General features: G+C 60.6%; 87 protein-coding genes and 2 pseudogenes (2 of these 89 only partly in view). 48 read left to right on the top strand and 41 right to left on the bottom strand.

Annotation, left to right across the window (positions count from 1 at the left end; translation table 11 throughout):
• The 3 genes from PSH69_RS19530 to PSH69_RS19520 all read left to right on the top strand — a co-directional run.
• Window positions 1–6,516: the end of a non-ribosomal peptide synthase/polyketide synthase gene (locus PSH69_RS19530; protein ID WP_305409503.1), read on the top strand. 7,002 nt of this gene lie to the left of the window's left edge; 6,516 of the gene's 13,518 nt are visible here — the last part of the coding sequence; the start codon falls outside the window, past its left edge; the stop codon is at window positions 6,514–6,516.
• Window positions 6,513–9,746, top strand: coding sequence for an amino acid adenylation domain-containing protein (locus PSH69_RS19525; protein ID WP_305409502.1), 3,234 nt, complete (start codon window positions 6,513–6,515; stop codon window positions 9,744–9,746). The genes PSH69_RS19530 and PSH69_RS19525 overlap by 4 nt, the downstream gene beginning before the upstream one ends.
• Window positions 9,747–10,089: 343 nt before the next feature.
• On the top strand, window positions 10,090–12,570 hold the full coding sequence (locus PSH69_RS19520; protein WP_305409501.1) for a TonB-dependent siderophore receptor: 2,481 nt from the start codon (window positions 10,090–10,092) through the stop codon (window positions 12,568–12,570).
• A gap of 277 nt (window positions 12,571–12,847) precedes the next feature.
• On the opposite strand, the gene PSH69_RS19515 is transcribed toward PSH69_RS19520, so the two are convergent.
• From PSH69_RS19515 to pvdM, 5 genes are all read right to left on the bottom strand, one after another.
• The gene (locus tag PSH69_RS19515; RefSeq protein WP_305409500.1) at window positions 12,848–17,023 is read right to left on the bottom strand and encodes a non-ribosomal peptide synthetase; all 4,176 of its coding nucleotides are present in this window, start codon (window positions 17,021–17,023) and stop codon (window positions 12,848–12,850) included.
• Between the two features lie 29 nt (window positions 17,024–17,052).
• On the bottom strand, window positions 17,053–18,711 hold the full coding sequence (locus PSH69_RS19510) for a cyclic peptide export ABC transporter (RefSeq protein ID WP_305409499.1): 1,659 nt from the start codon (window positions 18,709–18,711) through the stop codon (window positions 17,053–17,055).
• A 131-nt stretch (window positions 18,712–18,842) separates the two neighbouring features.
• Window positions 18,843–19,730: a formylglycine-generating enzyme family protein gene (locus PSH69_RS19505; protein WP_305409498.1), complete on the bottom strand. Its 888-nt coding sequence runs from the start codon at window positions 19,728–19,730 to the stop codon at window positions 18,843–18,845.
• 149 nt (window positions 19,731–19,879) lie between these two features.
• Window positions 19,880–21,160 (bottom strand): aminotransferase class V-fold PLP-dependent enzyme, encoded by a 1,281-nt coding sequence (locus PSH69_RS19500; RefSeq protein WP_305409497.1) that lies wholly within the window; start codon window positions 21,158–21,160, stop codon window positions 19,880–19,882.
• Complete coding sequence (gene pvdM / locus PSH69_RS19495; protein ID WP_305409496.1) at window positions 21,157–22,527, bottom strand: pyoverdine-tailoring dipeptidase-like protein PvdM; 1,371 nt, start codon at window positions 22,525–22,527, stop codon at window positions 21,157–21,159. The genes PSH69_RS19500 and pvdM overlap by 4 nt, the downstream gene beginning before the upstream one ends.
• A 327-nt stretch (window positions 22,528–22,854) precedes the next feature.
• Here pvdM and PSH69_RS19490 point away from each other — a divergent pair, with 327 nt between their 5' ends.
• Window positions 22,855–24,483 (top strand): PvdJ/PvdD/PvdP-like protein, encoded by a 1,629-nt coding sequence (locus PSH69_RS19490; protein ID WP_305409495.1) that lies wholly within the window; start codon window positions 22,855–22,857, stop codon window positions 24,481–24,483.
• Between the two features lie 66 nt (window positions 24,484–24,549).
• Here PSH69_RS19490 and PSH69_RS19485 read toward each other — a convergent pair whose 3' ends face one another.
• The 3 genes from PSH69_RS19485 to PSH69_RS19475 are packed head-to-tail and all read right to left on the bottom strand — an operon-like array spanning window position 24,550 to window position 29,098.
• Window positions 24,550–25,944 carry an efflux transporter outer membrane subunit gene (locus PSH69_RS19485; protein ID WP_305409494.1) on the bottom strand — a complete coding sequence of 465 codons (1,395 nt, stop codon included), beginning with the start codon at window positions 25,942–25,944 and terminating at the stop codon, window positions 24,550–24,552.
• Window positions 25,945–25,951: 7 nt separating this feature from the next.
• Window positions 25,952–27,925: a MacB family efflux pump subunit gene (locus tag PSH69_RS19480; RefSeq protein ID WP_305409493.1), complete on the bottom strand. Its 1,974-nt coding sequence runs from the start codon at window positions 27,923–27,925 to the stop codon at window positions 25,952–25,954.
• Window positions 27,926–29,098, bottom strand: a complete 1,173-nt coding sequence (locus PSH69_RS19475) for an efflux RND transporter periplasmic adaptor subunit (RefSeq protein ID WP_305409492.1) — start codon at window positions 29,096–29,098, stop codon at window positions 27,926–27,928.
• Between the two features lie 333 nt (window positions 29,099–29,431).
• Between PSH69_RS19475 and PSH69_RS19470 the strand changes: the two genes are divergently transcribed.
• The 6 genes from PSH69_RS19470 (at window position 29,432) to PSH69_RS19445 (ending at window position 39,045) form a co-directional block, all read left to right on the top strand.
• Window positions 29,432–29,914, top strand: a complete 483-nt coding sequence (locus tag PSH69_RS19470) for a sigma-70 family RNA polymerase sigma factor (RefSeq protein ID WP_305409491.1) — start codon at window positions 29,432–29,434, stop codon at window positions 29,912–29,914.
• Between the two features lie 130 nt (window positions 29,915–30,044).
• Window positions 30,045–31,382, top strand: a complete 1,338-nt coding sequence (locus PSH69_RS19465; RefSeq protein ID WP_305409490.1) for a lysine N(6)-hydroxylase/L-ornithine N(5)-oxygenase family protein — start codon at window positions 30,045–30,047, stop codon at window positions 31,380–31,382.
• A 436-nt stretch (window positions 31,383–31,818) separates the two neighbouring features.
• Complete coding sequence (gene mgtA / locus PSH69_RS19460; RefSeq protein WP_305409489.1) at window positions 31,819–34,536, top strand: magnesium-translocating P-type ATPase; 2,718 nt, start codon at window positions 31,819–31,821, stop codon at window positions 34,534–34,536.
• 125 nt (window positions 34,537–34,661) lie between these two features.
• Window positions 34,662–35,039, top strand: coding sequence for a response regulator (locus tag PSH69_RS19455; protein ID WP_305409488.1), 378 nt, complete (start codon window positions 34,662–34,664; stop codon window positions 35,037–35,039).
• A gap of 142 nt (window positions 35,040–35,181) precedes the next feature.
• The gene (locus tag PSH69_RS19450) at window positions 35,182–35,802 is read left to right on the top strand and encodes a response regulator transcription factor (protein WP_064619022.1); all 621 of its coding nucleotides are present in this window, start codon (window positions 35,182–35,184) and stop codon (window positions 35,800–35,802) included.
• Window positions 35,803–39,045, top strand: coding sequence for a transporter substrate-binding domain-containing protein (locus PSH69_RS19445; protein ID WP_305409487.1), 3,243 nt, complete (start codon window positions 35,803–35,805; stop codon window positions 39,043–39,045).
• Between the two features lie 3 nt (window positions 39,046–39,048).
• Here PSH69_RS19445 and dkgB read toward each other — a convergent pair whose 3' ends face one another.
• Window positions 39,049–39,852 carry a 2,5-didehydrogluconate reductase DkgB gene (gene dkgB, locus PSH69_RS19440; protein ID WP_305409486.1) on the bottom strand — a complete coding sequence of 268 codons (804 nt, stop codon included), beginning with the start codon at window positions 39,850–39,852 and terminating at the stop codon, window positions 39,049–39,051.
• Between the two features lie 243 nt (window positions 39,853–40,095).
• Between dkgB and PSH69_RS19435 the strand changes: the two genes are divergently transcribed.
• The 3 genes from PSH69_RS19435 (at window position 40,096) to PSH69_RS19425 (ending at window position 43,147) form a co-directional block, all read left to right on the top strand.
• Window positions 40,096–40,962 (top strand): pirin family protein, encoded by an 867-nt coding sequence (locus tag PSH69_RS19435; RefSeq protein WP_305409485.1) that lies wholly within the window; start codon window positions 40,096–40,098, stop codon window positions 40,960–40,962.
• Between the two features lie 136 nt (window positions 40,963–41,098).
• On the top strand, window positions 41,099–42,547 hold the full coding sequence (locus PSH69_RS19430; RefSeq protein WP_305409484.1) for a mechanosensitive ion channel domain-containing protein: 1,449 nt from the start codon (window positions 41,099–41,101) through the stop codon (window positions 42,545–42,547).
• A 159-nt stretch (window positions 42,548–42,706) separates the two neighbouring features.
• Window positions 42,707–43,147, top strand: a complete 441-nt coding sequence (locus PSH69_RS19425) for a carboxymuconolactone decarboxylase family protein (RefSeq protein ID WP_305409483.1) — start codon at window positions 42,707–42,709, stop codon at window positions 43,145–43,147.
• Between the two features lie 22 nt (window positions 43,148–43,169).
• Here PSH69_RS19425 and PSH69_RS19420 read toward each other — a convergent pair whose 3' ends face one another.
• On the bottom strand, window positions 43,170–44,762 hold the full coding sequence (locus PSH69_RS19420) for a DHA2 family efflux MFS transporter permease subunit (RefSeq protein WP_305409482.1): 1,593 nt from the start codon (window positions 44,760–44,762) through the stop codon (window positions 43,170–43,172).
• On the bottom strand, window positions 44,759–45,886 hold the full coding sequence (locus PSH69_RS19415; RefSeq protein WP_305409481.1) for an HlyD family secretion protein: 1,128 nt from the start codon (window positions 45,884–45,886) through the stop codon (window positions 44,759–44,761). The genes PSH69_RS19420 and PSH69_RS19415 overlap by 4 nt, the downstream gene beginning before the upstream one ends.
• A 170-nt stretch (window positions 45,887–46,056) precedes the next feature.
• Between PSH69_RS19415 and PSH69_RS19410 the strand changes: the two genes are divergently transcribed.
• The 3 genes from PSH69_RS19410 to PSH69_RS19400 all read left to right on the top strand — a co-directional run bounded on the left by PSH69_RS19410 (window position 46,057) and on the right by PSH69_RS19400 (window position 50,111).
• Window positions 46,057–46,557: a sigma-70 family RNA polymerase sigma factor gene (locus tag PSH69_RS19410; protein WP_305409480.1), complete on the top strand. Its 501-nt coding sequence runs from the start codon at window positions 46,057–46,059 to the stop codon at window positions 46,555–46,557.
• A 58-nt stretch (window positions 46,558–46,615) separates the two neighbouring features.
• Window positions 46,616–47,590 (top strand): FecR family protein, encoded by a 975-nt coding sequence (locus PSH69_RS19405; protein ID WP_305409479.1) that lies wholly within the window; start codon window positions 46,616–46,618, stop codon window positions 47,588–47,590.
• Between the two features lie 97 nt (window positions 47,591–47,687).
• The gene (locus PSH69_RS19400; RefSeq protein ID WP_305409478.1) at window positions 47,688–50,111 is read left to right on the top strand and encodes a TonB-dependent receptor; all 2,424 of its coding nucleotides are present in this window, start codon (window positions 47,688–47,690) and stop codon (window positions 50,109–50,111) included.
• A 41-nt stretch (window positions 50,112–50,152) separates the two neighbouring features.
• On the opposite strand, the gene PSH69_RS19395 is transcribed toward PSH69_RS19400, so the two are convergent.
• Window positions 50,153–51,304 (bottom strand): MFS transporter, encoded by a 1,152-nt coding sequence (locus tag PSH69_RS19395; protein ID WP_028941192.1) that lies wholly within the window; start codon window positions 51,302–51,304, stop codon window positions 50,153–50,155.
• Window positions 51,305–51,472: 168 nt separating this feature from the next.
• Between PSH69_RS19395 and PSH69_RS19390 the strand changes: the two genes are divergently transcribed.
• Window positions 51,473–52,465 (top strand): diaminopimelate epimerase, encoded by a 993-nt coding sequence (locus tag PSH69_RS19390; protein WP_305409477.1) that lies wholly within the window; start codon window positions 51,473–51,475, stop codon window positions 52,463–52,465.
• Between the two features lie 57 nt (window positions 52,466–52,522).
• On the opposite strand, the gene codA is transcribed toward PSH69_RS19390, so the two are convergent.
• The 5 genes from codA to PSH69_RS19365 form a co-directional block, all read right to left on the bottom strand.
• Window positions 52,523–53,767: a cytosine deaminase gene (gene codA / locus PSH69_RS19385; protein ID WP_305409476.1), complete on the bottom strand. Its 1,245-nt coding sequence runs from the start codon at window positions 53,765–53,767 to the stop codon at window positions 52,523–52,525.
• Between the two features lie 13 nt (window positions 53,768–53,780).
• Window positions 53,781–55,052, bottom strand: a complete 1,272-nt coding sequence (gene codB, locus PSH69_RS19380) for a cytosine permease (RefSeq protein WP_305409474.1) — start codon at window positions 55,050–55,052, stop codon at window positions 53,781–53,783.
• 310 nt (window positions 55,053–55,362) lie between these two features.
• Window positions 55,363–56,193: an alpha/beta fold hydrolase gene (locus tag PSH69_RS19375; protein ID WP_111454122.1), complete on the bottom strand. Its 831-nt coding sequence runs from the start codon at window positions 56,191–56,193 to the stop codon at window positions 55,363–55,365.
• Window positions 56,194–56,305: 112 nt separating this feature from the next.
• Window positions 56,306–56,662 (bottom strand): 6-carboxytetrahydropterin synthase QueD, encoded by a 357-nt coding sequence (queD, locus tag PSH69_RS19370; RefSeq protein ID WP_007933061.1) that lies wholly within the window; start codon window positions 56,660–56,662, stop codon window positions 56,306–56,308.
• 85 nt (window positions 56,663–56,747) lie between these two features.
• A complete protein-coding gene (locus PSH69_RS19365) occupies window positions 56,748–57,827 on the bottom strand; it encodes a patatin-like phospholipase family protein (protein WP_230175564.1) in 1,080 nt (359 codons plus the stop codon).
• Window positions 57,828–58,102: 275 nt separating this feature from the next.
• Between PSH69_RS19365 and PSH69_RS19360 the strand changes: the two genes are divergently transcribed.
• From PSH69_RS19360 to PSH69_RS19345, 4 genes are read left to right on the top strand one after another with little or no spacing between them, the layout of a single operon-like run.
• Window positions 58,103–58,411, top strand: a complete 309-nt coding sequence (locus PSH69_RS19360) for a PepSY domain-containing protein (protein WP_305409473.1) — start codon at window positions 58,103–58,105, stop codon at window positions 58,409–58,411.
• The gene (locus tag PSH69_RS19355) at window positions 58,411–58,716 is read left to right on the top strand and encodes a PepSY domain-containing protein (RefSeq protein WP_018925373.1); all 306 of its coding nucleotides are present in this window, start codon (window positions 58,411–58,413) and stop codon (window positions 58,714–58,716) included. Before PSH69_RS19360 ends, PSH69_RS19355 begins: the two co-directional genes overlap by 1 nt.
• 3 nt (window positions 58,717–58,719) lie before the next feature.
• Window positions 58,720–59,388 (top strand): response regulator transcription factor, encoded by a 669-nt coding sequence (locus PSH69_RS19350; RefSeq protein WP_305409472.1) that lies wholly within the window; start codon window positions 58,720–58,722, stop codon window positions 59,386–59,388.
• Window positions 59,385–60,698 (top strand): sensor histidine kinase, encoded by a 1,314-nt coding sequence (locus PSH69_RS19345; RefSeq protein ID WP_305409471.1) that lies wholly within the window; start codon window positions 59,385–59,387, stop codon window positions 60,696–60,698. The genes PSH69_RS19350 and PSH69_RS19345 overlap by 4 nt, the downstream gene beginning before the upstream one ends.
• A 141-nt stretch (window positions 60,699–60,839) precedes the next feature.
• On the opposite strand, the gene PSH69_RS30315 is transcribed toward PSH69_RS19345, so the two are convergent.
• Together PSH69_RS30315 and PSH69_RS30310 are read right to left on the bottom strand one after the other, a co-directional pair.
• Window positions 60,840–61,544, bottom strand: a complete 705-nt coding sequence (locus PSH69_RS30315) for a methyl-accepting chemotaxis protein (protein ID WP_370695269.1) — start codon at window positions 61,542–61,544, stop codon at window positions 60,840–60,842.
• 201 nt (window positions 61,545–61,745) lie between these two features.
• Window positions 61,746–61,802: pseudogene (locus PSH69_RS30310) on the bottom strand (hypothetical protein); the annotation flags it as partial.
• Window positions 61,803–63,359: 1,557 nt separating this feature from the next.
• Between PSH69_RS30310 and PSH69_RS19335 the strand changes: the two are divergent.
• From PSH69_RS19335 to PSH69_RS19325, 4 genes and pseudogenes are all read left to right on the top strand, one after another.
• Entirely contained in the window at window positions 63,360–64,676 is a 1,317-nt protein-coding gene (locus PSH69_RS19335) for a Na+/H+ antiporter family protein (RefSeq protein ID WP_167331173.1), read from the top strand.
• A gap of 91 nt (window positions 64,677–64,767) precedes the next feature.
• Window positions 64,768–65,544: pseudogene (locus PSH69_RS30305) on the top strand (cache domain-containing protein); the annotation flags it as partial.
• An 84-nt stretch (window positions 65,545–65,628) separates the two neighbouring features.
• Complete coding sequence (locus PSH69_RS30300) at window positions 65,629–66,450, top strand: methyl-accepting chemotaxis protein (protein WP_370695268.1); 822 nt, start codon at window positions 65,629–65,631, stop codon at window positions 66,448–66,450.
• A 208-nt stretch (window positions 66,451–66,658) separates the two neighbouring features.
• Window positions 66,659–66,817 carry a metallothionein gene (locus tag PSH69_RS19325; RefSeq protein WP_086945083.1) on the top strand — a complete coding sequence of 53 codons (159 nt, stop codon included), beginning with the start codon at window positions 66,659–66,661 and terminating at the stop codon, window positions 66,815–66,817.
• A gap of 74 nt (window positions 66,818–66,891) precedes the next feature.
• Here the strand turns inward: PSH69_RS19325 and PSH69_RS19320 are convergent, their stop codons facing one another.
• The gene (locus PSH69_RS19320) at window positions 66,892–67,119 is read right to left on the bottom strand and encodes a DUF6555 family protein (protein WP_086945082.1); all 228 of its coding nucleotides are present in this window, start codon (window positions 67,117–67,119) and stop codon (window positions 66,892–66,894) included.
• A 145-nt stretch (window positions 67,120–67,264) separates the two neighbouring features.
• Between PSH69_RS19320 and PSH69_RS19315 the strand changes: the two genes are divergently transcribed.
• From PSH69_RS19315 to PSH69_RS19305, 3 genes are all read left to right on the top strand, one after another.
• Complete coding sequence (locus PSH69_RS19315) at window positions 67,265–68,053, top strand: helix-turn-helix transcriptional regulator (RefSeq protein WP_305409468.1); 789 nt, start codon at window positions 67,265–67,267, stop codon at window positions 68,051–68,053.
• A 96-nt stretch (window positions 68,054–68,149) separates the two neighbouring features.
• Window positions 68,150–68,323: a DUF1427 family protein gene (locus tag PSH69_RS19310; protein WP_007933035.1), complete on the top strand. Its 174-nt coding sequence runs from the start codon at window positions 68,150–68,152 to the stop codon at window positions 68,321–68,323.
• A gap of 29 nt (window positions 68,324–68,352) precedes the next feature.
• Window positions 68,353–69,309 carry a zinc-binding alcohol dehydrogenase family protein gene (locus PSH69_RS19305; RefSeq protein WP_096479857.1) on the top strand — a complete coding sequence of 319 codons (957 nt, stop codon included), beginning with the start codon at window positions 68,353–68,355 and terminating at the stop codon, window positions 69,307–69,309.
• A 76-nt stretch (window positions 69,310–69,385) separates the two neighbouring features.
• Here the strand turns inward: PSH69_RS19305 and PSH69_RS19300 are convergent, their stop codons facing one another.
• Entirely contained in the window at window positions 69,386–70,420 is a 1,035-nt protein-coding gene (locus tag PSH69_RS19300; protein ID WP_305409467.1) for a purine nucleoside permease, read from the bottom strand.
• A 24-nt stretch (window positions 70,421–70,444) separates the two neighbouring features.
• Complete coding sequence (locus PSH69_RS19295) at window positions 70,445–71,401, bottom strand: nucleoside-specific channel-forming protein Tsx (protein WP_111454117.1); 957 nt, start codon at window positions 71,399–71,401, stop codon at window positions 70,445–70,447.
• A gap of 309 nt (window positions 71,402–71,710) precedes the next feature.
• On the opposite strand from PSH69_RS19295, the gene selD reads away from it, so the two are divergent.
• The gene (gene selD / locus PSH69_RS19290) at window positions 71,711–72,745 is read left to right on the top strand and encodes a selenide, water dikinase SelD (RefSeq protein ID WP_305409466.1); all 1,035 of its coding nucleotides are present in this window, start codon (window positions 71,711–71,713) and stop codon (window positions 72,743–72,745) included.
• The gene (gene mnmH, locus PSH69_RS19285) at window positions 72,745–73,848 is read left to right on the top strand and encodes a tRNA 2-selenouridine(34) synthase MnmH (RefSeq protein WP_305409465.1); all 1,104 of its coding nucleotides are present in this window, start codon (window positions 72,745–72,747) and stop codon (window positions 73,846–73,848) included. The genes selD and mnmH overlap by 1 nt, the downstream gene beginning before the upstream one ends.
• 63 nt (window positions 73,849–73,911) lie before the next feature.
• Here mnmH and PSH69_RS19280 read toward each other — a convergent pair whose 3' ends face one another.
• Entirely contained in the window at window positions 73,912–74,586 is a 675-nt protein-coding gene (locus PSH69_RS19280; RefSeq protein WP_305409464.1) for a histidine phosphatase family protein, read from the bottom strand.
• Window positions 74,587–74,894: 308 nt separating this feature from the next.
• On the opposite strand from PSH69_RS19280, the gene PSH69_RS19275 reads away from it, so the two are divergent.
• The 3 genes from PSH69_RS19275 (at window position 74,895) to hemB (ending at window position 77,582) form a co-directional block, all read left to right on the top strand.
• Window positions 74,895–75,602, top strand: coding sequence for a glutathione binding-like protein (locus tag PSH69_RS19275; RefSeq protein ID WP_018925387.1), 708 nt, complete (start codon window positions 74,895–74,897; stop codon window positions 75,600–75,602).
• A gap of 23 nt (window positions 75,603–75,625) precedes the next feature.
• The gene (locus PSH69_RS19270; RefSeq protein ID WP_305409463.1) at window positions 75,626–76,468 is read left to right on the top strand and encodes a PhzF family phenazine biosynthesis protein; all 843 of its coding nucleotides are present in this window, start codon (window positions 75,626–75,628) and stop codon (window positions 76,466–76,468) included.
• A gap of 139 nt (window positions 76,469–76,607) precedes the next feature.
• Complete coding sequence (hemB, locus tag PSH69_RS19265) at window positions 76,608–77,582, top strand: porphobilinogen synthase (protein WP_018925389.1); 975 nt, start codon at window positions 76,608–76,610, stop codon at window positions 77,580–77,582.
• Window positions 77,583–77,730: 148 nt separating this feature from the next.
• Here hemB and PSH69_RS19260 read toward each other — a convergent pair whose 3' ends face one another.
• Entirely contained in the window at window positions 77,731–79,260 is a 1,530-nt protein-coding gene (locus PSH69_RS19260; protein ID WP_305409462.1) for an FAD-dependent monooxygenase, read from the bottom strand.
• A 160-nt stretch (window positions 79,261–79,420) separates the two neighbouring features.
• Here PSH69_RS19260 and PSH69_RS19255 point away from each other — a divergent pair, with 160 nt between their 5' ends.
• Window positions 79,421–80,515, top strand: a complete 1,095-nt coding sequence (locus PSH69_RS19255; RefSeq protein WP_305409461.1) for a DUF1615 domain-containing protein — start codon at window positions 79,421–79,423, stop codon at window positions 80,513–80,515.
• An 81-nt stretch (window positions 80,516–80,596) separates the two neighbouring features.
• Window positions 80,597–81,217, top strand: a complete 621-nt coding sequence (locus tag PSH69_RS19250) for a glutathione S-transferase (protein ID WP_305409460.1) — start codon at window positions 80,597–80,599, stop codon at window positions 81,215–81,217.
• A gap of 109 nt (window positions 81,218–81,326) precedes the next feature.
• Here the strand turns inward: PSH69_RS19250 and PSH69_RS19245 are convergent, their stop codons facing one another.
• Window positions 81,327–81,767 (bottom strand): CBS domain-containing protein, encoded by a 441-nt coding sequence (locus PSH69_RS19245; RefSeq protein WP_305409459.1) that lies wholly within the window; start codon window positions 81,765–81,767, stop codon window positions 81,327–81,329.
• Window positions 81,768–82,253: 486 nt separating this feature from the next.
• On the opposite strand from PSH69_RS19245, the gene PSH69_RS19240 reads away from it, so the two are divergent.
• Window positions 82,254–87,038 carry an NEL-type E3 ubiquitin ligase domain-containing protein gene (locus tag PSH69_RS19240; RefSeq protein ID WP_305409458.1) on the top strand — a complete coding sequence of 1,595 codons (4,785 nt, stop codon included), beginning with the start codon at window positions 82,254–82,256 and terminating at the stop codon, window positions 87,036–87,038.
• A 100-nt stretch (window positions 87,039–87,138) separates the two neighbouring features.
• Here PSH69_RS19240 and PSH69_RS19235 read toward each other — a convergent pair whose 3' ends face one another.
• Window positions 87,139–89,871, bottom strand: coding sequence for an RHS repeat-associated core domain-containing protein (locus PSH69_RS19235; RefSeq protein WP_305409457.1), 2,733 nt, complete (start codon window positions 89,869–89,871; stop codon window positions 87,139–87,141).
• A 195-nt stretch (window positions 89,872–90,066) separates the two neighbouring features.
• Here PSH69_RS19235 and PSH69_RS19230 point away from each other — a divergent pair, with 195 nt between their 5' ends.
• Complete coding sequence (locus PSH69_RS19230) at window positions 90,067–92,427, top strand: DNA polymerase II (protein WP_305412854.1); 2,361 nt, start codon at window positions 90,067–90,069, stop codon at window positions 92,425–92,427.
• Here PSH69_RS19230 and PSH69_RS19225 read toward each other — a convergent pair.
• From PSH69_RS19225 to PSH69_RS19215, 3 genes are all read right to left on the bottom strand, one after another.
• Window positions 92,392–92,862 (bottom strand): DUF1810 domain-containing protein, encoded by a 471-nt coding sequence (locus PSH69_RS19225; RefSeq protein WP_305409456.1) that lies wholly within the window; start codon window positions 92,860–92,862, stop codon window positions 92,392–92,394. The two genes, PSH69_RS19230 and PSH69_RS19225, sit on opposite strands and share 36 nt — an antisense overlap.
• A gap of 30 nt (window positions 92,863–92,892) precedes the next feature.
• Complete coding sequence (locus tag PSH69_RS19220) at window positions 92,893–93,714, bottom strand: aldo/keto reductase (RefSeq protein ID WP_305409455.1); 822 nt, start codon at window positions 93,712–93,714, stop codon at window positions 92,893–92,895.
• A 176-nt stretch (window positions 93,715–93,890) separates the two neighbouring features.
• On the bottom strand, window positions 93,891–95,039 hold the full coding sequence (locus PSH69_RS19215) for an aldose epimerase family protein (protein WP_305409454.1): 1,149 nt from the start codon (window positions 95,037–95,039) through the stop codon (window positions 93,891–93,893).
• A 249-nt stretch (window positions 95,040–95,288) separates the two neighbouring features.
• Between PSH69_RS19215 and PSH69_RS19210 the strand changes: the two genes are divergently transcribed.
• Window positions 95,289–96,038: a hypothetical protein gene (locus PSH69_RS19210; protein ID WP_026345722.1), complete on the top strand. Its 750-nt coding sequence runs from the start codon at window positions 95,289–95,291 to the stop codon at window positions 96,036–96,038.
• A 155-nt stretch (window positions 96,039–96,193) separates the two neighbouring features.
• Window positions 96,194–96,979 carry a sulfite exporter TauE/SafE family protein gene (locus PSH69_RS19205; protein WP_305409453.1) on the top strand — a complete coding sequence of 262 codons (786 nt, stop codon included), beginning with the start codon at window positions 96,194–96,196 and terminating at the stop codon, window positions 96,977–96,979.
• Here the strand turns inward: PSH69_RS19205 and PSH69_RS19200 are convergent.
• Window positions 96,961–97,356 carry a VOC family protein gene (locus tag PSH69_RS19200; protein ID WP_305409452.1) on the bottom strand — a complete coding sequence of 132 codons (396 nt, stop codon included), beginning with the start codon at window positions 97,354–97,356 and terminating at the stop codon, window positions 96,961–96,963. The genes PSH69_RS19205 and PSH69_RS19200 overlap by 19 nt on opposite strands.
• A 163-nt stretch (window positions 97,357–97,519) precedes the next feature.
• Between PSH69_RS19200 and PSH69_RS19195 the strand changes: the two genes are divergently transcribed.
• Entirely contained in the window at window positions 97,520–98,065 is a 546-nt protein-coding gene (locus PSH69_RS19195) for a DUF4174 domain-containing protein (RefSeq protein WP_305409451.1), read from the top strand.
• Between the two features lie 294 nt (window positions 98,066–98,359).
• On the opposite strand, the gene ampC is transcribed toward PSH69_RS19195, so the two are convergent.
• The gene (gene ampC / locus PSH69_RS19190) at window positions 98,360–99,514 is read right to left on the bottom strand and encodes a class C beta-lactamase (protein WP_305409450.1); all 1,155 of its coding nucleotides are present in this window, start codon (window positions 99,512–99,514) and stop codon (window positions 98,360–98,362) included.
• 160 nt (window positions 99,515–99,674) lie between these two features.
• Between ampC and PSH69_RS19185 the strand changes: the two genes are divergently transcribed.
• Window positions 99,675–100,553 (top strand): LysR family transcriptional regulator, encoded by an 879-nt coding sequence (locus PSH69_RS19185; protein ID WP_305409449.1) that lies wholly within the window; start codon window positions 99,675–99,677, stop codon window positions 100,551–100,553.
• A 39-nt stretch (window positions 100,554–100,592) separates the two neighbouring features.
• Here PSH69_RS19185 and gudD read toward each other — a convergent pair whose 3' ends face one another.
• Together gudD and PSH69_RS19175 are read right to left on the bottom strand one after the other, a co-directional pair.
• Window positions 100,593–101,936, bottom strand: a complete 1,344-nt coding sequence (gudD, locus tag PSH69_RS19180) for a glucarate dehydratase (RefSeq protein WP_305409448.1) — start codon at window positions 101,934–101,936, stop codon at window positions 100,593–100,595.
• A 23-nt stretch (window positions 101,937–101,959) separates the two neighbouring features.
• Window positions 101,960–103,306 carry an MFS transporter gene (locus PSH69_RS19175; protein ID WP_305409447.1) on the bottom strand — a complete coding sequence of 449 codons (1,347 nt, stop codon included), beginning with the start codon at window positions 103,304–103,306 and terminating at the stop codon, window positions 101,960–101,962.
• 283 nt (window positions 103,307–103,589) lie between these two features.
• Between PSH69_RS19175 and PSH69_RS19170 the strand changes: the two genes are divergently transcribed.
• Entirely contained in the window at window positions 103,590–104,306 is a 717-nt protein-coding gene (locus tag PSH69_RS19170) for a FadR/GntR family transcriptional regulator (RefSeq protein ID WP_305409446.1), read from the top strand.
• Between the two features lie 36 nt (window positions 104,307–104,342).
• On the opposite strand, the gene yegQ is transcribed toward PSH69_RS19170, so the two are convergent.
• The gene (yegQ, locus tag PSH69_RS19165) at window positions 104,343–105,668 is read right to left on the bottom strand and encodes a tRNA 5-hydroxyuridine modification protein YegQ (RefSeq protein ID WP_305409445.1); all 1,326 of its coding nucleotides are present in this window, start codon (window positions 105,666–105,668) and stop codon (window positions 104,343–104,345) included.
• Window positions 105,669–105,843: 175 nt separating this feature from the next.
• Here yegQ and PSH69_RS19160 point away from each other — a divergent pair, with 175 nt between their 5' ends.
• The gene (locus tag PSH69_RS19160; RefSeq protein ID WP_305409444.1) at window positions 105,844–106,905 is read left to right on the top strand and encodes an AI-2E family transporter; all 1,062 of its coding nucleotides are present in this window, start codon (window positions 105,844–105,846) and stop codon (window positions 106,903–106,905) included.
• Here PSH69_RS19160 and PSH69_RS19155 read toward each other — a convergent pair.
• From PSH69_RS19155 to PSH69_RS19145, 3 genes are all read right to left on the bottom strand, one after another.
• The gene (locus PSH69_RS19155) at window positions 106,902–107,084 is read right to left on the bottom strand and encodes a hypothetical protein (protein ID WP_007940423.1); all 183 of its coding nucleotides are present in this window, start codon (window positions 107,082–107,084) and stop codon (window positions 106,902–106,904) included. The two genes, PSH69_RS19160 and PSH69_RS19155, sit on opposite strands and share 4 nt — an antisense overlap.
• Before the next feature lie 103 nt (window positions 107,085–107,187).
• Window positions 107,188–107,382: a hypothetical protein gene (locus tag PSH69_RS19150; RefSeq protein WP_105344118.1), complete on the bottom strand. Its 195-nt coding sequence runs from the start codon at window positions 107,380–107,382 to the stop codon at window positions 107,188–107,190.
• A 193-nt stretch (window positions 107,383–107,575) separates the two neighbouring features.
• The gene (locus tag PSH69_RS19145) at window positions 107,576–107,941 is read right to left on the bottom strand and encodes a hypothetical protein (protein WP_030131555.1); all 366 of its coding nucleotides are present in this window, start codon (window positions 107,939–107,941) and stop codon (window positions 107,576–107,578) included.
• 238 nt (window positions 107,942–108,179) lie between these two features.
• Between PSH69_RS19145 and PSH69_RS19140 the strand changes: the two genes are divergently transcribed.
• Window positions 108,180–108,998 (top strand): shikimate 5-dehydrogenase, encoded by an 819-nt coding sequence (locus PSH69_RS19140; RefSeq protein ID WP_138867946.1) that lies wholly within the window; start codon window positions 108,180–108,182, stop codon window positions 108,996–108,998.
• Window positions 108,999–109,073: 75 nt separating this feature from the next.
• Here the strand turns inward: PSH69_RS19140 and PSH69_RS19135 are convergent, their stop codons facing one another.
• The gene (locus PSH69_RS19135; protein WP_018925410.1) at window positions 109,074–109,721 is read right to left on the bottom strand and encodes a YceH family protein; all 648 of its coding nucleotides are present in this window, start codon (window positions 109,719–109,721) and stop codon (window positions 109,074–109,076) included.
• Window positions 109,722–109,848: 127 nt separating this feature from the next.
• Here PSH69_RS19135 and PSH69_RS19130 point away from each other — a divergent pair, with 127 nt between their 5' ends.
• Window positions 109,849–110,358, top strand: coding sequence for a DUF1993 family protein (locus tag PSH69_RS19130; protein WP_019579999.1), 510 nt, complete (start codon window positions 109,849–109,851; stop codon window positions 110,356–110,358).
• Between the two features lie 70 nt (window positions 110,359–110,428).
• Here the strand turns inward: PSH69_RS19130 and sstT are convergent, their stop codons facing one another.
• A complete protein-coding gene (gene sstT / locus PSH69_RS19125) occupies window positions 110,429–111,661 on the bottom strand; it encodes a serine/threonine transporter SstT (RefSeq protein ID WP_305409443.1) in 1,233 nt (410 codons plus the stop codon).
• A 336-nt stretch (window positions 111,662–111,997) separates the two neighbouring features.
• Between sstT and PSH69_RS19120 the strand changes: the two genes are divergently transcribed.
• Complete coding sequence (locus tag PSH69_RS19120) at window positions 111,998–113,152, top strand: MFS transporter (RefSeq protein ID WP_305409442.1); 1,155 nt, start codon at window positions 111,998–112,000, stop codon at window positions 113,150–113,152.
• Between the two features lie 4 nt (window positions 113,153–113,156).
• Here the strand turns inward: PSH69_RS19120 and nhaR are convergent, their stop codons facing one another.
• Complete coding sequence (gene nhaR / locus PSH69_RS19115) at window positions 113,157–114,056, bottom strand: transcriptional activator NhaR (RefSeq protein WP_018925414.1); 900 nt, start codon at window positions 114,054–114,056, stop codon at window positions 113,157–113,159.
• Window positions 114,057–114,212: 156 nt separating this feature from the next.
• Here nhaR and PSH69_RS19110 point away from each other — a divergent pair, with 156 nt between their 5' ends.
• Both PSH69_RS19110 and PSH69_RS19105 read left to right on the top strand, forming a co-directional pair.
• The gene (locus PSH69_RS19110) at window positions 114,213–114,455 is read left to right on the top strand and encodes a hypothetical protein (RefSeq protein WP_007940414.1); all 243 of its coding nucleotides are present in this window, start codon (window positions 114,213–114,215) and stop codon (window positions 114,453–114,455) included.
• A 28-nt stretch (window positions 114,456–114,483) separates the two neighbouring features.
• On the top strand, window positions 114,484–115,233 hold the full coding sequence (locus PSH69_RS19105) for a TerC family protein (RefSeq protein WP_018925415.1): 750 nt from the start codon (window positions 114,484–114,486) through the stop codon (window positions 115,231–115,233).
• A gap of 78 nt (window positions 115,234–115,311) precedes the next feature.
• On the opposite strand, the gene PSH69_RS19100 is transcribed toward PSH69_RS19105, so the two are convergent.
• Window positions 115,312–115,343, bottom strand: partial view of a hypothetical protein gene (locus tag PSH69_RS19100; RefSeq protein ID WP_305409441.1) — the end only. Its footprint extends 139 nt past the window's final position; only the last 32 of its 171 coding nucleotides appear in the window; its start codon lies beyond the right edge, outside the window; its stop codon occupies window positions 115,312–115,314.

The raw sequence follows: 115,343 nt of genomic DNA, 5'->3' as shown, positions 1-115,343 counted from the left end.
ACCAGCGCCACCCAAACCTGGGCGCGACGCTTGCAACAGCATGCCGACAGCCCGGCGATGCAGGCTCAACTGACGTTCTGGCAAGGGCAATTGCAGGATGCGCGCAATGACTTGCCCTGCGATCGACCCCAGGGCGAGTTGCACAATCGCCACGCCTTGCATGTGCAAACCCGACTGGACAAAGAGCAAACCCGCCAGCTGCTGCAGGAGGCACCGGCGGCCTATCGCACGCAGGTCAACGACCTGTTGCTGACGGCGCTGGCGCGGGTGATCGCCGACTGGACGGGTGAAGCCTCGACCCTGATCCAGCTCGAAGGCCACGGTCGCGAGGCGCTGTTCGACGAACTCGATTTGAGCCGCAGCGTGGGTTGGTTCACCAGTCTGTTCCCGGTTCGGCTGACCCCGGCGAGCACGCCGCAGGACTCGATCAAGACGATCAAGGAGCAACTGCGGGCGATCCCCGATAAAGGCCTGGGCTTTGGCGCGCTGCGCTACCTGGGCAACGACCGCACCCGCCAGGCGCTGCAAGCCTTGCCCGTGCCGCGCATTACCTTCAACTACCTGGGCCAGTTCGATGCCGGGTTTGGCGACGAGGCGGGCGCACTGTTCACCCCGGCCAGCGAATCGGCGGGCGCGGAGCAAAGTCCGCTGGCGCCGCTGGACAACTGGCTGACCCTCAATGGCCGGGTGTATGGCGGCGAATTGAGTATTGGCTGGACGTTCAGCGGGCAGATGTTCGATCAGTCGACCATCGCCCGATTGGCGCAGGCTTATGCGCAGGAACTGGGGCTGTTGATCGAGCACTGCTGTGAGGCTCGGCATCAAGGCCTGACACCGTCGGACTTCCCGCTGGCCGGGTTGACGCAACGCCAGCTCGATGCGTTGCCGGTGACGCCACGCCAGGTCGAAGACATTTACCCGCTGTCACCGATGCAGCAAGGCATGCTGTTCCACACCCTCTACGAGCAGCAGGCCGGCGATTACATCAATCAGCTGTGCGTGGATGTCGAAGGCTTGAACGTCGAACGTTTCCGCGAGGCCTGGCAAGCGGCAATGGATGCGCACGATGTGCTGCGCAGCAGTTTTGTCTGGGACGGCGAGTTCAAGCGTCCGTTGCAGGTGATTCACAAGCAACTGGCCGTGCCGTTCACCTTCCATGACTGGCGCGACCAGAGTGATGTGGCCCTGGCGCTCAGTGAACTGGCGGCCGCGCAGCGCCAGCAGGGTTTTGACCTTGCCGCCGCACCGTTGCTGAACCTGACGGTGGTGCGTCTCGACACTGCGCGTTTTCACCTGATCTACACCAGCCATCACATCTTGATGGACGGCTGGAGCAATTCGCAGCTGCTCGGGGAAGTGCTGCAACGCTACAGCGGCCAGGTGCCGGCGAACACGGCGGGGCGTTATCGCGACTACATCGAATGGCTGACGCAACAGGACGCGCAGGTCACCGAAGGTTTCTGGAAGGGCCAGTTGGCCGGGTTCGATGAGCCGACCCGGTTGGCCAAAGCGCTGGTGTGGACCGGAAGCGATGCGGCCAACACCGCTCAAGGCGAGCACTTCCTGACCCTGGACCAGGCGCAGACCACCGGGCTCAATGGCTTTGCGCGGGAACAGAAAGTCACCCTCAACACCCTGGTACAGGCAGCCTGGCTGCTGCTGTTGCAACGCTATACCGGGCTGGACACGGTCAGCTTCGGCGCCACGGTGTCCGGACGTCCGGCGCAACTGACCGGGGTCGAGCAGCAGATCGGCCTGTTCATCAACACCTTGCCGGTGGTCGCCAGCCCACGGGCCGAACAGCCGTTGGCGCAGTGGTTGCAACAGGTGCAGGCGCAGAACCTGGCCTTGCGTGAGCAAGAACACACCGCGTTGTTCGACATCCAGCGTTGGGCCGGGCAGGGCGGCGAAGCCCTGTTCGACAACATTCTGGTGTTCGAGAACTACCCGATCTCCGAAGCCCTGCAACAGGGCGCACCGCAAGATCTGCGCTTCGGTGAAGTGGGTAACTTCGAGCAAACCAATTACCCGTTGACCTTGTCGGCAAACCTCGGCGCCGAGTTGTCGTTTCAACTGAGTTTCGATCGTCAGCAGTTCGATGACGCCGCGATTGAACAACTGGCCGGGCATCTCGCGCACCTGCTGTTGCAGATGGTCGAGGCACCTGCCGCCAGTGCCGTGGGCGATCTGGCCCTGGTCCCGACCGCTGTGCGCGAACCGCTGGCACTGCCGGTCGATGAGGTGTGCGTGCAGCGTTTGTTTGAACGGCAAGCCGAGCGCACACCGCAAGCGCTGGCGCTGATTTTCGACGAGCAACGCCTGAGCTATGCCCAGCTCAATGCCCAGGCCAACCAATTGGCCCGCGTGCTGCTGCAACACGGCGTCGGCCCCGAAGTGCTGGTGGGCATTGCGGTCGAGCGTTCGACGCAGATGATCATTAGCCTGCTGGCGGTGCTCAAGGCCGGTGGCGCCTACGTGCCGCTGGACCCGGAGTACCCGGCCGAGCGACTGGGCGCGATGATCGAGGACAGCGGTCTGCGTGTGCTGTTGACCCAAAGCCACCTCGCGGCGGCGTTGCCAGAAGCTGCGGGTGTGACCGTCCTGAGCCTGGATCAACTGGATTACCCGACCCAGACCGACAATCTGCCGCAGCGCAGCGGCCCGCAAAACCTGGCGTATGTGATGTTCACCTCGGGCTCCACCGGGCGCCCGAAAGGCGTTGGCATCACTCAATCGGCGCTGACCCGTCATACCCGGGTGGCCCTGGATTTCCTCGGCCTCACGCCGCAGGACCGCTCGCTGCAATTTGCCACGTTCAACTTCGATGCCTTTGTCGAGCAGCTTTACCCGGCACTGATTTGCGGTGCCTCGGTGGTGCTGCGCGGGCCGGATATCTGGGACAGCGAGACCTGGTACCGAGAATTGCTCGACAAGCAGTTCAGCGTCAGCGACCTGACCACCGCCTACTGGAACATGTTGGCCAAGGGCCTTGCGGCGGCGGGGCATCGTGACTATGGCGCGTTGCGCCAGGTGATCGTCGGTGGCGAAGCCATGCCGCCGGAAGGTGTTGCCGCCTGGGGCCAGGCCGGGCTGGGCCATGTGCGCCTGCTGAACACCTACGGCCCGACCGAAGCCACGGTCAGCGCCACGCTGCTCGATTGCAGCGACTACGTGTCCGGCCGCAACCCGTTGCCGGTGACCATGCCGATTGGCCGGGCGTTGGGCGGTCGGGCGATTCATGTACTCGACACCCAGGGCCAACCGGCGCCGGCCGGTGTGGTCGGTGAACTGGTGATTTGCGGTGAGCTGCTCGCACGGGGCTACTTCCAGCGCCCGGAATTGACCGCCGAACGCTTCATTCCCGACCCGTTCGATCCACTGGGCGGTGGCCGCGTGTACCGCACCGGCGACCTCGCGCGTTATCGCGCCGACGGCGTGATTGAGTACGTCGGGCGGGTCGATCATCAAGTGAAGATTCGTGGTTTGCGCATCGAGCTCGGTGAAATTGAAACCCATCTGCTGCGGGTTCCTGCGGTGCGTCAGGCACTGGTGGTGGCGCAACCGGGCGCCATCGGTCAGCAATTGGTGGCGTACGTGGTGTTCGACGATCCGGCGCAAGCCAGCGCCGATTCATCCAGGCTGGCGGCGTTGCGCGATGACATCAAGGCACGCCTGAAGGCCAGCCTGCCGGATTACATGGTTCCGGCCCATGTGCTGTTCCTCGAAGGCCTGCCCCTGAGCCCGAATGGCAAGATCGATCGCAAGGCCTTGCCGGGCGTCGATGCCCGTCTGGCGGCATTGGACTTTGTCGCGCCTGAAGGTGCATTGGAACAGCAGATCGCTACGGTCTGGCAGGACGTGCTGGAACTGCAACAGGTCGGCCGCGACGATCACTTTTTTGAACTGGGCGGGCATTCCTTGCTCGCGACGCAAGCGGTCTCGCGCCTGCGCAAACTCACGGCCTGTACGTTGAGCCTGCGCGACCTGTTCGGCCATCCGCGACTCAAGGACCTGGCGGCGTGGATCGCGCAGCAGCAGGACACACCTGAGCCGAACGGCCACGGTGTGGTGCTCAAGGCCCATGGCACCCGGCACAGCGCACCGTTGTCGCTGGTGCAGCGTCGCTTGTGGATCGCCGAGCAATTGTCCGGCGGCACCGCGGCCTATGGCATGCCGATGGCCTTGCGTTTGCGCGGTGAATTGTCGGTGGAACGGCTGATCAGCAGTTTCGCCGAGGTGGTGCGCCGCCATGAAGTGCTGCGCACCGCGTATACCCAGGACGACGAAGGTGACCCGATTGCCGTGATCGCCGAGCAGGTTGAACTGGATTTCCCGGTAATCGATTTGTCCGGTCTGTCCCGCAGTGCCCAGGAAGAATGGGTGGCACAAGCGGCACTGGAAAACGCGCGCACGCCGATTGATATGGAACACGCACCGCTGTTGCGTGGGCGGATCCTGCACCTGGGGCCGACCGAGCATGTGATGCTTTATGCGATGCACCACATCATTTCCGATGGTTGGTCGATGGGCTTGCTGATCAACGAACTGGTGCAGATTTACCACCGCACCAAGGCCGGTGACCTGACCCCGTTGCCGGCGCTGGAGGTGCAGTATTCCGACTTCGCGCTGTGGCAGCAGGAACTGGAGCAGCAAGGCGTGCTGGCGCGTCAGGCCGAGTACTGGAAAGCGCGGCTCGCGGGCTATGACGGGCAACTGAAGTTGCCATCGGACAACCCCCGTGGTTTGACACCGTCCTATGCGGGTGACTCGGTGCAGTTCCAGCTCACCACGTCACTCAGCACAGCCTTGCGCCAGTTGTCGATGGACGCGGGCGTCACGCTGTACAGCACGCTGCTGGCCTCGTTCCAGGTGTTGTTGCACCGGGTCAGCGGCGTTGCGGATGTGTTGGTCGGTGCCGACGTGGCCGGGCGTGAACAGCCGGAGCTTGAACGGTTGATCGGCTTCTTCGTCAACGTCTTGCCGTTGCGTTCGCAGCTCGACGCCGCCACACCGTTCGCCCGATTCCTGGGCCAGACCCAGCAATCCCTGCTCAGTGCCCTGGAGCATCAGGACCTGCCGTTCGACATGATCGTCGACGCCTCGGACGTGCCGCGGCACAAGGGCATGAATCCGCTGGTGCAAGTGTTGTTCGTGATGAACAACCTGCCCGGACGCACCCAGGCCCTGGGCGGTTTGAGCGTGGAATCGCTGCCGGCGCTGGAGACCCATTCTAAATTCGACATGGCGTTGTTCGTTGACGATGAAGCAGGGCAATTGCTGGGTAATTGGCAATTCGCCACAACCTTGTTCGGACACGAGCGCATCCAGCACCTGGTGAAGGCCTGGATAGCCCTGTTGGAACAGATCGTCGCTGATCAGGACATTCTATTGGGAGCTATCAGCATGCCAGTCGACAATTTAGCGGTGGCCGCCAAGCCTGCCGTCCCCGGACCCAAGGCCGACAAACTCGGTAAGTTTCTCAAGCGCGGCGCCGCCCCGGCGGCCAAGGCCCGACCGGCGGCGATCCGCGAATCGCTGATCGCCGCGCCACAGCCGTTCCCGCTGCTGCTGGAACCGAACGAGCCGCATCTGGACTTGATCGAGTGGATCAACAACAACCGGCCGCTGATCGAAGAAAAACTCGCCAGGCATGCCGGGATTCTGTTCCGTGGTTTCGAACTGGATGGCATTCAGAGCTTCGAGGCGTTTGCCGAAGCGATCCAGCCAGGGCTTTACGGCCAGTACGGCGATCTGCCGAAGAAAGAGGGCGGCAAGAACACCTACCGCTCCACGCCGTACCCGGAACGCAAGATGATCCTGTTCCACAACGAGAGCTCCCATCAGGATCGCTGGCCACGCAAGCAGATGTTCTATTGCGAGCAAGCTGCGTCCATTGGTGGAGCGACTCCGGTGGTGGATTGCCGGTTGATGTACGAAAAACTGCCGGCGGACCTGCGCGACAAGTTCGAGGAAAAAGGCCTGCTTTACGTGCGCACCTTCACCGACAACCTCGACGTGTCCTGGCAGCATTTCTTCAAGACTGAAGACCGTGCCGAAGTCGAGGCCCGCTGCCGGGCTGGCGGCATCGAATGGCGCTGGCTCGACAACAACGAATTGCAAACCCGCACCCCAGGGCCGGCCATCATTCGTCACCCGGTGACCGGCGCCAAATCGTTCTTCAACCAGGTGCAACTGCATCACATCTATTGGCTGGAGCCGGACGTGCGGGAAGACCTGTTGTCGATGTTCGGCCTGGACCGCTTGCCGCGCCATGTGTTCTACGGCGACGGCACGCCGATCGAAGACGAAGTGATGCAACGCATCGGTGACTTGTACGAAGAATGCGCGGTGCGTTTCGACTGGCAAAAAGGCGACGCCATCCTGCTCGACAACATGCTGGTGGCCCACGCCCGTGATCCGTTCGAAGGCCCGCGCAAGATTGTCGTGGCCATGGGCGACATGTTCGACCGCAGCGCCCTTGAACGCGTAATGAACACCGAGGAAACCGGAGCATGAACGAGGTATCGATGGACCAGCAGGACCTGGGTTACGCCTTGACGCCTGAACAGCAACGGTTGCTGGAGCAGTTGCCCAAGGCCCCGGCCTGTGGTGATGCGCTGCATTTCCTGGAGATCGAGATCCGCGGCGCCCTCGATCCGCAGCGGGTGCAAAACGCACTGGATCGCGTGCTGGCGCAACAGCCGATGCTGATTGCGCGGCTGGGCAAGGCGCCGGGTTTCCATGGTGTCCGGCAGTTCGTCGGGGGGGCGGAGCGCTTCCCGCTGAGCGTGCAGGCGCGGGTCGATACCCCGGCCGGTATTCAGGCTCAGCTCAGCGAATGGGCGGAACGTGCTTTTGTCGTCGGTGAATCCGAAGGCGCGCAAGCGGTGCTCTATCGCCTGGCCGATGATCAATGGCAATTGGTCTTGGGCCTGGCCCGGCACAGCCTCGATCAAAGCGGCGTGCGATTGCTGTATCGGCAATTGGTGCGGGCCTATGGGCAACCAGCGGCGGCGGACGACGAAGAGACCGGTGAATTCACCCAGTACCTGGAATGGCGCAGTGAAGTGGTGCTCGACGAAGACGCGGCCGGCGCACGTACGTACTGGCAGGAACACCTGCAAGGCGCCGATCCCGATTTGAGTACTCCGTGGCTGGCCTATCGCAACGGGAATCCTGGATTGTCGTCGGCCACTGAATCGCTGGCGCTCACGCTCGATCCGGCACTGCGCAGCGGTTTGCAGCAAGTGGCCGGGGCGTTGGCGCAATCGCCGAGTGTGGTGCTGCAAGCGGCCTGGTGGCTGTTGCTGGGTCGGCTCAGCGGGCATCAACAGGTGCTGGTCGGTGTGCGGCATGACAGTCGCGAAGATTACCAATACTTCAGCGATGCCGTGGGCGTGTTCGAGAAAACCCTGCCGCTGAACCTGCCACTGACGGCGAATGCTGGGTTCAGCACCTGGGTGGCGGCGTTGGCGGCGCGTCTGGATGAGCACCGTACGTGGCAGGAATACTGGGCGCCTGAACTGGCGCCGACGGCGGCTCGCCCGGCGTATGGTTTTGCCGTGTGCCGGGCCATGCAAGCCGCGACGTCCGCTGATCTGCAATGGACTCCGCGTTTGGCGGTGCGCGAAGCACTGTTTGAATTAATGCTTGAACTGGAAACGGACGAGGCGGGCAACGCCCACGGGTTCCACCTGCATTACAACGCGTCCCGTTACTCGGTCCAGGCGATGGACGGGTTGCTGGCGCAGTTGCGCGTATTGCTCGAAAACATCGTCGCCAATCGTCACGCCGAACTCGGTCAACTGAACGTGTTGGGAGCCGCCGAACAACAGCGCTTGCTGGCGATCAACCCGCCAGTGCGAGCACGGGTCGATAGCCGGTTCTTGCCGCAGCGCATTGCCGACTGGGCCCGGACCACGCCGCAAGCCATCGCCCTGACTGACGGCGATCAACGCCTGAGTTACGGGCAGTTGCAGGCGAAGGTCGAGGTGTTGGCCCAGGCATTAAAAGCCCAGGGCATGGCGCCGGGGGCTATCGTCGCGCTGGCCTTGCCACGCTCGGCGGAGCTGGTGATCGCCATGCTCGCGGCGTGGCGCATCGGCGCCGCGTACCTGCCGCTGGACCCGCAATGGCCGCAAGCCCGTCAAGCCTTGATGCTGGAACAGGCCGGCGCTGCGTTGCTGCTGGTCGACGCCGGGCACATCGCGCAATGGCACGATTATCCGTTGCCGCTGGCGACCGTGGATCGTGTGCTGCAATCGACCCCGGCGAGCACGTCGGCCGTCACCCACGACACACAGGGCGATCAGGCGGCGTACGTGTTGTTCACCTCCGGCTCCACCGGTATGCCGAAAGGCGTGGTCATCGAGCACCGGCAATTGCTCAATTACACCGCTCACGTCAGCCAGGCCCTGGGGCTGGATCAATGCCAGCAGTTCGGCTTCACCTCCACGGTGGCGGCAGACCTGGGCAACACGACGCTGTTCGGCGCCTTGTTCAACGGCGCCGCGCTGCATGTGGCCAGCGATGAGCAAATGCAGGACGGCAATTTGTTTGCCGATTTCCTGCAACGGCAAGCCATCGATTGCCTGAAGATCGTTCCGTCGCACCTGGCTGCGCTGCTCGACAGCGAACGCGCGCAACTGCCGCGCACGCTGGTGCTGGGTGGCGAGCCGATTGCCCAGGCATTGGCGCAACGGATCGCCGGTTTGCGCAGTGATTGCCGGGTGTTCAATCACTACGGCCCGACCGAGGCCACGGTCGGCGTGCTGGTTCATCCGCTGGATCTGGAGGCGGCGGTGGCTGACGCCGGCGTTCTGTCCCGGGTGTTGGGCAACAATCAGGTGTTTGTACTCGACGATAACCTGCAACTGGCGCCGGTCGGTGTGCTGGGCGAGTTGTACCTCGGCGGCGCACAGTTGTGTCGCGGCTACGTGAATGTCGAGGCCGATTCGCAAGTGTTCATCCAGAGCCCGTTCAATCCGCAGGAGCGCCTGTACCGCACCGGCGACCTGGCCCGCTATCGCCCGGATCTGGCGATTACGTTGCACGGTCGGCGCGATCAGCAAATCAAGGTGCGGGGTTTCCGTATCGAACTGGCAGAGATCGAAGCCGAATTACTGCGTGTGCCGCAGGTCGCGCAAGCACTGGTGTTGCCGGGGCCGTCCGCGCAAGACGGGATGCTCGCGTTCATCGTGCCGCATCAGGCGCCTTCGGCGACTTTGCTCGATGCCGTTCGCGACGAACTGGCGCGGCGTCTGCCCAGTGTGATGCTGCCGCAGCACTTGCAGTTGATCGACAGCTTCCCGCGACTGGCCAACGGCAAGGTTGACCGCAAGGCCTTGCAACAACTCGCGTCTACCTCGGCTGACGATGAAGGCATGCAGCCCCGCGATGCTCTTGAGCAACTGCTGGTGACGCGCATGGCGCAGTTGCTGGGGGTTGAGCGTCTGGGCATCGACCGGGACTTTTTCGCCGCTGGGGGCCATTCCTTGCTGGTGATCAAACTGGTGGCCGGCATTCGCAAGTTGTTGCAGTGCGAAATCCAGCCGGGCGTGGTGTTTGACCATCCAACCGTGGCGGGGCTGGCGACGGCGTTGCGCTCCCGGGAAAACAGTCCGGGTCAGTTGGAGAACATCGCCCAGGCGCGGTTGCGTCTGGACAATATGAGCCCCGAAGAAAAAGCGTTGCTCACCGAAAAAGCCCGGCAACTGCAAAACGCCAAGGCTGCACAAAACGGTTGAAGTAGCAGAAAAAAAAGGCCGACGCCCAACGCGTCGGCCTTTTTTTTGAACTTCTTCGCAAATGATAAATAAACTCATTCCGGTTTTTGCACGGTGCTGCGTCTTACTTACGTAAGCAGATAAATCGAGCCGGGCAGGGTAGCCACTGGGCTCAGGTTTTCCCAGCCGTACACATTTTTACCGCTGCCCGGACAAACGATCGAGCCCGGGGAGGGGCCGGTCATCGACTTGCGACGTGTTGCCCGAGATGGCAGCCGATCCAGGCGGTTCACAGGTCCAGGCAGCGGCAGGGCACTCGGTTGCCCATGGATCCTATCCATTTCAACTAAAAATAGAGAGCACGATGTCAGCAATTCATGAGTTGAAACCTCTGTTCAAGGCCTTGGTCATTGCCCGAACCCTGCGCTCGCGTCGCTCGTTGGCCGGTCTGGGCATGGCTTGCCTGCTGCCGCTCAGCGCGCAGGTCCACGCCGAAGACTTCACCCTCAACATTCCTGCCCAGCCTTTGCCTCAGGCGCTGCAGGCGTTTGGCACGCAGACCAATCAGCAGGTGATCTACAACGCCGATGACATCGCCGGCCTGCGCAGCACACGCGTCAGCGGCAAGTTGAGCAGCGAAGCGGCGATTGCCCAATTGCTCAAGGGCACGGGCGTGCACTACAGCTTTGAAGGCAACACGCTGATGCTGGTACGCGGCAGTTCGACCGAGGGTCTGGAACTGGGCGCCACCACCATCAACGCGCAACAGGTGGGCGCGACCACCGAAGGTTCGAATTCCTACACCTCGAATGCCGTGACCATCGGCAAGGGCACCCACACCCTCAAGGAAATTCCGCAGTCGGTCACGGTGATGACCCGCAAGCAAATGGACGATCAGGATATCGTCGATCTCAAGGACGCGGCCAACAAGACCACCGGACTGGTCGGTGCCCAAGGCGTCGGCAGAGGTTTGATCCTCTCTTCGCGCGGTTTCCAGATCGATGACTGGCAGTACGACGGTGTGCCGATCCCGCGCAACACTTACGCGCTGGGCAACTGGGCCACGCAGGACTTGATTTTCTTCGACCGCATGGAAGTGCTGCGCGGTGCGTCGGGCTTGCTGCAAGGCACCGGCAGCCCGGGTGGCGCGGTCAACCTGGTGCGCAAGCGCGGTCAGGCCACGCCGACCGTGACCCTGACCGGCAAGGCTGGCTCCTGGGATCACTACGGTCTGCAACTGGACGCCGGCGGGCCGTTGAACCAGAACGGCACCATCCGTGGACGTTTCCTTGCCGACCAGGACGACACCCACACGTTCGTTGATTCCGAATGGTACAAGACCACCTCGCTGTACGGCGCGCTGGACTTCGATCTGAGCGAAGCCACCACCGTGGGCGTGGCGGTCAGCCAGTCCGACGGCGAATCGCGCTCGAATGTCCGCGGCTTCCCGCGTTACTCCGACAGTAAACCCATCGACCTGCCGCGCAGCACGTACACCGGGGCGAAGTGGAACCATTCGGATATCGACGTCACCACGCTCTACACCGACCTGGAACACCGTTTCAACGACGACTGGGCCTTCAAGATCGGCGCCGTGCGCATGACGGAAACCAACAAGGCGAAGAACCAGCGGGTGCAATCCACCGGCGATGGCATCAATCCCGATGGCAGCGGCGTGCAATACGCTGACTTCGTGACGGACATGGACTCCACCAAAGTCGCGCTGGACATGAACCTCACCGGCAAGTTCGAAGCCTTGTCCATGCCGCAGGAAATCATGGTGGGCGGCAACTATTCCAAATACACCTCGGACGACAAATACGCCCGAACCTTCAATGACAGCTCCGACAATATCTTCGACATTGATCACAACCGTCCGGAGATCAGCTACGAAGGCTTGATCAATAGCCCCGGTGGTCGTGGGACTCCCAGCCAATACGACATCCGGCAGAAAGGCCTGTACGGCAGCTGGAGGGTCAAGCCTGTTGAAGACCTGACCCTGGTGCTCGGCTCGCGGGTCAGTTGGTACGACTACAATTACAAGTCTTCGACCCAGACCGCGAGCGGCATTACAGAAGATCCAAAAAGCACCGCCACTGAAACCGGAGAAGTCACGCCCTATGCCGGTATCGTCTATGACCTGAGCCGCGAATGGGCGGTCTACGCCAGTTACACCGACGTATATACACCGCAGACCGAACGCGATACCGCCGGCTCGGTACTTAAACCGATTGTCGGCAGTAACTACGAGATTGGTCTCAAGGGCGAGTTGATGGATGGCCGGATCAATACCTCCGTGGCCCTGTTCCGTTACGACCAGGAAAACCGTGCCGTTCTCGATACGCAGGGTGCGCAAACCTGCGACGGTTGGTATTGCTCGACGGCATCGGGCAAAGTGCGCAGCCAGGGTCTGGACGCCGAAATCAGCGGCGAAGTGATCGACAATCTGCAACTGTTTGCCGGCTACACCTACAACACCACCAAATACCTCGACGACCCTGACAACGAAGGCAAAATCTTCAGCTGGTGGACGCCTAAACACATGCTGCGTGTGTGGGGCAATTATCAGATGACCGGCGACTGGAGCCGTGTGAGTACTGGCCTGGGCTTTACCGCACAAACCCACACGGTAGGTTTCGACCACTCCGTCAACGTTCCGGGTTACACCGTGTGGAATGCTCGCGTCGGTTACCAGCTCACCCCGGAAATCGAGCTGGCGATGAACGCCAACAACCTGTTTGACAAGACCTACTTCGCAGCGGCCTACAACCAGATTAACGGCAACAACAACTACGGTGATCCACGCAACGTGATGTTCAGCGTGAAATACACACCGCAGTTCTGAGTCCTTTGCACTAGCGTCAAAGTCCCGGCCCGCGCCCTTTTACCAGGGGCGCGGGCTAATCTTGTAGCAGCTGCCGAGCAGCGCGAGGCTGCGTTCGGCTGCGAAGCAGTCGTGAAATCAGGCACTGCAGTCTGTCAGATACACCGTGCATTTAGGGTCTACGACTGCTGCGCAGCCGAACGCAGCCTCGCGCTGCTCGGCAGCTGCTACGGTATTGCCTGAAGTACAAACAAAAACGCAGAAGCCATGGCTTCTGCGTTTTTTTGCCGTCGCCCGGTCAGCTACATGACTCGCCCTGGCAGCCGAGGAACACTTCGGTAAACGACTCCAGTAGCGACTCGCTGTAGATCATGCTGCGGTGTGGCAGTGGTGAGTGGATCGAGGTGTGCAATTGGCCTGTCACGTTGTGGGCTCTTAGCAGTTGTTCCGAATACCGCACTTGCTCCAGGGTTTTATGCGACAGCGACCACCAGCAGCTGACTTGGGCCTTGAGCAGCGGCAGCGAGAACTCTTCGAACGCCGCCACCAGACGCTCATGTATCGCATAGGCTTGCGCGTTCATGATCTCCTGCTTGATGCCTTCCAGGGTCGCGATCATCTCTTGCTCGCCGGTGGCCGTCTGTTCGCTGGCCCATCGATAGAAGGCCTTGAGGTCGGCCGTCGGGTTCCGGGCGATGAAGCTCGCCGCCGCCGGTTCCAGATGCGCGAACATCAGGTTGAAGACTTCGAGTGCTGCCAGCAGTTCGTTTTCCGCGCTGAGGTGGTTCGGGTTGTCTTCTTCCTGAGGCTTGCGCGGTAGATCGGCGGGCAGGTCACGTTCCGGCAGAGTGGTGTCAACGAGGCCGAGGAAGGTCACTTCCTTGCCCTGGCGCTCCAGGTGGGCGGCGACGTCCATGGCAATCGCGCCCCCCAATGACCAGCCCATCAATCGGTAGGGGCCGTGTGGCTGCTTCTCGATGATCTGTGCGCTGTAGTCGGCAATCATCTCGGCCCATGTCTGAGCGTTCGAGTCTTTGTCGGCAAAGCCCTTGTGCATCACGCCGAAGGTCCGGGCATGGGCACTGAGTTTTTTCGCCAGCGGCTGATAACAGAACACGATACCGCCGCTGGGGTGCAGGCAGAACAGTGGCGGTGCCGACGCTGTCGAGGCGTTGAGTTCGACCACGCATTGCACATGCTGCTGATGCTCCCGTGCGATGAATCTGGCCAGTGCCTGGACATTGGGGTGAGCCAGCATGTGTTGCAGCGCCAGTTTGATGCCCAGGCGCGCGTTAAGGGTCGAGATGAATTGAATGGCCAGAATCGAGTGGCCACCGAGTTCGAAAAAGTTGTCGTCCAGGCTGACACGCTCGACCTGCAACGCTTCTTGCCAGAGTTCGGCGAGCGCCGTTTCCAGGGGCGTTTCGGGGGCAATGAAGTGGCGCTGCGTCTGGCTGAGGTCGGGCTGCGGCAGGGCCTTGCGGTCGAGCTTGCCGTTGGGGCTCAACGGCATGGCGGCCAGTACCAGCAGATGGCTGGGCACCATGTAGTCCGGCAGATTGGCCTTGAGCTCAGCCTTGAGGGTTTCGCGCAGGTCGAGTTGTTGCTGCTCGCTCAGCGAGTCGCTTTGGGCCACGACATAGCCGAGCAACTGCAAGCCCACCGCGCCTTCCCGGGCAACCACCAACGCCTCGCGGACCTGCGGCGATTGCAGCAGGCATGACTCGATTTCCCCGAGTTCGATGCGGAAGCCGCGAATCTTCACCTGGTGATCCAGCCGGCCTGCATATTCGATCACACCGTCGGCGCGATAGCGCGCCAGATCGCCGGTGCGGTAGAGGCGACCGCCGCCCTGAACATCGAACGGGTCGGGGATGAAACGCTCGGCCGTAAGCTCAGGTCGCTTGAAGTAGCCGCGTGCGAGCAGGTCGCCGGCAATCATCAGTTCACCGACGACGCCCACCGGCACTGGCTGGCCGCCGGCATCGAGCAGGTAAATCGCCCGTCCGGCCAGAGGCTGGCCGATCGGCATGCTTTTGGGCAGGGCGATTTGCCCTGTCACGTAGTCGCTGCAATCCAGCACTGTGGCGCTGACGGTCGCTTCCGTCGGCCCGTAGGTGTTCAGCAGCTTCACGTGCCCGAGTCCGGCCTTGCCCCAGGCCGCCACGCCTTCCGGTGGCATCGCTTCGCCACCGACGATCACTTGCCGCAGTGCACCGTAGTCGCGCTGACCGGCTGCGGCGAAGTCCTTGGCCAGCATGTTCCAGTAGGTGGTGGTCAGGTCGCTGACGCTGAACTGTTTGTCGAGCAGTTCGCGGTACCAGGTTTCACTGTCCCAGATATCCGGCCCGCGCAGCACCACCGAGGCGCCGCAGATCAACGCCGGGTAAAGCTGCTCGACAAAGGCATCGAAGTTGAACGTGGCGAACTGCAGGGACCGGTCCTGTGCGCTCAGGCCGAGAAACTCCAGCGCCACCTGGGCGTGACGGGTCAACGCCGCCTGGGTGATGCCGACCCCTTTGGGGCGACCGGTAGAGCCGGACGTGAACATCACATAGGCGAGGTTTTGGCCGGTGGTGCGGCAGGGCGGGTCAAGTACGGGCAGCGTCCCCCGGACATCGATGTCGTCGACGCAGCGTTGCTGGACGCCGGGCATCGATGGCAGCCGATCAAGCAGCGAACGCTGGCTCAGCAACACGCTCAGGCCACTGTCTTCAATCATCCAGGCCAAGCGTTCCTGCGGATAATCGGGGTCCAGTGGCACATAAGCGCCGCCGGCCTTGAGCACCGCCAGCAGGCTGACAATCATCTGCGCCGAACGCTCCACGGCAATGCCCACCAGCACCTCGGGGCCGACCCCGCATTCAATCAGGGTGTGGGCCAGGCCGTTGGCCGCATGGTTGAGCTGCGCATAACTGAGTTCAAGGTCGTTGAAGATCAGGGCCACCGAGTCGGGGGTTGCCAGCGCCTGGCGTTCGAACAACTGATGCACGCCGTCCTCAGGCATGGCCGACGCGGGCGGATTCCACTGCTGCAACTGAACCTGGCGTTCGTCGCTTGCCAGCAGCGGCAATTCGCCGAGCGCACGCAGCGGATCTTCCGTGAGTGCATGGAGCAGGTTCAGCCAGTGCCGGGCCAGGCGTTCGAGGGTAGCGGGGGCGTAGAGGTCCCGGCTGTATTCGAGACTCGCGTTGATGCCATCGAGCGAATAGCCGACGTCCAGGGACAGATCGAATTTGGCCTGGCTGGGACCCGCGCCGAGGAACTCCAGCGCCAGTCCGTCCAGATCGATCCGGTCCGCTTGCCCGGTGTCAGTGCGCCAGTTGAACAGCACCTGGAACAACGGATTGGCGTGTTCGCTGGCATGCAATCGCAACGCGTCGAAACTCAATTCCAGCGGGTAATCGCCATGGTCCAGCGCCGCCAGCGATTCGCGCCGCAGCCGCTGGAGAAAGTCTGCGCAGGACAGCAGCGGATCAATGCGCGCCCGGTACACCTGGGAGCTGACGAAAAAGCCGACCAGATTCTGGGTTTCGCTGCGATTGCGGGTGGCGTTGGGTACGCCGACGGTAAAGTCGTATTGGCCACTGTAGCGGCTCAATAACAATTGCCAGGCCCCGAGGGCCACGACGAAAGGCGTCAGTTTTTGCTGCTGGCAGAAGCGGTTCAGGGTTTGCGCGAGGGGCGCGGGCACACTGAAGTCATACTGCCCGGCAGGGTGGCTGTGCCGGGCATTTCGTGGGAAGTCCACCGGCAGATCGAGGGCCGGCAATGTTTGCCCCAGATACTCTTGCCAGTATTCGGCGCTGCTGGCGCAGGTTGCACTGTGCAGGTATTCGCCGCGCTGCCAGGCGGCATAGTCGGCGTACTGGATGGCCGGGCGTGGCAAGGGGGATGCGTCGTCGCTGCCGGCCTGGGCAAAGGCTCGTGCCAGGTCTTGCATCAGAATGGCATTGGACCAGGCATCGGAAACGATGTGGTGCATGTTCATCAGCAACAGATGCTCGTCGGCCGAAATCTGCAGCAGTGTCGCCCGCATCAGCGGTGCCTGACGCAGGTCGAACGGCGTGCCAGCCTGGGCCTCGATACGTAGCGCGATCCGGTTGGCGCGGGCTTCGTCCGACAGACCCGACAGGTCTTCATGGCCGAGCACCAGTGTTGCCTGCGCATCGACCACCTGCATTGCGCAACCATCGATTTCGACGAAGGCACTGCGCAAAATATCGTGACGCTCAAGCACCTTGTTCAGGGCTGTTTCCAGCCGCCGGGGCGCCAGGGGGCCGGTGATGCGCACGACACGGGGCAGGTTGTAGGCGGCGTTGTCCGGTGACAGTTGCTGGAGAAACCACAGCCGCTGCTGGGCGAAAGACAGCGGCGCCGGGCGCTGATTGGCGCGGGCGGTTATCCCTTGGGGTTGATCACCGGCATCGGCCAGCAACAGCGCCAGTACATCATCATCGATCAAGTCGTTCATCGGGGCTCTCGTAGTCGGCGGTGGATCGTTCAGGCGGTCGCCAACGGTTTTTTTTGTGCGACGAGCTTGCCGCCTTCCATCCGCACCAATTGGTCGGCGACATCGAAGTAACGGTCGTCGTGGGAAATGACGATGATGGTCTTGCCCAGGTATTTGAGTTCCGGCAACAGCTCGGTGTAGAAGATGCGCCGGAAGGCCGGGTCCTGATCGGCCGCCCACTCGTCGAACACCAGCACCGGGCGTTCTTCCAGCCAGGCGTTCAACAGGGCCAGGCGTTTGCGCTGGCCGGTGGACAGGTCGGTGGTGCTGAAGGCGCCATCGCGGATGCTGACCTTGTGCGAGATTTCCAGGCGTTCCAGGTAACGGTTGGCGTCTTCGGGAACGTTCTGCTCGCCTTGCACCAATTCGTCGAACAGGTAGTAGTCGGCGAAAATCGTGGTGAACAACTGGCGATAGTCGTCGCGGCTATGCGCCAGGACCGGCTTACCGTTAAGGATGATTTCCCCGCCCTGGGGCGCATACAGCCCCAGCAACAACTTGATCAGCGTGGTCTTGCCGCCGCCATTCTCGCCGACGATAAACACGATCTCGCCCTGGGCGATGGACAGGTTGACCGGCCCGAGGGCGAAGGGCTTGCTGCCGTCCACCGTCGGGAAGGCGAAATGCACGTCGCGCATTTCAAGGTGTTCGACCACCGGTTTGGGCGCGTCTTTGTCACTCAGCAGCAGGTGCGGTTCCGGCGAGGAAAACTGCTCCGCCAGGTCGGCAATGCGCTTGAACGCAATGTTGGCGCGGCTGACCACCGGCAGGGTGGTGACCAGGTATTCCATCGGGCCCTTCATGTACAGCAGCACCAGCACGAACCCGCTGAGCACCGCTTTATCGGTGCCCAGCCACAGCGATTGCAGGGCCAGCGCCAGACCGATCACCACGAAAAACAGCATCGAGCCAAGGGTCTTGGCCACCACGAAGGTGTTGACTGCGCGGATGTGCGTGTTGCAGATGAAATCAGCGGTGCCTTCGATACGTTGGCTGAACATGCGTTGGCGGCGCGGACGATGGATACGCAGTTCCTTGGCGCCGGCGGCAATCGCGCTGTAGTGCTTTTGCAGTTCGTCCTCGGCTTCGCGAGCCGCCTGGAAACCCTTGATGCCCTTGGTCCGGGCCACGTATTGCAGCGCGGTGCCGATCACCAGGGCCACCAGCAGCAAGGCAAACATCGGCAACGACAGGTAGGCCAGGTAGCTCAGGCAACCGAGGGTGACGGTGAACGCAATGGCCAGCGGCGCGAAGGAAAAGGCAAAATCACTGACGGTGTCGACGTCATGGGTCAGCACCGGAATCAGTCGATAACTGCGGAAGCGCTCGATCTGTTCGATCGGTGCCAACAGGACTTTTTCCCCCAGGGATTTACGCAGCCCGGCAATGATGTGCTGCCCGACATGGTTGGTGCCGATGTCCGACAGGATCGACGTCAGCAACGCCACTGCGCACAGGCCGATAAACGTTGCCAACACCCGGGTCGACGGGGTGTCGGCGGCGTTCAGCGCGTCATTGATGGTCGCCAGTAACGCGGTGATGCTGAGGCCACCGAGCATGCCGAGCATGATCGACACCACAACGATGACCCGGAAAGGCCTGAGCAGGCCGAGGACTTCACTGAAGGCTCCGCGGGATTTTGAGGTCATGGAAGTTTCCGCTTCAAGTGCCGCTAAAGGGCAATGGTTCAAGAGTTTGGCTGCTTAAAAGACGAAACCCGTGGGCGGCGATTTAGCCGCGCACGGGTTTGTTGCAGGTCATGCGACAGGAGGTGGGAGCCTCAAAGATCCCGCGCGACGCGAAAACCGAGCCAGTCGCCACGGGTATCGGGGTAGGTGGCATTACGGTTGCCCGAACGCGAAAACACCGGAGCTTCGCCCCAGTCATTGCCGCGAATGCGCCGGGCGGTGCATTCGCCGGTCAACCACGCACTGCCATCGCTCGGTGCGCCGACGTAGTTGTCGTTGTAGCAATCGGCGGTCCACTCATAGACGTTGCCGTGCATGTCGTACACGCCGAAGGCGTTGGCCGGGAAACTGCCCGCCGGTGAGGTGAAGTTGTAGCCATCGGCGGCGCCGTAGGTGTTAGCGTGCTTGGCGATGCTGTATTCCTTGCCTTCATCGAACGGGAAGGGGAACGGGCCGCTGCTGCCCGCGCGGGCGGCATACTCACGCAGCGATTCGCTGACCAGTCGATAGTGCTTGCCGGTCTTCTTCGAGAGCCAGGCCACGTAGGCATTGACCTCGGGGAAGTTCATGCACACCGCCGGATGCCGGGCCGTGCGTTCATAGCGCGGCACGCCGGCCTTGCACTCGCGGCCCGGCCGGGTGTCGCCGTCGGGCATGAGGTAACCGCTGTCGCGCAGGTACGCGTCCCACTCGCCGGCCAGCACTTGAAAGCGGCTGATGGCCAGCGGTTTGGCGAAGGTCACCGGGTGCAACGGACCTTCGTCGGGCTCGCGGCCCACCTCATTGTCCGGAGTGCCCATGGTAAAGGTCCCGGTGGGCAGCACGACCATTTCCGGGCAGTCCTTGCAGTCCTTGAACACTTTGCCAGGCTGGGCGGGGGCGGCGGCCTGAGCGGCACCCGGCAGCAGGCCTGCAACCATCGCGGCGAAGGCCAGTGCGGGGAGCGTCTTCAAGGAAAAGCTACGCAGCTCACTGTTCATCATTGCTCTCGATAAAAAGTTAAAAGGAAAGGCGCGAAACTTGTGGGAGCGGGCTTGCTCGCGAAGACGGCGGCACAGTCAATATTGATGTCGCCTGACCCACCGCCTTCGCGAGCAAGCCCGCTCCCACATTCATCATGGGCTGGCGATCAGAGCTGTTTGCCGAGCAATGCGATGAAACGGTCGACTTCAGCTTCGTTGTTGAGCAGCCCCGGCGCCGTGCGAATCACCGGGCCCACGTCGCGCTCCACGGCATCGGCGATCACGCGGTTCTGCATCAGCCAGGCGGCGATCTTGTCGCTGCTTTGGCCCTTGACTCGGAAGAAGCTGAAACCGGATGACAGCTCGGGGCTCAGGGGCGTGACCAGTTCGATCTGCGGGTGCGCTTGCAGGCGTTTTTTCATATAGCTGTTCAGCGCATGGATACGCGCCTGAACATCGGCCTTGCCCAATTGCAAATGCAGCTTGAAGGCTTCGTTCAGTGCCCAGCGGTGCTCGAACGAGTGGTAGCCGCCCGGTGTCATGGTGGTGGAGAACGCCGTGGCTTCGGAGAAGGTCGGGATGATCGGCGTGACGTATTTGACCTGTTCACTGCGGCTGCAAACGATGCCGGTGCCACGGGGACCGAACATCCATTTATGGGTGCCGGCGATGAAGAAGTCGCAGTTCATGGCGGGAAAGCTCAAGTCCTCGACACCAAAGCCGTGCACGCCGTCGACCAGGTAAATAATGCGGTCCTGATCGGCGCGGCCGCGATTGTGCTTGTCCACCAGCGCGCCGATGTCAGCGACCGGCAGTTTCACGCCACTGCCGGAGTGCACCCAGGTCATGCCGAGTACACGGGTTTGCGGTTTAATGTTCTGGTCGATCGAGGCCAGGATCTCGGCTTTGGAGACCGTCTGCGGATCCTTGAACAACCTGATCTTGCGCACCCGAGTACCGTCCCGCTGAGTGCGTAGATCGAGAATGGTGTGGGTCGCGTAATGCTCGTGGGCCGTGGTGAGGATTTCCTGGTCGGGGCGCACGTGAACGCCGCCGTAAATCATCGCCAGGCCTTCGGTGGTGCTGCCGGTCAAGGCGATCTGTCTGGCATTGGCTTGCAGGTAACGACCGGCCCAGACACGCACCTCTTCTTCACGCTGCTCGATAACGCCCAGGTCCCAGTCCATCGCCAACCCGGGGTTTTTATCGAGGGCGGCACGGTGCATCTCGATCGCTTCACGCACAGGCTTTGGGTGCGAGCTGATCAGGAAATTGGAGAAGTGCAGGTAATCCGGATCCTGGTCGAACAGCTGCCGGAGTTGCGCCCATTTGTCCCGAGGCGGCGAGGGCACTGGCGTGGCGCTGGCGACGTTGCCCAGGCCGGCAGTCAAGGGCAGGCCGGCGGCGAGGATCCCCGCCTGTTTCAGAAAGGTGCGACGATCGCTCATGGTGTGCTCGTGCCTTGTTGTGAAATCAGCGCTGGCTTGGCGGCTTTCTGCACCTGGTCCCAGACCCGCAGGAAGTTGCCGCCCCAGAGCTTGGCGATGTCGGCCTCGGAGTAGCCACGGGAGATCAGTTCCGCCGTGACATTGCGAATGTCACCGACGTTTTCCCAGCCTTTGACGCCGCCCCCTTCGTTGAAGTCGGAGCTGATGCCGACATGATCGATGCCGATTTTTCGCACCGTGTAATCGATGGCGTCACCGAGGTCCTTGAGGCTGGCTTTGGGTTCTTCTTCAAGAATCCCGTAGAGACGGCTGGCGTACTGGCCGAATTTTTTCTCGGGCCAGGCAGCGATGACCGGGTCGCCGGGCATCAATGCCATGGCGAGGTTCGGCAGGGGCGGCAGGTCGAACGCTTTGCGCAGTTCGTTGAGTTTGTCCTGGGTGGTCTGGGTCAGCGGGCGCAGGTATTGGGAAAAGCCGACCACCTGCACCACGCCACCGCTGTTCTTGATCAGCTGCATTTCTTTGTCGCTGAGGTTGCGCGGGATATCGACCATCGCCCGTGGCGCCGAGTGCGAAGCGACCATCGGCGTGCGGCTCAATTGCGCGACTTGCTCCAGGGCCTTGGTCGACATTTGCGACACGTCGATGATCACGCCCAGGTCATTCAAGCGATGTACCGCTTGCTTGCCCAGGTCCGAGAGGCCGTCGAGGGCATCCGGCGAATCGTTGAAAAACGGCAAGGGGCGCGAAGAGTCGGCCCAGTCGTTATTGCCGATGTAGCTGAAGCCGAACATGCGCATGCCGCGTGCCGTCCACAGGTCCAGCAGGTTCAGATCGTGGCCCAGCGGGTAGGCGTTGAGCATGCTGATGAAAATCGCGAACTTGCCTTCACCGTGCAAACGACGGAAATCGTCAGGGGTGTAGGCGATGGCAACCTGATTGGGAAAGTCGCGGACCATCCCGGAAATAATCTTGTAGCGGATCTCCTGTTGGTTGCGTGCCTCTTCGACAAAACCGGCGGTGGGCTTGTGCGGCGCGTTGGCGCCATTCCACAGTTCCGGCCAGCCGAAAATCGTCAGGGCCGCGCCGGACAGGCGTCCGCGGTTGGCCTTGACCAGGTCGAACTGGCCCTCGCCATCCTTGTCGGCTTCATTGCCCTGGGTGCCGAAGTTCTGCATCAGGCTGATGTGGCTATCGAAGGAGAGCATGCGCTCGTGCAACTCGTCGGCCTGTTGCATGACCTTGATCGGGTAACCGGGGTTGTCCTTGAACCCGTAATACCAGACCGCGAAGCCCGCGCCGGCGCTGATCGCCAGGGCCAGCGGCAGGCCGATGTAAAGAGCCTTTTTCGAACGTGGTTTTGTCATTGCCATCTCTGTCAGGTTCGCCGCCCCGGTGCAGGCGCAGGGGCCTTTGCTATCTGGGAGGAACGAGTGGCTGGCAGAAAAAATTAGGAGACAGCGAGATACCCTGTGGCGAGGGAGCTTGCTCCCGTTGGACTGCGAAGCAGTCCTGAAACCTGCAGCCTCGTACTGCCAGGCACACCGCATGCGCCGGATTTACGACTGCTTCGCAGCCGAGCGGGAGCAAGCTCCCTCGCCACAGGGGATTGTGTTTGGCACGCTTAAATTTCCCCGCACAACAAACGTTCTAGCTTGGATAAAGCCTGCTTCATGGCTGACACAGGTAGGGCAATGACGATTTCTCGACGATGGTTCATGGCAGGCCTGGCGCTGACTGGCGCTGCCGTGCCTGCGGCTTATTATGGGCATCGCGAATGGACGAAGCCGGACCCGACGATCACCCCCGGCGAAGCGACGGTCGACCTAGCGGACACCGCGGGTCAGCAGTTGGCCAACTCGCTGCGGGGGATCTGGGATATCCGTTTCGAAGGTTCGCAAGCGGGCCTCGACGGTTTACCGCAGCACGGGCTGGAGCTGTTTCTCGACATCGCCCAGCGCGGCCGTGGCCTGCGTGGCTGCCTCGATACCGCGCAGCAGTTACGCGGTGAAGCCGAGCCGCGTTACCGGGTGATCGGCGACCTGGTGTCGCCGGACGCCAGCCAGCTGTACTGGCGCCTGATCGATCGGCAATCGGCCAACGGCGCGCCGGCTTATGAGCTGGCGGTCACGCTCGATGAGGTCTGGGCCGATTTCGGCAATGCCGGCAGTGGCACCCTCAGCGGGCGGATTCTGCGTCTGGATCGCCCGCTCGGTTTGCTGGAACTGGACAATCGCTTTGTCGCGCGCAAACGGCTGTTTCCCGAAGCCCGTGAGCGTGTGGGGTTGAATCCGCCGTTGCTGGCGTGGCTGATTTCTCCCGAGCACCGCTTGTTCCACCAGCTCTGGCACGCCACGCGGGACAAATGGCACAAACTCTCCAACGAGCAACAAGGTGCCTTGCGCGGCATCGGCTGGCAGCCGGGCCCACGGGGTAACGAGCGCGATGCCCGGGGGCCGCGCAAAGACCGTAATGGTTCGGGAATCGACTTTTTCTTCATGCACCGGCACATGCTCGGCACGGCGCGTTCGATGCAGGACCTGCCGTCCTGGTCGAACTTTCCGATGCCGCAGCCGGAGCTTGAACGCGACCGTCAGGGCTTCGCCCGCTATTTCGACAATCACGATGGCACGGCGCTGCCGCCCACCTGGCTGGCCGCCGAAGACACCGAGTACACCCAGTGGGTCAGCGACATCAAGACTGCCGAGACTTATCACAGCAATTTTCAGGTATGGGAATCCCGTTACCGCGACCCGCGTTATCTGTCGAAGCTGACTCTGGGGCAGTTCGGTTCGGAAATCGAACTGGGCTTGCACGACTGGCTGCACATGCGCTGGGCCTCGGTGCCACGGGATCCTTCCAACGGTCAGCCGGTGCCTTTCGCCCGGGATCCGGCGGACTTTGCCGCGCGCTGGTATGCGCCGGAAAACGACTTCCTCGGTGACCCGTTCTCATCCCACGTGAACCCGGTGTTCTGGCACTTCCATGGCTGGATCGACGATCGCCTGGAAGACTGGTTCCGCGCCCACGAGCGTTTCCATCCGGGGGAACTCAGTCGGCTTGAGGTCAATGGCGTGCCCTGGTTCGCCCCGGGGCGCTGGGTTGAAGTCGATGATCCATGGCTCGGCCCGAGCACCCACGGTTGCAGCACCACGCCGGGATTGCAGGTCGACAAGTCGGTGGAAATGGACCCGGAAACCATGAAGCTGGCGCTACGCATCACCTTTGGCACTGATGAAAAGAAACTCGTGGATTTGTTCCGGCGGGTGCCGCAACGGCCGTGGTATGCGCGGAATCTGAAGGTCAAGCCGCTGAGGTCGTAAGCCAGGCACTTGTGGCAAGGGAGCAAGCCCCCTCACCACATAGTTTTTGATGACAGATAACCTCGATCAAAGCACCTGCCACCCTCCACCCAACGCCTTGTACAACGCAATGCTCGCCTGCAACCGTGACAACCGCAGCTGCACATTCGAATCCTGCGCCGCATACAGCGTGCGCTGTGTCTCCAGCACCGTCAGCCAATCCTCGGCGCCAGCCTGATAGCGGCTTTGCGCAATGTTGAACGCGGCCTGGGCCTGGTCCAGCTCTTCGCGTTGCCATCGCCGCTGCTCATCCAGGCCGCGAATGCTGTTGAGGGCTTTTTCGACGTCGGCAAAGCCATTGATGATCGCGCCTCGGTAGGCTTCCAGCAGTTCTTGTTGCCGGGCCGTGGCCTTGTCGCGTTCGGCGCCGAGGCGGCCGTTATTGAAGATCGGCGCGACCAGCCCGGCGGTGAGGTTGTAGAACGGGCTGCGCAGAATATCGTTGGCCGTGTTGGCGCCCGAGCCGATGCTGGCGCTCAGGGTCACGGCGGGCAACATGGCCGCGCGTGCGACCGTGACGTTGGCCTGGGCGGCGGCCAGTTGCGCTTCGGCGCGGGCGATGTCCGGGCGGCGGCTGAGCAGTTCGCTGGGCAACCCGGCATCGATTAAAGGCCATTGCAGTTGCTCGAAGGATTCTTGACTGGGTGGTAGTTGCTGAACCGGCCGGCCAAGCAGGGCGGCGAGGCTGATCCGGGCGTCCTCGGCTTGCTGGCGAATCAGCGGCAGTTGCCGTTGTTGCGCCGCCACCAGGCTTTTCTGTTGCGCCAGTTCCAGTGCGGTGGCCGAGCCTGAGTCGAAACGGGTCTGCACCAGTTTCAAAACGTTCTGTGCGTTGGCCAGGTTCAGCGCGGCAATGCGACTTTGTTCATCCAGCGACAAGGCTTGCGCGTAGCTGTTGGCCACGCCGCTGAGCAAGGTCAATTCAACCGTGGCCTGATCGAACTCGCTGGCGCGCAGCCCGAATTGCGCATTGTCCCGGGACGCGCGTTTGCCGCCCCAGAAGTCGATTTCGTAACTGGCGCTGAGGTTGGCGTCAAAGTAGTCCACGGCCTTGTTGCTGCTGTCGGCATCGAGTTGGCTATAGCCGTCGCCGCGCAGCAATTTCTGGCGGTTGGCGTTCATACCGGCCTTGATCTCCGGCAACTGCGAGCCGCCGGCAATCACTGTGTCGGCCCGGGCCTGGTGCACCCGAGCGATGGCGGCGGCCAGGTCATAACTGCCGACGCGGGCTTGTTCGATCAGGCGATCAAGCTGCGGGCTGCCGAACTGCGTCCACCATTGCCGGCTTGTCCGGGAAGCATTTTCATCGTGTGGCGATTGCCAGGCCGACGGTGGTTGAATGCCGCTGTCCGGGCGCGCAGCCGGGTGGCTGCAGGCGCCGAGCAGCAGGCAAAGGGTCAACAGGCTCAGTTGCGGTTTCATAGGTCGATCATTCACTGGTAAGGGCCGTGACCGGGTCGAGCCGGGCTGCTTTGCGGGCCGGCATGAAGCCGAAGACAACGCCGGTGATCAGTGCGCAGGCGAAGGCGCCGATGACCGCCGCCAGGGAAAAGGCCACCGCGACTTTGCTGAGCACCAATACGCCGCCGACGATTAGCGCCAAGGCGATGCCGGCGATCCCGCCGACCACCGAGAGCATCACGGCTTCAGTGAGGAACTGGCGCAATATGTCGCGCTGACGGGCGCCGGTGGCCATGCGGATACCGATCTCGCGGGTCCGTTCGCGCACGGTCATGAGCATGATGTTCATCACGCCGATGCCGCCCACCAGCAGCGAGATCGCCGCAATCGAACCGAGCATCAGCGACAGCGTATTTTGCGTGCGCGCCTCGGCCTGAATCATCGCGGCATTGTTGGTCAGTTCGAAATCGTGTTTGCCGTCGTGCAGGCGCAGCATCAACTGCTCGATGGCCTTTTCGGTCTCTTTGACCTTGCGCGCATCGGCCGCGGCAATGGCCACGTATTCGGGGTTGTGGGTGCCGAACAACCGGACACTGGCGGCCGAGTAGGGCACGGCAATCCGGTTGTCGCTGTCGGAGTCGCCGGAACTGGCGCCTTTTTCCGCGAGCACACCGACGACCTGAAAGGGTACGTTTTCAATCAGGATGTATTGGCCGATGGGGTTGGCGACGTCCTTGAGCAGTTTGCTGCGCACCTTGTGGCCGATCACCGCGACCGCCGCGGCGTTGCGTTCATCGGCCTCGGTGAAGTAACTGCCCTCGACCACCGGCCAGTTGAAGATCGCCGGAAAATTCGTGTCATTGCCGCCGACGTAGCTCAGATGGTCGAGATTGCCGAAGCGCACCCCGGCTTCGGCGCCGTTGACCGGCATGATTCGCATGACTTGCGGCAAACTGGCCAGCGCCGCGACGTCATCCAGGGTCACGATACCGGGCGGCGTGCGCGGGTTGGGGGCGGAGCCGCTGAGGTAAATGATGTTCGAACCGAACGCGCCCATCTGCGCCATGACCTGACGCTTGCTGCCTTCGCCGACCGCCAGCATCACCACCACCGAGGCGACGCCGATGATGATCCCCAGCAGCGTCAGGGCGGTGCGGAAGCGGTTGATCCACATCACCCGCCAGGCCGCGTGCATGGCATCCACCAATTCGCCTTTCCAGGCACCGGTGGCCTCGCTGCCTTCGCTCAGCCGCTTGCGCAAATCCACCGCTTGCAGCGCACCGGGATTGGCCGAGGCCTGCGCGGCAGGGTTGTCGCGGGCGCTGTCGCTGATGATCAGGCCGTCACGGATTTCGATCACGCGTTTGGCCCGCGCCGCCACGTCGCGGTCGTGGGTGATGAGGATCACCACATGGCCCTGGCTCGCCAGTTCGTCGAGCAGCGCCATGACCTCGGCGCCGCTGTGGCTGTCGAGGGCGCCGGTGGGTTCGTCGGCGAGGATGATGTGGCCGCCATTCATTAATGCGCGAGCGATGGACACCCGTTGCTGCTGACCACCGGAGAGCTGGTGCGGACGGTTGCCGGTGCGTGATGCCAGGCCGAGACGGTCGAGCAGGGCGGCGGCGCGGGCGTGGCGTTCGGCCGCTGGGGTGCCGGCGTAGATCGCCGGCATCTCGACGTTTTCCTGGGCCGAACCGGACGGAATCAGGTGGTAACCCTGAAACACGAAACCGAAGGCCTCGCGACGCAGCCAGGCCAGTTTATCGCTGTCGAGTGCCGCGACGTTTTCGCCGGCGAACCGATACTCGCCGGACGTTGGCCGGTCGAGGCAGCCGAGGATGTTCATCAGCGTCGATTTGCCGGAGCCGGAAGCGCCGACGATCGCTACGAACTCCCCGGCGTGGATCGACAGGTCGATGCCGCGCAAGACGTGAACTTCAGGCGCGTCGCCGCCACCGTAGGATTTACGAATGTCTTGCAGGTCGATCAGAGGCGTTTGCATTCAACCTCCGCTGCCGTCGGCGGGGCCGATCAACAGGTGATCGCCTTCGGCCAGTCCGTCGAGGATCTGCACCTTCAGGCGATCGCTGATGCCGGTGCGCACAGACCGTTGTTCGATTTCACCGTTTTGAGCGACCACCCGAGCCGTTTGACGGTCGGCCAGCGGGCCATCCTGCAAGGCCGCGATCGGCGCGGTCAGGACGTTTTTTGCCTGATGGGAGACGAAAAATACTTGGGTGGTCATTTCCGCCATCAATGCGTTGTCGGCGTTGTCGACGTCCAGCAGCACCGTGTACAGCACCACGCGACCCGTGCCGCTTTTATTGGAACTGGCCGGGCTGCCACCGCCCTGGCTGGCCTGGTCCAGCGGTTTGGGCGGTATCGGCAAAATCTGCCGCACCGTGCTGCTCCAGCGCCGGTTGCCGCCGCTGAGCGTGGTGAACCAGGCGCTCATGCCAGGTTTGACGTGGCCGATGTCAGCCTCCGAGACCTCGGCCCAGACCGTCATCGGCGACAGTTTGGCGATGCGCAGGATCAGCGGCGTTTGTTGCTGCGCGTTGAGGGTCTGGCCTTCGCGGGCATCGAGGGCCACGACCGTTCCGCTCATCGGTGCGTAAATGCGCGTATAGCCGAGTTCGGCCTGATCGCTGCGCAGGTTGGCCTGGGCCTGGCGGATCTGCGCCTCGAACATGTCGATGCGCGCCTGGGTGGTGCGCAGTTCGGCTTGGGCCGTTTGCACGTCTTCGTCCCGTGTCGCGCCGCCGGCGGCGAGGTTCTGTTGACGCTGATATTTCTGCCGGGCCAGGTCGTGCTGTGCCCGCTGCTCCTGCAGCTGCGCCTTGAGGTTGTCGATGGAAAAACGCCCGGCGTCGAGTTTGGCCTGTTGGGTGGAGGGATCGATTTCCACCAGCAACTGGCCTTCCTTGACCACGTCACCGACCTCCACATGGATCTTGTGGATCTGCCCGGAGGCCTGGGCGCCGACATCGACATACCGCCTCGGTTGCAGGGTTCCCAGCGCCGTGACGCTGCTTTCGATGTCGCCGCGCGCGACCTGGACCGTGGCGAACCGATCACGACCGGGCGGCAAAACCTGCCAGGCCGCGACGGCGATAACGGGGATCAGACAAAGGGCTACAAGCAGGGCGCGTCGGGTGTGACGGGGACGTTTCATGCAGGGTTCCGGCCAATGGGATTCGGCCCGTCGTTCAGTGGACGCGCAATATCTGCCGACAGCTGAACGCTGTCGGACGACCGACAGCCACGGGGAGCTGTCCTGTAGACGAGGGAAGGGGCGGGGAATTTAAGCGTTGAGGCTTTGAGTGACAGACAAAGTCAAAGGCATAGGACAGCACTATTTAGCAGGCAAATAGAAACAGCGCTTTAAATCTATATGAGAATTACTATAAATTACACACTCGAAATCGCCATCATCGTGCCACTGCCTATTTGGGCGGTAGCGGATCTGGTTCAAGGATAGAAACCGCACCCCGTGCGGCCGGGAGTCATGTTGGAAAACTACTATCGCGAGCTGGTGTGTTTCCTGAACGCCAGGCTAGGCAACCGCCAGGTGGCCGAAGATGTGGTGCATGACGCGTATCTGCGGGTACTGGAGCGTTCCAGCGACACGCCGATCGAACAACCCCGGGCGTTCCTTTATCGCACCGCGCTCAACCTGGTGATCGACGATCACCGTCGCAATGTCTTGCGTCAGGTCGAACCCCTGGAGGTGCTCGACAGCGAAGAGCGCTACTTCACCCCATCGCCCCACAACAGCCTCGATCATGGTCAGCGCCTGGACATGCTCCAGCGCGCGCTGGCGGAATTGCCACGGCTGTGTCGCGAGAGTTTCCTGCTGCGCAAGATCGAAGGCCTGTCCCACCCGCAAATCGCCGAGCACCTGGGTATTTCCAAAGCGCTGGTGGAAAAGCACATCGTCAACGCCATGAAGCATTGCCGCATGCGCATGCGCCAGTGGGACGTCGCTTGAGTCAGCCTCATTAAATTTTTTTTCATTGTCCTCGTTCCTATTCAACAGACGATCTGCTGCCGCCAAAGGCCGGTCAGGTCACCCAGGCTTTATCCCCGCAGCTGCGGGGTTTATCCAGAGGACACTGGAAATGACACAGGCAATTGCATCGCCCATCGTTCACGACCTGATCGGCGTTGGTTTCGGCCCTTCGAACCTGGCCCTGGCCATCGCCCTGCAAGAGCGCGGGCCGAGCCAGGGTGAGCTGGATGTGCTGTTTCTCGACAAGCAGGCGGACTACCGCTGGCACGGCAACACCCTGGTCACCCAGAGCGAACTGCAGATTTCTTTTCTCAAGGACCTGGTGACCCTGCGCAACCCGACCAGTCCGTATTCCTTCGTCAACTACCTCAAGCATCACGGTCGTCTGGTGGACTTCATCAACCTCGGCACCTTCTATCCGTGCCGCATGGAGTACAACGACTACCTGCGCTGGGTCGCCGGGCAATTTACCGGGCAGAGCCGCTACGGCGAGGAAGTGCTGACCATCGAGCCGGTGCTGCACAACCAGCAGGTCGAGGCGCTGCGGGTGATCTCGCGTGATACTCAGGGTTTGCAGCATGTGCGCACCACCCGTTCGGTGGTGGTCAGCGCCGGCGGTACACCGCGCATTCCCGAAGCGTTCAAGGCACTGAAGGATGACGGTCGGGTGTTCCACCATTCCCAGTACCTGGAGCGCATGGCCAGGCAACCGTGCGTGAACAACCAACCGATGAACATCGCGATCATCGGCGGCGGACAGAGCGCGGCGGAGGCCTTCATCGACCTCAACGACAGCTTCCCGTCGGTGCAGGTGGACATGATCCTGCGCGGCTCGGCCCTGAAACCTGCCGATGACAGCCCCTTCGTCAACGAAGTGTTCTCGCCGGAGTTCACCGACCTGGTGTTCCAGCAGGCCAGCAGTGAACGCGAGCGTCTGGTCAACGAGTACCACAACACCAACTATTCGGTGGTGGACATCGACCTGATCGAACGCATCTACGGGATCTTCTACCGGCAGAAAGTCTCGGGCATCGCGCGCCATGCGTTCTGCACCCTGACCACTATCGAAAAAGCCACCGCCACCGAACGCGGTATCGAGCTGGTGATGCGCAACAACGCCACCGGCGAAGTCACGGTTCACCGCTACGACGCCGTGGTGCTGGCCACCGGTTACGAGCGGCAGATGCACCGCAAACTGTTGGCGCCGCTGGAGCAATACCTCGGCGATTTTGAGGTCGATCGCAACTACAGGCTGATCACCGACGAGCGTTGCAAGGCCGGCATCTATATGCAGGGCTTCTGCCAGGCCAGCCACGGCTTGAGCGACACCTTGCTGTCGATCCTGCCGATCCGCGCCGATGAAATTGCCGGCTCGTTATATGAGCATGGCAAATCCCGTGGGCATGGCCGGTCGGTGAGGGACTTGTTGTTGGCCACTGCCAGCTGAGATTTGTTGCGGTTGTGTTGATCGTTCCCACGCAGAGCGTGGGAACGATCCTCGCTTGAAAGCTGAACCCTTCCTGAAGAACCCCGCGATTCCCCCCGCAACACCCCTGCGCAGCGTTTACTCTCTAGATATCGCGGCGTAAGCTTCGCGCGTTTTCATCAATTAGCGGAGACCCACAGTGGGTACTTGTTCGAGTGACAGTTGTCGGCCGGTCTCGGTAACCGGCATTTTCCCGGCAAGATAACGCGCAGCCTTTTTGTGCCGTTGTCTCGCCGTAAAGCGAGCAGCGGCATCCCGATCGTGGCCGGTTTTGGCCCGACTCCCGACGTCCTCTCATCGACGCTGAACAGCGTGTGATGTTCGACCCCGTGTCGTCATCGCAGCGCCTCGACACGCCTGCTCGACGGTTTCCCGGCTGACCCTGGGGGGCACTGCCATGAACCTGACCTGGCTGAAAGAATTCTTCGCCGGATTCCTGCGTAACCGCCACATCGCCCGGCACTTCCGTCGACTGGCGCTGCTGGAAAGCTTCACCGACACCACGGTCAGCCGTGAAGTCCCGCCGACGCTCGCGCAAACCCTGGTCGCCGCTGCCAACAGCGGCACCGATCAATTGCTGGAAAACCTCGGCAGCCACACCGACGGCCTGAGTGAAGCCGAAGCCGATACCCGGCGCGAGCAACATGGCCTCAATGAAGTCGAGCACGAGCAACCGCTGCCGTGGTGGACGCACCTGTGGCACTGCTACAAAAACCCGTTCAACCTGCTGCTGACCTTGCTGGCGGTGATCTCCTGGCTGACCGAAGACATGAAAGCCGCCATCGTGATTTTCTCGATGGTGGTGCTCTCGACCTTGCTGCGTTTCTGGCAGGAAACCAAATCCAACCAGGCCGCCGACGCGCTCAAGGCGATGGTCAGCAACACCGCCACGGTGATGCGTCGGGAGGTGGCGAACAACGGTGCGCAACGCCTCGAATTGCCGATCAAGCAACTGGTGCCGGGCGACCTGATCGTGCTCTCGGCCGGTGACATGATTCCTGCCGATTGCCGAGTGCTCAACGCCAAGGACCTGTTCGTCAGCCAGGCCGCGATGACCGGTGAATCGATGCCGGTGGAAAAATTCCCACGTCAGCAGGACAACCACACCCACAACCCGCTGGACCTCGACAACATCCTGTTCATGGGCACCAACGTGGTGTCCGGCACGGCCATGGCGCTGATTCTCACCACTGGCAACAACACCTATTTCGGCGCGCTGGCGCAGCGGGTCGGTGCCACCGATCGTGCGCCGACTTCGTTCCAGACCGGGGTCAACAAGGTCAGCTGGTTGCTGATCCGCTTCATGTTCGTCATGGCGCCACTGGTGTTGTTCATCAACGGTTTCACCAAGGGTGACTGGAGCGAAGCGTTGCTGTTCGCGCTGTCGATCGCTGTGGGCCTGACCCCGGAAATGCTGCCGATGATTGTCACCTCGACGCTGGCAAAAGGCGCGGTGTTCCTGTCGCGCAAAAAAGTCATCGTCAAACGCCTCGATGCGATCCAGAACTTCGGCGCCATGGACGTGCTCTGCACCGACAAGACCGGCACGCTGACCCAGGACAAAATCTTCCTCGCGCGCAACGTCGATGTCTGGGGTAACGATTCCGATGACGTGCTGGAAATGGCCTACCTCAACAGCTACTACCAGACTGGCCTGAAAAACCTGCTGGACGTGGCGGTGCTGGAGCACGTGGAGATCCACCGTGAACTGAAAGTCGGCACGGCGTTTCGCAAGGTCGACGAGATTCCGTTCGACTTCACCCGTCGGCGCATGTCGGTGGTGGTGGCCGAGCGTGATCAGCCGCATCTGCTGATCTGCAAAGGCGCGGTGGAAGAAGTGCTGGCGGTGTGCACCCGGGTGCGCCACGGCGATGCCGACGAGGCGCTGAGCGATGAATTGCTGGCACGGATTCGCCAGGTCACCGCCACCTTCAATGCCGAAGGCCTGCGGGTGGTGGCGGTGGCGGCGCGGCCAATGATCGAGGGCCGCGACACTTACAGCCTGGCCGATGAACAGGCGCTGACGCTGATCGGTTATGTGGCTTTCCTCGATCCACCGAAGGAAAGCACCGCGCCGGCACTCAAGGCCCTGGCCGCACACGGTGTGGCGGTGAAAGTGCTGACCGGCGACAACGAACTGGTGACCGCGAAAATCTGCCGTGAAGTCGGGCTGGAGCAGCAAGGCCTGCTGATGGGCAACGACATCGAACGCATGAGCGACGCCGAGCTGGCGGTGGCGGTGGAGACCACCAACGTCTTCGCCAAACTCACGCCGTCGCACAAGGAACGCATCGTCCGCCTGCTCAAGGGAAACGGTCACGTGGTCGGCTTCATGGGCGACGGCATCAACGATGCGCCAGCCCTGCGCACTGCCGACATCGGTATTTCGGTGGACAGCGCGGTGGACATCGCCAAGGAAGCGGCGGACATCATCCTTCTGGAAAAGAGCCTGATGGTGCTGGAGGAGGGCGTGCTGGAAGGGCGCAGGACCTTCGCCAACATGCTCAAGTACATCAAAATGACCGCCAGCTCGAACTTCGGCAACGTGTTTTCGGTGCTGGTGGCCAGTGCGTTCATTCCTTTCCTGCCCATGCTGCCGATGCACCTGCTGGTGCAGAACCTGCTCTACGACATTTCGCAGATCGCCATCCCGTTCGATAACGTCGATGAAGACATGCTGAAACAGCCCCAACGCTGGCAGCCAGCGGACGTCGGACGTTTCATGCTGTTCTTCGGCCCGATCAGCTCGATCTTCGACATCAGCACCTTTGCGTTGATGTGGTACGTGTTCGATGCCAACACCCCGGACCACCAGACCCTGTTCCAGTCCGGCTGGTTCGTGGTCGGGCTGCTGACCCAGACGCTGATCGTGCACATGATCCGCACGCCGAAGGTCCCGTTCCTGCAAAGCCGCGCCGCCATGCCGCTGCTGGTGATGACGGGCATCATCATGGCCGTGGGGATTTTCCTGCCGATGGGGCCGCTGGCGCATTACTTCAAACTGCAGGCGCTGCCGTCGCTGTATTTTGTGTTCCTGCCGGTGATTCTGCTGGCGTACATGGCACTGACCCAGGCGGTGAAAGGCTTCTACATTCGGCGGTTTGGCTGGCAGTAATGCTGTCAGCTCCTCGGGCCTGATTTTTAAGAGAGGCACTCAACTTTAGGAAAAGTCCTACAGAAAGTACGACAGGTCTTCCGTAGCCTGCTTCCCCACGAATCTGCACCCCCAAGGGACCTGTTTTGCTAAATAAAGCCTTACGCATCCTGATCGCCGACGAACAGCATTTTCACCGGCTGAAAACCGAGCGGCTGTTCAACCAGCTCGGTTATTACCGAGTGGCGCCGGTGCAAAGTCTTGCCGACATGCTGAATCTGGTCGAGTACGGATGCGAGCCGTTCGACCTGGTGGTCATCAATGCCTCACTGGCGGCAGGGGCATTGGATCTGTCCGGGTTCTTCCGCGATAACCATCAGGTTCGCCACGCCTTGATCTATGACGACCACGCGGCGCTGCCGGATTTGGCAGCCATCCGACGGCTGATGGCGCGCATCGATCTGTCTGTATATGAAGCTGCGCCGCTTCTGGATCACGAGCGGAGTCGACGACGAATTGGTTGAGTTCAGGGTTACCGTTCGTCGGTACTATCATTTCTGATAGGTACATTTCTCCTGCTTTCCGTGCAACAGTCATTGCGCAGCCGCTGCGTCTATCCCGGCGGTTACCGGCGGGTAATCGTTGAGTTTTTGCAAAGGAATTGCCATGAAGAAAGCGCTGATTGTGGACGATCATCCGGTGGTACGTGCCGCAGTCACACTTGTACTGGAGCGGGAAGGCTTCAAACTCATTTTTGAGGCGTCCAGTGTTGGCGAGGCCTTATCGATACTTCGTGAGCATGCAGTCGATCTGGTGATACTGGATCTGGTTATGCCCGGTGGCGATGGGCTGGAGCTGCTGGACCGGATCAGGGCCAATGGTTGGCTATGTCTGGTACTGGTTTTCACTTCCCTGGATCCGCTTTTTTTTCAAGAGCGTTGCATGCGCGCCCGGGCCATGGCTTATGTCGCCAAGACCCGCTCCTTGCAACAATTGCAAAAAGCCGTGCACGCCGTCATGGCCGGTTACACCTTTTTCGCGCGGTTGCCTGCGGGATCGCAGGACCCCCGGCAACGCAGCGAAAAAGAGATGATCGATAAACTTTCCAACCGCGAACTGACAATCCTGCGGTATTTGGCCCAGGGTATGAGTAACAAGGCCATCGCCGAGCTTACGCACCTGAGTCACAAAACCGTCAGCACCTACAAGACCCGCTTGATCGAAAAACTGGGCGTGAACGCTGCGGTACACCTGCGCGATTTCGCCAAGCGCAATCATCTGATCTGAATGAACCCGACCGTGCGCATCTTCCTGTGGGTGTTGATCCTATGTCTTGCATCGCAGGCCCTGGTCGCGGTAGCCGACGAGCCTAAGTCATTGCGCCTGCTGGGGCGCTCCACGGTGGATGGCTATGCCGTCCAGCTGGGCATGGATGACCGCAATTGGCTGGTCAGCAAACGGGTGTTGCGCGTCGGAGTAACGGGGCCGGACTACCCGCCCTTCGAATTGACGCGCAATCACGATGAGCTGGAGGGCATTACCGCCGATTACGTCGAGCTGCTTGCGCAACTGCTGCACGTCAACGTCGAGGTGCTGCGCTACGGCACACGCGAGTCGGCGATGGAGGCACTCAAACGCAAAGACCTGGATCTGCTGGGAACCTCCAACAGCTTCGAGGCCGCCGATCCCGAACTGAATCGAACCAGCGCCTATGCCGAAGATCAGCCGATGCTGGTCACCAGACTGGACGAGCGCATGCCCGAGGATCTGGCGGGTAAACGCATTGCCATGGTCGCCGACTATCTGCCGGAGCAGACCGTCAAAGCCTTCTATCCCAAGGCTGATCTGCAACGTTACCCATCGGCGCTCGATGCACTCGGAGCCGTGGCATACAGGCAGGCTGATGTGTATCTCGGGGACCTTATCAGTGCCAATTACCTGATCAACAACAACTACCACAATAACGTTCAGTTGATGGGGCCATCCGGCCTTGACGCCAACCCGTTCGGTTTCGCATTGGCGCGGGACAATACGCGCCTGAAAAACATCGTCGACCAGGCACTGGCGGCGATCCCGATGGAGCAACGCTCTGCCATCGAGCAACGATGGAGTGCCGGCCGCGCCAATCGACTGGGTCTGCAGCGGGTGAGTCTGAGCGCCAGCGAACAGCACTGGCGGGATCAGCATCCGACGGTGAGCGTCGGAGTGGTCGGGGACTTTGCGCCTTTGACTTTCTATGACGCCGAAAGGCGATTCAGCGGGTTGACCGCGCAATTGTTGACGCTGATCAGCCAGCGTAGCGGTTTGAACTTTGACGTGCAGCGGGGCCAATCCCTGGACGAGCAGATCCAGCGACTCAAGGCTGGCGAGATCGACATATTGCCGGCGCTCATCCCCACGACTGAAGGTGTGGCCGGACTGCGTTTTACCAGCCCTTACGTCACCAATCCATACACGCTGGTCAGTGCAGTCACCCCCGGCAGCCCGAGAACGCTGGACGATCTGGCCGGCAAACGCCTGGCGATTTATCACAGTCATCCCATGCGCGCATTCATTCTTGCCAGGGCACCGCAGGTGCGGATGCTGGATGTGCAAAGCCCGGCCCAAGGCCTGGAAATGGTCATGAAGGGGGAAGCCGATGCCGCGCTCAGTTCATTGTTCATGACCCGCTACCTGATTGCCCGGTATTACAGCGGGCGTCTGCGCATCAGCAGTACCGTGGGCGATGAACCGGCACGCATCGCTCTGGCGACCGGAAGTGATGCGCTGGAGCTGCACTCGATACTGAACAAGGCATTGCTGAGCATCTCGCCCCAGGAGATGGACGATCTGGTGGCCCGCTGGAGCAATGACGTGGTGGTGGATGACAGCTATTGGTTGCGTCATCGCCAAGGCATTGTTCAAGCGTTTGCCGTGGCGGGAGCCTTGCTGTTGCTCGCCTTGGGCTGGATCGCCTGGCAGCGTCGGCAGATCCGCCAGCGCCAGCAATGGTTGCGGCAATTGCAGGACGCCAAGGCTGAGGCGGAGGATGCCAATGGCGCCAAAACCACTTTTCTGGCGACCATGAGTCACGAGCTACGCACACCGTTGTACGCCCTGATCGGCATGCTCGAACTGGCCTTGAAGCGTGCGGACGAGGGCGTCACCGACCGTAGCGCCATTGAGGTGGCGTCCAGTGCCGCACAACAATTGCTGGCGCTGATCGGTGACATCCTGGATATCGCGCGTATCGAGTCAGGGCATTTATCCCTGACCCCTGAGCGCGCCAATCTGCGGGGGCTGGTGGAATCGGTGTGTCGGGTTTTTGAAGGCCTTGCACGGCAGAAAGAACTGGCGTGGCGAATCGATCTGGACGAACACAGTGACTGTGATGTGTTGATCGATCCCACCCGCTTCAAACAGGTGCTGTCCAATCTGCTGAGCAACGCCATCAAGTTCACCCATGAGGGTGAAGTGAGCCTGACGCTGCGAGTGGCGGCCGTCATGTCAGGACATCTGGCGGTCAGCGTGCAGATTGAAGACACCGGCATAGGCATCAGCACCGTCGACCGACAACGGTTGTTCAGCCCGTTCATCCAGGCCGATAACGGCCGACAGTCAGCCCGAAGCGGCTCTGGCCTGGGGTTGGTGATCAGCCGCACGCTGTGCGAAATGATGGGCGGGCGGTTGCAACTCGACAGCGTCCTTGGACAAGGCACGCAGGTCGACATCAATCTTGAGCTGATCGCATTGCCGTCGTTGCCTTCCATTGAGGCCGTGGAGAGCGGATTGCAGGCGCCAACGCGGCCACTGACGATTCTGGTGGTTGACGATCACCCGCCTAATCGACTGTTGCTTTCACGGCAACTGAGCCACCTTGGGCATCATGTTCTGGAGGCCGAAGAGGGCGCACGGGCGCTTAAGCTGTGGCGCAAACATGAGTTCGATCTGGTGGTTACCGACTGCAATATGCCCAGGCTCAGCGGTTATGAACTGGCGGGTGCAATCCGCGATGAAGAGTGTGCCAAGGGATTGCCACCTACATTGATTCTGGGCTGTACCGCCAATGCGCAGCCCGAGGAGAAGGCCCGATGCCTGGAGGCGGGCATGGACGACTGCCTGTTCAAACCGATCCTGCTGGCGGATCTGAACACTTGGTTGGCCTCCAGGTTTTTGAACCAGGCACCAGAACCTGACGCAGAACCCTCAACGCCGGAGATGGACCTCAGTGGCCTGGAGCAATACGTCGGTGCGGACCGCACGTTGATTGATCGTCTGGTGCGCGAACTGACGGTGACCAACCGGGTGGATCGGGATGATCTGCTCCAGGCGCACGCCAATGGCAATCACTGTGTGCTGCGCGACCTGGCGCACCGCATCAAGGGCGGTGCGCGCATGGTCAGGGCGGTGCGTTTGATCGAGCATTGCGAGCAACTGGAGCGGGTCATCGATGTGGGGGATTCGGCGCTGCTCGACGATGCCGTCGATCAATTGCAGCGCGCGATGTCATCGCTGGATGAACGCTTGAGCCAAGATTTGAGTCAGGGCTGAAACTCAATCCCACTGCGGCGCAATGCCGTTGGGGCTGGTCAGCCGCTGGCCGCGATCCAGGCCTGCGATCAGCGCCATGTCGGCGTCGCTCAGGGTCAGGGTGCAGGCGTGCAGATTGCTTTGCAGGTTGGTGCGTTTGGTGGAAGAGGGGATCACCGCGTACCCCAGTTGCATGGCCCAGGCCAGGGTGACTTGGGCCGGTGTCGCCTGCAGGCGATCGGCGATCTGCTGGATGAGCGGATCTTTCAGCACTTCGCCATAGGCCAGGGTCATGTAAGAGGTGATCTGAATGCCCTGGCTTTGCGCAAATTCGACGACCTTGCGGTTTTGCAGGTACGGGTGCAGCTCGATCTGGTTGGTGGCGATGTTCTCGGCGCCGACCGCAGCGATGGCTTGCTTCATCAGGTCGACCGTGAAGTTGGACACGCCGATCCGACGGGTCAGGCCCAGTCGTTTGGCTTCGAGCAGCGCCCCCATGAACTCTTCGACCGGCACCTGATCTTCCGGCGATGGCCAGTGGATCAGGGTCAGGTCCAGATAGTCGGTTTGCAGCTTATCCAGGCTCTCTTTGAGGCTGTCGATCAACCGGTCTTTGGCAAAGTTGGCGACCCAGATTTTGCTGGTGATGAACAACTCTTCGCGGGCAATGCCGCTGGCAGCGATGGCCTGGCCGACCTCGGCTTCGTTTTCGTAGATTTGCGCGGTGTCGATGACCCGGTAACCCAGCTCAAGACCGGTGCTTACCGAATCGATGACCACTTGGCCTTGCAGGCGAAACGTACCAAGGCCGAATGCGGGAATAGACATCAATGACTCCAGGGGGTGCAGTGGGAATGGGCGGGAGTATCCCCGGCTGCACCCTTGAGAAAAACCGCTGGTTTGGCAAAGCACTGTTTACCGCAAGTCATGAATGGGCTGTTGGAAGATCAAAAAATCTTCCTCCATCGTTCTCCAGATAGAACGATGAGGCTGTTTTTTGCAGTCTAGTGCGCCAAAGGTCATGGTTTTAAGCTTTATCCATCGCGTCACACAACAGATTCAGAGGCAAAGATGAAAAACATCATCGGTATCTACACCAGTCCACGACCTCATTGGGTCGGCGACGGTTTTCCGGTTCGCACGCTGTTTTCCTACGACAACCTGGGCAAACACATCAGCCCGTTCCTGCTGCTGGATCACGCAGGTCCCGCCGAATTCACTCCGACCATCGAGCGTCGTGGCGTGGGTCAGCATCCGCACCGCGGGTTCGAGACCGTGACGATCGTCTACGAGGGCGAACTGGAGCACCGTGACTCCACCGGCAGCGGCGGCAAGATCGGCCCCGGCGATGTGCAATGGATGACCGCGGCCTCGGGGATCATTCATGAGGAGTTTCACTCCGAAGGTTTCGCCAAAACCGGCGGCACCCTGGAAATGGTGCAGTTGTGGGTCAACTTGCCGGCCAGGGACAAGATGGCCGAGCCCGGTTACCAGACGATTCTCGACGGCGACATTGCGCGTATCCCGCTGAAAAACAATGCTGGCAGCCTGCGCTTGATTGCCGGTGAGTTCGACGGTCACAAAGGCCCGGCGCGGACCTTCACGCCGATCGACGTGTGGGATGTGCGCTTGAACGCCGGCAAGTTACTGACCCTGGACCTGCATGAAGGACGCAACACCGCACTGGTGGTGCTGCGCGGTACGGTTCAGGTCAATGGTCAGGAACTGGTGCGTGACGGGCAGTTGGCATTGTTCGAACGCAACGGTGATCAGCTCAGCCTCGAAGCCGACAACGATGCAGTCGTGCTGTTGCTCAGCGGCGAGCCGATCGACGAGCCCATCGTCGGCCACGGCCCGTTTGTAATGAACACCGAGCAGGAAATCCATCAGGCCTTCAGCGACTTCCAGTCGGGCCGGTTCGGCCGGATGAGCGGTTGAATACGACGCAGTAGTGGGTTGCTCTGCAACCTGGTATCTCCCACATTGGTTTTGTGGTGTTTTGCAGATCGCAGGCTTCGCCAGCTCCTACAATCTGTGAGATCTTCACGCCATTGGCCATTGTTGGAGTTGCTTGATGCTGTCACTGCTCACCAATCACCCGTTGCTTAGCGCGCTGATCCTGATCCTGATCGATCTGGTGTTGTGGCGTTTGATCACGGCCAGTAGCAGCAACTGGCAACTGGCCGCGCGGGTGGTGATTTTCGCGTTGTTCAGCGTGCTGCTGTTCAACGAAGGCTTGAACCCCATGGCGCCGGCGCCCTGGGCCGACAATGTGCCGTTGCACCTGGCGGCAACCGGTTTGCAGATTGGCTGGTGGCTATACGCAGCGCGCACCCTGACAGTATTGCTCGGCGCGGTGATGATGCAACGGGTCGGGCACACCGGGCGCTTGTTGCAGGACTTGCTCGGCGCGGTGATTTTCCTGATCGCGGTCATTGCTGCCCTGGCGTACGTGCTCGAATTACCGGTCAAGGGCGTGCTGGCGACATCCGGCGCGTTGGCGATCGTCGTCGGCCTGGCCTTGCAAAGTACCCTCAGCGACGTGTTTTCCGGGATCGTCCTGAACACCACCAAACCCTATCAACTGGGTGACTGGATCTCCATCGATGGCACCGAAGGTCGGGTTACCGACATCGATTGGCGCGCCACACGCCTGCAAACCTCCCAAGGCAGCATGGCGGTGATCCCCAACTCCCTGGCGGCCAAGGCCAAGATCATCAATTTCAGCCGGCCCAGCGATATTTTCGGCGTCTCGATCAGTTTGCAAGTGAGCCCCCACGCGCGTCCGCAAACGGTGATCGATGCCCTGGAGCGGGCCATGCAGGGATGCCGCTTTCTGTTGGACAAGCCGGCACCGTGCGTGGCGTTGAAAAGCTCCGGCAGTACCGGCGTGGAATATGAAATCAGCGGCTTCGTGGTCTCCATGGATCAGAAACGCATGGTGCGCAATCTGCTGTTCGACCTGGCGTTCCGGCACTTGCAGGCGTCCGGCGTCATCCTGTTGTCGAACGTCGAGCCCAACGCTCCTGCGGCCTTGTCACGGCAGCGGGCGTTGCTGGACAGCTCGAACATCTTCTCGACCCTGCGTCAGGAAGAGAAAGAAACCTTCAGCCAGAACATGAAACTGCAAACCTTCCGCGCCGGAGAAATGATCCTGCCGGCGGGGGAGGTCAGCGATCATTTGTTCATCATTGAATCCGGCGTCGTGTCGGTGGAGCTGAGCCGCGGCGGGGTCAAGTTCGAAAGCGGGCGCATGGGGCCGGGAGAGGTGATCGGCGAGGGCGGGATTTTGTCCGATATGGCGATGCCGGCGGACTTTAAAGCCAAGACGACCTGCAGCTTGTACCGGATCGAAAGGGAATACCTCCAACCATGCCTGGATGCGCGGCATGACATCGGTGAAGCGATGAAGACGTTGCTGGATTTCCGCTTGAACAAGGCTCAGACGCTGATTCAGGAAACACCCAAGGTGGTGGAGAAAAAAGGGTTTTTGCAGTGGTTGCGCAATCGTAGTCACTCATAGGTTGGTTGCCTGTTCCGGCGCCTTCGCGAGCAGGCGTCGGCACCATCACTGAAAATCTTCTGGTCTATTGGCATCCTCAACTTCCCAATAATTGGCTATTTGTTCAACCTCGGGGCCGCATTAACGTAGCGCCAACACCCATTGTGATTGGAGCTCGCCATGCAAACCCGTATCGATTTCTACACCGCCTCCCCAGACGCCTTCAAAGCCATGATGGCCCTGGAAACCGCTGTCTCGAAACTGCCCCTGGAAAAGTCGCTGATCGAACTGGTCAAGCTGCGCGCCTCGCAGATCAACGGCTGCGCCTTCTGCATCGATATGCACACTGCCGATGCCTTGAAGGACGGGGAAACGCCACGCCGGCTGTTCGCCGTGACCGCCTGGCGCGAGGCACCGTTTTTCACCAATCGCGAGCGCGCCGCACTGGCCTGGACCGAGTCCATGACCCAAGTGAGCCTGACCCACGCGCCGGACGAAGACTATGCGCTGCTCAGCGCCGAGTTCAGCCCCAAGGAAATGGTCGACCTGACTGTGGCGATTTCCACCATCAACAGCTGGAACCGCCTGGCCGTGGGTTTCCGCAAGATGCCTCAGGCCTGATTTTTTTGAAGTGCCGCCAGGCTCAATGAGCATCGGCACTCGGCGCGGCCGGTGGTTGTACCTTGCGCATCAGGGGCACCATCGCCGTGGCGAGAATGAAGCAGACCATGATCATCAGGAACGCGTCGCCGTAGGTTTGCGTCTGCGCTTCGCGGTAGGTCAGCAGCCACAGTTGATGCAGGCTGGCGGTGACGCCGATGTCACCGCTCTGGCCGAGGGCGGCGAAGTTATGGCCGACCTGGGACAGCCACTGATTCATCGCTTCGTTAGTGCTGTTGAGGTTCTCCGCCAACCGGGTGAAGTGCAGGTTGGTGCGGTCATTGAGGATGGTCGCGCACGCGGCGATGCCCATCGCGCCGCCAAGGTTACGCATCAGGTTAAATAACCCCGAAGCATGTTTGAGCCGCGCTGGTGCCAACCCGCCAAGGGTCAGGGTCACCGCCGGCGGTACCGCCAGTTGTTGCGCGATCCCGCGCAAGGCTTGCGGCAGTATCAATTCCCTGGCGCCCCAATCGTGGGTGATCGGGCTGAAGTCCCACATCGACAGGGCGAACAGCCCGAGGCCGGTCATCATGATCCAGCGCAGGTCGATGCGATTGGCCAGAAAGGCGTACAGCGGAATCGCCATAATCTGGAACACCCCGGTGGAAAACACCGCCAGGCCAATGTCCAGCGCGCTGTAACCGCGCACCCGGCCGAGAAACAGCGGCGTCAGGTAAATCGTCGCGAACAGGCCGATCCCCGTAACGAACGAAAAGAAACAACCGAGGGCGAAGTTGCGGTCCTTCAAGGCGCGCAGATCGACGATCGGGTTGGCCACGTACAAGGTTCGACCGATGAAGGCCAATCCGGCCAGGCCGCTGATCCACGCGGTGGTCAGAATCGTGCTGTCGCTGAACCAGTTCCAGCGCGGGCCTTCTTCGAGGGTGTATTCCAGGCAACCGAGAAATACCGCCATGAACAGCATGCTCAGGTAGTCGGCGCCCTTGAGCAGCGACAATTCCGGCTGGTCGATTTTCACCAGCATCGGCACTGCCACCGCGACGAAAATCCCCGGCACCAGGTTGATGTAGAACAGCCAATGCCAGGACGAAATGTCAGTGATCCAGCCACCGATGACCGGCCCCAGCGTCGGTGCCAGCGAGGCCACGGCGCCGATGGTTGCGGCGGCGATCACCCGTTGTTTGCCGGTGAAGAAAAAGAAGGCGGTGGTGAACACCAGCGGAATCATCGAGCCACCGAGAAACCCTTGCAGGGCGCGGAAGGCGATCATGCTCTGGATGTTCCAGGCCACGCCGCAGAGCAGGCTGGCCAGGGTGAAGCCAATCGCCGAGGCGCAGAACAGCCAACGGGTCGAGAACACCCGGGACAACCAGCCCGACAGCGGAATCACGATGATTTCGGCGATCAGGTAACTGGTCTGCACCCAGGCAGTTTCGTCGGTGCCCGCCGAGAGCCCGCCGCCGATGTCACGCAGTGACGCCGAGACGATCTGGATATCCAGCAGCGCAATGAACATGCCGATGCACATCGTGGCAAAGGCGAACACCTTGGTCGCCGTCGCCATGTTGGCGGCGTTGAACGGTTGCGCGGGGGCGGCGAGGGTGCGGCTCATGGCGCGCTGGCCACGGTTGGGGTTTGAGCTTCAGGCTCGGCGCGGGTGTCCACTTCGGCCGTCACCGACAGGCCTGGACGCAGATGACCGAGTACGCCATCCGCCGGGTCGAGCAGGATCCGCACCGGCACCCGCTGGACGATTTTGGTGAAGTTACCGGTGGCGTTTTCCGGTGGCAGCACGCTGAACTGCGACCCGCTGGCCGGCGCCAGGCTGTCCAGATGCCCGTGGAACTCACGCCCCTTGAGCACGTCGGCATGCACGATCACACGTTGGCCCGGCGTCATCCGCGCTAGCTGATCCTCCTTGAAATTGGCATCGACCCACAATCCGCTGGCCGGCACCAACGACAACAATTGCGAGCCGGCCTGGGCGTAAGCGCCGACCCGCGCCCGACGATTGCCGATCACGCCGTCGACGGGGGCTTTTAACTCGGTGTAGCCGACGTTCAACTGCGCCAGATCACGCTCGGCCCGCGCCTGTACCAATGCGGCACGGGCTTGTTGTTTCTGGGTTTCGATCACGTTCAACTGGCGTTGCGCGGCCAGCAGTTCGGCCTGGGCCCGGGCACTTTGCGCCTGGGCCGTCTTGAAGGTGGCGTCGGCCCGTTGCGCGCTTTCCACCGAGACGGCATTGCTGCCCACCAGGCGTTTGTAGCGGGCATTGTCGTCCCGCGAGCGCGCGGTTTCGGCGCCCGCAGCATCGATACCGGCGCGGGCCTGGCCGATCACCGCGTGTTGCAGTTGTTCGGTGGCGTCGAGGTTGGCGAGCAACGCTTCTTCAGCGGCCACCGCGCCTTCAGCCTTGGCCAGGTTGGCGCGATAGTCACGGGCGTCGATCCGGATCAGCACATCGCCGGCCTTGACCTTCTGGTTGTCGGTCACCAGCACTTCTTCGATATAGCCGGCGACTTTCGGGCCGATCACCGTGACGTCGCCACCAATGTAGGCATCGTCGGTTTCTTCGATGAAGCGCCCGGCAGTCCACCAATGGTTCGCGTACAGCCCGATAAACACCAGGGCTGCGATGGCTGTGGTCAGCAGCACCAGCCGTTTCAGCAGGGGAGGCTTGGGTGGGTTCACTGCGACAGCAAGGTCGGGTTCAAGGCTGGGCATGCTGGTCATGGAGAATACCTGTGGGAAACGAGGCGTTATTATGGATGTAATATGACGCAGGTAATATTTCGTGACAATGGGTTTTTGCTACCAGTCGTCTGGTGCTCCCAAGTGGAATCCATTGCTTCCGGTTAATAGGAAGCATTACTATTCTCACCTCATCCCTACAGCACGCTGCAATGACCCCCAAGCTGCCCCGCAGACCTGGCTTTTTCGAGCATTACGAAGAGTTGATCGGCACCTGGACCCGTCGCCTGAGAAATCGTCAACAGGCCGAGGACCTGGCCCATGACACTTTCGTGCGGGTGCTCGAGTCCGATTCGGCGGCGGTGCAGCAACCTCGGGCGTATTTGCACCAGACTGCGCGCAACATTGCGGTGGACGGTTATCGGCGTGAGGATCGGCGGGGCGCCATGGAGTCGGAGGCGATCGATCACAGTGTGTCGTCGTCCGGCGACCCGGAGCATTTCATGCACGCGATCCAGTTGGCGGATTCCATCGAGCGGGCGCTCGCCGAGTTGCCGCTCAACTGCCGCAAGGTGTTCGTCTGGCAGAAGATCGAAGGCCTGACCCAGGCCGAAATCGCCGAGCGCCTGGGGCTGTCCAGGAATATGGTGGAAAAGTATATGATCCGCACCCTGCGGCATCTGCGTGATCGTCTGGACGGGTCACAGCCATGATGTTGCGTCGTCCCGAACAGATCGCCGACTTCTCATCCCCAGCCAGGCAGGACTTTCCATGATGGATATTCGTGATTGTGCGTGCGGGCAAACAACGGTTCGCGACGACGCGGCGCGGTGGTTTGTGCGTTTGCAGGAACCTGCTGTCAGCGCCGAAGAGCAGCGCCGCTTCGAGATCTGGCTGGACGAACACCCTCAGCATCGCAACGAATATCAGATACTGCAGAACTTGTGGGTGGCGGTCGATCTGGTGTCGGCCAAGCGTTTGCACGCCTTGTGTGAGACGCCGCCGGCCCGCAGCAAACATCGCCCGCTGGTGCGTTACGCGGTGGCCGCCAGCGTGTTGGCGGTGGCGCTCGGCCTGGGGCTGTTCAGCGGCTTGAACCCTCCGGCGACCTACACGGCTGAATATTCCACAGCCCTTGGCGAGCGTCGTCATGTGGCGTTGCCGGACGGTTCGGTGATTGATCTGAACAGCCGCAGCCGGGTGCAGGTGCGCTATGAAAAGGACCGTCGCGGCATCGAGTTGATGCAAGGCGAGGCGATGTTCAGCGTCGAGCACGACAGCAGTCGACCGTTCGTGGTCGAGGCGGGCAGCGGCAAGGTCACGGTCACCGGCACCCGGTTCGATGTACGCCGCGACAGCGCCGAAACAAGGGTCGCGGTGGAGCAGGGCACGGTCAGGGTTCAAGGGGGCGGCGATGATTTCGTCAGCCTCACCGCCGGCTTCGGCACTCGCATCAATGCCCAGGGCAAGGTGGCCGCCGCCTATGCGGTCAACCCTGCGGAACTGACTGCATGGCGCAGCGGCAAACTGGTGTTCAACAACGCCAGCCTCGGCGAAGTGGCCGAAGAAGTGTCGCGTTATCGGGAGAAACCACTGACAGTCGGCAGCGCCAGCGTGGGCAACCTGCGCCTGACCAGCGTGTTCAAATCCGACAACACCGATGCGCTGCTCAAGGCCTTGCCGAGCATTCTGCCGGTGACCATCCGCACCCTCGATGACGGCAACCAGGAAATAATTGCCCGATAGATTCAGGTTTTTTTCGAGTTCTTCGTCTTCTTGTCCAACTGCAACTGGTTTGCATTAACAGACGCACACTCTTGCGATCCACAGGACAACGTTCGACGTGAAGAAAACCACCGCTAAAAATAACAAATCATCCTGGCTGCCCCTCGCGCTTGCCCTGGCGGTCAGCTCGGCGCTGCCTCAGGCGTTTGCTGCCGATGCCATTCATATTCAGGCTCAGCCACTGGGCCAGGCCTTGAGTCAGCTGGGCCAGCAAACCTCGTTGCAGGTTTTTTTCAGCCCGGAACTGGTGGCCGGCAAACAGGCTCCGGCAGTGGACGGTAACCTCTCGCCGGAACAGGCCTTGCGCCAATTGCTGCAAGGCAGCGGTCTGCAATACCAGATCGATGAAGGTTCGGTCACGCTGATGCCGGCCCCGACTTCCGCCTCAAATGGCCCGCTGGAACTGGGTGTGACCGACATCAAGGTGGTCGGCGACTGGCTCGGTGACGCCGATGCCGCCGTGGTGCAAAACCATCCGGGCGCGCGCACGGTGATCCGCCGTGAAGCGATGGTCGAGCAGGGCGCCATGAACGTCGGCGACGTATTGAAGCGCGTGCCCGGTGTGCAAGTGCAGGACGCCAATGGCACCGGCGGCAGCGACATTTCCCTGAACGTCGGTGTGCGCGGCCTGACCTCGCGCCTGTCGCCACGCTCCACCGTGCTGATCGACGGCGTGCCGGCCGCCTTCGCACCTTATGGCCAACCGCAACTGTCCATGGCGCCGATTTCCTCCGGCAACCTCGACAGCATCGACGTGGTGCGCGGTGCCGGTTCGGTGCGTTATGGGCCGCAGAACGTCGGTGGCGTGATCAACTTCGTCACCCGCGCGATCCCGGAGAAAGCCACCGGTGAAATCGGCACCACCCTGGAAACCACCCAGCGCGGTGGCTGGAAACACATCGACACCGCGTTTCTCGGTGGCACCGCCGATAACGGCATGGGCATGGCGCTGTTGTATTCCGGGGTGAACGGCAACGGTTATCGCAAAAGCAACAACGGCAATGACATCGACGACGTGATCCTCAAGACTCACTGGGCGCCCACCGATCAGGACGATTTCAGCCTCAATTTCCATTACTACGACGCCAGTGCCGACATGCCCGGCGGCCTGACGCAGAAGCAGTACGACGCCGATCCGTTCCAGTCCGACCGCGACCATGACAACTTCAGCGGCCGCCGCAAGGACGTGTCGTTCAAGTGGGCGCGGCAGATCGACGACCATACTCAGGCCGAAGTGCTGACCTACTATTCCGACAGCTTCCGTGGCAGCACCATCGCCGCGCGCGACCAGAAAACCCTCAGCTCTTATCCACGCACTTACTACACCTTCGGCATCGAACCGCGGGTGTCCCATGTGTTCGACCTGGGCCCGACCACGCAGGAAGCCAGCGTCGGTTATCGCTACCTCAAAGAAGGCATGCACGAAGAGTCGAGCCGTCTGGCACTGGTGAACAATCAGCCGGTGGTCAGCAAAACTTCCGATGGCCATGTGTTTCAGGACCGCACCGGCGGCACCGAAGCCCACGCCGTTTACCTTGATGACAAGATCGACGTCGGCAACTGGACCGTGACCCCCGGCATCCGTTTTGAAAGCATCAGCACCGAATGGCACGACAGACCGGTGCTCGACACCGCCGGCAAACCTGTGCAGGAAAAACGCCGCAGCATCGACAGCAACGAGCCGCTGCCGGCCCTGAGCGTGATGTATCACCTGTCCGAGGCCTGGAAGCTGTTCGCCAACTACGAAACCTCGTTCGGCAGCCTGCAATATTTCCAGCTCGGCCAGGGTGGTTCGGGTGACAACACCGCCAATGGCTTGAGCCCGGAAAAGGCCAAGACCTACGAGATCGGTACACGCTACAACGATGACATGTGGGGCGGGGAAGTGACGCTGTTCTACATCGACTTCGATGACGAACTGCAATACATCAGCAACGACGTAGGCTGGACCAACCTCGGCGCCACCAAGCACCAGGGCCTTGAAGCGTCGGTGCATTACGACCTGTCGGCGCTCAACCCGATGCTCGACGGCCTGACCGCCAATGCCGGTTTTACCTACACCCGCGCCACCTACGAAGGCGAGATCCCGGGCTTCAAGGGCCGTGATCTGCCGTTCTACTCGCGTCAGGTGGCCACCGCCGGGCTGCGTTACGATATCAACCGCTGGACCTACAACCTCGATGCCTTTGCCCAGTCCAGGCAGCGTTCACCGGGGACCGGAGTGAATGCCGATGGCAGCTTCAGCGGCAACTACATCACCGAAGGTTCCGCAGACGGTCAGTACGGCAATATTCCGGGTTACGTGACCTGGAACGTGCGCGGCGGTTATGATTTCGGTTCGCAACTGTCGAACCTGAAAGTCGGCGTCGGGGTGAAAAATATCTTCGACAAGCAGTATTTCACCCGTTCCAGCGACAACAACTCGGGGATGTACGTCGGCGCGCCACGCACGTTCTTTGTGCAGGCCAGCGTCGGGTTCTGATCGACCGAGTTAACTTCATCGCGGGCTTGCCCGCGATGCTTTTAAACCTTCAATACCCTGCCGCCAATCGCCACCGCCACCAGCAACATCGCCATCAACCCAAAGGCAAAACTCAAACTGCTGCCATGGGCGATAAAGCCGATCACCGCCGGCCCGGCGAGAATCCCCGCATAGCCCAATGTGGTAATGGCCGGCACGGCAATGCTTTCGGGCATGACGGTCTGTTTGCCGACTGCGGTATAGAGCACCGGCACAATGTTCGAGCAGCCAGCCCCCAGCAACGCATAACCCACCAGCGCCGCTTCCCACGCCGGTGCGAACGTCGCCAGCGCCAGGCCCGTCGCGGCCGTCAGCCCACCGAACACAATCACTCGCGTATAACCAAGGCGCCGGACAATCCTGTCGCCGGTCAAGCGCCCGAGCGTCATGGTCAGCGCAAATGCCGCATAACCCAGCCCGGCATACGCGGTGTCGATCCCGCGTTCCTGCGCCAGGAACACCGCGCTCCAGTCGAGTGCCGCGCCTTCGGCCAGGAACACGATGAAGCACATCCCGCCAATAAACAGCACGATGCCATGGGGCACGGCAAATGCCGGGCCGGAGCTTTCACTGCCGTAAGGCAACAGGTGCGGCGCGGCTTTAAGCAATGCCAGCACCAGCACCACGATCACCACGCACATCGCCCCCAGCGGCGAAAAACCCAGACCGAGCAGGCCGCTGACACCCGCTGCGCCGACGATGCCGCCGAGGCTGAACAGCCCATGAAACCCCGACATCATGGTCTTGCCGCTGGCCCGCTCGACGATCACCGCTTGCAGGTTCACCGTCGAATCCACCGTGCCCAGGCCGGCGCCGAACATGAACAACGCCGCGATCAACGCCGGAATCGAAGACACCGTCGCCAACAGCGGCAGCGCCGCGCAGATCAACAAGGTGCCGCCGCTCAACACCCGGCGGCAGCCGAAACGCGTCGCCAGAATCCCGGCCATGGGCATCGCCAGAATCGATCCCACGCCCAGGCACAACAGCAACAGCCCGAGGGTGCCTTCATCCAGCCCGGCCCGCGCCTTGGCATAAGGCACCAGCGGCGCCCAGGCCGCGATGCCGAAACCGGCGATGAAGAAGGCGATGCGCGTGGACATCTGCTCCAGACGTCCGGGGATGAAGGCGGCTTGGGTGTTGAGGTTGGTCATATCGATCCTTGGCAAAAAACGTCGCGTCCCCAAAGGACAGTGAACAACCGCAAAGGGTTCGATCACCACGTTCAGGCGGGGGCAGCAGTCACGCAGAGTGACATCCTTGCACAGCCAGCCGTTGTTTCGCGATATTGTCGACGCATCAATTGTTCATAGGGGGGCGCCATGACGCGGATGTACGATGCTCGAGGCAATATCTACGCGGTGGTGGCGCCTGACGCCCTGCGCGGTAGCGGTATCGACCTGCCTGAACAGGCCAGTCACGCCGCGCAAACCCGTGAGACCTGGGCCGTGTCAGCCATCGAGGCATTCTGCGGCTGGGCTCCCGGGACACAACCGCCCGGCAGCAAGGCGCATCGTTGCGATGGCTTGCTGGTGGGGCCGTTTCAATCTTCGCCGCCGTTTGACCTGCTGATCGTCAACACCGACGGCAGCCTGGCCGAGCGCAGTGGCAATGGCCTGACGATTTTTTCCCAAGCCCTGAGTGAACAAGGGCTGATGTCGAGGGAGGAGGCTTGCCTGTTGAGGGTTCATCACGACAAGCGCGATGCGCTCTCGCCAGTGGCGACTTCGGTGAAACCCGCCGAAATCGATGGCGTGCAAGGGTTCTGGCTGGACTTGGGGCGGCCTTCGTTCGGGCCTGAAGCGGTGGGTGCGCAAGGGGTCGAAACCGTGCTGTTGAACGGGCGCGATGTCAGCCATGTGCGGCCAATATCGACGCTAGACCCTGCCTGGAACCGCAGCCAGTTCGTGCGCATCGGTAATCCCCATTGTGTGACGTTAGTGACAGGCGCCGATGCGTTGCCGAGCAACGCGCAAATGCGTGAGCCAGAGTTGTCTGGAGGGTTGACCCGCATCGCTTACGCCACGCCGACGGGAGCAGGGCAGCCATGTGCGGCCGGGGTGAACCTGCAATGGGCGATGCTTGAGTCCGAAGGGCGAATCGTTGCGCGGGTGTTCGAGCGTGGCGAAGGGCCGACCGCGTCGTCGGGCACCAGCGCCAGTGCGGTGGCGTGCGCGGCGTGGCGAGTGGGTTGGGTGGCGGCGGGGGAAGTGAAAGTGGTCATGCCCGGCGGCACGGCGCCGATTCTGCTGGAAGAACGGGAGGGCGAATTGAGTCGGGTCAGGTTGTTTGGGACGGCGCGGTTGATGGGGTGATTCTGAGACCGTCATCGCGGGCCTGCTCGCGATGACGCCCGAACGGTCAGCGAAGATTCAGAGCCGATCCGCCCACTCAACCACCGGCATCTGTCGCTTCATCAACACCTTGCCCCCACGAATCGAATACAGCGGCAGACCCTGGCTGCGGATCACTTCGTAATCGCTGTCCGCCGACAGAATCAGCAAATTCGCCGGCCGGCCCCGTTCCAACCCATAGCGATCGCCCAGGTTCATCGCCTTGGCACTGTTGTCCGTGACCAGGTCCAGCGCACTCTGCAAATTGCGATAACCGAGCATGTGGCAGATGTGCAAACCGGCCTCGAGCACCCGCAGGATGTTGCCATTGCCCAGCGGATACCACGGGTCGACGATCGAGTCCTGACCGAAACACACGTTCATCCCCGCTTCGAGCAACTCATTCACGCGAGTCACGCCACGGCGTTTCGGGAAGTTGTCGAAGCGGCCTTGCAGGTGAATGCTTTCGGTGGGGCAAGAAACAAAACTGATCCCCGAGTGCCCGAGCAAGCGAAACAGTTTCGCGCAGTAAGCGTTGTCGTAGGAGCCCATCGCCGTGGTGTGGCTGGCGGTGACGCGCGAACCCATGTCGCGGCTGCGGGCCTCTTCGGCCAGCACTTCAAGGAAGCGCGAGTGCGGGTCGTCGGTTTCGTCGCAATGCACGTCCACCAGACAGCCCGTGCGTTCGGCCAGGTCCATCAGGAACTTCACCGAGCTCACGCCCTGGTCCCGGGTGTATTCGAAATGCGGAATGCCCCCGACCACATCGGCGCCCAGGCGGATCGCTTCTTCCATCAGCTTGCGCCCGTTGCGGTACGACTCGATGCCTTCCTGGGGGAACGCGACGATTTGCAGGTCGATCAGATGGCGGCTTTCCTCGCGGACTTCGAGCATCGCCTTGAGCGCGATCAGTTCCGGGTCGGTGACATCGACGTGGGTGCGCACGTGCTGGATGCCGTGGGCGGCGAGGGTCTGGATGGTTTTTTTAGCGCGGGTCTTGGTGTCTTCCTGAGTGATGGTGGCCTTGCGCTCGCCCCAGCATTCGATGCCTTCGAACAGCGTGCCGCTCATGTTCCAGCGCGGTTCGCCGGCGGTGAGTGTGGCATCGAGGTGAATGTGCGGCTCAACGAAGGGCGGTATCACCAGATTGCCGCCGGCATCCAGATCGTCAGGTCCCAGGGACGGGGCTTCGGTTTGTCGGGCAATGCTGTGAATCAGGCCGTTTTCCAGGTGCAACTCATGCAGGCCTTCTTGGTTGCGCAGGCGGGCGTTGATGATGTGCATCAGGCGAGTCCTTTTAGAGATCTTGTAGTGGTGCGTTGGCGGTTCGAACGCCGAGTACGCCGGTCAATAGCACATACGTTAGCGCGGCAGCGGCAATCCCTACCAGCGGCGCGACCCACGGCGAACTGAATGCCGCGACCGTGCCGACCGCATAGGCGCTCAAGCCGCACCAGTTGAACGCCGGCAGCCGTGCATCGGTCAGGCGTGGATATTGACCACGATGGCGAAAGAAGAAGTCTGCCATGATCACCCCGCCAATCGGCGGAATCACCGTACCCAGCAGAATCAGGTAAGGCACCAGCATGTCGTACATGCCCAGCAGCGCCAGCAGCGTGCCAATCACCGCGCCGGCCAGGGTCACGGTTTTACGGCGGCCGGTGCGCAACAGATTGCAACCGGCGACGGCGAAGTTGTAGATGGTGTTGTCCTGAGTGCTCCAGATGTTGAGCAGCAACATCGCCATCGCGGCCATGGCGAAACCTTGCAGCAACAGCACTTCGACCACGTCCGGTTGCTGATAGACGATCGCGCCGTAGGCACCGATCAACACCATCAGGCCGTTGCCGATGAAAAAGCCGATCAGGCTCGCCAGCACCGCGACTCGCGCCGAACGGGAGAAACGTGTCCAGTTGGTCGCCTGGGTCGCGCCACTGACGAAGGTGCCGAACACCAGGGTAATCGCGGTCGACCAGTCCAGTGTTGCCGTCGGCACCACGGCGAGCAAACCCTCGAGCCCGCCGACCTTCACCGTCGCGACCCACATCGACAGCATCAGCAGCAACATCATGGCGGGTACGGCGATGTACGACAGAATCTCCAGCCCTCGATAGCCGATGTACGCCGTGGCGCAAAAGCCCAGGCCGAACAGGACCATCAGCCCCAGAACGGTGCTTTCATTCAGTTCGAAATATTTGCCGAGTACGACGGCTGCGGTCGCGGTGCCCCAGGCGTACCAGCCGATCTGGGTGAAGCCGAGGATCAGGTCGCTGAGCTTGCTGCCCACTTCACCGAAGCAGAAACGGCCCATCAACACCGAATTGAGGCCGCTTTTGAAGGCGATGTAGCCAAGCCCGGCGGCGTAGATTCCCAACAGCAGATTGCCGGCGATGATCACCGCCAGCATCTCGCTGAAACTGAATGCCACCCCCAGCTTGCCGCCGGCAAACATGGTCGCGGTGAAGAAGGTAAAACCCAGCAGCACCATGGCCGTGGAGGCGAGCCCCTTGCGGGCATGCATCGGGACTTCGCTTAAAGGGTAATCGTTGCCCGGATCGTTCTGCGTCATGTGGCATTCCTTGCTGGATGGAGGACGCGAGGGTGTTGCAGTGCTCGTGCCAATGGCGCGAGGGTGTTGTTCTTTATAGCCGAGTCGGCGGATTTGGCCTGAAGAGGGGCACGAAAGCAGTGCGGCAGTGGTTCAAATTGGAACGCAGCTATCAGGTAGTCACAAAGTCCTGTGGCGAGGGGGCTTGCCCCCGTTTGAGTGCGTAGCGCTCACAAGATCTTTGGTATATCAGAGATTTTGGGGCCGCTTCGCGACCCAACGGGGCGATGCGGCGTTCCGACAAGCCCCCTCGCCACAGGGTCTCCGTCGATCAGGCGTTCTGTGCCAACGGCAAAAACCGCAATATCGCCGCCATGATCGCCTCCGGTGCATCCTCCTGCACCAGATGCCCGGCATTCGCAACGGGATGAAACTGCGACCCCGCAATCATCTGATGCAACGCCCGCCCGCGTTCAATGGGAATCCACTGATCGTCTTCCCCCCAGAGAATCTGCACCGGGCAGCGAATCGTCGGGTACAGCGTTTCGATCTCGCGGGTATAACGCTCATCCATCTGCGCGATCTGCCGATAGAACGCCGCTTGCCCCGAATCACCCAGCCAGGGCTGCACGTAAGGCGCCAGCTCCTGATCGGAAATCTCGCGCTTGATCGCGCCACGAATATAGGTCGGCACAATCGCCCGTTGAATGTAATCAGGCAGCCCGCTGAACGCCGCTTCATGCTGACGCACATGCTGCACGAACGGCGAACCCCAGGGCGACAGCGCCACCGGGTCAATCAGCGTCAGGCTGCGGTAATCCTTGCCATTGAGCAGATGCGCGCGCAACACAGTGGCGCCGCCGAAATCGTGGGCTACCACGTCTGGCCGTTCCAGGCCCCAGTGCTCCAGCAATTGCGCCAACAGTTGGTTCTGTACGCCCAGCGACACATCGCCGTCCGGCTGTGCGGACTGCCCGTAACCCAGCAAATCGAAGTAATACACCCGGTGCGAGGTGATGAAGTGCGGCGCGATCCGGTGCCACACATGAGAAGAGAAGGGCGTGCCATGCACGAACACCAGCGGCGGGCCGTCGCCGCGTACGGCGTAGCGAACGGAGTGCCCGTTGAAACGATAGGTCTGAGCCAGCGGCCAGTCAGTCATGGGTGCGTCCTCTTGGCGTGTGCAAGGCCAAAAGCATAGGCATAAAAAAACAGCCATTGAAGGCTGTTTTTCATATCACTGACGAAACGCATTCTCCTTGTGGGATTTACGTTTACTCGCCGCGATAGATGCAACCGCTGGTGCAGGTTTCGTGGATGCGGATCGCGCTGAGTTCCGGCAACAACGGCTTCAACTCATTCCAGATCCACTTGGCCAGCACTTCACTGGTCGGGTTTTCCAGGCCGGGAATGTCGTTCAGGTAGTTGTGGTCGAGGCGCTCGTAGAGCGGCTTGAAGATCTCTTTGATTTCCGAGAAATCGCGGATCCAGCCGGTGTGTGGATCGAGGTCGCCGCTCAGGTGAATCGCCACTTTGAACGAATGACCGTGCAGGCGCCCGCACTTGTGGCCGTCCGGTACGTGGGGCAGGCGATGGGCGGATTCGAAGGTAAACTCTTTGAATATTTCCACAGTGATGTTCAGCTCTTTCAGGTGGCGATCGCCGCGGCGATGTGGGCAGGTGGCGAGTTTACCAGAGCTCCGGGCAAAACACTGACTAAAGGGTCAGCAAGCGCTCGCCGAGGCGACCGTTGGCGGTCAGTTCGAGGAACTCATCGCCCAGGCGACGGCTTTCATCCATTGTTGCGCGCCAATACTTCTGTCGGCTCGGGGCATCGCCCATGAAGCGCTTGAAGTCGTTGCGGTCCGGCAGTTTGCCGTAGGGCAGGCGTGCCAGGTATTCCTTCGACGGTGCCAGCAGCAGAACATCCTGCAAGCGCTCAGGGCAGGCGCGGCGCCACGGCAACGTCTTGTCGAACCAGCCGGGGATCACCCGGTCGGTGAAGTGCGGATACAGCACGATGTCATTGCCGCTGTAGGGCAGGTCGAGGTGATAGTCCAGCAGACCGCCGTCGCGGAACGTCCCCGCGCCGGCCCCCGGCAAGTCGCGCACGCCTTGCATGACCATCGGGATCGAACCCGAGGCGAGCAGGGCCTGGCGCAGGTTGCCGGCATTCAGTGAGATGAAGCGCGACGGGAAGTCATTCAGCGCATTGACCGGTGGCGCCTGGCGCGGGTCGTGGATGATCAGCCGCTCGAAGTGCCGCGACAGCCGTGCGCGACCGCGCAGGTTGTCGGCGATCACTGACGACAGGCCCAGCCCCAACCGGCCGCGATGATCGTCCGCCAACAGGCCGTGGCTTTTGACCACCATGATGTTCAGGCGGTAGTGGGCGTTATCCAGAATCGCGGCATCGCGGCCGTCGAGCAAGTCATCGAGCATGCGCCGGGAGCTCTGGCTGATCTGCGCCATGGTCACGCCCTTGGCGAAGTTCTGTTCGGTGTACAGATGGCCGAGGCGGCGGATGCCTTCGGCGGCATCCGGCAGGCAGGCACTGGCGAACCGCCAGGAACCCACCGAGGCGCCGATCAGCGAACGCTCCCGGGGCGCCGCCGGCAGCCATTCGCCAAACAGCGCCAGGTCCAGACCCTGAATCCCCAGCGCTTTCGGGCCACCGGCGGCGCCCGGCAACGTGCCCACATCGGCAGCGCTCAAGCCATTGGCACGGATGCGCGCCAGGGCACGCGGGCCGGCCTTGAGGGTCAGGGAAGGGAACTTGATGTGGATAGCGGTCATACCGGTCTCGATGTCTGGCAAGCAGGGATTATAAGCACCTCTTGGGCTGCGATTGTCCCCGATCAATGCAGGAGCTGCCGAAGGCTGCGATGCTTTGATCTTTGGCTGCGTCATGCACGCAAAAAATCCAAATCAAAAGATCGCAGCCTTCGGCAGCTCCTTGTATCTACGGGTTATGCGTAAGCTATTCCCAATGATGGCAATTCAGTTTCAGTTAAGTTCGAATCGCTAAGGTCGCTCCGTAGGCAACACATAAGAAAATACGGAGCCACCCCATGAAAATCCTGACTGCCCTGTTCACCGCGTCCCTCATCTGCCTGACCGCCAGTACCGCCCATGCCCGCGACCTGGGCCCCGACGAAACCCTGAGACTGCGCGACGCTGGTACCATTGTGTCTTTCGAGAAGCTCAACGCCACCGCTCTGGCCAAACACCCCGGCTCGACCATCACCGGCACCGAGCTTGCAGAAGAGTACGGCAAGTACAAATACCAGATGGAACTGCGCGACCCGCAAGGCATTGAGTGGGATATGGAATTGGATGCGGTCAGCGGGCAGGTCCTCAGGGATCATCAGGATACGTAATGAAGGTGCTTTCATTTTCAAGCATGGCGCTGGTGCTTCTGGCTTTTTGCTCGGTGGCCGTGGCCCGCGACCTGGATCAGGACGAAGCCCTGCGCCTGCGCCAACAGGGCGTGATCTTGCCGCTGGAGCAGCTCTTGCAGCAAGCACTGGACCGCTATCCCGGGGCCAAGTTGCTGGAAGCCGAGCTTGAAGAAAAACACGACGTCTATGTTTATGAAGTCGAGCTGCTGACCGCCGAAGGCGTGGTGCGCGAGCTGGACGTCGATGCCACCACCGGCCACGTGCTGAAAGACAAGGAAGATTGACCGATGCGTTTGCTCCTGGTGGAAGACCACGTGCCGCTGGCCGACGAATTGATGGCCGGCCTCAATCGGCAAGGCTACGCCGTGGACTGGCTGGCCGACGGCCGCGATGCGGTGTACCAGGGCAGCAGCGAGCCTTATGACCTGATCATCCTCGACCTCGGCCTGCCGGGTTTGCCGGGGCTTGAGGTGCTGGCGCAGTGGCGGGCCGGTGGCTTGGCCACGCCGGTGCTGATTCTTACCGCGCGCGGTTCCTGGGCCGAGCGGATCGAAGGCCTCAAGGCCGGCGCTGACGATTACCTGAGCAAACCCTTCCACCCGGAAGAGCTGCACCTGCGCATTCAGGCATTGTTGCGCCGCTCCCACGGCCAGGCCAATCAGCCGACGCTCAAGGCTGCCGGGCTGCACCTGGATGAAGGTCGTCAGTGCGTGACCCGCGACGGCGCCGACATCCAGCTCACTGCCGCGGAATTTCGCCTGCTGCGCTATTTCATGCTCCACCCCGAACAGATCCTTTCCAAAAGCCACCTCGCCGAACACCTCTACGACGGTGAAACCGAGCGCGATTCCAACGTACTCGAAGTTCACGTCAACCACCTGCGCCGCAAGCTCGGCCGCAGCGTGATCGAAACCCGTCGCGGTCAGGGTTACCTGTTCGGCGGGCAAACCCAGTGAGGTCGATCCAGCGTCGCTTGAGCCTGGGCCTGATCAGCGTGATGGTGATCGTCGGCCTGGTGCTGGCGCAAACCAGCCTGTGGCTGTTCGAAATGGGTTTGCAGCGCTACCTCGAAGCCGGGTTGCGCAACGACAGTGAAAACCTGCTGGTGGCGCTGGTGCGTGGCCCGCAGGGGTTGCAGCTGGATGAGCGACATCTGTCGCCGGCCTATCAGCGCCCGTTTTCCGGGCACTATTTTCGTATCGACTTTGCCGACAGCCATTGGCGCTCCCGCTCGTTATGGGACCAGGACCTGCCGCGGCTCGAACACCCGGGCCTGAACAGCAACCTGCAACTGGGGCCGGAAGGGCAACAGTTGCTGGTGCTGCGTTCGGACTACCGGCGGCTGGGCCAGGCGATTTCCATCAGCGTCGCCCAGGACTACACGCCGGTGCGCGAGAGTTTCTGTCGCATGCAACAAGTCGGTCTCGGGTTGGGGCTGGTGGGGCTGTTGCTGATTTTGCTGTTGCAACGGATCACCGTGCGCCGCGCCTTGCGCCCGCTGGAAAAGGCCCGCGAGCAAATCGCCCAGTTGCAGCAGGGCCAGCGTTCGCAACTCGACGAAGCCGTGCCGGTGGAGCTGGAACCGCTGGTGGCGCAGATCAACCATTTGCTGGCTCACACCGAAGACAGCCTCAAGCGCTCGCGCAATGCCTTGGGCAACTTGGGGCATGCGTTGAAAACCCCATTGGCGGTGTTGTTGAGCCTGGCTTCCAGCGAGAAACTCGATGCGCACCCGCAGCTGCGCAAGGTGATTCAAGCGCAACTGGAGCAGGTCCAGCAGCGACTCAATCGCGAACTCAACCGCGCCCGGTTGTCCGGCGATGCACTGCCGGGTGCGTTGTTTGATTGCGATGCCGAGCTGCCGGGGTTGCTGGCCACGCTGAACATGATTCACGGTGAACACCTCGACCTGAGCTACCGCGCACCGGCCGGTTTGCAACTGCCGTGGGATCGCGAAGATCTGCTGGAGTTGCTGGGCAACCTGCTGGACAACGCCTGCAAATGGGCGGATGCGGAGGTTCGGTTAAGCGTGGTTGAAACGGCTGAAAGTTTTCAGTTGAGCGTGGAAGACGATGGACCGGGGATTCCCGAAGACCAGCGCGACCAGGTATTCAGCCGCGGTACACGGCTTGATGAACAGACCGATGGGCATGGATTGGGATTGGGCATCGTGCGCGACATCGTCGACACGTGGGGCGGGGTGTTGAGGCTGGAGGAAAGCGAGTGGGGCGGGTTGAACGTGATGATCGAACTGCCCAAACGCTGACGGAGGACAGAGGGTGACCGATCGTTCCCACGCTCTGCGTGGGAATGAATCCCCTGACGCTCTGCGTCACATCCCAAAGCGGAACGCGGAGCGTCCCTGGCAGCATTCCCACGCGGAGCGTGGGAACGATCATGCGTTAAATCAGACCCGAAACTGGTCCATCAAGCTCTGCTGCTGATTCGCCAGGCTGTTAAGCGACTGACTCACCCGCGCGGATTCATTGGCTTGCCCCGACAGCGATTCGGTCACGTCCCGAATGGTCGCCACGTTGTTATTGATTTCCTCGGCCACCGCGCTTTGCTCTTCCGCCGCACTGGCAATCTGCAGGTTCATGTCGCTGATCACCGTCACCGCATCACCAATCTGCCGCAACGCCGTCACCGCCTGACCCACCTGCTCGACACTGCCCTGAGCCTGGCGATGGCTGTTGTTCATCGAGTTCACCACGTCCTGAGTACCGCCCTGCAACAGCTCGATCACCTGGCGGGTTTCCTCCACCGATTCCTGAGTGCGTCGCGCCAGGTTGCGCACTTCATCGGCGACCACGGCGAAACCGCGTCCGGCTTCACCGGCCCGGGCGGCTTCGATGGCGGCATTCAGCGCCAGCAGGTTGGTCTGCTCGGCAATGGCGCGAATCACTTCCAGCACCGAACCGATTTTTTCGCTGTTCGCCGCCAAACCTTCGACCTGCACCATGGCTGCGCTCATGTCGGCGGCGAGGTGGTCGATGCTGGTGGTGGTGCGGTCGATCACGGTCAAGCCCTGACGGGTTGCCTGATCGGCATCACGTGCTGCTTGTGCCGCCTGCGCGGCGCTGCGGGCGACGTCCTGGGCGGTGGCGCTCATTTCGTGGGACGCGGTGGCCACTTGGTCGACCTGGCGGTATTGCTGTTCCATGCCGGCGCTGGTCTGGGTGGCGATGGCGGACGATTGGTCTGCCGTGCTGCGGGCGTCCTGCACCGAGCGTTTCACTTGGGCGATGATCGGCTGCAACTTGTCGAGGAAACGGTTGAACCAACCGGCCAACTGGCCCAGTTCGTCCTTTTTGTCGTAAGCCAGGCGCCGGGTCAGGTCGCCTTCGCCGCTGGCAATGTCTTCCAGCATGCGGGCCACGCCGAGGATCGGTTTGGTCACGCTGCGGGCCATCAGCCACACCAGTAACAAACCGACGAGCGCCGCCAGTACACCCAGGCACAGTTCAACCAGGGTGCCGGCGGTGTTGCTGTCGTCGAGTTGTTTTTTCAATGCTTCGGCAGGGCCGACCAGCACCTTCTCCGGCACGTCGAGCAACACGCCCCAGGATTTGCCACCGGGAATCGGCTGGAACGGCGAGAGCACTTTCAGTTGCTGGTTGCTGTGCAGGCTCTCGGTCTTGCTGCTGGCAGTGAGCCGGCGCAGCAGTTCGGCGCCGTTGGTGGTGTCCACGGCGTCGAGGCGCTGGCTGAGCTTGCTGGCGTCCGGGCTGTAGCCGGCCAGCAAACCGACCGGGCTGACGATGCTGACGCTGGTCTGGCCGTCATAGAGTTTCTTGCTGGCGCTCTGACTGATCGTTTGCAGGCTATTGAGGTTGATGTCCACCGACAGCGAGGCGATGACTTTGCCGTTGACCATCAGCGGGAACACGATGCTGGTCATCAGCACGTTCTGGCCGTCGATCACATAGAAGTAGGGTTCGATCACGCAAGGCTTGAGCGTGGTGCGTGGGCAGGTGAACCAGGCATTGGCCGGTTCGCCGCTGGGGCCGGTGCTGGTGTCGGCCATGTCGCTTTCCGGCAGGGCCATGGAGGTCACTTTGCCGGGTGTCGGTTGGGACCAGTACAGGGCGAAACGGCCCTTGTCGTTACTGCCCAGCTCCGCCTGGCCGGCGAACAGATTGTCCTTGCCGTCCAGCGCATTGGCCTCGAACACCAGCGACAGGCCAAGCAGGTCCGGGTTGGCCTGCAGGGCCGACTTGACCTGCCGGGTCAGGTCTTCACGCAGGTCGAAGGCATCGAGAAAGCGCTTCTCGGCCTGATCGCGCAAAAACAGCACCTGCCGCGAAAAGCCATGGCCATATTGATAGGCATCCATGAACTGCTGGCGAATCCCCAGCGCCTGGACTTCACCCTGGGATTCGATGCGCGCCTGGGCGGCTTCGGTGAGCATCTCCATGCTCGAGGCTTTCACCAGTGCCGAGCTGTGCTCCATGCGATACAGCGAAAGCCCTACCAGCAGGGTCACGATGCCCGCCAGGCAGAGCCCGGCCAACAGGGTGATTTTCCATTGAATGGAAAGGTGTCTGAGCGATATGGGAACGTCCTTTTATTCGATAAATATCTGAGACTTTGCACTGTAGCGGCCGTGATTCGGCTTTCTTTATTTGTGCGAGAAAATAGACATAGACCAAACCTGTAGCAGCTGCCGAAGGCTGCGTTCGGCCGCGAAGCGGTCGTAATCCCTGTGCACGCGTTCTTTCTGAAACACCGTATCGTCTGAAATCACGACTGCTACGCAGCCGAACGCAGGCTTCGCCAGCTGCTACAAAGGGAGGTGTGCGTTTTGACAAGGGGACGATGCTGCGGCACAGTGCGCGCCCTCTAATAAAACCCTCTCTTCAATCCGCTGGCAGCGCTTGTGCGCACTGCCGGACGGACTCTTTCCGCTTGCCTTGAGGTAACGATGATTAATGCAGTAATTGCCGCGGTCGGCATCATGCTGATACTCAGCCTGTCCCGCGTGCACGTGGTAATCGCGCTGATTGTGGGCGCGCTGGTCGGTGGTTTGACCGGTGGCCTGGGGATCGATGCGACCCTCAAAGCCTTCAACAGCGGCCTCGGTGGCGGGGCGACGGTGGCGTTGTCCTACGCCTTGCTCGGCGCGTTCGCCGTGGCCATTGCCAAGTCCGGCCTGGCCCACGCCCTGGCGGATAAAGCCCTGGCCATGGTCGATCGCCAGCACGCCAACGGTGGCGGCAATGTCAAATGGCTGCTGATCGGCCTGCTATGGGTGGTGGCCATCGCCTCGCAGAACATTTTGCCGATTCATATCGCCTTTATCCCGTTGCTGGTGCCGCCTCTTTTATATGTGCTGACCAAACTGCAACTGGACCGGCGGTTGATCGCCTGCGTGATGACCTTCGGGCTGATCACGCCGTACATGTTCCTGCCGGTGGGCTTCGGCAACATCTTTCTCAATGAAATCCTGCTGGCCAACGTCGCCCGTAGCGGGGTGGACATCAGCGGCATCAACGTCACCCATGCCATGGGCATTCCGGCGCTGGGCATGGTGTTTGGCCTCGCGGCAGCCTTCATCAGCTACCGCAAGAAGCGCGTTTACGACCTGGAAAAGATCGAACAAGTCGAACAGGTCGCGGTGCAGTACAACCCCTTGAGCCTGATGGTCGCCGGTCTGGCGATTGTCGTGGCGTTCATTATTCAGCTGTTGCTGGACTCGATGATTATCGGGGCGCTGGTGGGTTTTCTGATCTTTTCGGCATCGGGCATCGTCAAGTGGCGTGAAACCGACGACCTGTTCACCGAAGGCATGAAGATGATGGCGATGATCGGCTTCATCATGATCGCCGCGTCCGGTTTTGCCGAAGTGATGAAAGCCACCGGTCATGTGCAGACACTGGTGGAGTCCTCGGCCTCGTGGATCGACCACAGCAAAGGCATCGGGGCGCTGTTGATGCTGCTGGTGGGCCTGTTGGTGACCATGGGCATCGGCTCGTCGTTTTCCACGGTACCGATTCTGGCGGCGATTTTCGTGCCGTTGTGCGTGCAACTGGGCTTCAGCCCGATCGCCATCGTGTGCATCGTCGGCACTGCCGGCGCGCTGGGCGATGCCGGTTCACCGGCGTCGGACTCGACCCTGGGCCCGACCTCCGGTCTGAACATCGACGGCCAGCATCACCACATCTGGGACACCGTGGTCCCGACCTTCCTGCACTACAACCTGCCGTTGCTGGCGTTCGGTTGGGTGGCGGCGATGGTTCTGTAACCACTCTACCTTGTAGGACCGCGTTCAACTTTTGATCTGGCGTGCCGTTATAGCCTTTAACCACGCCAATAAAATCAAAAGAGTGAACGTCATGCGCATGAGCCTGAAGGCCAAAGTCCTGTCCCTTGCCGTCCTCCCGGTGTTGCTCTTTGCGCTGGTCATCAGCCTGACCACGCTGTTCATCCTGCAGGAACAGGCCCGCAAGGAAGTCGAAGAAACCCGTCAGCGCCTGCTCAGCGACGCCAAGGCGACCCTGCAAAGCTACGTTACCGTGGCCATGACCACGATCAAGCCGCTCTACGACGCGGCCGCCCCCGGCGATGACGCGGCGCGGGCGCAGGTGATCAAGTTGTTGTCGAGCATCACCTACGGCAAGGACGGCTACTTCTTCGGCTACGACTCCAACACCGTGCGCCTGTTCAAGGCCAACAGCCCCGAAGGCGTGGGCCAGAGCTTCAAGGACAACCGCGACCCGAACGGCGTCTACGTCAACCGCGACCTGGTGAAAGTCGCCAAGGACGGGACCCACTACCTGCAATACAGCTCGCCGCTGCCCGGCAACAGCCAAGTGCTGGTGCCCAAGCTCGGCTACACCGAATACCTGTCGAAGTGGGACATGGCGGTCGGCACCTCAGTCAACCTCGACGGCATCGAAGCGCAAGTGGCGCTGGTCGAGATCAAGGTCCAGGAACGCATGCAAGGCGTGGTGCTGAGCATTGTCGGGATTGCCGTGCTGGTGCTGCTGGTGATCGCCGCGGCCGGGATGCTGCTGGCCAATACCATTCTGCGTCCGCTGAACCTGATGAAAGCCAACCTCGACGACATCGCGGCGGGCGAGGGCGACCTGACCCGGCGCCTGACCATCACCAGCCAGGATGAACTCGGCGAACTGGCCGGCTCGTTCAACCGTTTCGTCGACAAGATCCACGGCCTGGTGCGGCAGATCACCGAAATGACCTCGCAACTGACCGGGCTGGTGAATCAGGTTTCCGATCAGGCCCAACGCTCGGATCAGGCCATGGAGCGCCAGCGTCACGAGACCGATCAGGTGGCCACGGCGATCAACCAAATGTCGGCGGCGGCCCAGGAAGTGGCCAAGAGCGCGCAAAACGCCGCGGTCGCTGCACAGCAGACCGACGAAGAAGGCCAGGCCGCCAAGCGCGTGGTGGCCGGCAGCATCGTGAAAATTCATGCGTTGGTGAACGACATTCGCAGCAGCGGCGTGTCCCTCGACAGCCTGCAGAAAGACGTGTCGTCGATTGTCAGCGTGCTCGGGGTGATCCGTTCGATTGCCGAGCAGACCAACCTGCTGGCGCTCAACGCCGCCATTGAAGCGGCCCGCGCCGGTGAGGCCGGACGTGGTTTTGCGGTGGTTGCCGACGAAGTGCGGGCGCTGGCCAGTCGCACGCAAATCAGTACTCAGGAAATCCAGGGCATGATCGACCGCTTGCAGGCCGGCACCCAATCGGCGGTCGAGTCCATGCGCCGCTCCAGCGAGGCCGGCGACGGCACGTCGGCCCAGGCCAACGAGGCCGGGGCGTCGCTGGACGCCATGGCCCAGTTGATCGGCACCATCAACTCGATGAACGCGCAGATTGCCAGCGCCGCCGAAGAGCAAACCGCCGTGGCCGAAGAGATCAACCGCAGCGTGCACCAGATAGCCGTGGCGGTGGACAGCGTCGCCGACGAAACCCAGCGCGGCGCGCAAACCTCGCGCAGCCTGGCCGATCTCGGTCAGCGCCTGGGACAATTGGTCGGGCAATTCCGTATTTGATTGATGTCGCTGAGAGCGTTTTGCGATCTGTAGCAGCTGCCGAGCCCGCGAGGCTGCTGCTACGGGGGAGCCACATCGCGACTACCCTCAATAGTAAGCAAACTCCGTCCAGGCATCTGTTTGAACCGGTTTCTGCAACGGGCGGTCATTTGCTTCAGGTGCCGCGCACCCGCGGCACCCGGACGACCCTAACCATGGAGTCAGACTCATGAACGACGGTACCTGCGACTGCCCGAAATGCTCCTGCAAACTGGGCGATCACCCCATCGTGCGTCACGGCAAGCACTATTGCTGCGAAGGCTGCGCCAAACATCACGAACACGGCGAAGAATGTTCCACCAAAGGCTGCAAGTGCGCTAAGCACTGACCGCTCATCCAAAAAAAAAGTGGAGCCGCTGCGGCTCCACTTTCAGTTCGAATATTCACCCTCCCTTTCAACGTTCAACTCGTCGGCCGCCAGGTCACGTTCTCGACGCCGAATTTTTCCGCCACAGGTTTGCTGGTCTTTTGCACCCGCTCACGGCCAAAACGAGGGATCCGGCCTACGCCGGCATCGCAACTGGCCCAGTGCCAGGCTTCTGCGTTGTCCATTTTGTCCTGGCGGATGATGAAAGACTTAGGCTTGCCATGAAGTGTGTATTCAATGACGAAAAGCTTTGCGTTGTTCATAAAGCCTGTATTCCTCCCTGTTGTTATAGAAGGATCGTGAGGCGCGCGAAAAATTCCGTCGGATTGTCAGTCGGTTACAGTGACTGGCGACCCGCCGCACGCCTCGCTACCATGGAGCCTTTCCGTCCCCCAATGATCCTAGCCTATGGCCAAGGCCGCACCCCCTGATTTAAGCGATACCGATGTGCCCGTGCAACCGCTGGCACGTACTTACCCACGTGGGTTGTATATCGAGCCTCACGAACATGCGTGGGGCCAGTTGCTGTACGCGATGAGCGGCGTGATGTGGGTCGAGACACCCCATGAAGCACTGGTGGTGCCGCCGCAACGGGCGGTCTGGCTGCCGCCGGGTGTGCCGCACGGGATTCGCGTGGTCTCTGACTTGCAGATGCGCAACATCTACCTGCGGCCGTCATTGGCGGCGACACTGGACGACAGTGTGCAAGTGATTGAAGTCGGCGGCTTGCTGCGCGAACTGATCGTCGGGCTGGTGGAGCAGGGCGACGACGGTGCCCCGGATTACTACGACGCGCTGGTCGGCCTGGCCTTGCTGGAACTCAAGCGCGCCCGGCGTTCATTGCTGAAAATACCGCTACCGGACGATTCCGACCGGCGGCTGATGAACCTGTGCCAGGCGGTCATGGCGTCACCGTCGCTGGATATTTCCTTCGAGCAACACGCCGAAAACGCCGGTGCCAGCGTGCGCACCCTGGCGCGGCTGTTCAAGGATGGTCTGGGCATGGGGTTCGCCGAGTGGCGGCGGCAGGTGCAACTGGCGACCGCAGCGGCCGAATTGATTCAGGGTGTACCGGTCAGCGCGATTGCCCGGGAGCTGGGGTATTCGCCGAGCAGTTTCAGCGACATGTTCCGCCGGGAACTGGGCGTCGCGCCTTCGCAGTTTTGCGTGAGCCAGCAACGGGGCGCAGCTGCGTAAAAAGCGCTTTGGCCGACATTCAGAAGTACTTGGCCGACATCCGTGGCGACCTCTCTCTAGACTCTGCGCATACCCCCTTATGCCACGGAGTCTGTCATGAACTACCTTATCTCGTTGGGTATCGGTCTGGGCGTCGGCCTGCTCTATGGCGCGCTGGATTTTCGTTCCCCCGCACCACCGGCCATCGCGCTGGTGGGCCTGCTGGGCATGCTCGCCGGTGAGCAGTTGTGGCCCTTGGGCCGGCAACTGGTGGCGGGCTGGATCTCCTGAAACCTTTTATCCATTTGGTGGAAATGCCCATGAAAGCACTGCAATTCGACAAAACCGGCGACCTCTCGGCCCTGCGCTACGTTGAGGTGCCCACCCCCGTTCCCGGCGCTGACGAAGTGCTGGTCCAGATCAAGGCGGCGGGCCTCAATCCCAGCGATGTGAAAAACGTACTGGGGCGCTTTCCCTACACCACATTGCCGCGGATTCCCGGGCGTGATTTCGCCGGCATCGTCGTCGAAGGCCCGCAGGCGCTGATCGGCCAGGAAGTCTGGGGCACCGGCCGGGAGTTGGGCTTCTTTGCCGACGGTTCCCACGCGCAATTCGTCAAACTGCCGGCCAATGGCGTGGCGCTGAAGCCGACGCATCTGAGCTTTGCCCAGGCTGCCAGCCTCGGTGTGCCGTACACCACGGCGTGGGATGCGTTGGAACGCAGTCTTGTCACGACCGGAACGCGGTTGTTGGTGATCGGCGGCGGGGCGGTGGGCAGCGCAGCATTGGCGCTGGCCAAAGTCCGGGGCGCCCAGGTGCTGGCGGCGGCGCGGCGGCCAGAGCAGGTCAAGGATTTGCAGGCTCAGGGTTATCAGACGCTGCAACTGGATAAGCCTGAGGACCTGGGCGCACAGGTCAGCGCCGTGTATGCCGGCGGTGCCGACGTGATCTTCGACACCACCGGTTTCTGGCTACCGGCCTCGGTCCCGGCGCTGGCCGCGTTCGGCCGCATCGCAATCATCGCCGCGCCGGCGGATGGGCATGTGCAACTGCCGGCCCTGGCGCTGTATCGCAAGGGCGGTTCGGTGGTGGGGATCAATTCGTTGCTGTACGGGGTTCAGGCGTGTGCGGCGATGCTCGAACAGTTCGGAAACTTTTTCGATCAGGGCCTGTTGCCGTTGCCGGAAGGGCTAGTTGAATCGCCGTTGGCCGAGGGGCTGGAGCGGTATGCCGAGGTGAATCAGGGCAGTGGTGACAAGGTGATTTTGTTGCCTTGAAATGGATGCAATTAGAAATACACCCCGGATCAAATGTGGGAGCGGGCAAGCCCGCTCCCACATAGGGACGTATGAATCAGGCCTCAGGCACGCCTTTCTCCCAAACCGACCAATTCTTCAGAATCTCCTGCACCAACGGATTCCCCGTGCGGTACAGGTTCTCCAGTGCCGGCACAAACCCGCCCTGATCGGCGTATTTGAGCAGGTTATCCACCTCGCTCTGGCCCGGCGCCGGCCGGTCGAAGTCGGAACCGGCGCGTACCACCGCCAAACGGCGGACATCCACCAGACCTTCGCGACTGGCCCGCAGCAGTGCCTCGTAGGTGGAGTTATCTTCCTGCTGAGTGGTGCAGTAGACACCTTCGTTGTTGGTCAGCAATTTTGTCCAGACTTCCGCCCGCTCACTCAAGCGCGTCCCGGAAAACCAGGTATTGCCCGCCAGCGTGTCGCACTGGGTCACCACCGGCGGCTGATTGGCCGGGGCCGACGGATACTTCACGCGCCACGCCGCCGATTCCTTGCTCTCGCTCAGTTCGACTTTGTGGCTCAGGGCGAAGGCTTTGGCCTGCAACTTCGGATTGAGTTCGAAGACTTCGGTTTTGTAATCCAGCGGCGGTTTTTCGTTCGGGCCTTTGGTGTTGATGCCCAGGTAACCGGTCGGCCAGTCTTTCGGCGCGTCCCGGGAGTCCAGTTCCCACTGGGTGCCGAACTCCACCAGGTAGTGCGCCCACGCGGTGGTGCCGAGGGTGCCGTGTTTCGGGCTGATGCCGGCAATCCCGGCGATCAGGAAGTAACTTTTACGCAGGTCGAATTTCGGCGACAGCGCCAGGGCCAGGGTCGAGGCCGCCGCATTGGTCTGGCCCATGCCGGTGACCATCAGGCACACCTGTTCGGTGTTGCAGCGAATGTTCGGGTACTCGGCGGACAGGCCCGGTACGCGCACCTCTTGCTTGAGTTCCAGGCGATCGATCCAGTTCTGCGCCTCGGGGGCGAACATGGTGATCAGCATCACTTTCGGCTGGATCGGTGCTTCTACCGCCCAGGCAGAGGAAGAGAGCAGGGTGCTTGCCGCAAAACCGACAGACAGGGAAAGACGCGTCATTGCTTTCATAAAACCTCCTGATTCAAATGAGCCTTAAAACTGATAGCCGACACCGGCGTAGTAACCCCAGCCGTTGGAACGGGCGCGGAAGTCGCCGTCGCCGAAATTCAACTCACTGCCGTCCTCCCAGTTGCCGCCGTTGTGGAAGTAACGGCCGACCAGGGTGAAACGCAAGTGGGTGAAGGCGTAGAGCAACACGTTGGTGGCCACGGTGGCATTGGCGGTGCGGGCCGGGTTGTCCTTGTGCAGATCGGAGCCGAAGTCGAAGTTGGTGAAACCGATGTAGGTCAACGAAGCGCCGTTGCTGAAACTGCTGATGGGCACGATGTATTTGAGCTGGGCGCGGTAGCCGTCCCACGAATACTCGTTGCTGGCGCCGTAGTTTTCCCACTGGTAGCGACCGTAGAAGTTGGCCGACAGGTTGACCCGCGAATGGGTGTCGATGTCGGTGCCGAGGCCGCTGTACAGCGTGTTGGCACGGTTGGCGCTGTTGCTGCCGTGGTCGTAGATCCAGTCGAACGCCACGTACCATTCCTTGAACGGCCCGACGGCCAGGCTGCGGCCGGCGAGGTAGTCGATGGAAATCCGCGGTTCGTGCTCCATGAACACTGGCGAGCCGTGGTCCCATACGCCTTTGTCATGGCTGTTGCCGATGTCGAAGATCTTCGGAATGTCGATGTAGCCGTACAACTCGAACGGCCCCTTGCGGCCGAAGTATTCGTATTCCAGGTAAATATCGTCGGCCGGTTGCGGGCCGAAACTGATGTCCTTGCTGCCGATGACGGTCAGGTCCTGATTGAACCAGTCCGACAGGTACGCGCCTTTTTTTGGCGGGTTGGCTTCAGGGCTGAGGGCTTCGCCCTGGGCGGATTCTTCGGTGGTGGCCGGTTGGGCCAACGCAGAGCTGCTGAGTAGTCCTGTAACGCTGGCCAACAGCAAGGAAACAGCAAACGTGCGCGAGCAAGTCACGCGACTGGAGGTGCAATGCATTAAAAGTCCCTTTTCGTGCGGATCGAAGCCCCGGTGGTGCGGGCTTGTGCGGTTTAAGTGGCGAACAGGCCGGTATCGGCGGCTCGCAAACGTTTGCACAAGCTATACCAATTTTCTCAAAGCGCTGAAAAGTTGGAGGAATTGGCGGTTTTGCTGTCCTTTTGGTCAAGGATTTCGGACGGTGGGGGAAAGGAGGCTTACCTGAGTGCACCAAAGCGAGTGTCGTTGCACAAAGATCGTACTTACGCGCCCTCCTACAAATGGGGGTTGCTGTAGAATCCTGGGCATTGACTTCACAAGGTGCATCCCATGAGCGAGCCGATTCGTCTGACCCAATACAGCCACGGCGCAGGTTGCGGCTGCAAGATTTCGCCCCAGGTGCTGGAGGTGATTCTGGCCGGCAGCGGGGCGCAGAACCTGGACCCGAAACTCTGGGTTGGCAACGCCTCGCGCGATGACGCGGCGGTGTATGCCATCGACGAAGAACGTGGCGTGGTGTCGACCACTGACTTCTTTATGCCGATCGTCGACGACCCGTTCGATTTCGGCCGTATCGCCGCCACCAACGCCATCAGCGATATTTATGCCATGGGCGGCGATCCGTTGATGGCGATTGCGATCCTCGGCTGGCCGGTCAATGTGCTGGCGCCGGAGATTGCCCGGGAAGTGATTCGCGGCGGGCGGTCGGTCTGCGATGAAGCGGGAATCCCCCTGGCCGGCGGCCATTCCATCGACGCACCTGAGCCGATCTTCGGCCTGGCCGTGACCGGACTGGTGGAAAAGCGCCACATGAAGCGCAACGACACCGCCACCGCCGGATGTCTGCTCTATCTCACCAAACCCTTGGGCATCGGCATCCTCACCACCGCCGAGAAAAAGGGCAAGTTACGCCATGCCGACATCGGCCTGGCCCGCGACTGGATGTGCACCCTGAACAAACCCGGCAGCCGTTTTGGCAAGCTCGATGGCGTGACCGCAATGACCGATGTCACCGGTTTCGGCCTGCTCGGGCATCTGGTGGAAATGGCCGACGGCAGCAACGTGACCGCCCGCATCGGCTATGACCGTGTGCCGCGCCTGCCGGGCGTCGAGTATTACCTTGATCAGGGCTGTGTGCCCGGCGGCACGCTGCGCAATTTCGACAGCTACGCCAGCAAGGTCGGCCGGCTCCAGGAGTTGCACAAACGTGTGCTCTGCGACCCGCAGACCAGTGGTGGCCTGCTGATTGCAGTCACCCCTCAAGGCAACGAACAGTTCCTCAGCGTTGCCGCTGAGCTTGGCCTGAACCTTGAGCCGATCGGCGAACTGGTAGAGCGACAGACCTACGCGGTTGAGGTGGTTTGATGTCCAGAGACTTCACCGATTACCGCGACATCTTCCTCAACGACCGGCCGATGATGGATGTGCGCGCGCCGGTCGAATTCCTCAAGGGCTCATTCCCCGGCGTGGTCAACCTGCCGCTGATGAATGACCACGAGCGGCAACGGGTCGGCACTTGCTACAAACAACACGGCCAGCAAGCGGCGATCACGCTGGGGCATCAGTTGGTGGCCGGCCAGATCAAGGCCGAGCGCATCCAGGCCTGGGCCGATTTTGCCCGGGCGCATCCGGATGGTTATTTGTATTGTTTTCGCGGCGGACTGCGTTCGCAGATCACCCAGCAGTGGCTCAAGGACGAAGCGGGCATCGACTATCCGCGGGTCGGTGGCGGCTACAAGGCCATGCGCACCTTCTTGCTCGACACGCTCGACCAGGCCGTTGCCCAGTGCGATTTCGTTTTGCTGGGCGGTATGACTGGCACCGGCAAGACCGAGGTGCTCACGCAATTGAGCAACGCGCTGGACCTTGAAGGTCACGCCCATCATCGCGGCTCCAGCTTCGGCAAACGCGCCACTGGCCAACCCTCCAACATCGACTTTGAAAACCGCCTGGCCGTGGACGTGCTGAAAAAACGTGCCAGCGGTATCGAGCAGTTTGTGCTCGAAGACGAGAGCCGCGCGATCGGCAGTTGCGCGCTGCCGTTGCCGCTGTATCAGGGCATGCAGCAGTTTCCGATGGTCTGGCTGGAAGACAGCCTGGAAGGGCGCGTCGAGCGGATCCTGCGCGATTACGTGGTGGATTTATGCGCCGAGTTCACCGAGGTGTATGGCGATGAAGGCTTCACGCTGTTTTCCGAACGGATGTTGGCGAGCCTGAACAATGTCCAGAAACGCCTGGGCGGCGAACGTCATCGGCGGATGCTGACCTTGATGGAAGATGCGCTGGCGGAACAGGCCAATAGCGGCGCGGTGGACTTGCACCGGGGCTGGATCGAAGGGTTGCTGCGTGAGTATTACGACCCGATGTATGTGTTTCAGCGGGAGAAGAAGGGCGCGCGGATCGAGTTTGTCGGGGATCGGGGGGCGGTTCTCGAATATTTGCGGGAGCGGGGTAAGCAGCGGGGGTGATGTTGTTTTTGCTGGCCCCTTCGCGGGCTTGCTCGCGATGGGGTCTGGCAGGTGCCCGACTGCTTACGTCGGACAAGTCTCCCGACCATTATCCAGCCCTTGCTTGTAGCTGTGGCTCAGCAGGCTGGCCTTGCCGTTGTGCCAGGTCAGCGTGAGCACGTACAGCGAGTCATAGTCGCTGGATGCCCAGTCATCGGTGATGCGCTGTTCTGAGCCGACGGCTTCCCCGGCGACCTTGTTGATCAGCTCGGGCAGATAGCCATGGGACCAGGCGGTATAGATGATCGAGTTGTGATACTTGTCGCGAAGCAGTTCATCGGCCAGGTCGCTGGTGTCGTTGGCCGAAAATTCGATGTTCACCGGCAAGCCGAGCTTGATCGCGCTGGGGCTGATGGTCATCAGGGGGCGGATGTAACTGTAGGAATTATCCAGTTCGCCTTCCTCGACATTGCGCGTCGGATTGGCGGCAAACACGTAGTTGGCCTTGCCGAATTTTTCCGGCAGCAAGGTGGCCAGGTCGATGGCGCGATTCAGTCCCTGGCAATTGAGCTGACCCAGGCCGCCGGCCGGTTTTTCCGCGTGACGCAAAAACACCAGCGTCTGTGTCCCGTCCACCGGTTGGGCGCGGCTTACACTGGACTCCAGCGACAAAAGCACCGCGCTGGCCACCAACAGAGCGGGCAGGAAGATATAAGCGCGATGTTTGAAGCGGTTGGTGAATTTCAAAGGATTCATCATCGAATAGGTGATCTTCAGCGCATTTGGTTAAGGCTGACAAACCTTGACACCTCAAGCTCCTAGCATAGGGTGTTTTCCATGTCGTTGACCCGGTCCATTTCTAACAGGGCAATGCTCAGAGTCCGCTGCAGCCCTTTTGGTTCGATTCGAGCTTCGATCCGAGCGAGGTGCCTGGCACTTTAGCGGCAACCTTGAACGGATTGGGGGGAAGGTTATCGACAGGATGTTTCGGATTTATGGACTTCAGTACACATCTTAGCCCCGTCCCCCTTATGATCTTCACTCCGATTTTCCCGTGGAAGCTCCCGATGACCGATTTGTCTGCATTCCCCATCACTCGAAAATGGCCGGCCCAGTACCCGGAGTGGATCCAGCTCTATTCCTTGCCAACGCCCAATGGCGTCAAGGTTTCGATCATGCTCGAAGAGATCGGGCTGCCCTACGAGCCGCATCGTGTGGGCTTCGACACCCAGGATCAGCTGTCCCCTGAGTTTCTGTCGCTGAACCCCAACAACAAGATCCCGGCGATCCTCGACCCCCACGGCCCGGGGGACCAACCGCTGGCGCTGTTCGAGTCCGGGGCGATTCTGATTTACCTCGCCGACAAGAGCGGGCAACTGCTGGCCCAGGAGTCGGCAGCGCGTTACGAGACCCTTCAGTGGCTGATGTTTCAGATGGGCGGTATCGGGCCGATGTTCGGCCAGCTCGGTTTTTTCAACAAATTCGCCGGCAAGGACTACGAAGACAAGCGTCCCCGTGATCGCTACGTCGACGAAAGCAAGCGCTTGCTCAAGGTCCTCGATGGCCGTCTGCAAGGGCGCGACTGGATCATGGGCGAGCGCTACACCATTGCCGACATCGCGACCTTTCCATGGGTGCGCAACCTGATCGGCTTCTACGAGGCCGGCGACCTGGTCGGCATCCAGGATTTCCCCAACGTCACCCGCGTGCTGGAGCGTTTCCTGGCAAGACCGGCGGTAATTCGCGGGCTGGAAATCCCCAAGCAATCCCTTTGAATCCCTCATCACCAAGGCAGGCAATGAGCGCGTTCGATTTCAAGCAAGTAGATGTTTTCAGCCCCGTCGCGCTCAAGGGCAACCCGTTGGCGGTGGTGTTCGGCGCAGACAGGCTCAGCGATGAACGCATGGCGGCGTTCGCGAACTGGACCAACCTCAGCGAAACCACGTTCGTGCTCGAACCTCGAGACCCCCGGGCCGACTATCGAGTACGTATCTTCACCACCCTGCAAGAGTTGCCGTTCGCCGGTCATCCGACGCTGGGCACGTGCCATGCCTGGCTCGAGGCTGGTGGGGTGCCCAAGGGTGAGGAGATTATTCAGGAGTGTGGTGTCGGTCTGGTGCGGGTGCGTCGGCAGGGGGCGGAGCTGGCGTTTCTCGCGCCACCGCTGCTCAGGTCCGGCCCGGTGGACGCCGGGCTGGTCGAGCGCGTACGGCAGGGGCTTGGGTTGGCGCCGGGGGCGATTGTGCGCACGCAATGGGTTGACAACGGTGCCGGTTGGCTGGCGGTGATGGTCGAGGACCGCCAGCAGATTCTGGACTTGCAGCCGGATCATGCACAGATGCTCGGCCTCGCCGTCGGTGTCATCGCGCCATGGCACCCCGAGCGCGATGGTGCCGACGCGCAGTTCGAAGTGCGTGCATTCATCTCCGGCGACGGCATGCCGGAAGACCCGGCCACCGGCAGCCTGAACGCCGGGATCGCTCAATGGTTGCTCAGCGAAGGGCTGGCCCCGGCGTCTTATGTCGTCAGTCAGGGCCTGACCATGGGCCGCGCCGGGCGGATTCGGGTGGAGCAGGTGGGGGATGAGATCTGGATTGGTGGTGCTGTCGTGACGTGTATTACCGGAACGCTGACGATCTAACCTGTGAGAGCAGGCGGTATTCGATGCGGGCGATTGTTGCCGTCGCGGTAACGTTGTCTTGAGCGATCGAGGTTTGTGTCCCGCACCTTGCAGGGCATAAGCTTTGCGCCCTACGAATTTCGTCTCTTCAGGAAGGTCCATGTCCAGTCAGTTCCCCGAAGCACGTCCACGCCGTCTGCGCCGCAATGCGAGCCTGCGCAGCCTGTTCCAGGAAACCGAGTTCAGCTTGAACGATCTGGTGCTGCCGATTTTCGTCGAGGAAGAAATCGACGATTTCGTGCCGATCAAGAGCATGCCCGGTGTGATGCGCATCCCCGAGTCGAAACTGGCCGGCGAGATCGAGCGTTACGCCCGGGCCGGGATCAAGTCGGTGATGACCTTCGGCGTGTCTCATCATCTGGACAGCAACGGCAGCGACACCTGGAACGATAACGGCTTGGTGTCGCGCATGTCGCGCATCGCCAAAAACGCCGTGCCGGAAATGATCGTGATGTCCGACACCTGTTTTTGTGAGTACACCGACCACGGCCATTGCGGCGTGTTGCACCAGCACGAAGTCGATAACGACCAGACCCTGATCAACCTCGGCAAACAAGCCGTGGCCGCCGCCCGGGCCGGTGCCGATGTGATCGCGCCGTCGGCGGCGATGGACGGGCAGGTCCAGGCGATTCGCCGGGCGCTCGATGCAGCGGGTTTCAGCCAGACCGCGATCATGGCCTATTCGACCAAATTCGCCTCGGCGCTTTATGGCCCGTTCCGCGAAGCCGGCGGCAGTGCGCTCAAGGGGGACCGCAAAAGCTATCAGATGAACCCGATGAACCGTCGTGAAGCGGTGCGTGAGTCGTTGCTGGACGAGCAGGAAGGCGCCGACGCGCTGATGGTCAAGCCGGCCGGCGCGTACCTGGACATCATCCGCGACATCCGCGAAGCCTCGCGTCTGCCGTTGTCGGCGTATCAGGTGAGCGGTGAATACGCGATGATCAAATTCGCCGCCCAGGCCGGGGCAATCGATGAAGATCGCGTCGTGCGTGAGAGTCTGGGGGCGATCAAAAGGGCGGGGGCGGATTTGATCTTCACCTACTTCGCAATGGACCTGGCCCTGGCCGGGATCTAAAGATCATCCCATAACCACTGTTGAATGATCGTTCCCACGCTCCGCATGGGAACGCTTCCTGTGACGCTCTGCGTCACGCTTGTTGGGACGCGGAGCGTCCCTGGCTGCATTTTCCACGCAGAGCGTGGGAACGATCATCAAAAGATCTTCAGGTGATATAAGGCCGTATCCCATGATCGCGGAAATACCGTTCGATCACTTTCGGATCGGCGCTGTAATCGGCGATCGCCACGTAGGTATCCGGGCGCAGCAGATAAAACCCGTTGCGCGCCAGTCCCACGGTTTCAAACACCGGTCGCCAGTCGAACACCTGCAGCGGCAGGTGATGCGCCTTGCACCAGGCGATCATCTCGTCGCTGGTGTCGCCATACACATGCACCTGCCAGGTCAGGTATTTCAGCGATTCGAAGTTGTCCCCTTCACCGTCGTGGGCCCAGGGCAGGCGATCACCACCGTGAACGTGGCCGGCAACGCCCTCACTCAACGGCATGCCCCGATAGTTGAGGGTGGTCTGTGACACCGTGCGAAACATGAACTCCCGGACGGCCTCGAACGAGATCATTTTCGGGATCAAAAAGGGCGCCACGCGCATGCGCATTACGTCGGCAATTGGCCCATCGGCCGTGACGAAATTGAACACCCGATCAGTGGTGGCCACCAGGCGCTGGGCAAAGGCGATGCGTTCGGTTTCATAACTGTCGAGCAGTTTGGCCGTGGCGCTGCCGCTTAACACCGCCGCGAGCTTCCAGGCCAGATTGATCGCGTCGCCAATCCCGGTGTTCATGCCCTGGCCACCCGCCGGGCTGTGGACGTGGGCGGCGTCACCCAACAGAAACGCGCGTCCGGTACGAAAGTGATCCGCTACCCGGTGATGCACGCGATAGGTCGAGAACCAGTTCACCTGATCGATCTGCACCTTTAAATTCTCGATGGCCCGCCTGCTGACGTCTGCAAACTGGAGGGTTTCGGCGCGCTCGGCGCGTTCGTCGCGAACCGTGCCGATCAGTCGGGCGCGACCTTCGCTGGACAAAGGAAAAATGGCGAGAAAGTCGGCTTCGTCGAGGTCCACATGCAATTCACCGTTGAACGTCGGGCCGCGGGCCTGCACATCCGCCACATAGAAAATCTGCTGGTAGGTGCCCCCTGGGAAATCGGTGTCCAGGGATTTGCGCACGATCGAGCGGGCGCCGTCGCAGCCAGCGAGGTAACAGGCCTGGCAGGTTTGCTGCTGTCCATCGGGTAAGCGCAGTGTCGCGGTGATGCCATCGCCGGTTTCTTCGAAACTTTGCAATTCGGTGTTGCGCTCCACCGTAATGCCGAAGGTCTCCAGGCGTTCAATCAGCAGTTGTTCATGCTCGTCTTGCGGATAGATTTCCAGGAACGCGTAGGGCGTCAAACCCTCGCCGATGGCGCTCAGCGGCAGGTGTGCGACCGGTTCGCCCTTGACCCAGAAATTCGCGGCGCACACTTTATGGCCGTTCTGCACCACGGCGTCGCTGAGGTCGAGCTGGCGATACAGCTCCAGCGTTCGGGCCTGTACCGCCAACGCGCGTGAGGTAGTACCGGGGGCCGAGGTCTTGTCGATAATCCGCACCCCAATCCCCAGCTTGCTCAGCCACAGTGCCAGGACCAGCCCGGTCGGGCCGGCGCCGATGATCAGCACGTCGCTACGGTTCATGAGCCTGTCCTCCTCGGTGTGTGGATCAAGTATGGTTCAACCGGGGGGCACTCGCAGGCTCGACAGCGGCTACGGAACAGGGAGAGGGCGGGATAGTCATAGCCTGCGCCATGCCATTGATCGTATGGTTAACCCGGCTCAACGGATTTGATGGAGCACCATGCAAGCCAATCGATTGATCATGAGCGTGGCCGCGCTGTTGGTACTGGCCGGTTGCGGCACTCAGCGCCCTCAGGAACCGCCGGCCCGCAAGCCTGCCGAGGTCAAGGCCGAAATCGTCAGCCTGCTGCCGGCCAAAACGGTCGACCGCCAGGGCTGGGCCACCGACATCTACGCGGCGTTTGCCGCGCAAAAGATTTCGCCGACCACGCAAAACCTGTGTTCGGTACTCGCGGTCGCTGAGCAAGAGTCGACGTTTCAGGCTGATCCGCCGGTGCCAGGCCTGGGCAAGATCGCCCGGGATGAAATCGACCGCCGCGCCGATAAGGCTCACATTCCCAGCTTGCTGGTCAGCGGTGCCTTGCAGGTGCGTTCACCCAACGGCAAAAGCTACAGCGACCGACTGAATGCCGTGCGCAGCGAGAAAGAGCTCAGCGAGATTTTCGATGACTTCATCGGCATGGTGCCCATGGGCCGGACCTTGTTCGGCGGCTTCAACCCGGTGCACACCGGCGGGCCGATGCAGGTCAGCATCGACTTTGCCGAGCAGTATGTGCGGGATTATCCCTACCCGGTGAACGGCTCGATTCGTCACGAAGTGTTTACCCGTCGCGGAGGCCTGTATTTCGGTATCGCCCACTTGCTCGGCTATCCGGTGAGCTATAAACAGCCGCTGTATCGCTTCGCCGATTTCAACGCCGGTTGGTACGCCAGCCGCAATGCGGCGTTTCAGAACGCGGTCAGTCGTGCGACGGGTATCCCGCTGGCGCTGGATGGCGACCTGGTGCGCTACGACTCGATCATGCCCGGCACCACGGAACTGGCGGTGCGCACCCTCGGCAAGCAATTGGACATGCGCAACCCGACCATTCGGGATCAACTGGAGGAGGGTAATAGTCTTCAGTTTGAGGACACCAGGCTCTATCAGCGCGTCTTCGCCTTGGCCGAACAGGCCGAAGGCCGGGCATTACCCCGGGCGGTGTTGCCGGGGATCGTGCTGCAAAGCCCGAAAATCACCCGCAAACTCACCACGGCGTGGTTTGCCAAGCGAGTCGACGAGCGTTATCAACGCTGTATGAAGCGCGCGGGAGGGTAACCGGGCAAGCTCGCTCCCACAGGGTTCGCGCGCAGTCTTTGGCATCTGCTACAAAGAGAGAGTCGCAGAGGAGATTTAGCCATGTACCAGCTCTATGGGTATCAGAATTCGGGTGCGGCGGCCATTGAGGCCGCGCTGGAACTGTGCGAGGTTCCTTATCGCTTCATCGACGTGTCATCGTCCCCGCAGGCGGCGCATGCGCTGGAGAAGCTCAACCCGCTCAAGCAGGTTCCCACTCTGCAACTGCCTGATGGCGGCGTTCTTACCGAGAGTGCGGCTATCCTGATTCACTTGGGCCTTACGTTTCCGGAGTCGAACCTGTTGCCGGAAAACCCGATCAAGCGCGATCAGGTGATTCATGGTCTGGTGTATATCGTCAGTAATTGTTACACCGCCATCGGCATCATCGATTACCCCGAACGCTGGCTGGCCGAGGCGGACGAGTCGTCCCGGCAAAACCTCATGGCCGGTGCCCGCCAACGCCTGCATTGGCATTGGGAGGTGTTTGCCGATCAGTTCGCCGGCAAGTTGTACCTGGACGACGGAAAACCGGGCGCGCTGGATATTCTGGCAGCGGTGGTAACGCGGTGGGCCGGTACCCGGGAACACTTGCGCATTGCGCGGCCGGGGTTCTTCGCCTGGCTCGAACGCTTCGACCGCCACCCTGTATTGGCGCCGATCTTCTCGCGGCATTGGCCATAGGAACATCGCCAAACACATATTGTGGGGGGCGGGCTTTTGTGGCGAGGGAGCAAGCTCCCTCGCCACAAAAGCCCGGCTCCCACAGGGGGATTTGCGGTGTGTCGTGCAATCACTCGCCGCGAATGTACTGCTCCAGCTGCCGAATCAGTTCAGCCTGTTCGGCAATGGCTTCCTTAACCAGGTCGCCGATCGACAGCAAACCCATCAGCTCACCGTCCTCCACCACCGGCAAGTGCCGCAGGCGTTTGTCGGACATGATGCCCATGCAGGTTTCGACGGTTTGATGGGTGTCCACGGTGATTACCGGCGACACCATGATGTCGCTGACCGGTGTGCCGACGGAGGAGCGCCCCTTGAGCACCAGTTTGCGCGCATAGTCCCGCTCACTGATGATGCCGACGACCTTTCCCTCTTTCAGGACCGGTAACGCGCCGACGTTTTTGGCGGCCATCACCATCAGCGCTTCCAGCACCATTTGATGAGGCGCAATGGTGTGGACTGCCTGATTCTGTTGGGCCTTTAACTTGAGCAACTGGGCGACGGTTTTCATGACGGCTTCTCGGGTGTTGTCGTTGTCCTTGAAGAATCGTAGAGACAGGCTCACAGAGCAAGGGAGAAAGCGGCAGATAACACGCAAATAGCGTCATTCAGGTTTTTTTTCATAACCCCCCCCCCGATTCATCGAGAGAATGTGTCGATTAGCAGGATAGGCTCAGGCCCGGAAGGCGTTCAGTTTTGTCGCGTGTCGACCGGGGAGACCGGGTAACGGGGATTATGGTTTTTTTGGTTAATACCTTGAAATAGAGGGAGGAAAATCGAATAAAGAAATTCGGGTAGGCTCATACCTCTAATAAGTCATGGATGACTCGTCATTATGTTTGATGCTCTAACGGCTGCTGAATCTACGCAGCGTTCACTTCCTGAGTCTATGACTCAGAGTCCGCACATACCTTTCATTGCCAAGTCTATTCCAGACTGGCTATTGAGCACCCGTGCAGAAAATCGCACCGCTTTAAAACAGAATGTTGGACCTGCCATGCCCTGGTATGACATGGCGTCGGCGCAATTACGTGGTGAGATGAAAAGGGCGTTTGAGGACAGTTGGGTATCACAAAACGAAACTGATAAAACCCTGAACAAAATTCAGGAAGTCGAAACGTTCGCAGAACAGCTTTTAATCACTGCGCTGAAAGACAAATACGGCATTACCCTGGATGTCAAAGCGACCTACCTGCGGCTTTACTGCCCCAAGGGCATTGTCGTCGGGTTTGATGTGCGGACGCTGTCACTGCTTGAGGCCTCGCTGCATAACTTCGAAGTTAAAGAAACCCGAGCGGGTTATTTCGACAGGGCGAGCGACTTCATTACGAAGCCTTCCGCTTCCGGGCAATTCGACGTCGTGCCGATCAAACATAAACTGTCTGTCGAGGCCTTTGCAGCGCTGTGTCGTGAACTGGATATCGGGGCTCGATACCAAGCTTACCTGAAGGCATTCATGGGGTTCACCAACCCGGTGGCAAGGGCGGTGTTACAACATAAAGTACAGGCCAGCCAACAGGATGCGTTGCGTGCGGCCAGTGTTCTGGCGCTCATGAAACAAGACATCGATCACGATACTCACCGCATGCTGTTGAATCTGGTTGCGGGGCATCAAGCACTGACTTTGCAGGGCCAACCCATGCACTGTTTCGAGTTGAGGATGATGGATACGGCCCTGACAGGCATTGTTCTGATTGCGGCGGACCTCGATAGCAGCCGTCAGATTGAACAAGTCATCGCCTATGTCCCCCATGATCCGGAACATCCGGTCAAACAATACCCCTCCCTGGCCAGCTTCCATAGAGAACTGATCTCACAATTACGCGTGCCTGAGTATCAGCGCTTTTTCAGCCGGTTTGTCCCTCATCAACAGCGAGGCACCTTCTTTTTCCAGCTCAATAACCGGCTTTCAAGCATTCAATGGCATGCATCCTTGCCGTTTGAACAAAAGCCGGCGTGGCGTGAGGAGCCGAATATCAATCCTGATTTGCAGATGACCTATCTGCGAAACAGCGGTGACTTCTGGACCCGTGACTTTCACCAGAAACTGAACAAGATCCTCAATGACGCTCGGGCGATGGCGGTTCCCACTGGCGATGAAGATGAAAAAACTCGTTGGGCGCGTTGGGATAGTTTTCAAAAGGTCGCCGCAGTCGTTCTTGAAGCGGCCACTTTTGTGGCGACGCTCTTTGTACCGTTGCTTGGCGAGCTGATGCTGGCCTATACCGCCTATCAACTGCTTGATGAAACGTTCGAAGGGATTATCGAGTGGTCAGAGGGACAGAGAAGCGAAGCTGCCGGGCATTTGATCGGTGTGGCTGAAAGTCTGATCCAGTTGGGTGCATTCGCGGCAGGAGGCAAAGTAGTGGGCACCCTGTTGCCGCTCAAGTCGTCGCCCTTTATCGAGGGCATGAGGCTCGTAGAAAAGAGCGATGGCAGGTCGCGGTTATGGGACGCGGATCTGCAGCGCTACGCACAGTCGATTACCCTTGATGAGTCTGTCCGGCCGGATGAAAAGGGCATTTATCGACATTCCGGACAGGAGGTGCTGCCGCTCGATGGCACGCAGTTTGTGATTGAGCCTGATCCTGGATCGGATCAGTACCGCATCCAGCATCCCCGTCGGGGCGACGCCTATGCCCCCCGTCTTGTCCACAATGGCGTTGGTGCGTGGGCGCATGAGGCTGAGCGCCCTCAGGCCTGGCAGGGCGTCACCCTGATGCGACGCCTGGGACATCGCGTCGATTCGTTTTCCGATCAAACCCTGGAGCAGATCCGGATCGTCAGCGGTGTTGACGATGCGGTATTGCGCAAACTACATGTCGAGCGTGAGCGGCCGCCGGCGTTGCTGGTGGCAACCATCAAGCGTTTTACTGCTGACCAGGAGGTTAAAACTTTCATCGAGCGAATAAGTAGCCGTGACCCGCAGGTGTATGGTCAGGCCAATGTGCAGACTCAACTGGAACTGCTGACGCGTCATCGCAAATGGCCCAAGAACCGCACCGTGCAGTGGCTCGATGCGCAAGACAAGGTGCTCTGGCAATCTTCGCCAGACCTGGGCGAATCGATCATCAAGGTCAGATCCGGGCAGACCGGTTACCACGATCTGGCCGCAACGATGCTCTCCCAACTGCCGGAACAGGAGGTCAAGACGCTGCTGGATGAAGCGTTTGGCAATGGAATCATCGCCCTGGATGTGCGGGCGGCCAGACTGCGTGCGCTCATCGCCACGGCGGCCAGGGAGCAAGAAACGACGTTGGTGGATGCTCGTTTCAACCTTGATGAAGCACCTGTCGGCCCCGACGTTGCGGCGCACGTTGGATGGTTGCGTAGTGAGTTTCCTCAATTGCCGGGTGCCATCATGGATGAGCTGCTGGTCGGTATCACCGAGGCGGAACAAAGACAGATGAGCGATCGACAGCATTTGCCGTTTCGTCTGCGGCAGGAGGTCCGCACGGCGATACGCGAATGGCGGATTGTTCGGGCGTACGAGGGGCTGTATTTGCCCTCGAGCGCGAATCTGGATACCAGTCGGCTGGCGTTGCACAGCCTCGAGCGCCTGCCAGGCTGGTCGCCCGAGGTACGCATCGAAATTCGCAACCAGTCATTCGAGGGACCGCTGCTCGACAGTATCGGGCCGGAACACGCGTCCATTCGCAAAGTGCTGGTGCGAACCATGGAAAACACCTTTCAGTCCCATGACGAAGAGGGTAATACGCTGCATGGCGCCGACGATTTCTATACCGCCCTGTTACAAGCCTTGCCTGACGCCGCGCGCAGAAAACTGGGCCACGAAATCGGCCAGGGCATCCAGTTGCGACAGACATTACAGAACGCACCGCTGACGCATGCGGCGTTGCGCGAAATTCTCCCGGATCCCTCCATTCGACATGTAATGGACACCGCGGCCGCAACCCGTTTGCGCGGAGCCGTTCAGGGGTATGCACGGATCAATGAGCCTCTGCTCGGTACAGGGGGGACCGTGAGTCTGGAGGATCGGTTCAAGGTGCTGTACCCGCAGGCGAGTGCGGATACGTTTGCCGATTTTGTCCGCTCATCCGGCTCGCAGACTCAGGCGTTGCGGGTCATCGGCGAACGGGAATTGGAGTTCGAGGAACTGACCAAAGCCCTGGATAGCTGGGTGGCGATCGAGAGAGGCGAGCTTCTGCCCATGGATCAACGCTATCACAAGGGACGTTTTGCCAAGGCGATCACGCAATGCTGGCAGGCTGCACAAACTTCGGGGCCGGACGGCTACGCCCTGGATCTGAATTTTCACTGGACGAGTGATTTTCTGGAGTATCTGCCAGCATTGAATGCTGATTTCCGGCATGTCGGTTCGCTGCAGTTCCGCCATGTCGAACTGCGTACCGATATCACCGGTTTTCTTCGTTATTTTTCCAACTTGAGGGCGCTGGATTTGAGTGATAACGCGCTGATCGCCGCCCCTCGCTTGCAAGAAAGTCTGCCGGTGCTCGAGCATCTGAACCTGTCCAATAACCAACTGACGCTGACCGCTGACAGTGTGGCGGATCTGGCTGGTCTGACTCGTCTGCAAACACTGAGACTGGCCGGCAACCCGGCGCTGTCGCAGCAGCCGGATGTCAGCCGGATGGCTGAACTCCACCTGTTGGATTTGCACGATACCGGTATCACGGAGTGGCCCACCGGCCTGCTCACGCTGCCGCGACCGCGCGCCTTTGAACTGGATCTGCAGGGCAATCCGATCGAACAGGTCCCCCAAGCGACACCCGGTTCGGAGCAGGCACGGCTTGTTGCCCGCACCCGCTTGAGCCGCGACCGGTTGTCTGATCAAGGTCGTGAACAATTTCAGAGCTATATGCGTTCGGTAGGGTATGACCCGGCACGCAGTTACCCGCCCAAAGGCGAGGAAACCAGTGTGTACTGGCTGGAAGGTTTGTCTGGCGCAGAACGACAAAGCAGGCAAACGTTGTGGGATGAGCTTGAAGGGGAGCCGAATGCCCAGGGTTTTTTCGAGGTGCTGGAGCAACTCGCCGACTCAGCCGATTATGTCGAAGAAGCCAGTCGCCCCGAGCTGACACAACGAGTGTGGCGCCTGCTCGATGCCGCTGCTCAGGACACCCCGCTGCGCGAAGAACTGTTTCGCATGGCGAGCAACCCTGATTCATGCGCCGACGCCGGTGCGCAGATTTTCAATGAAATGGGGTTCAAAGTACTGGTTCACGAAGCGTATCTGGCCGGCAGCACTGAGCAGATCGAAACCAGCCTGATCAGATTGGCGAAGGGCAAGTCCCGTCTGGATCAGGTCAATGAAATCGCGCGCGCCACTGTCCAGAGCCGATTGCAGGCCGGTGAAAGCTTTATGGCGGTCGATGAAGACGGGGACATCACCGGTACCATCGACGAAGTGGAAGTTTATCTGGCGTTTCAGACCGGTCTGGCGGATCGGCTTGATCTGCCATGGCAATCGCGGGGAATGTTGTTCCGGGAGATGGCCGAGGTCAGTGATGCGCAGATAGATCAGGCGTATGAATCGGTTTTGACGCTTGAGGCGGGTGAGGGGCTGGTGAACCGGATTATTGAGCAGCGGTTTTGGTGCAAGTACCTGAAGAGTCGCCATGCGCAAGCATTCGCGCAGAATTCGACGGCGTTTAATGCTCGCTCAGAGGAGCTGCTCAATCGGCATTTGGCGGGCACCGTCTCACAGCAGGTATATGAGCGCGAACTTCTTGAGTTGGCCGAGGGGCGTAAGGGATTATTGAGGACGCTGACAGTGGAGGCGTGGAAAAAGGCCGCATAGCCTGCACGGTACCGCATCGCAGCACGCGACCGGTCTGTCGTTGCGGACAGACCGGTTTTTTTGGGGCCGTTAGCGTGTTTGGCTCCAGAAGGATATTGCCCTACCGGTATTCCACTATCGCGCTGTTCCACTGGGACCGAGTCGTCGCCGTTCTCCCCGTCAAGACATCAAAGGCTGATGTATTGTCGTAGGACTCAAGCAAGATATGGGTGCAGTTGAAACAAGCGGGAAAGGCCTGCGCTGCTATCGCCCCTTGTAGTTTTTGCGTCACCACTTGAATGAGCGCCGGGTCGGTTGTCCCGGTCTGCGCTTTCTGGATATAAAGCGCCAGATTGGCCGCTTGAACTTCTGCGTGGGCGGCAGGGAGTCCACTGGATTGGGGCAGGTCACCTTCGCTTGCCGCTATATGACCTTGAATACGGTTCTTTATCAGCGGGTGAAGTGGCGTTTGTTCATACTCTATGCCGGCCAGGTCAATCGTTTCAGATGTCGTCCCTCGGTAGATTTTTACAGGAAGCGCAGGATCTTTGATTCGCGCGATATACCGGTTGCTCAAATATTCCGTATATCGATCAGGGTCGGTGAATCTCAGGATGCCACCTGTGACCGGATTGTCTCTACCGAGGCTATCATCCGCCTGTCTGTGCATCTCTACGCCATGTTTGGCTTTAGTGAGCGTTACATTTCTTTCCAAAGGGATATTGAAAAAGTCGGTGATGTAAATGGCATCGTCAGGTATTGAGCCTTCAATCGCTACTCCCGCATGTGCGACAGCGACCTCGGATCTAAACGTTTTTGAGAACCGCGCATCTGGATGTGTCTTAAAGTGTTCTTCGCTTGCAGCCAGTTGTTTTGTCGCGGAGCCTTTCACTTTAGGCACCGGATGAGTGCGCGGCACCTCAAGCATGGCGGTGGTTCGGGCACTTACCCTCTGGTTAAGCGCGGCTCCTTTGGTAAGCCCAAGCCTATCGACAAAACTCATCGGGTTACTACCCACCATCTCATACAGATTCAACCCGTCCACTGTTCCCGCCGGGTCGGCACTGATCCAGCGTTGCAACCACGACGCGAAATAACGCCGTCCGTAGTAGTAAAGTCCGCTTTCATCCCTCTCCTTGCCCGAATAGCGGATGGTTTTATAACTGACTTCCCGCACCGAATCCGCTCTCAGCGAGGCCGTGCCGCCGAAGGGATAATAGTCCTCGTGACTGATCAGGCGGCCCGCTTGATCGAGCTCGATGAGGCTGGAACCCAGGCTGTCGTCGAGGCAGTAGCGCACCTGATTGGCATCAATGTCTTCCGGTTTACCCAGGAGCCAATGCAGGCAGCGTACGTTGCCTATTACGTTCGGCAAGGTGATGACGTGCAGCTCTTCACCCGTGTCGCGGCAGCGTATTTCCAGTCCGGGAAGGTAGCGTGCTTCGTGGAAATGGCTGGTCGATGATGTATGGGTTTCGTGGCGTTTATAGACACGTACGCCATTGCTGTAGCGAAAGGTTTCCGTATCGTGGAGGCCATTTTCGCGCTCGATCAGCGTGATGGAGGCCAGCTCATCATGGCTGTTCCATTGCAACGCCTGACCCGGTTGCAAGGCCTGGAGATTGCCATGGCGGTCAAACAGCTTTGAAAAATCGGGTTCAGGATCCCCTTCTTTCCAGCGCACGCCACGGTTGCTGGACGGATCAATGCGCATCCGATGGGTGTAACCGCGTACCGCGCGGCTATGAGTAATCCTGATCAGGTTGTTGCCTTTGTCGTACTCGAAGGTTTGTGTGTACTTCAGGAAGTTGTTGGGGTCGTTGGGCAGCGGCCTCCCCGGCATGCTGGACGGCGGAGGGCTATCATGACCGGTGGCGCTGACCAACCGGTACAGGGGGTCATATATGAATTCGCGGGCTCCATCAATGTACTGGTTGGCCAAGAACACCGGATTGAAGGTGTGATCCTTTATGCTCAGTACGTTACCGACCTTGTCATAGTCATATTCCAGATCTTGCCGCAGGTTCTGGCCAGGCACTCCAGCCTTCATGCGTGTCAGCCGACCATCCGCCTGGTCGTAGATCCAGGTTCTGGTCATGCCGTTGCCGAGTCGTTGCTCGATGACCTGGCCGGCGGCGTTGTACTGCGCGTTCTTGAGGATGTCCTGAGCGGAGTCGCTGGCATTGATTTGCAGTGTCACTTGCTTGAGTTGCCCGGCAACGTCGTAGCGTGAATGCTGCTGATGGTTGCCGGCATCTGTCTGGCTCAGCGCCTTGCCGTCTGCACCGTAGCGCCATCGTGTGGTGTAGACGCAGCCATCGAATAACGTGCGGGTTTCTTCTAAAGGCAGGTAATGCAAACTAAAGGAATCGAATGCAATCGAACCCGAAGGATCGACTTTCTTGATCAGCTGACCCCGCAAGTTTTTCCCGGGATCCGCATCGCCCTGCCCATAAGTCAAGACTTCGACGTTCGGTTGCGCATTGGCGTCAACCGCCAACATGCGCAGTTGATCATCGTAGGTATTTCGCCATTGATTGCCGCGCTCATCCCAGCGGCAGAGGACTTCACCGGCCACCCCGAGCAAGCTCAGACGCCAGCCGGAATCGACGCTGTCGACCTTCAGCGGTTGGCCGGTCAGCCCATGGACCGTCGTCAGGTTGGGCCTGGAGCCATACAGACGCGGATCCCAGTGTTCCACCGGTCTGCCGGCGACGTCATGACGCTGTCGGGTGATGAGCGCTTCCAGAGGCTCGCGAGCGCTCTTGCGCAGGTAGGCCACATGGCGAACCGCCAGGCCGCGGCCATCATTGGCAGTAATCGAAGAGGTGTTCCGATGCACGGTGAGATCCATCTCTCTATCTCCTTCAATGCGTAGCATCGGTCATGGCAAGGGTTTTCTCCAAGGCTCGATGCTATCAACGTACGAGGGGTGTGTAACCTGTCAGATATGACAGGTGACGAGGGGCGCACCTATCCCAACGCATCCACACGGTTGCCCAATGACGCGTAGAATCACCCCTTGAATCAAATCGTTGAGGTTGCAGTGGTGGATTTACAGCAGGGCTTCGTCCTGACCCGGCATTGGCGCGATACCCCGGCCGGCACCGAAGTCGAGTTCTGGCTGGCGACCGATGCCGGTCCCCGGCGCATCCGCCTGCCCCATCAACCGTCGGTCGCGTTCATTCCGGCAACCCAGCGCGAGCAAGCCGAAACGGTGTTGCGCGGCGAAAAGAACGTCGAACTGCGGCCGTTGGCGCTGCTGGACTTCGAGCACCGCCCGGTGCTGGGCCTGTATTGCCAGCAGCACGGCCAGCTGATGCGCCTGGAAACCGCACTGCGCAAATCAGGTGTCGAGGTGTTCGAAGCCGACATCCGCCCGCCGGAACGCTACATGATGGAGCGGTTCATCACCGCGCCGGTAGTGTTCGGCGGCACACCCGCTGCCGATGGCCTGTTGCTCGACGCGCAAATGAAACCCGCCCCCGGCTATCGGCCGAACCTGCGGCTGGTCTCGCTGGACATCGAAACCACCGCCCAGGGCGAGTTGTATTCCATCGCCCTGGAAGGCTGCGGCGAGCGTCAGGTGTATATGCTCGGGTCGCCCAATGGCGATGACAGCGGGGTGGATTTCCAGCTCGAATACTGCGATTCACGAACCCTGCTGCTGAAAAAACTCAACGAATGGTTCGCCCGGCACGACCCCGACGCCATCATTGGCTGGAACGTCGTGCAGTTCGACCTGCGCGTCCTGCACGAACATGCTCGCCGCCTGGCGGTGCCGCTGAAGCTGGGGCGTGGCGGCGAAGAAATGCAGTGGCGCGAGCACGGCAGCGGCAATCATTATTTCGCCTCGGCTGCCGGCCGGTTGATCATCGACGGCATCGAGTCACTGCGTTCGGCGACCTGGAGCTTCCCCTCGTTCAGCCTGGAAAACGTCGCGCAAACCCTGTTGGGTGAAGGCAAGTCGATCGACAACCCGTACCAGCGCATGGACGAAATCAACCGCATGTTCGCCGAGGACAAGCCGGCCCTGGCCAAGTACAACCTCAAGGACTGCGAACTGGTGACGCGGATTTTCGCCAAGACCGAGTTGTTGACCTTCCTGCTGGAGCGCGCCAGCGTCACCGGTTTGCCGGCGGATCGCAGCGGTGGTTCGGTGGCGGCATTCACGCACCTGTATATGCCGTTGATGCATCGTCAGGGCTTCGTTGCGCCGAACCTCGGCAATAAACCACCGCAGGCCAGCCCCGGCGGTTTTGTCATGGACTCGCAGCCGGGGTTATACGAGTCGGTGCTGGTGCTCGACTACAAAAGCCTCTATCCGTCGATCATCCGCACCTTCCTGATCGACCCGGTGGGCTTGATCGAAGGTCTCAAGCATCCCGGCGACAGCGAATCGGTGCCGGGTTTTCGCGGTGCCCGTTTCTCCCGTACCCGACATTGCCTGCCAGCCATCATCGCCCGGGTCGCCGAAGGCCGCGAAACCGCCAAGCGTGAACACAATGCGCCGCTGTCCCAGGCGCTGAAGATCATCATGAATGCGTTCTACGGTGTACTGGGTTCCAGCGGTTGCCGCTTCTTCGATACCCGGTTGGCTTCGTCCATCACCTTGCGCGGGCACGAGATCATGTTGCGTACCCGCCAACTCATCGAGGCTCAGGGCCACGCGGTGATCTACGGCGATACCGACTCGACCTTCGTCTGGCTGCGTCGTCCTCACGGTCAGGCCGAAGCCGCGCAGATCGGCCACGCGCTGGTGGACCACGTCAACCAATGGTGGCGCGAGCATGTGAAGCAGGAGTACGGGTTGGAAAGTGCCCTGGAGTTGCAGTTCGAAACCCACTACAAACGCTTTCTGATGCCGACCATTCGCGGCGCCGAGGAGGGCAGCAAGAAGCGCTATGCCGGGTTGGTTACCCGTGCCGATGGCACCGACGAGATGGTCTACAAAGGCCTGGAAACCGTGCGCACCGATTGGTCGCCGTTGGCCCGGCAGTTCCAGCAGGAACTGTACCTGCGCATTTTCAACCGCAAGCCCTATCAGGATTACGTGCGTGACTATGTGCGCAAGACCCTGGCCGGTGAGTTCGACGAGCGCCTGATCTACCGCAAACGCCTGCGTCGTCCCCTCGATGACTATCAACGCAACGTGCCGCCCCATGTGCGAGCCGCGCGAATCGCCGATGACTACAACGACCAACAGGGGCGTCCACGGCAATATCACAACGGCGGCTGGATCAGCTACGTGATCACTGTCGCCGGCCCCGAGCCGCTGGAAATCCGCAGCGCGCCCATCGACTACGACCATTACATCACCCGGCAGCTGCAACCGGTGGCGGATGCCATCCTGCCATTCGTGGATGACGATTTTTCAACGCTGATTGGGGGGCAACTGGGCCTGTTTTGAGTCCAGCAGCGACAGCGTCCAGTCATCCGGTATGCCGTGAAAGTACTGATCCAGCGCCTGATGGAACAGGCTGCCTTTGGGCGAAACCTGGGCGAACAGCGTCATCGATGAATGAAACTTGAGGTTGTCGGGGTGCCCGAAAATCTTGGTAATCGAGCGTTGAGGAATGTCCAGCACCAGTTGCGTGCAGCTACGCAAGCGCGGACCCAGTAGCGGATGCTCCAGGTACGCCACAGCTTCCTCGCTGGAGCGAATGGCAAAGTAGCGGGACATTTCGCTGTCACCCAACCCGGCAAACTGCGGAAAGATGAACCACATCCAGTGCCGACGTTTCTGGCCGGCGCGCAGTTCCTCCTGCACCCACTCGAACACAGGATTCTGCGCCTGGACGAAGCGTGGCAAATTGAAAGCGTCGAGCTGATCGGTACTTCTCATGCCGATGCCCTCTGATAGAACCGCGATGGCTCAGACCATGGCCAACCGCTGCTTGCGTTGTGGCGCGCGAAACGCTTGGTCCAGCGCCTCCAGATCCCCAGCCTCCAGGCGCAAATGCGCCGCTTGTGCGTTGAGCCGCACATGCTCGGGGTGGACCGCTTTGGGGATGGCGATCACCCCGTTCTGACGCAGAATCCATGCCAGCGCTACCTGCGCAGGTGTCGCCTCGTGACGGGCGGCAACCTGTTTGAGTATTGGATTGGCCAGCATGTACCCGCCCTGGCCGATCGGACAGTAGGCCATCACCGGCATCTTTTGCCGTTGGCTCCAGGGCAGCAGATCGAATTCGATGCCGCGTTCTTCCAGGTTATACAGCACCTGATTGGTGGCGCAGGCCGGTGAGGCCAGTTCATCCAGGTCGTCCAGGTCGAAGTTGGACACGCCCCAACGGCTGATCTTGCCGTCTTCACGCAGGCGTTCGAAGGCTTCGACGGTTTCCTCAAGGGGATACTCACCGCGCCAGTGCAACAGATAAAGATCGATGTAATCGGTGTTCAGCCGGCGTAGGCTGCGTTCGCAGGCCTGGGGGATACCTCTGCGGCTGGCGTTGTGGGGGTAGACCTTGCTGACCAGGAAAACCTGGTCACGCAGACCGGTGATAGCTTCACCCACCACCTCTTCGGCGCCCCCTTCGGCGTACATTTCAGCGGTGTCGATCAGGGTCATGCCCAACTCGATGCCCAGGCGCAGCGCTGCAACTTCCTTGGTGTGTCGGGAGCGCTCCTCCCCCATGTGCCAGGTGCCTTGGCCGATGACCGGCACAGGGCGGCCGGCCAGCTCAAGAGTGCGCATGAATCCTCCTTGTCGAAGTCCGATCGATACAACAGTTGGCAGCAAAATAGCAGTGTGGTTCCGTCGTCATCATGAAAGATCGCAGCCTGCGGCAGCTCCTGCGAGGGCGGGGCACACTCGCGATATCACGGGTGTACCCAGCCCCCTGGAGCTGCCGAAAGCTGCGATCTTTTGATCTACCGGGCGGAGAACCTGAACACCGTGGTCTGGGCATAGGTCTTGCCCGGATCCAGCCGCGTGGACGGGAAGCTCGGCTGGTTCGGCGAGTCCGGATAATGCTGGGTTTCCAGAGTAAAGGCACCCCAATGCGGGTAAATCTTGCCGGCCTTGCCCTTGACCGAGCCGTCGAGGAAGTTGCTGGTGTAGAACTGTACGCCAGGTTCGGTGGTGTAGAGCTGCAAGCGACGGCCGGATTGCGGATCGCTGACATCGGCGGCGAGTTTACCCACGTCGCCCTTGGCATCCAGCACCCAGTTGAAGTCAAAACCGCCTTGTTTCGGCTCGGCGAATTTCAACTGTGGGTGATCGGCCTTGATGTGTTGACCGATGGCGGTCGGTTGAGTGAAGTCCATGGGCGTGCCGGCGACCGGGGCCAGTTCTCCGGTGGGGATCAGTTTGCCGGTGACTGGCGTGTAACGGGCGGCGTGCAAGGTCGCCAGCTGCTTCAGCACATCGCCGTTACCCGCGCCGGCCAGGTTGAAATAGCTGTGGTTGGTCAGGTTCAGCACTGTGGGCTTATCGGTGCTGGCCTTGTAGTCGATGCGCAGCTCATTGTTCTCGGTGAGGCTGTAGGTAACCTCGGTTTTCAGGTTGCCGGGGAAACCCATTTCGCCATCCGCCGACAGGTACGTCAGCGTCACGCCCACCGAATCCTTGCCCTTGCTCGGTTCGGCTTTCCACACCCGCTTGTCGAAACCTTGAGCCCCGCCGTGCAGCGAATTGCTGCCGTCGTTGAGCGGCACTTGAAAGCGCTTGCCATCCAGCTCGAAGGCGCCGTTGGCCAGGCGATTGCCGAAGCGGCCGATGGTCGCGCCGAAAAACGCCGTGCCACTTTGATAACCCTGCACGTCGTCGAAACCGAGCACCACATCGTCGAGCTTGCCGTTTTTATCCGGCACTTTCAGCGACTGGAGAATCCCGCCGTAAGTAATGACCGTGGCCTGCAGGCCATGGCTGTTGCGCAAAATGTATTGTTCGACGGGGGTGCCGTCATTGGTTTTGCCGAAGGCTTTCTGTTCGCTGGACAAGCCAGTGGCGTGAGCGGAGAGGGTGGCGATCATCAGGGACAGTCCGAGGCCGGAGAGCAGGTGTCGGGATTGAAGCATGGTTGACCTTCCTTTTTGTTGTTTTTAAGAAGTAGTCATACTAATGATCGTGGTTTGACGCGATCAAGGAAGGATTTATAGCTTATGCATCGAGTATTGCAATTATAAAGTATGACTAATTTGTGAGCGCTTTCGCGATGATCCGCGCTTACGGACCACCGGCACTGCACTTTTTCAGCTTTCACGGTTCTATCCTTGGCCAGCCCGCGGCGATCCCCACCGCCGGCCCATGCCCAAGTTCAAGAACCCATGGCTCGAGTTTTACCCCGTTTTACCCTGCACATTCGCCGTCATTGCTTGCTGCTGATCAGCCTGTCGATGCTCCTCGCCAGTGGTTGCAGCCATCAGCCGGGCAACGATGTCATCAGCCAGTTTCGCGATGGAAAACCTCAGGAATTCCTCCAGACCAGTGTCGACCGCATGGCGACCCTGACGATGCGCGATAACCTCGAAAGCCTCTACCTGCTGATGAACAAGCTCTACCTGCGCAACCCGCAGGAGCTGAAAAAATCCGGCTTCCTCGATGTCGGCACCGCCGAAAAACAAGTGCGCATGGCCATCGAACAGCAAGAGCCGCTGCCCACCCTCGGCGGCAAAAAAGACCTCGCGGCGCTGAGCTTCGCCATGAGCCCGGAATTCCTCGGTGACCGGGTCGGCGCATTCATCTATGCGATTGGCAGCATGCTGGTGACGGCCCATGGCAATCGGCTGGAGTTCTACATGACGGATGCGCTCAACCCGACCTTCGTCAGCAATGCCGCGCGCAACATCGAAAAAGCCACCTGGATCCTGAGCCAGCGGCAAAACAGGCAAGGTGAGCCTTTACTGTTCTCCAACGAAATTTCGGAGGAGGGCAGCAACCTGAGTTTTGCCGTGGAGTTCGGCAAAATCGTCGCGCGACTGGACCTGCTGACCCAGATGCTCGACGAGCGCTACCGGCGGATCGGCCTGAACTACGCCCAGAGTCTGCTGTTCCTGAATTTTTTGCCGGTGCAGTGAGAGGTCGGATAAAGCGCAATTCTTGTGGAGTTGGTAAGGGTCGCTGTTTCAAATCGGTGAATTGGCATAACGATAGACCGCATCGATATATGTGGTTATAAGAAAAATCGCTATGCTGCGTCCGGTTTATTTCCTGCGATTTTCTGGGCGTATTAATGGAATTCGGTAATTTCGGGTTGGTCGTGGCGGGTCTGGTGGTCGGCTTTATTGTCGGCATGACCGGGGTCGGGGGCGGTTCGTTGATGACGCCGATCCTGCTGTGGTTCGGCGTTAACCCGGCCACGGCGGTGGGCACGGACTTGCTGTACGCGGCCATTACCAAATCCAGTGGTGTGCTGGTTCATCGCAAGAACAAGAACATCGACTGGGCGATCACTGGTTGGCTGACCCTCGGCAGCGTGCCGGCGGTCGCCTTGACGCTGTGGTTTTTGAGCACTTTGCAGACCTCGCCCGAGGCCATGAACGCCATCATCAAACAGGCGCTGGGCTTCGTTTTGTTCGCCACGGCGCTGGCGATTCTCTTCAAGAAGCGCTTGCTCGACTTCGCCCACAAACGGGCGGGCGGCCAGTACAACCCCAGCGGCTCCCGGTTGAATGCACTGACCGTGATCACCGGTCTGGTGCTAGGCGCCATGGTGGCCCTGACCTCCATCGGCGCCGGCGCCCTGGGCACTGTTGCGCTGTTCATCCTGTATCCGCTGCTGCCCACTCGTCGCCTGGTCGGCACCGAAATCGCCCACGCGGTGCCCCTGACCCTGGTCGCCGGCCTGGGCCACGCGAGCATGGGCAACATGGATTGGCACGTGTTGGGCTTCCTGCTGGTCGGTTCGCTGCCAGGGATTTACCTGGGCAGCCATTTGACCGGGCGCATCTCCGACGAACTGCTGCGTCCGTGCCTGGCCACGATGCTGGTGCTGATCGGCTATAAACTGGCGTTCTGATCCGATACCGCTTCCCGAGTAAAAATCTCCAGCAGATGCCCGTCCGGGTCATCGAAATACACCCGCCGGCCACCGACGTAATCGTTGATCTCGTTGGGCCGCTGCTTACCGGGGTCGGCCCACCACGGCTGCTTGATCGCCTGCAGGCGAGCGAAGGCCGCATCGAAGTCGTCGTCACCAATCAAGAACGCATAGTGCTGGGAAGCGATGGGCGGGTCGTTGTTGTAGAAATCCAGCGACACCCCGTTATCGAACTTGACCACCAGCATCGGCCCGAACGGCTCGGGATCGGGCAGGCCGAGGAGGTCGGTCAGGTAGCGTGCCGAAACCTGTTTGTCACGGCACCAGACGATGGTGTGGTTCAGCTGAGCGCTCATGGATAAACCCTCACGATGAATCAGCTATGAGATTAGCTCAGGCTGTTGCGCAATGACCGCCCTGACCTAAGCTTGGGCAAGGCGAACACAATCGCGGTGCATCGCCCGGAACGATCACCGCGATGCGCAATCATTAGAGCGTGGATATCAAAAGGAGATGCGCATGCTCATCAGGTCTTTGACCCTGGCTACCATGTTGGCTTTCGTCGGTCCTTCATTCGCCGCCGATGACGATTCCCCTCTGGTTAAAGACGTGGGCCGGGCTCGCCCCCTGATTGTCATCGCGCCCAGTTCGGTGGACCCGGTTTGGCTCAACCTGAAAAAATCACTGGACGACTCTGCCAGCCGCAAGGGCTTCACCGATCGAAACATGGTGCTGTACACCGTGATCAATACGATGGGCCAACGGGACGGCAAAGACCTCGACCCGCAATCAACGATGGCGTTGATACGCTCGCTCAAGCTGGGTGCCGGGGCGAAGAGCAAAATCATCCTGATCGGCAAGGATGGCGAAAAGAAGCTTGAGCAGTCGGATGCGGTCGAGTTGAAAGAGATATTCAACACCGTCGACCAGTTGCCGACGGCCGAGAAGGAAGCAACGGTACCGGTGCCAGCGCCGGTGGCTGAAGTCGCACCGGTCAAAGGTGCTAAAGGCACCAAAGGCAAACCGGCGAAGCCTGCCAAGCCGGCTGAGCAGCCGGATGATTGAATTGAGCTGAGTAGTGGTGAGAAGGCTTACCCCAATGGGCGACCCCAACAGGTCGCCCATTTTGTTTGCCGGCGGAAATCTGAAACTTGGTGATCCATTGTGGCGAGGGAGCTTGCTCCCGTTCGGCTGCGTAGCAGTCGTAAACCCTGCACCCTAGACCTATCTGATGTACCGCGGTGACTGGTTTGGGGCCGCTGCGCAGCCCAGCGGGAGCAAGCTCCCTCGCCACAGGTTCTGTGCCAATCCGGCCAATGATTCCCAGGCTCGGCAGCTGCTACGGGGCGTCGCCCTCGGCTATTTGGTCAGCGCACTCAGAATCTGGTAGGCGATTTTGATCCGCTCCGGGTTCGGGTAGTTTTTGTTGGCCAGGATCACGATGCCGATGTCCTTCGCCGGGATAAAAGCGACGTAGGCACCGAAGCCGCCGGTTGAGCCGGTTTTGTTGATCAGCACATCGTTGCGTTGAGGTTGCGGCGGGGTCAGCCACTGGACTTCATGGGCTTCGAACGCCATCTGCGACGAGTTGCCGGCCAGTAATGTGTCGAGCGTGACGGGGTAGTTGTAGAACTCCCATCCCAACCCTTGAGTCATTTCACCCACCCGGTAATAACCGGTGTGAGTGCTGGCGATGGCTTGCTGCAAAGGCTTTTCCAGCGACGCGGGATTCATGTTTGCCTCAACATAGCGAAGCAGGTCTGCGGCGCTGGTTTTCACGCCGTACGCTTCGGAATCCAGCGCACCCGGCTCGACCCGCACAGGTTTGTCGTCCTTGCTGTAACCCTGGGCGTAAAGCCCCATCTGATCCTGCGGCACCTTGAGGTAGCTGTGCTTGAGGCCGAGTTTCGGCAGCAAGGTTTTTGCCATCAGCTCATCGAACGGTGCCCCCATGCTCTGGGCTGCCAGATAACCGAACAGCCCAAGGCTGGGGTTTGAATACTGGCGATGAGTGCCGGCGGCGTAGGTGGGTTTCCACTGCTTGAAATAGCCGAGCATCTTGTCCTGACGGTCTGCCTCGCTGGGGAATTGCAGGGGCAGGCCGCCGGCAGTGTAGGTGCCGAGTTGCAGCACGCTGATGTTATCGAACGCGCTGCCGCGCAAGGCCGGGAGTACCTGGCTGGCGTTGTCCGACAAGGACAGTTTGCCGCTCGCCTGGGCATAGGCGGCGAGGGTGGCGGTGAAGGTTTTGCTCACCGAACCGATCTCGAACAGGGTGTTTTCGGTGACGGCTTTACCGTTTTCTTTCGAGGCCACGCCGTAGTTAAAGTAATGCGGCTGACCATGGACGGTGATTGCGACCGCGAGGCCGGGGATCTGCTGTTGCTGCATCACCGGTTCGATGGCGGCTTTCACGATGGTTTCGATGCGCTCGTCAGCAAAGCTGTGGCTGGCACCGAGGAGAAGTGCGAAAGCGCTGTAGGATATGAGTTTCTTCTGATTTTTTTTACGCATGATTGAGACGCTGTCCATGATTGTTCGTGGTGTTAACCGCTACACTCCGAGCGGTTTTTCAAGGCGGTCCGCTGTTGGGCGAGCCAAATCTAGGCAGTTTGGCGAAGACCGGCAAACGACGATATTTCGGATGAGCCATTAGAAAATTTTGGGGGTTGGCATGATTCGACCTCATTTGCCGCTGAATGCGCTACGTGCTTTCGAGGCTTCGGCGCGCCATTTGAGTTTCACCCGGGCGGCCGTGGAGTTGTGTGTCACGCAGGCGGCGGTGAGTCATCAGGTCAAAAGCCTTGAGGCTCAGCTTAACGTGACCTTGTTCAAACGCCTGCCTCGCGGCCTGATGCTGACCAGCGAAGGTGAAACGCTGTTGCCGGTGTTACGCGAAACCTTCGACCGGATCGCCGAAACCCTGGGGCGTTTCGAGGGCGGACATTTTCGTGAGGTGTTGACGGTGGGCGCCGTGGGGACGTTCGCGGTCGGTTGGCTGTTGCCGCGATTGGCGGATTTTCAGAAGAAACATCCGTACATAGATTTGCGCCTGTCGACCAATAACAACCGGGTGGACGTGGCCGCTGAAGGTCTGGATTACGCCATTCGCTTTGGTGCGGGGGCGTGGCATGGAATTGAAGCGGTGCGGTTGATCGAGGCACCACTGTCGGTGCTCTGTGTGCCGGAGATCGCCCGGCAATTGCAGGCGCCAGAGGATCTGTTGCAGCAAACACTGTTGCGCTCCTATCGCACGGATGAGTGGCCGGAGTGGTTTCAGGCGACCGGTCTTTCGGCTCATGCCGTGCTGCCCCGGAGCATCGTCTTCGATTCCTCGTTGGCGATGATGGAGGCTGCGTTGCAAGGTGCAGGTGTGGCATTGGCGCCGCCGCTGATGTTTGCCCGGCAACTGGCGGCGGGCGCAATCGAGCAACCGTTCGCCATCGGGATCACCACCGGCAGCTACTGGCTGACCCGCTTGCAGTCGCGTCCCGAAACGTCGGCGATGGCGGCGTTCCGGGGCTGGCTGCTGCAAGCAGCCCAGATGAAATAGTGTGAACGCCGCCCTTGTGGGAGCGGCGGTTCCGGAGGTTTAGCGCACCAGGCACGGTCGCTTGTTATCGAACTTCCATCCCGGAATCAGAAACTGCATCGCCACGCTGTCATCCCGCGCGCCCAATCCCATGCCTTTGTACAACTCATGGGCCTTGGCCAGTTGGTCCACATCCAGCTCAACCCCCAGGCCAGGTTTTTTCGGTACTTGTACGCAGCCGTCGACGATTTGCAGGGGGGCCTTGGTCAGGCGCTGGCCGTCCTGCCAGATCCAGTGGGTGTCGATGGCCGTGATTTCGCCCGGCGCGGCAGCCGCGACGTGGGTGAACATGGCCAGGGAAATATCGAAGTGGTTGTTGGAATGCGAGCCCCAGGTCAGGCCCCATTCGTGGCACATCTGCGCTACCCGCACCGAGCCCTGCATTGTCCAGAAGTGCGGGTCGGCCAACGGAATGTCCACCGACTGTAGCTGGATCGCGTGGCCCATTTCCCGCCAGTCGGTGGCGATCATGTTGGTCGCGGTTTTAAGGCCCGTGGCCCGACGGAACTCAGCCATGACTTCGCGGCCCGAGTAACCGTTTTCCGCCCCGCAGGGGTCTTCGGCATAAGCCATAACGTGATGCTGATCCCGGCACAGGCGGATCGCTTCTTTCAGCGACCAGGCGCCATTCGGGTCGAGGGTAATGCGCGCGTCGGGAAAGCGTTCGGCGAGGGCGGTGACCGCTTCGATTTCCTCGTCGCCGCTCAACACGCCGCCCTTGAGTTTGAAGTCCTTGAAGCCATAACGGGCGTGGGCGGCGACCGCCAGGCGCACCACGGCGTCGGCGCTCATGGCTTTTTCGTGACGTACGCGGAACCAGTCATTGTCGGCGTCCGGCTCATCGCGATAGGCCAGATCGGTTTCGTTGCGATCACCGACGTAAAACAGGTAGCCGAGCATCTTCACTTCGTCGCGCTGCTGGCCTTCGCCGAGCAGGGCGGCGACCGGTACATCCAGGTGCTGGCCGAGCAGGTCGAGCAGGGCCGCTTCCAGGCCAGTGACGGCATGAATGGTGATGCGCAGGTCGAAGGTCTGCAGGCCACGCCCGCCGGCATCGCGATCGGCGAAAGTCTGGCGCACCTGATTGAGGATCTTCTGGTAGGTGCCGATGGGGCTGCCGACCACCAGAGAGCGTGCATCTTCCAGGGTTTGGCGAATGCGCTCGCCACCGGGTACTTCGCCGACGCCGGTGTGACCGGCGTTGTCCTTGAGGATCACGATATTGCGGGTGAAGAACGGGCCATGGGCGCCGCTCAGATTGAGCAGCATGCCATCGTGGCCGGCCACCGGCACTACCTGCATGCTGGTGATAATCGGGGCTTTGGCGGCTTCTTGTGGGTACATTTTTTTGTCCTTTAAACCAATGTTCAAGCGTGATTCGGCGCTGGTTTGCCCAGTGCAACGGCCGGTGCGGGTTTCGGTTTATTGCGCGCGGCGAAAACGATGATCGCGGCGATGATCGAAGTGGCGGCCAGACCGTACAGTCCACCCTGAATCGAACCGGTGTGCTCTTCCAGCAAACCGAAGGTGGTCGGCGCCACGAAGCCGCCGAGGTTACCCACCGAGTTGATCAGCGCGATCACGCCGGCAGCAATCCGCGCATCCAGGTAGGCCTGGGGAATCGGCCAGAACAGCGACGATGCGGACTTGAAGCCCAATGCGGCGAAACAGATAGCGACGAAGGCGAAGATCGGCCCGCCGGTGGTGGACATGAACATCCCCGCCGCAGCGATCAGCAGGGCAGTGGCGACCCAGGCTTGCTGGTGCTTCCATTTGCCCGACAGCGAAGCGAAGGCGTACATGCCGACGATCGACAGCAGCCACGGAATCGAGTTGAACAAGCCGACCTGGATGTCGCTCAGGTCGCCCATTTTCTTGATGATGCTCGGCAGCCAGAAAGTCGCGGCATAGATGGTCAATTGAATGAAGAAGTAGATCAGGCAGAACAGGATGATCTGGCGGTCCTTGAGCAGTGTGCCCAGCGACGGTTTGATCGGCGTCGCGGCTTCGCGGGCCAGTTGTTCGTCATCGATGGCTTTGACCAGTGCGTCCTGTTCGGCCAGGGTCAGCCATTTGGCGTCGTGGGGTTTGGAGTCCAGCCAGTACCAGACGAACACGCACAACCCGACCGAGAACATGCCCTCGATGAAGTACATCCATTGCCAGCCGTGCATGCCCAAACCGTTGATTTGCAGCAGTAGCCCCGACAGCGGGCCGGAGATCAGCGAAGCAATCGCCGAACCGCTGAGGAAGATCGCAATCGCCTTGCCACGCTCCACGCCAGGCAACCAGCGGGTGAAGTAATAAATTACCCCGGGAAAGAACCCGGCTTCAGCCACGCCGAGCAGAAAACGCAGAATGTAGAAGTGGGTTTCGTTCTGGATGAACGCCATGCAAGCGGCCACCAGGCCCCAGGTCAGCATGATGCGGGTCAGCCAGATTCGCGCGCCGACTTTTTGCAGGAGGATGTTGGAGGGCACTTCGAACAGCGCGTAACCGATGAAGAACAGACCGGCACCGAGGCCGTAGGCGGCAGCGCCAATGCCCAGGTCGTGTTCCATGTGGGCGCGGACGAAGCCGATGTTCACCCGATCGATGTAGTTGACGATGAACATGATCACGAACAGCGGCAGGACGTGGCGTTTCACTTTCGAGATGGCGGACTTCAGGACCGAATCGGCGCCATCGTTCATCCCGGTTATGGATGTATTCACTTGTTTTTCTCCCACTCGTTATTTTTATGCGGGGTGTGGCTGGATGTAGCGTTGTTGATAGACATCATACAACTTGTTTTTTTGATTCGACAAGCACTGTAGTCCAATAAAATGGCTATTTGTTGGATGGTTTCTATGCTTTTTTGGATCGGGCGTGGGGTTGTGATGGTGTTCGAGTGGTCAATTTGTTGAGTGTTGTCATACAAGCTTGAGGCTGTTTTCTGGGGATTCCAATCGATTCCGGTGCTACGATCCGGATAGCCATGCTTTACGGATAATCACCATGCAAGAAGACATCGATGCACCCGCCCGCAAGCGTGCCCACAACCTGGCCCATGACCTGGTGGCCAAGCTGACCCAGAGCATTTTGCTCGGCCAGATGCTGCCGGGGGACAAGCTGCCGTCGGAGAACTCGATTGTTCAGGAGCATGGGGTCAGCCGTACGGTGGTGCGCGAGGCGATTTCGAAATTGCAGGCTTCAGGGCTGGTGGAAACCCGTCACGGCATCGGCACCTTTGTCATCGAGCGCGCGCCGGAGCAGGGGTTGCGGCTGAATGTCGATACCGCGCTGGGGGTGCGCAGCATTCTGGAATTGCGCATGGGCCTGGAAACCCAGGCCGCCGCGCTGGCAGCGGTGCGTCGTACCGATCAGCAATTGGCGCAGATGCGTGAAGCGCTGGATGACTATCAAAGTTTGCTGGCCAACAACGACAGCTGCGTCGAGGCTGACAAACGTTTCCACCTGCTGATCGCCGAAGCCACCGGCAATGTATGCTTCACAGAGATCATGCAGCACTTGGGCAATGCGATGATTCCCCGCACTCGCGTCAATGCCGCCGAGCGCGGGTCAGCGGATTTGAGCAAGCTGGGGCAACTCGCCAACCTCGAACACGAGGCGATTCTCAACGCCATCAAGCGCCAGGATCCGGATGCGGCGCGGGCAGCCATGTGGTTGCACCTGACCAACAGCCGCGACCGCTTTTCGGCGGACGGCAGCTGATTCGTCAGTGACCTGTGGGGGCGGGCTCGATGATTTTTAGCTCACACCAACATCGCGCATCAGCAATCCATAACGCAAATCCACCGCATCCGGAATCGGCAAATACACCGTGTGCCCATCCCCAGGCGCCACTTCAATCGCCTCGCCCCTGAGGTTCTGCAGTTGATGCAGGTCGAAGTGGAAGTTGCCCTTGGGCGTCATCAACTCCATGTGATCGCCCAGGCCAAAACGATTTTTCACCCGCACCTCGGCCAGCCGGTCGCGGCGTTCGCCGGTCAACTCCCCAACGAACTGTTGGCGCTCCGAGACCGAGCTGCCGTTCTGGTAGTTCTGGTATTCGTCATGCACGTGCCGGCGCAGAAAACCTTCGGTGTAGCCGCGCTGAGCGAGGGACTCCAGATCAGTCATCAAGCTGCGATCGAACACCCGGCCAGCCACCGCATCGTCGATCGCGCGGCGGTAAACCTGGGTGGTGCGCGCGCAATAGAAATGCGATTTGGTCCGGCCTTCGATTTTCAGTGAGTGCACGCCCATCTGTGTCAGACGTTCGACGTGCTGGACGGCGCGCAGGTCCTTGGCGTTCATGATGTACGTGCCGTGTTCATCCTCGAATGCCGGCATCAGTTCGCCGGGGCGATTGGCCTCTTGCAACAGGAACATCTGATCGGTCGGCGTGCCGAGGCCCAGGGTCGGTTCGGGTGAGTGGTGCTGGACGATTTCACCCAGTTGATTTTCGCTGGCCGGTGTCGCCGAGTATTTCCAGCGACAGGCATTGGTGCAGCTGCCCTGATTGGCGTCACGCTTGTTCATGTAGCCCGACAACAGGCAGCGCCCGGAATAGGCCATGCACAACGCGCCGTGTACGAACACTTCCAGCTCCATCGCCGGGACGTGCTGGCGGATTTCGGCGATTTCTTCCAGCGACAGTTCGCGGGACAGGATGATCCGGCTCAAGCCCTGTTGCTGCCAGAACTCGATGCTGGCCCAGTTCACTGTGTTGGCTTGCACCGACAGGTGGATCGGCATTTGCGGGAAGTGCCGGCGCACCAGCATGATCAGGCCGGGATCGGACATGATCAGCGCGTCCGGCGCCATGCCGATCACCGGTTCCAGATCCTTGAGGAACGTTTTCAGCTTGGCGTTGTGCGGGGCGATATTGACCACCACATAAAAGCGCTTGCCCTGAGCCTGGGCCTCGCTGATGCCGAGCGCGAGATTGGCGTGATCGAATTCGTTGTTGCGCACCCGCAGGCTGTAGCGCGGTTGGCCGGCGTATACCGCATCGGCGCCGTAGGCGAAGGCATAACGCATGTTTTTCAGGGTGCCGGCGGGGGCGAGCAGTTCCGGGGGGATGAGTGGCATGGCGCAAGTCATGGCAGTGTCGATCGCAAAAGCCGGCAAGGGTAAGCGGCCTGCACGCGGGGTTTATTGATCTGGATCTATGCTTGACCAACAAACGGATGGCACTCGCACCAACCGTGGCGGACTAAACATAAGGACGCGAATTTTCGCCTCTGCGCATTGGCATGGACCGGACATGAACGAAACGAAGCTCCAGAACACTTCGCTGATGGTCTTGCTGGCTGTGGTGACCGTTGCCTTCGTCTGGATTCTGCTGCCGTTCTACGGTGCGGTGTTCTGGGCGGTCATCCTCGCCATTCTGTTTGCGCCCCTGCAGCATCAATTGCACCTGCAGTACGGTTGGCCGCGCAACCTGACGGCTCTGTGCACCTTGAGTGTCTGTGTGTTGATCGCGATTCTGCCGGTGATCATCATCAGTACCTTGCTGGTTCAGGAAGGCGCGGCGCTTTACGGCAGAATCGAAAGCGGCGAACTGGACATTGCCGGGCATGTGTTGCAGTTCAAACACAGCCTGCCGCCGTACTTTCAGCACTTGCTCGATCGTTTCGGCATGGGTGAACTGAGTGGGCTTCGCGAGAAAATCATCAAGAGCATGATGCAAGGCAGTCAGTTTCTGGCGTCCCAGGCGTTCAGTTTTGGCCAGGGGACGTTCGATTTCGTGGTGGGTTTTTTCATCATGCTGTATCTGCTGTTTTTCTTTCTGCGGGATGGGGCTGAACTGGCGCGCAAAGTGCGCGCGGCGATACCGCTGGAAGATAACCAGAAGCGTCGCTTGCAACTCAAGTTCAATCGGGTGGTGCGGGCCACGGTGAAGGGCAGTTTGCTAGTGTCGATCACGCAAGGGGCGTTGGGCGGGTTGATTTTCTGGTTTCTGGATATCCCGAGCGTGCTGCTCTGGGCGGTGTTGATGGCATTCCTGTCGCTGTTGCCGGCGGTGGGGGCGGGTATCGTCTGGGTGCCGGTGGCGGCGTATTTCCTGCTCAGCGGTGCGATCTGGCAGGGCACGGTGCTCGCGTTGTTCGGGGTGTTCGTGATCGGGTTGGTGGACAATGTCCTGCGACCGATCCTGGTGGGTAAGGATACGAAGATGCCGGACTATCTGATTCTCATCTCAACCCTCGGCGGCCTGGCGATTTTCGGGCTCAATGGCTTTGTCATCGGGCCTTTGATCGCCGCGTTGTTCATGTCGAGCTGGGCAATCTTCATCGAAACCAAGCCGCATGTTCAGCTGCCTTAAGCGCTGAGCTGACCTGAGCCGATACGTTGCGACAGGGCTTGGGCATCGGGAAGCGAAGTGAGCGGACCGCTGATCGGTTCGCCGTCCTGTACGAGATACCAGCAGGCGAGCAACCCCAGCGCTCTGAGCGGTGCGGGAACGGCGCTGCCGATAACGGACATAATCTGAACCTGAGCCATAAGTACCTCCATCAATCTATGGGGCTACCTTACGGATCGGACGCTTGGACGGACAATCAACACTTTCGATAGTTGTCATTGACGCCAGTGAGTGTTGCAGCGGTCATTCCACGACTTGATCGAGCATATGCATGACTTCCTGCTCATTGAGCAGGCCTTTGCGCACCAGGTTTTGCGCCAGCAGCGAGAGAAACTTGGCGCTGCGATGGCCTTCCAGGTGTTTGAGCTCGGTCAGTGCGTTGTACACCTTGCTGGAAGTGCACAAGCCGACAATGCGGTGCGGGTTTTGTGTGGGCATGAGGTCGTCCTTGTTTTTATCAACCTGTTGTTTACGGACAGATCCAAGCTTGCGGGCCTGTCATGACATAAATATGACCGACTTTACCTGCCGGTACTGTCCCGACAGCGACCTTGACGAGATTTATTCAGACTCCGCTCGCCTTGCGGCCACAAAAAAGGCCCCGCTGTTGAGGCGGGGCCTGATGAGTCAGTTACCAGCGGTCGCCACGGTAATAACCATGGGGAGGGCCGTAGTAGCCGCGCGGTGGACCATACCCACGTGGCGGACCGTAATAAATCGGTGCCGGGCGGTAGTACATCGGTTGTTGCACATAGACCGGCGCCGGCTGGTAGTAGACAGGCGGTGGCTGTACATACACGGGTTGAGGTTGAACATAAACCGGTTGCTCTACATACACCGGCCGGTCGCGACCAATGATTGCCGAGCCGATGATTGCCGAGCCGACGATCGCACCAAACACAGCCGGACCTTCCCAGCCACGACCACCTGCTTCTGCCTGCCCTGCGATAGCGAGAGCACCGATCAGCAAGGCTACTGTGGGGATTTTACGGATCATGATAAGTCCTCGGTTCTTCGACCCGGCGCTGGCGTCTGCAATAGATACAAGTTGTCGCGGGGATACTTCTAAGACAGCAATTTTTTGAAAATCAGCACAGCCGTTGGGTAAATTTTGTGTAAGGTCTGTACCGGTTTCTTTACGGTACTGTCTGGTACAGACATACCTTTATGATCGACCACAATCAGGTGGAATTGTTAATTCCGTCCATCTGAAAGTGCTACTGAAGGAGATTCGGATGCAGATGAACCCCAACAAAGACACCCAGTTGTGCATGTCACTCTCGGGGCGCCCCGGCAATTTCGGCCTGCGGTTTCACAATCATCTGTACGAACAACTGGGGCTGAATTTTTACTACAAAGCCTTCAGCAGCCAGGACCTGACGGGGGCTGTCAGCGGCATTCGTGCGTTGGGCATTCGCGGTTGCGGCGTGTCGATGCCGTTCAAGGAGGCTTGTATTGCGCTGGTCGATGAGCTGGATGCATCGGCTGAGGCTATTCAATCGATCAACACTATCGTCAACACTAACGGCCACCTCAAGGCCTACAACACTGATTACATCGCCGTCGCCCAGTTGCTCGAAACCCACCAGGTGCCCAAGGATTCGACCTTTGCCCTGCGCGGCAGCGGCGGCATGGCCAAGGCCGTGGCCAGTGCCTTGCGCGATGGCGGCTACAAAAACGGCTTGATCGTGGCCCGTAACGAACGCGCCGGGCGTGCCCTGGCCGAATCGCTGGGCTACCAATGGCAGGCGGAACTGGGCGCTGAACGCCCGCAGATGCTGATCAACGTCACGCCGATCGGCATGGCCGGTGGCCCGGAAGCCGATCAACTGGCGTTTCCCCCTGAAGCCATCGCTGCCGCTGAAACGGTCTTCGATGTGGTGGCGATCCCCTCGGAAACACCGCTGATCGTGCGTGCTCGTGCCGAAGGCAAACGGGTGATCACCGGGCTGGAAGTGATTGCCATCCAGGCGCTGGAACAGTTCGTGTTGTACACCGGCGTGCGACCGACCGATGAGCAGTTTCAGAAGGCCGTGGCGTTTGCCCGGAGCTGAATTCCGATTATCGGTTGGACCTGTGGTGAGGGAGCAAGCTTCCTCGCCACAGGGAACTCGGTACATCGGGAAGGGTTATTCGAGGCGCGCCAGGCGTTCTTCCAGCGCCGCAATCCGCGCTTCAAGCTCTTCGATTCGCTCAACCGACACGCCGCCACCGGTGCCACGTTCCACCGGGTTCTGACGGGCCGCGAGGATCGCTTCGATATCCGCCGGATCGCCCAGCGCATGCATGTAACGGTCTTCGCGTTGGCCGGCCTGGCGCGGGATCAACAGCGCCAGGCCTCGGGCGATCAAGCGCTCCAGTTGATGCACCACCTGTTCGGCATCTTCGAAGTCATGCATGCGGCCGCTGCGGGTCAGCAGTTCGTTGACCGTCTGCGGACCGCGCAGGAACAACAGCCCCGTCAGAATCACCTGGGCCGGCACCAGTTCCAGCGCCTTGTCGACCCGATGTTCCCAGCGGTCGGCACGGCTGCCCATCACCAGCCGGGTGAAGCCGCGACCTTCAAGGGCGCGCAGGCTCTGGCCAACCTGGCCCTGGCTGAGGTTCATCACCGGTTCGCGGCTGGTTTTCTGGTTGCAGGCAATTACCAGGGCATTGAGGGTCAGCGGATAGGTTTCCGGGCTGGTGGCCTGTTTTTCGATCAACGAGCCCAGAATGCGGATTTCCGTGCTGTTGAGCCGCGGTTCGTCGAAGGTCGTCTCTTGTTCAGTGCTCATCGCGCTTTTCCCTAGGCAGTCGAGCCGACTAGCCTAATCCTTGCTGGATAAAAGACAAGTCGCAGGGCGCGCCGGCATGGCTATAATCGCTCCACGTTTTTTACTCCTGTCACCACACGAGACTGCCATGACTATTTCCCTGTACGCCGCATCCGTTCCGGTTTTCCAGCAAATGCTCAACGCCCTGAGCAACAACCTGAGCAAGGCCGAAGCCCACGCTACCGCGAAAAACATCGACCCGAACGCATTCCTGCAGGCCCGTCTGTACCCGGACATGTTCCCGCTGGTGCGTCAGGTGCAGATCGCCGTTGATTTCGCCAAGGGCGTTTCGGCGCGTCTGGCTGAAATCGAACTGCCGAAATACGACGACACCGAAACCACCTTCGCTGAACTGCAAGCGTTGATCGCCAAGGTCCTGGCCTTCATCGGCGAGATCAAACCCGAGCAGATCAACGGCAAGGAAGGCATCGAAATCGTGACCCGTCCTGGCACCCCTAAAGAGAAGCGCTTCACTGGCCAGGCTTACCTGCTGAGCTACGGTCTGCCGCAGTTCTTCTTCCACGTCACCACCGCCTACGCGCTGCTGCGTCACAACGGTGTGGAAGTGGGCAAGCGCGATTACATGGGCGCGTTCTAAACCACCCAGGTACAAAAAAGCCCGCCACGGTGTAAGCCTTGGCGGGCTTTTTCGTTTTTGTCGGTGCGTTCTACGCCAAACGCTGCGCCTTCAACTCTTCACCCTGGCAAGCCGCCGCGGTGAACAGCACGTCGGTGGAGGAGTTCAGCGCGGTTTCCGCCGAGTCCTGCAACACACCGATGATGAAGCCCACCGCCACCACTTGCATGGCGATTTCGCTCGGGATGCCGAACAGGCTGCACGCCAGCGGAATCAGCAACAACGAACCGCCCGCCACGCCCGAGGCGCCACAGGCACAAATTGCCGCGACGACGCTGAGCAGAATGGCCGTTGGAATATCCACGGCGATGCCCAGGGTGTGCACGGCGGCCAGGGTCAGTACAGTGATGGTGATCGCCGCGCCGGCCATGTTGATGGTCGCGCCGAGCGGGATCGATACCGAATAGGTGTCTTCATGCAGGCCCAGGCGTTTGCTCAATTCCAGGTTGACCGGAATGTTCGCCGCCGAGCTGCGGGTGAAGAAGGCGGTGATACCGCTCTCGCGCAGGCAGGTGAGTACCAGCGGATACGGGTTGCGGCGCAGTTTCCAGAACACGATGACCGGGTTCATCACCAACGCGACGAACAGCATGCAGCCCAGCAGCACCGCCAGCAGGTGCATATAGCCGATCAATGCGCCGAAACCGGAAGTGGCCAGAGTCGAAGCCACCAGGCCGAAGATCCCCAGTGGCGCAAAGCGAATCACCAGGCGCACGATCACGGTCACGCCATTGGACAGGTCGCCCAGCACTTCGCGCGTCGTCTCGCCGGCATGGCGGATCGCAATGCCCATGCCGATCGCCCACGCCAGAATGCCGATGAAGTTGGCGTTCATCAGTGCGCTGACCGGGTTATCCACCACGCTCAGTGCCAGGCTTTGCAGCACCTCGCTGATGCCGCCCGGGGCAGTTACCGCGACGTCCTGGGTCGACAGCACCAGGCTCGACGGAAACAACGTACTGGCGATCACCGCCACCACGGCTGCGGCGAAGGTGCCCAGCAGGTACAGAAACAGAATGGGCCGGATGTGGGTTTCCTGGCCGTGCTTATGGTTGGCAATCGAGGCCATGACCAGCACGAACACCAGGATCGGCGCGACAGCCTTGAGCGCCGACACGAATACTTTGCCAATGAAGGCGGTGGACTTCGCCACCTCAGGCGCGAACAGGGCCAGGGCAATCCCGGCGATCAGGCCGATGATGATTTGCGTGACCAGGCTGCTGCGTTTCAGACGTTGCAAAAGAGAAGGGGATGAAGCGGTCATAACGGTATCTCTGATTTTATTAGGGTGCAGGGTTCCTTGGCTCATGCAGCGAAAAGCCGGGCAGGCCACATGGAGGGAACCGAAGAAGGTCGCCACATCAATGCCAGTCAATGGCCGATGAGCAAGGTGTAAGTACCGCAGGGTCGCGAACTTTATCACAGCGTAGCCGCGATCCTTCAGACCTGTGACGATCTGCCACCCGATTGTTCAACGCGATTTGCAGGTTCGTGCAACTTCGTTTGGAAACACTCTGTTAAGCTTCGCCATCCTCATTTTCTAGTTCTGCCAGTGGGCCTTCGGGCTGTCGCTGGTGTCGTCGTTTTCCTGGAGTTCTGCATGCTGTTGCCCATTCTTCTGTTGTCCGCCGCCGGTTTCACGGTGCTGACCACGGAATTCATCATCGTCGGCCTGTTGCCGGCAATCGCCCGTGACCTGGACGTCAGCATCCCTCAAGCGGGTTTGCTGGTGACCCTGTTCGCGTTCACCGTGGCCGCGTTCGGGCCGTTCCTGACGGCGTATTTCGCAAGGTTTGAACGACGCAAACTGTTCATCAGCGTGTTGATCATGTTCGGCCTGGCCAATACGCTGGCGGCATTTGCGCCGAACATTTGGGTAATGGCCATTGCCCGGTTGATTCCGGCGCTGGGGTTGCCGGTGTTCTGGGCGCTGGCCAGTGAAACTGCGGTGGACATCGTTGGGCCGGACTACGCCGGGCGGGCGATTGCCAAGATCGGTTTCGGCATCGTCTGCGCCACGGTGTTCGGCATTCCGGTCGGCACGTTGATTTCCGATGCGTTCGGTTGGCGCAGTGCTTTCGGCATTCTGGCGGTGATCGCGTTTGCCAAGGCGCTGCTGCTGTTTATCTATCTGCCGAAAACCAGCCTGCACCAACATCAGGTGAGTTTTCGTTCACAGTTCAAGATCCTGCGCAGCCCGCTGATGCTGGGTCATGTTCTGCTGTCGATCCTGGTGTTCAGCGGCATGTTCACCGCCTACACCTACCTGGCCGACATTCTTGAACGCCTCGCCGGTTTCAACGGCACCGTGGTCGGCTGGTGCCTGATGGGCTTCGGCGCGGTCGGGCTGATCGGCAACTCGCTGGGCGGTCGCGCGGTGGATCGTCACCCGCTGATTGCTTCTGTGACGTTTTGCGCGTTCATGATTGCCGGCATGGTAGCGCTGGTGCCGAACATTCACTCGCCACTGGGTCTGGCGGCGGCGATGGGAGTTTGGGGTGTGACCCAGGCGGCGTTGTTCCTGGTCAGCCATGTGCGTTTGATGAAGGCTGCGCCTGAAGCGCCGGCGTTTGCCGCGTCGTTGAACATTGCCGGGGCCAACCTCGGGATCGGCCTGGGCGCCATGGTCGGCGGCCGGGTGATCGACAGTGTGGGCCTGGGCGGACTAGGTTTCGCCGCAGCCGGTTTTATCCTGGTTTCGATTCTCCTGGCCATGGCGCTGATGACCTTCAAGCCTCGCGAAATCTGCGCCTGAGGCTTCACATCTCGGTGAACAACTCGCGTCGGGCACCTTCGGTAATGGCGACAATGCCGGGGTGCTTGACCTTGCGTTCCACCGAAATGGCGTAGAACGACTCGCGCACCGCGTCGGTCTGGCCGATCAACTCCACGCCGCATTGGCGTTTCACCTCGTCGGCAATCACACTCGGGCCGATGAAAATCCCGCTACCGGATTGGCCGAAGGCCTGCATCAAAGCGCTGTCGTCGAACTCGCCGACGATTCGCGGCTGAATCTGCTGTTCGGCAAACCAGCGTTGCAAGCGACTGCGCACCACGGTTTCCGGCCCGGGAATCAACAACGGGGCGCCGTGCAGGCTGCGGGGGAAATCCTGGCCGTATCGCGCCGTCAGTTCAGCGGTGGCGAAGAAGCTGATACCGCATTCACCGAGCTTCTGGCTGTAGCCCTTGATATCCAGATGCGAGGGCATCGGGCTGTCGGAAATCACCAGGTCGAGGCGTTGAATCGCCAGGTCGGCGAGCAATCGTTCCAGTTTGTCTTCGCGGCAGGTGATGCGTAGCGGCTCGCTCAACTCCATGGTCGGCGCGATCAGGCGATAGACGATGGATTTGGGCACCACATCGGCGACGCCCACCCGAAACAGAATCTGTTGCTCATTGGGCTGCGCCCGCAGCATCAGCTCCAGCTCGCCCCCGAGTTGAAACATCTGCTCGGCGTAGGGCAGGGTCTGACGCCCGGCTTCGGTGAGTTCCAGCTGCCGCCCGACCCGGCGAAACAATTCGATGCCATAGGTCTGTTCGAGCAGGGAAATCTGCCCGCTGATGGTCTGTGGCGTCAGGTTCAACTGCTCGCAGGCGCGCACGATGCTGCCAGTCTTGGCCACCACCCAGAAATAATGCAGCTGTCGATAATTCAGCATTCATGTTCCCCGTAGCGTGTGTTTTGCTATGGATTCGTAAAAACCGAAGTATAACCGCTGAAAATACGAATTTTCCTGAAGTGTTTGCCTCTTTAGACTGCCTCGCTATCGACGGATCGCCTTCCGGGTTCTGTCTGTTCTATCGAGGAAAGCATCATGAAGCTCAAAACCACCGCGCTGCTGATCACTTCTTTACTGGTGTTGGCCGGTTGCGACCAGGCCGAGAAAAGTGCTCAGCAATTGATGGGCAAGGCCGCCGAAAGCGCCAAACAGGCGATTGACGATACCCACAAAGCCGCCGAACAAGCGTTGAGCGAGGCCACGAGTGGCCTGATCAGCAAGAAAGAACAACCGGCCAAAGAGACGGGCAAAACCGACTCTTCGTCCCAGGAAATCTAAACCGTCTACAACGAGTCAGGACTGACCCATGGAATACCTTTTAGAGCTCGCTGCAAGCCCCACCGCCTGGGTCGCCCTGGCCACGTTGGTGGTGATGGAAATCGTGCTCGGCATCGATAACCTGATCTTCATCTCGATCCTCACCAATAAGCTTCCCGAACAGCATCGCCAGAAGGCGCGGCGTATTGGTATCGGCATGGCGTTGATCTTGCGCCTGGCGCTGTTGAGCACCATCGCGTTCATCGTCCAGTTGACTGAACCGGTGATCGACATTCTCGGCCACGCGTTCTCCTGGAAGGACATGATCCTGATCGCCGGCGGCCTGTTCCTGTTGTGGAAGGCGACCACCGAGATTCATCACAGCATGGACCCGTCGCCGGAAGATCCGACGTCGGCCACCTCGACCGTGACCCTGGGCTTTGCCGCCGCCATCGGTCAGATCCTGATGCTCGACATGGTGTTCTCCATCGACAGCATCATTACCGCTGTTGGCATGACCGAGCATTTGCCGATCATGATCATCGCGGTGGTGGTGTCGGTCCTGGTGATGTTGCTGGCTGCTGACCCGTTGGCCAAGTTCATCAACGACAACCCGACGGTGGTGATGCTGGCACTGGGCTTCCTGATCATGATCGGCATGACGCTGATCGCCGAAGGTTTCGGCGCCCACGTACCCAAAGGCTATGTCTACGCGGCCATGGCGTTCTCGGCGACGATCGAAGGCTTGAACATGCTATCGCGGCGGGCCAAACAGCGGCGCGTCGCCGCAGAAGCTTAATCGCCGATAAACGAAACGGCCGCCTGAACTCGCGAGAGTCCAGGCGGCCGTTTTTTTTGTACGACTGAAAAGCGCCAGTCAGTGCACGGTGATGGGGTGTGTAGCCGGTT

This window comes from Pseudomonas sp. FP1740, from assembly GCF_030687165.1.
Classification (GTDB): domain Bacteria; phylum Pseudomonadota; class Gammaproteobacteria; order Pseudomonadales; family Pseudomonadaceae; genus Aquipseudomonas.
Note: the sequence above shows the minus strand (reverse complement) of the source record. Positions and strands in the feature narration are given on the sequence as shown.

Excerpts from the sequence above, each read along its gene's own strand:
- PSH69_RS19525 (WP_305409502.1), top strand. The coding sequence starts at position 6,513 with ATGAACGAGGTATCGATGGACCAGCAGGACCTGGGTTACGCCTTGACG.
- PSH69_RS19520 (WP_305409501.1), top strand. The coding sequence starts at position 10,090 with ATGTCAGCAATTCATGAGTTGAAACCTCTGTTCAAGGCCTTGGTCATT.
- PSH69_RS19515 (WP_305409500.1), bottom strand. The coding sequence starts at position 17,023 with ATGAACGACTTGATCGATGATGATGTACTGGCGCTGTTGCTGGCCGAT.
- PSH69_RS19510 (WP_305409499.1), bottom strand. The coding sequence starts at position 18,711 with ATGACCTCAAAATCCCGCGGAGCCTTCAGTGAAGTCCTCGGCCTGCTC.
- PSH69_RS19505 (WP_305409498.1), bottom strand. The coding sequence starts at position 19,730 with ATGAACAGTGAGCTGCGTAGCTTTTCCTTGAAGACGCTCCCCGCACTG.
- PSH69_RS19500 (WP_305409497.1), bottom strand. The coding sequence starts at position 21,160 with ATGAGCGATCGTCGCACCTTTCTGAAACAGGCGGGGATCCTCGCCGCC.
- pvdM (WP_305409496.1), bottom strand. The coding sequence starts at position 22,527 with ATGACAAAACCACGTTCGAAAAAGGCTCTTTACATCGGCCTGCCGCTG.
- PSH69_RS19490 (WP_305409495.1), top strand. The coding sequence starts at position 22,855 with ATGACGATTTCTCGACGATGGTTCATGGCAGGCCTGGCGCTGACTGGC.
- PSH69_RS19485 (WP_305409494.1), bottom strand. The coding sequence starts at position 25,944 with ATGAAACCGCAACTGAGCCTGTTGACCCTTTGCCTGCTGCTCGGCGCC.
- PSH69_RS19480 (WP_305409493.1), bottom strand. The coding sequence starts at position 27,925 with ATGCAAACGCCTCTGATCGACCTGCAAGACATTCGTAAATCCTACGGT.
- PSH69_RS19475 (WP_305409492.1), bottom strand. The coding sequence starts at position 29,098 with ATGAAACGTCCCCGTCACACCCGACGCGCCCTGCTTGTAGCCCTTTGT.
- PSH69_RS19470 (WP_305409491.1), top strand. The coding sequence starts at position 29,432 with ATGTTGGAAAACTACTATCGCGAGCTGGTGTGTTTCCTGAACGCCAGG.
- PSH69_RS19465 (WP_305409490.1), top strand. The coding sequence starts at position 30,045 with ATGACACAGGCAATTGCATCGCCCATCGTTCACGACCTGATCGGCGTT.
- mgtA (WP_305409489.1), top strand. The coding sequence starts at position 31,819 with ATGAACCTGACCTGGCTGAAAGAATTCTTCGCCGGATTCCTGCGTAAC.
- PSH69_RS19450 (WP_064619022.1), top strand. The coding sequence starts at position 35,182 with ATGAAGAAAGCGCTGATTGTGGACGATCATCCGGTGGTACGTGCCGCA.
- PSH69_RS19445 (WP_305409487.1), top strand. The coding sequence starts at position 35,803 with ATGAACCCGACCGTGCGCATCTTCCTGTGGGTGTTGATCCTATGTCTT.
- dkgB (WP_305409486.1), bottom strand. The coding sequence starts at position 39,852 with ATGTCTATTCCCGCATTCGGCCTTGGTACGTTTCGCCTGCAAGGCCAA.
- PSH69_RS19435 (WP_305409485.1), top strand. The coding sequence starts at position 40,096 with ATGAAAAACATCATCGGTATCTACACCAGTCCACGACCTCATTGGGTC.
- PSH69_RS19430 (WP_305409484.1), top strand. The coding sequence starts at position 41,099 with ATGCTGTCACTGCTCACCAATCACCCGTTGCTTAGCGCGCTGATCCTG.
- PSH69_RS19425 (WP_305409483.1), top strand. The coding sequence starts at position 42,707 with ATGCAAACCCGTATCGATTTCTACACCGCCTCCCCAGACGCCTTCAAA.
- PSH69_RS19420 (WP_305409482.1), bottom strand. The coding sequence starts at position 44,762 with ATGAGCCGCACCCTCGCCGCCCCCGCGCAACCGTTCAACGCCGCCAAC.
- PSH69_RS19415 (WP_305409481.1), bottom strand. The coding sequence starts at position 45,886 with ATGACCAGCATGCCCAGCCTTGAACCCGACCTTGCTGTCGCAGTGAAC.
- PSH69_RS19410 (WP_305409480.1), top strand. The coding sequence starts at position 46,057 with ATGACCCCCAAGCTGCCCCGCAGACCTGGCTTTTTCGAGCATTACGAA.
- PSH69_RS19405 (WP_305409479.1), top strand. The coding sequence starts at position 46,616 with ATGATGGATATTCGTGATTGTGCGTGCGGGCAAACAACGGTTCGCGAC.
- PSH69_RS19395 (WP_028941192.1), bottom strand. The coding sequence starts at position 51,304 with ATGACCAACCTCAACACCCAAGCCGCCTTCATCCCCGGACGTCTGGAG.
- PSH69_RS19390 (WP_305409477.1), top strand. The coding sequence starts at position 51,473 with ATGACGCGGATGTACGATGCTCGAGGCAATATCTACGCGGTGGTGGCG.
- codA (WP_305409476.1), bottom strand. The coding sequence starts at position 53,767 with ATGCACATCATCAACGCCCGCCTGCGCAACCAAGAAGGCCTGCATGAG.
- codB (WP_305409474.1), bottom strand. The coding sequence starts at position 55,052 with ATGACGCAGAACGATCCGGGCAACGATTACCCTTTAAGCGAAGTCCCG.
- PSH69_RS19375 (WP_111454122.1), bottom strand. The coding sequence starts at position 56,193 with ATGACTGACTGGCCGCTGGCTCAGACCTATCGTTTCAACGGGCACTCC.
- PSH69_RS19365 (WP_230175564.1), bottom strand. The coding sequence starts at position 57,827 with ATGACCGCTATCCACATCAAGTTCCCTTCCCTGACCCTCAAGGCCGGC.
- PSH69_RS19360 (WP_305409473.1), top strand. The coding sequence starts at position 58,103 with ATGAAAATCCTGACTGCCCTGTTCACCGCGTCCCTCATCTGCCTGACC.
- PSH69_RS19355 (WP_018925373.1), top strand. The coding sequence starts at position 58,411 with ATGAAGGTGCTTTCATTTTCAAGCATGGCGCTGGTGCTTCTGGCTTTT.
- PSH69_RS19350 (WP_305409472.1), top strand. The coding sequence starts at position 58,720 with ATGCGTTTGCTCCTGGTGGAAGACCACGTGCCGCTGGCCGACGAATTG.
- PSH69_RS30315 (WP_370695269.1), bottom strand. The coding sequence starts at position 61,544 with ATGAGCGCCACCGCCCAGGACGTCGCCCGCAGCGCCGCGCAGGCGGCA.
- PSH69_RS30300 (WP_370695268.1), top strand. The coding sequence starts at position 65,629 with ATGACCTCGCAACTGACCGGGCTGGTGAATCAGGTTTCCGATCAGGCC.
- PSH69_RS19325 (WP_086945083.1), top strand. The coding sequence starts at position 66,659 with ATGAACGACGGTACCTGCGACTGCCCGAAATGCTCCTGCAAACTGGGC.
- PSH69_RS19320 (WP_086945082.1), bottom strand. The coding sequence starts at position 67,119 with ATGAACAACGCAAAGCTTTTCGTCATTGAATACACACTTCATGGCAAG.
- PSH69_RS19315 (WP_305409468.1), top strand. The coding sequence starts at position 67,265 with ATGGCCAAGGCCGCACCCCCTGATTTAAGCGATACCGATGTGCCCGTG.
- PSH69_RS19310 (WP_007933035.1), top strand. The coding sequence starts at position 68,150 with ATGAACTACCTTATCTCGTTGGGTATCGGTCTGGGCGTCGGCCTGCTC.
- PSH69_RS19305 (WP_096479857.1), top strand. The coding sequence starts at position 68,353 with ATGAAAGCACTGCAATTCGACAAAACCGGCGACCTCTCGGCCCTGCGC.
- PSH69_RS19300 (WP_305409467.1), bottom strand. The coding sequence starts at position 70,420 with ATGAAAGCAATGACGCGTCTTTCCCTGTCTGTCGGTTTTGCGGCAAGC.
- PSH69_RS19295 (WP_111454117.1), bottom strand. The coding sequence starts at position 71,401 with ATGCATTGCACCTCCAGTCGCGTGACTTGCTCGCGCACGTTTGCTGTT.
- selD (WP_305409466.1), top strand. The coding sequence starts at position 71,711 with ATGAGCGAGCCGATTCGTCTGACCCAATACAGCCACGGCGCAGGTTGC.
- mnmH (WP_305409465.1), top strand. The coding sequence starts at position 72,745 with ATGTCCAGAGACTTCACCGATTACCGCGACATCTTCCTCAACGACCGG.
- PSH69_RS19280 (WP_305409464.1), bottom strand. The coding sequence starts at position 74,586 with ATGATGAATCCTTTGAAATTCACCAACCGCTTCAAACATCGCGCTTAT.
- PSH69_RS19275 (WP_018925387.1), top strand. The coding sequence starts at position 74,895 with ATGACCGATTTGTCTGCATTCCCCATCACTCGAAAATGGCCGGCCCAG.
- PSH69_RS19270 (WP_305409463.1), top strand. The coding sequence starts at position 75,626 with ATGAGCGCGTTCGATTTCAAGCAAGTAGATGTTTTCAGCCCCGTCGCG.
- hemB (WP_018925389.1), top strand. The coding sequence starts at position 76,608 with ATGTCCAGTCAGTTCCCCGAAGCACGTCCACGCCGTCTGCGCCGCAAT.
- PSH69_RS19260 (WP_305409462.1), bottom strand. The coding sequence starts at position 79,260 with ATGAACCGTAGCGACGTGCTGATCATCGGCGCCGGCCCGACCGGGCTG.
- PSH69_RS19255 (WP_305409461.1), top strand. The coding sequence starts at position 79,421 with ATGCAAGCCAATCGATTGATCATGAGCGTGGCCGCGCTGTTGGTACTG.
- PSH69_RS19250 (WP_305409460.1), top strand. The coding sequence starts at position 80,597 with ATGTACCAGCTCTATGGGTATCAGAATTCGGGTGCGGCGGCCATTGAG.
- PSH69_RS19245 (WP_305409459.1), bottom strand. The coding sequence starts at position 81,767 with ATGAAAACCGTCGCCCAGTTGCTCAAGTTAAAGGCCCAACAGAATCAG.
- PSH69_RS19240 (WP_305409458.1), top strand. The coding sequence starts at position 82,254 with ATGCCCTGGTATGACATGGCGTCGGCGCAATTACGTGGTGAGATGAAA.
- PSH69_RS19235 (WP_305409457.1), bottom strand. The coding sequence starts at position 89,871 with ATGGATCTCACCGTGCATCGGAACACCTCTTCGATTACTGCCAATGAT.
- PSH69_RS19225 (WP_305409456.1), bottom strand. The coding sequence starts at position 92,862 with ATGAGAAGTACCGATCAGCTCGACGCTTTCAATTTGCCACGCTTCGTC.
- PSH69_RS19220 (WP_305409455.1), bottom strand. The coding sequence starts at position 93,714 with ATGCGCACTCTTGAGCTGGCCGGCCGCCCTGTGCCGGTCATCGGCCAA.
- PSH69_RS19215 (WP_305409454.1), bottom strand. The coding sequence starts at position 95,039 with ATGCTTCAATCCCGACACCTGCTCTCCGGCCTCGGACTGTCCCTGATG.
- PSH69_RS19210 (WP_026345722.1), top strand. The coding sequence starts at position 95,289 with ATGGCTCGAGTTTTACCCCGTTTTACCCTGCACATTCGCCGTCATTGC.
- PSH69_RS19205 (WP_305409453.1), top strand. The coding sequence starts at position 96,194 with ATGGAATTCGGTAATTTCGGGTTGGTCGTGGCGGGTCTGGTGGTCGGC.
- PSH69_RS19200 (WP_305409452.1), bottom strand. The coding sequence starts at position 97,356 with ATGAGCGCTCAGCTGAACCACACCATCGTCTGGTGCCGTGACAAACAG.
- PSH69_RS19195 (WP_305409451.1), top strand. The coding sequence starts at position 97,520 with ATGCTCATCAGGTCTTTGACCCTGGCTACCATGTTGGCTTTCGTCGGT.
- ampC (WP_305409450.1), bottom strand. The coding sequence starts at position 99,514 with ATGCGTAAAAAAAATCAGAAGAAACTCATATCCTACAGCGCTTTCGCA.
- PSH69_RS19185 (WP_305409449.1), top strand. The coding sequence starts at position 99,675 with ATGATTCGACCTCATTTGCCGCTGAATGCGCTACGTGCTTTCGAGGCT.
- gudD (WP_305409448.1), bottom strand. The coding sequence starts at position 101,936 with ATGTACCCACAAGAAGCCGCCAAAGCCCCGATTATCACCAGCATGCAG.
- PSH69_RS19170 (WP_305409446.1), top strand. The coding sequence starts at position 103,590 with ATGCAAGAAGACATCGATGCACCCGCCCGCAAGCGTGCCCACAACCTG.
- yegQ (WP_305409445.1), bottom strand. The coding sequence starts at position 105,668 with ATGCCACTCATCCCCCCGGAACTGCTCGCCCCCGCCGGCACCCTGAAA.
- PSH69_RS19160 (WP_305409444.1), top strand. The coding sequence starts at position 105,844 with ATGAACGAAACGAAGCTCCAGAACACTTCGCTGATGGTCTTGCTGGCT.
- PSH69_RS19155 (WP_007940423.1), bottom strand. The coding sequence starts at position 107,084 with ATGGCTCAGGTTCAGATTATGTCCGTTATCGGCAGCGCCGTTCCCGCA.
- PSH69_RS19150 (WP_105344118.1), bottom strand. The coding sequence starts at position 107,382 with ATGCCCACACAAAACCCGCACCGCATTGTCGGCTTGTGCACTTCCAGC.
- PSH69_RS19145 (WP_030131555.1), bottom strand. The coding sequence starts at position 107,941 with ATGATCCGTAAAATCCCCACAGTAGCCTTGCTGATCGGTGCTCTCGCT.
- PSH69_RS19140 (WP_138867946.1), top strand. The coding sequence starts at position 108,180 with ATGCAGATGAACCCCAACAAAGACACCCAGTTGTGCATGTCACTCTCG.
- PSH69_RS19135 (WP_018925410.1), bottom strand. The coding sequence starts at position 109,721 with ATGAGCACTGAACAAGAGACGACCTTCGACGAACCGCGGCTCAACAGC.
- PSH69_RS19130 (WP_019579999.1), top strand. The coding sequence starts at position 109,849 with ATGACTATTTCCCTGTACGCCGCATCCGTTCCGGTTTTCCAGCAAATG.
- sstT (WP_305409443.1), bottom strand. The coding sequence starts at position 111,661 with ATGACCGCTTCATCCCCTTCTCTTTTGCAACGTCTGAAACGCAGCAGC.
- PSH69_RS19120 (WP_305409442.1), top strand. The coding sequence starts at position 111,998 with ATGCTGTTGCCCATTCTTCTGTTGTCCGCCGCCGGTTTCACGGTGCTG.
- nhaR (WP_018925414.1), bottom strand. The coding sequence starts at position 114,056 with ATGCTGAATTATCGACAGCTGCATTATTTCTGGGTGGTGGCCAAGACT.
- PSH69_RS19110 (WP_007940414.1), top strand. The coding sequence starts at position 114,213 with ATGAAGCTCAAAACCACCGCGCTGCTGATCACTTCTTTACTGGTGTTG.
- PSH69_RS19105 (WP_018925415.1), top strand. The coding sequence starts at position 114,484 with ATGGAATACCTTTTAGAGCTCGCTGCAAGCCCCACCGCCTGGGTCGCC.